This window comes from Cryobacterium sp. Y62, from assembly GCF_002929785.1.
Lineage (GTDB): Bacteria > Actinomycetota > Actinomycetes > Actinomycetales > Microbacteriaceae > Cryobacterium.
Genome location: NZ_PJJK01000106.1, coordinates 1 through 84,193 on the forward strand (window position 1 = coordinate 1; position 84,193 = coordinate 84,193).

An 84,193-nucleotide genomic window follows, 5' to 3' on the forward strand; every position below is an offset into this window, starting at 1 on the left:
CGCCACCCGAGAGGCGGGCTCCGGGATTGAACCGGCTGCTGCGGGCGGGGCGGTGAGGGTCATGGCGACGGCGCCTCCTTCACTCACAATTATACTGCGAATCGCCCTTAAACACGAGAAAATATCATTAATATGGTGAGCTGGTATAAGAATTACTTACACCCCCGTGCCCCACAAGGGCCCGGCACAAACCGCAGCCGGTGACGCCGCGACCAAACCTGCGTCCCCGAAGGTGGAAGTGCCCACGCCGTGGAACAACGGATAAGTTCGTCTGGTTGTCGCAACACTGCCAGAGGAGCTCCATGTTCGCAGAACCCCGCCTTCGCGGACCGAAATTCTCCACGCTCACCTGGACCGTGCTCGGCCTGTCACAGGTGCTGTTGCTCGTGGCCGCATCGACCGGCGGGTTTTCCGGCCTGTTCCTGATGATTGGCGCGATCGGCGCCTTTACCGCCATCTATGTGCTGGCCACCGGTCGGCGCTCGTGGGCCGTCATCCCCACACGCAAGATTGCGAGTGTCGTTCTGGCCGGGGCGCTCGTCGCGGTCTTCGTCGGGTCGTCGCTGGCGCCGGCATCCGTCGACGCGAACCTGGCCAGCACGAGTGCGCAACCGACCGCAACGGCCACCCCTTCTGCGACGCCAAGCCCGACGCCAAGCCCGACGCCGTTGGCGTTCACCGACGAAGCGCCAACCGATCCAGCCACAAGCACACCGGCACCGGAGGCCGCAAGCATCGTTCTGGCCGATACGTCAGGGACCGACACCACAGCGGTCGCGCTGCTGGCGACCCTGCCAATCAAGGGCCGCGCGCCCAAGACCGGCTACGACCGCAGCGGCGGCTTCGGCACGGCCTGGCTCGACGTTGACCAAAACGGATGCGACACCCGTAACGACATCCTGACCCGCGACCTGACCAACATCGCCAAGCAAGGCGACTGTCGGGTCGTGACCGGCACACTGACCGGCCCATACACGGGAAAAACGATCAACTTTGTGCGCGGAACGGCGACGTCGTCGCTCGTTCAAATCGACCACGTCGTGGCACTATCAAATGCGTGGCAGACCGGAGCTCAGCAACTCAGCCAAGCCCAACGGGTGTCGCTCGCGAACGATCCGCTCAATCTGCTAGCCGTGGACGGTCGCACGAACTCGAGCAAGGGTGACGGCGATACGGCCACCTGGTTGCCGCCGCTAAAACCATACCGATGCGCTTACGTGGCACGGCAGATTTCTGTGAAGGCGACCTACGGGCTATGGGTGACGCAGGCCGAGCACGACGCGATGACCCGTATTTTGACTGCTTGCCCCGACGAGCGGGCGACGGCATCCGTTTTCGCGCCGGCTCCCGCTCCCGTTGTCGTCGTCCCTATACCGGTTGCCGAGCCTGCGCCCGTGGTCGTGGTGCCCGTTCCGGTCGCCGTCGAGCCGGCGCCCGTGGCACCGGTTGCGCCGGCACCCGCCAGCGCCTATTACAAGAACTGTGACGCGGCGCGTGCTGCTGGAGCAGCTCCGGTACACACGGGCGACGCCGGGTATGGGCGTCACCTCGACCGGGACGGCGACGGCGTCGGCTGCGAAAGCTAGCTGACCAGGCTGGCCGAACCAGCCGTTATGGCGTGCGCACCCCCGACCATAGAGCGGATGCCGCCCCGCCGGTCTGCCAGGTAGCCTCCGCATCGACGGCTACCGCGACCGCCGACTTAGAATCCGCGACCGCCCGCTCAGAACCCTCGGCGCCCTGCAAACAGAGCGTGCAGCAGGGGGACGACCGACGCGACCATCAGAACGGTACCCAGCACCGTGTCATCCGCTCGCAGCAGGACGCCGGCGATGAGCAACGCAGCGAACAGCAGCGCCGATACCGCTTGCCGCATAGTGCGCTCGAGTCGGGCGACACGTTTCTCGAGACCCGGGCTGGCCACCGCCACAGAGCCGTCTTCGGCGCGGGTGATGAGCGCATCGAGGCGCTTTGGCAGACGAAAGGCGATGCCGGCGGTCTCCATCGCCTGCTTCGCGAGGTCCTGCACCAGATTTCCACTCTCGTCACGCAGCAGCTGTGCCGCGTAGGGCTCGACGGAGTCCCAGAGGTTGAAGGCCGGGTTGAGCGCGCTGGACACTCCGGAGGTGAGCGACATAGCCCGAATGATGAGCAGAAAGTTCTCGGGCAGCTGAAACGGCAGCGAGCGCACAACGTCGCCGAACTGCACCGCGAAGTCGCGAAACTCCCGCGGGTCCACCTCGCGCAGCTCAGCGAAACCCATACCGCCGAACCGGGCGAACAGAGTGGTCATGGCCCGTTCGAGCTCGGTCGTCTCGGCCGAGGGAAGGAGCACGCCGACGTCGTTCATCGCATTGACCAGGCCGCGCCCATCGCGCGAAGCGGCCGCGATGAGCATTTTGCGCAGGCCCGTGCGCGTGCTGGTGGGCACTTCGCCCATCATGCCGAAGTCGATGAACGTCAACTTCCACCCACGCTCACTGTCGGCGACCGGGGTGACGAAGATGTTTCCGGGGTGCGGATCGGCGTGAAAGAACCCCATGGTGAACATCTGGTCGAACATGACCTCAGCAAAAACAGGGGCCACATTAGTCGGGTCGATGCCCGCCTTGATCAGGGCTTCAACGTCGGTAATCTTGATCGCCGTGACGTCTTCGAGGGTGAGCACCTTTCGGGTGGTGCGCTCCCAGACGACACCGGGCACGCCTACTCGGTCGTCATCGGCAAAGGCCGCCGCGAAGCGTTCGGAGCTGCTCGCCTCGTGCAAGTAGTCGATCTCCTCGAGGCTCGTCTGAGCGAACTCTTCGACCAACGCCGGCATGTCGACCCGGTTGGAGACGAGTTTCACATGGCTGAGCCACCCGCCCACCTTGCGCAGCGCTGCAAGGTCGACGTCGATGATTTCGTCGATTCCCGGACGTTGAACCTTGATGATGACCCGGTCGAGCCCTGTGTCAGCAGCATCGAGTGAGATGAGCTGGGCCCGGTGCGCCTGCCCCAGGGATGCCGCCGCTACCGGCGACTCGTCGACCGACGTAAAGGCCCGTTCGAGCGGCATGCCCAGCTCCGCCTCGATAGCAGCGCGAATGGCCGCAAACGATACCGGAGCCACTTCATCCTGCAGCCCCTCGAGCTCTTTGGTGATCTCGGGCGGCAGCACGTCGAGGCGCGACGACATGAACTGCCCGACCTTGATCATGAGACCGCCAAGGTCGGCCGCGAGCACGTGAAAACCCTTTGCGAAGCGCTGCATCCGCTTAGAACGGGTGCGCTCTGCGACTTTCACCAGCCCGATGCGAGGCAGGAACAACTCGAACCACCACGTTATAGCGAGATACCAGCTGGCAAAACGCAGAATGCGGCGGTAGCGGGCGCGCATGTTGCCCGCGCCCGAATTTGAATCGTAGCTACCTCGACGAGCCAGTGGCACCCCGTCAGTCCTGGGCGAGGATCGAGTAGAGCTTGCGACGCGCGTCGTCGAGTACCGCGACGGCCTCTTTAACCTGCTCGGGCGAGCCGGTGCGGCCGACCTGCGCCGCCGCCTGGGCGAGCTCGAGGCCGGCCTTCGGTAGTGCCGCATGGCGGTGGCCAGACGTCGACGCGGTAGATTCCCACGGCGCACTCGTGTCGGCGTCCGCGACAGCTGCGCGACCCTCTTCGGTCAGCGAGTAGATCTTGCGCCCGTTGCTTTCCTCGGCGCTGATCAGGCCCTCATCGGCCAGCAGCTGCAGGGTCGGGTAGACCGAGCCGGCGCTGGGCTTCCAGCTGCCGCCACTGCGTTCCTCGATTTCGTGAATGATCTGGTAGCCGTGCATCGGCTGCTCGGCGAGTAGCGCCAGCACTGCCGTGCGCACCTCGCCGCGACCGGCGCGGGTGCCCGTGCCCGCTTGCTTCTCGAACCGCGAGCGGAACTGCTCCATCGCCTGCCAGATGCCGTCGATGTTGCCAGCGTTGAACCCGCCGGTTGGGAATGAATTGCCCATGATTGCCTCCTCAGTGTGACGTACGAACGATACTCAACGATACCCAGCGATGCATCCGAACGACACATATAAACGGATGCTCAGGGCTGGCTCCCAGACACAACAGTCGTGTCTAGCGTTGAACCATGGAAGATACAACGTCGCCCCTCACCCATATCGCCGACGTTCGAGCCGATGCCAGGGTCGAATTTGGCAGCCTCGGTCACAGCACGGTCCTAGCCTCCCCCGGCGTGCGTGTGATCGTGCTCACTTTCGAGGCCGGCTTTACCCTCAAGAAGCACTCTGCTCCCAAGATTCTGCTCATGCAAGCCCTCGACGGACTCCTGCGCGTCACCGCCGGTGGCCAGGTCACCGATCTCATACCCGGCGCCCTATTGAGGCTCGATGCCAACCTTGAGCATGAGGTCGAAGCGCTTGAGGAATCACGGCTGATGCTCACTCTGATCGGTTAGTCGCCACCATAAAAACCCTCCTCAACTTCATCTGGCGCGGTGGCAATCACCCGACTCGCACCTTCTGTCGCGCCCTACCGCAGCCGCCGCAACCGAATCGCACCCTTCGCCGCCGACGGATTGACCACGACCTCACCCTGTCTGATCGGCAGTTTACCGCGGGCNCATGACTTCACACCATCCCCCCGCCGCCGCCGCCCACACGAGGTGCACGTCTTATCCGTCTTGCCCGGTGCAAGGTCGGCATCGGCGGGTTTTCGCTGACGGTGCACCATACCTTCTATCTATTTTGCGTGATAGCGCGGCGCCCCGCGTGGCCTGCTTCTTGGCCGAGCGCCACTTTCGCCGGCCCAGTCACATTACCCAGTCGAACGCCTTCGCGGGTGAGCGGGCGCCCTGGGCGGCTTTCGAACGATTCGGCTCGTCGAGCTCTATCAGTAACGCTTCCGATACACGCACGAGTGACCCGAAAACGTCGGGGGTCAACCACTGCGGGCGTGTGGCAAAGAGGATATCCTCGCTCGCCGTGTTGCCGCTGGCTCCCGGCGCGAAAGGGCATCCGCCCAGACCACCGAGTGCTCCATCCACCATGGTGGCCCCGGCGGAAATAGCCGCGAGCGTGTTCGCCACACCCAGCCCCCACGTGTCGTGCCCGTGAAAAACGATCTCGCGGGCCGGCGTCTCGAGGCGCACACGCGTAATGAGCGATGACACCTGAGCCGGAACCGCCTGCCCGAGCGTGTCACAGATCACCACGTGCGAAGCCCCGACTGCGCGTTCGTCTTGCGCAATCTCCACTACCCGCGACGGGTCGACCTGGCCGTCGAACGGGCAGGTGAACGAGGTCGCGATGCACAGCTGGATCTGCCCATTTACATCCTGGCTGATTTCCACGGCCGCCGGCATGGCGGCGAGGCTCGCCTCTGTGGTGCGACCAATGTTGGCCTGGTTGTGGGCATCCGTTGCGGAGAAGCAGTACTGAAAGTTGCGGGCACCGGCGGCGGCGGCGCGCTCCACGTGCCGCGGCGTGGCGACCCACACCCAGCACCGCGCAAGCTCAGCGGGCGTGAGCTCCGCGAGTACCTCGAGAGTGTTCGCCATCGGCGGCACGAGGTCGGGCCGGGCCATCGACCCGATCTCCAGCGACTCCACCCCAAGCGCGAGCAATGACCGAATGGTCGAGAGTTTGCGTTCGGTAGAGAGCATGCCGCCGGTGAGTTGCAGGCCGTCGCGCAGGGTAACGTCGCGCAGCACCGCGGCGGGTTCGAGGGTGAACATCAGGCGGGCTGCAATTCGCTCAAAATGTGGTCTATCTCGGCAGAGGTCTTGCCCAAAACCCTAGACAGCACCTCTCGAGTGTGTTCCCCGAGGTCTGGCCCGAGGGTCTTTATATCGAGCGAGCGTTCGCCGATCACCGGCACAATGCCAGGGAAACCCACGCCAGGCAAAACCTGTGACCCGTCTGAGACATCGAAGCGCTGGATCATGTTGCGCGCCTCGTACTGCGAGTCCGCGCAGATGTCGGCCGCCGTATATATAGGACCAGACGGAACCCCCGCCTCTTCCAAGACGGCCAAAGCCGCGGCTGCCGAAAGCCCCAACGTCCACGCCCCGATGGCGGCGTCAAGCTCATCCCGCCGCAGCCACCGCGCCGCGTTGTTCTGCAACCCCGGGTCGCACCCGAGGTCGTCGCGGCCGATCACGTGCATGTAGCGCTGGTAGATTGCATCCGCGTTGCCGGCGATCACGATGCTGGCGCCGTCACTGCAGAGGTAGGCGTTGGTGGGGGCGATGCCGTCCATCCGCCCGCCGACACGTTCCCGCGTTACGCCATACGCCGAATAGTCGGGTATCAGCGATTCCATCATCGACAGCATCGATTCGTTGAGCGCCACGTCGATGACGCGTTCGTGCAACTCGATCGCAGCATCCGTTCGCCCCTGACGTACCTCGCGCTGAAACAGGGCCATTACCGAGCCGAAGGCCGCATAGAGCCCGGCGATCGAGTCGCCGATCGACACGCCGACCCGAACGGGAGGCCGGTCGGGGTCGCCCACGAGCTCTCGAAATCCGCCCATCGCCTCGGCGACCGCGGCGAATCCGGGGCGCTGCGAGAGCGGCCCGGTCTGCCCGAACGCCGACACCCGGGTGAGAATGAGGTTGGGATTCACCGCGTTCAACTCGGCAGGCCCAAGCCCCCACTTCTCCAACGTGCCCGGCCGAAAATTCTCGAGCACCACGTCGCAGTGCGCCACGAGTTCAAGCACAGTGTCGCGCCCCAGCGCGGTCTTGAGATCGAGCACGATCGACTTCTTGTTGCGGTTGATCGTACGAAACAGCATTGACGTGCTGCCGGCGTGCAGCCGCCAATTGCGCAACTCATCTCCGGTTCCGGGGCGCTCCACCTTGATCACCTCTGCGCCGAAATCGGCCAGCATGCGCCCGGCCGTGGGCGCGGCGATGAAGTTACCGAGTTCGAGTACACGCACTCCGGCGAGCGGGGCCACGTTGGTCATATCAAGTCCTTTCGAGCGGATGTCGTGCGCTTATTTGCCGCCAACGAACTCGTTCGTAAAGGTGGTCGCCAGGTCGATCTCGGCGTCTCCGACCTCAGGGTTCGCGATGCGCTGCGTGTCGAGCACGGCCTTGGCACCGGCTTCTGAGTTGCGTCCGTCTTCGGTGAGCTGCGGCTTGAGCTGCTCAATGAGCGCGGCGTAGCGTTCGAGGTCTCCGCCGCTGAAGGTCTCCGGCATCTCGGCCGCGATCTCGGTGCCGGTGTGTTCGGCAATGTAGGCGAGCGTCTTGGTGAGCACGTTCGCGAGCTTCTGCGCGGTTTCGGGGTTCTTCTTGAGCCAGTCGCTCTGCGCGTAGAACGACGACGACGGCCACATGTCGGTGTCGTAATGCTCCTCCACGCCGGCGGGCGAGCGCAGGTCGGCGAGGCTCACGGTTTCGGCGCCGGTGCGCTCCGCGAGCACCGACACGTCGGGCTCGAGCATCACGCCGGCCACAACTCCACCCGATTCCATGGCGGCCACAGCGGATGCCCCGGCGCCCATCGCGACGACACTGACGCCATCGGGATTCAACCCCGCCTCCTCGAGCAAAAAGCGAAGCATGGTGTGGGTGGAGGAGCCCGGCGCGGTGACGCCAACGCTCTTGCCGATGAGGTCGTCGAGGGACTTGATCTCGGAAGTTGATCCCGGAGCCACGACGAGGGCGATGGCCGGCGACTTACCCATCTGCACGAACGAGGTGATGCTCTGGTTCTTGGCCTGCATCTGAATGGTGTGCTCATAGTAGCCGCTCACCACGTTCACGCTGCCGCCGAGCAGCGCGGTGAGGGCCTTCGACCCGCCCTGCAGATCTTGCAGATCAACGTCGAGCCCCTCCTCCTCGTAGTAGCCGAGTTGCTCGGCGAGGGTAGTGGGCAGGTAGGTGAGCAGAGTCTGGCCGCCGATGCCGATGGTGACTTTGGGAATGGCTGCGGCATCCGCTCCCCCGTTTGTGGTGCTGCTACAGCCGGCGAACAGGGTGGCGGTGAGCAACGCTGCGGCGGCCATGGTGAACTTTTTGGGCAGGGACACGGTGTTCTCTTTCTCTAGGAAGATCAGTATTTACGCGCCGGGAACCGGGCGCCAGCGCAGCAGGTAGCGTTCGAGTCGGTTCACGCCGAGGTCGACGAAGAGCACCACGATCATGAGGATGAACATGCCCGCGAACACGCCTTCGGTGTCAAACACGCCCTGGGCCTGAGCGATGACGTAGCCGACGCCGGCGGCGGCGCCGAGGTATTCGCCCACGACCGCGCCCACGATGGCGAAGCCCACGCTGATATGCAGGCTGGAGAAGATCCAAGTGAGGGCGCTCGGCAGCACGACGTGCTGAATGAGGTGGCGTTCGGTGGCGCCGAGCATGCGGGCGTTGTCGAGCAAAACCTTGTCGACGCTTTTCACGCCCTGCAGCACGTTGAAGAACACAATAAAGAAAACCAGGGTGACGCCGAAGGCCACCTTCGATTCGATGCCGAGCCCGAACCACAAAAGGAAGATGGGGGCGAGTACCACCCGGGGCAGGGCGTTAAACATCTGTACGAATGGTTCGAACAGCCGCTCGAGAAAGCGCACTCGGGCAAGTAGAAACCCGAGCACCAGGCCGAGCCCGGTGCCGATAATGAAGGCGTACAGGGCTTCCTGAAGCGTGATCCACAAGTGCGGAAAGATGAAGCCGGTCACGATCCAGTCCCACACGGCCTCGCCAATGGCACTCGGCAAAGAGAAGAAGAACGTGTCAATTATTCCCGCGCGTCCGAGAATCTCCCAGGCGCCAAGCACCAACGCGGTCAGCAGCAGCTGGTACACGCGCATCAGGGTTGCGGGGGTTTCGCTGCGGGAGTGGGCCGAGCCGCTGCGGGGCGTGCGAGGAGCGGATGCGGCGGACGCGGCATGTGCTCGGGTGGTCGTCGTTGACATGTCAGGCCGCCTTCACCGCGTAGGTTTTGGCCACTTCGTCGCGCAGCCTGCCCCAGATCTCGCGGTGCAGCTCCACGAACCGCGGGTCGTCGCGAATTTCAAGCAGGTTGCGCGGCCGCGGCAGGGTGATGTCGTATCGGGCCACCACGTGGCTCGCGGGGCCGGCGCTGAGTAGCACGACCTCGTCGCTGAGGGCGATGGCTTCGTCGAGGTCATGGGTGATGAAAATCACGGCCTTGCCCGATTCCTGCCAGATATCAAGCAGCTCGTTCTCCATGATCTGCCGGGTCTGCACGTCGAGGGCGGAGAAGGGTTCGTCCATCAGCAGAATGTCGGGGTTCACGATCCAGGCCTGCGCGATAGACGTGCGCTTGCGCATGCCGCCGCTCAGCTGGTGCGGGTAGCGGTCTTCGAAGTTGGACAAGCCAACCTTGGCGAGCCAGCGGCGAGCCTCGGCGGCCGCTTCCTTCTTACCAACGCCACGCATGATGAGGCCGAGCGACACGTTGTCGAGCACGGTCTTCCACGGCAGCAGGGCGTCCTGCTGAAACATGTACGAGGCCCGGCGGTTGACGCCCACCACCGGGGCACCGAAGCTACGCGCCTCGCCCTCGCTCGGCGCCATCAGCCCAGCGGCCATGTTGAGCACCGTGGACTTGCCGCATCCTGTCGGGCCCACGATCGACACGAACTTGCCCGGCATCACCGTGAGGTCGATGCCCTTCACCGCGAAATACGAGCCGCCCTGGGGCGTCACGAACTCCTTGGTGCAGGCATCGAGTTGTACCGCCGGTACGTGCGCTGTTTCTGTTGACGTCATCGTCATGTATTCCTTACAGGCAGAGTGTGAGGTTTATCGCTCACATTGTGAGTGAGTCACTCACAATGTGGTTACATGAACCCTAGTGGCGTTATGTGCCCGACCGCAATGGATAATGGCGCTGTGACAAACGGATGCTTCGCTCGCCCCGCGCAGACAAGGACACCTCGTGACAGAAACAGCTGGTAATCGCATTCTGGTGCTGGGCAAAATTCGCCAGATCATGGATTGCTTCACCGTGGAGGAACCCACCCTGTCGCTCACCGCGATTCGCAAGCGCGCCGGACTACCCGAAAGCACCACGCAGCGTCTCGTGCAGAACCTGGTGTCGGAAGGATTTCTCGACCGTGACGGCAGCGGATACCGCATCGGACTGGCCGTGGCCCGCTGGGCCATCAATGCTACTCACGGCCTCGACGTGATTCAAGCCTCCCGCCCGGTTCTGCAAACCCTCCGCGAGCAGACGCAGGAGTCGTCGGTGCTCTACGTGCGATGGCGGCAGTACCGAACCGTGGTGGCCACGGCCCGCTCGCCGCGCGCCATCTCGCGCGTGCTCGAGGTGGGCACAGTCATGCCGCTGCACCTGGGCTCGGCCGGCAAGGTGTTTCTCGCTTTCGACGAGTTCGCTCGGCAGGAGCTGCTAACCGTTGCGCCGGAGGAGGCACTGCCCGCCCAGCTGCTGGATCAGATTCGCAACCAGGGCTGGGCGTCATCGTTTGAGGAGCGCGAGCCCGAAGTTGCCTCGGTGAGCTCCCCCGTATTCGACCACCATGGCAACGTGGTGGCTGTGGTGGGCATCGTGGCCCCGTTCTCTAGGCTCAACGAGGCGACCGCGATTCCAGGGTATACGGAGCCGGTCGTGGACGCCGCGGCGCTGATCTCGGAGGCGCTCGGGTTTGAGAGACTAGAACAATCATGAAAACCCTCCTCAACATCATCTGGCTCGTATTCTCGGGCTTCTGGCTGTTCCTCGGCTACATGTTCGCCGCGCTCATCATGTGCGTACTCATCGTCACGATCCCTTGGGGAATCGCAGCAGCACGCATCGGCGTCTACGCGCTCTGGCCGTTCGGCAAAACCGTGATTGAGACACCGAACGCCGGCATTGCGTCGTTGCTCGGCAACGTCGTCTGGGTCGTTCTGGCCGGCTGGTGGATCGCCCTCGAGCACCTGCTCTCGGGCATCGCGCTTTGCATCACCATCATCGGCATCCCCTTCGGAATCGCCAACTTCAAACTGATCCCGGTCGCGCTCATGCCGCTCGGCAAGCAGATCGTCGACACGCCCTAACGCTTGTAGGGGTCAGACAGCCGGCGCTGAAGCGCTGCGCGCGTGCGCGCGTTCCGCCATCCGCTTTGCGCGTGCACGTCGAAACAGAACGAGAAAGAGCGCGAGCGCCACGGCACCAACGCCGCTGGCGACCCACATGTACCAGGTCTGCCCGGCCATGGCGAAGAGCACTGCGCCAACCGTGACCACGAAAGCGAGAAAAGCTAGGGTGAGATAGCGGTCGTCGGCCCTCGCAAACGGATTCCGCACCTCAAGTGGCGGCTCAGTCACCGGCTCCCAGACCACGATGAAGAACGTGGCGACGGGCCCGAGAAACAGAGAAAGCACGAACCAGGTCCAGCGGGAACGGTTTTTCTGTTCGGCCAGGCCCGCATTGACGAGGGCCAGCACGAACCAGCCGCCGCCGTTGAGCCACCAGCTGTTCTGTTGGGGAGCCTGGTTGACTATCTCGCTCATGAAGTTGTGCATGCGTCATGCTCCCACGAATGGCGCGTGCAGGTACTCGTGAAGCAGCCGACCTGCGCTATCTCACCGTCCTGCGCACTGAACGCCTCGGCCAGCTCGTGGGCCATGTCAGCCGCAAGGAACTCGACGGCATCGATGATGCCCTACGTATCGCCCCGCAACTGGACTGATGACCCAGCCGCACACGACTCGTTCAGTGCGCAACCCGGTAAGTGACGTGCGTGACGCACTGCCGCTCGACCGAGCGGATGCTGCAAACCCTGATTCACGCCGGCCGCGTAGCCGTCTCCCGAGACCAGCGAGTCGCAGGTCACTGTCTGTCATGTCGATCTCCCCTGTCTCCGCCGCCATTGTGATTTGACACCCAGATCTGGCGCACGGCAAGTGGTGACCATTTACCGCGGTGTTCGCAACCGAATCGCACCCTTCGCAGTCGACGGATCGACCACGAATCCGCCCTGCGTGATCTGCAATTCGCCGCGGGCGACCATGCGGCGTGCGGCTCGGCGGGCCGGCTCCATCAGGTCGCGCCATTTTTCGCCGCCGATGGCTCGCGCCGCGTCAGAGGGGCAGATCGTGCAATCGTGCGCCCGCGACTGGAGCAGTGTCACGATGGTCGCTTCGAGTTGCAGGTCAACTGCGTTGACGCCGTGTGACCGGCACGCGGCCGAGCAGTACTTCACCGAATGCCAGTTCTTGGCCCACTTCGCGCGCCACTCGATGCGCCGCCCACATGAGGCGCACGTCTTCTCCGCCCGGGCAGCTGCGGGGTCATCATCGGAGGGCTTTGGCTGACGGTGCGCCATGCCTTCTATCTTGCCGCGAGACCGGAGATAGTTGACACAAATTTCCGCATAAATGCTTCTCTCCACTGCGCGCAACTATTTACCGGCAACCGGAGCAAGCGATCCCCGCATCGTGGTCTCGGTAAACGGACACGACGTCGTGGTCAATCTGAAGGCCGTCGCCTAATCCGCCAGAATTCCACGGCCAACAATGCTTTCCGCTCAGCGCGAGGGTGGCGCCTAACCTGCGAGCGGGAGAACCTCCGGCCGTGGCTTCTGCTTTTCGTTCCATAGGTCGTAAGCAGTCTGCATTCCCAACCAGAGTTCCGCGCTCGTCCCCAGAAGCAAACCCAGCCGCACTGCCATGTCCGCGGCCGGTGATTTCGGGCAGGAAAAAGCGGATGTCGACGGCGGCAATGTGGGCCACAATGACGCGGTCGTGGCCTCCCGAGCGAGACAGTGAAGCCGTTCAGTCAAGGCTCGCTCGGTGGGCCGCCGCATCGAACCCCGCGGTGCGCTGCCTGAGTTTGAGCGACTTTAGGGACGCTGCGAAGGCTCGTTCAAACGCGGCAGCGTCCTTCGAGCGGATACCGTAGAGCCGACTCACCCACTCACCCACCTCGATCCGGATATGACTCCAGAACAAGCCGCGGGTGACGACGACAGCCTCAACATCCGCAATCGCGGTCACGATAGCGACGCCACCCAGGGTGACCGTGACGGAGTCGCCGTGAAGTGCGAGTTTCCAGTCGCCTGCGCTGGTGAGGGCCTTGCCCCAGGCGGATGGCTGCCAAGTCGGCGGCATGCTGGTTGTCCTCTCGCTAGCTCGGCAAGTTCGATCCGGTTGCAGGACCCACGGCTGAATGGCCGTGTATTCCAACAATTGTCCTGAGTGCGCGAGGCGGGCTTTAGCCCGCACTCCGCACTCTAGTCAACACGTAGCCCGCCCACGGCCCTCAGACAGGGCTATTTTATGGAGGTTCTGGCAAATCAGAGCGCCATGGCCTTGATCGCCGCCGGCCGGCCCGCAGGCCGCTCATCGCGGAACGGCGCTGGCGCTCACGTGGCAGAGTGGACTACTTGGTCACCGCATTTTTCCGGGTGAAGCCGCTGGCGCGGCTCTGATTCCATTGTCGTTCCGCCCAGCCCTCCCCGAGATAGTCCTCAATGAACAGGCCTGGGCGAGGAGATACATTTCGATCATCTTCCAGGTTCTCTTTTGAATTCAATGAGTAGTATTCCGCTCATTATCCGTCTCAATGTGTAGAATACTGGTCATACAGAGGGTTGACTATCGTGGCTGAAAAACGAATGACACCGATTCCTGTTCGGCGAGCCATCCGCGAACTCGGAAACGACACTCAAACCTGGCGCAAGCTTTTGGGATTGACTATGGAGCAAGTCGCAGACCGCGCCGACATAAGCCGCAGTACCCTCGCAAAATTGGAGTCCGGTAACGGCGGCGTCAGCCTCGAGACCGCGCTGCGCGTCTTCCGAGCCCTCGGAATTATGGACACGGTCGTCAACAGTGCCGACCCGTACCGCAGCGATGTGGGCCGGCTCCGATCCGAAGAGATTCTGCCGCAGCGCGTGCGTCAGAGCACGCCGAAGCGCGTGTCGGATGCCTGACGCCGAAGTCTGGGTGCAGCTGGGCGGCATAGATGTGCGCGCCGGAACCGTCTACTCACACCGTTGGCGTGGCTCCGTGAGCGCTACGTTTACGTACGCGCCTGAGTATCTGGCGCGGCCAGCCTCCTACGCTCTCGACCCAGCCCTTCCACTGTCGTCTGGCGCGTTCAATACAGCAGATGGGCATCACCTGTTCGGCGCGTTCACCGACTGCGCCCCTGACCGGTGGGGGCGCAGACTCTCGAACGGTCTGAACGCCGTCGAGCTTCCCGAATTGGTGTTACCGAGCGCAGCTCTGGCGAACTTGACTTCACCCTCGGAGTCAGGGATGACCTACGCCAAGGAGCCATTCGGTTTCGCACGCCTGGCTCCGATGAATGGCAGGCCGAAGCGGCCGGAAGTGTGCCGCACCTCGTTGACCTGTCGCGGCTCCTTCGTGCCGTCGAATCGGTGGAGAGCGAAAACCCTGATGACGACGCCCTGCGCTTGCTGCTGGGAGCCGGAAGCTCGATCGGAGGTGCACGCCCGAAGGCGGCCGTGGTAAACGGCCAGGGCGATCTATTGATGGCAAAATTCCCGCGTGTGAGCAGTGACGAATGGGATGTCATGGCTTGGGAGCACCTATCCCTCACCCTCGCCTCCCGCGCCGGCATCAGCACTCCCCGCAACGAGTTGATGTCCGTGGCCGGTCGAAATGTCCTTCTCCTCAATCGGTTCGATCGGCAGGGCTCGCGCCGAATCGGGTACGCGAGTGCCATGACCATGCTCGAAGCGGTCGACGGTGAGCGGCGCAGCTATCTGGAAATCGCCGAGATCATCGAGCAGACATCGCCGTCGGCCACGAATGAGCTCAATGAGCTCTGGCGGCGAATTGCATTTTCCGTCCTTATTTCCAATACCGACGACCATCTCCGTAATCATGGTTTTCTGCGCTCAGACTCCGAAGGCAGTTGGAATCTGTCGCCAGTTTTTGACCTCAATCCCAATCCGGCACCGGGACCCAAACACTTGTCGACAGCCATCGACTTCGACACCTACGCCGCCAACACCGACACACTTCTTGAAGTGGCTCCCTATTTTCGTGTGCGCAGCCCCAAGACCGTGCTCGCAGAAATAGCCCATGCGGTCTCGGGATGGGTAGCCGAAGCACGCCGTCTGGGCATCACCGAGGGCGAGATTGACCTGATGTCCGGAGCTTTTGCACCGGGAAGCCGATAGGGCAGAGCGATTGCCCCAGCCGTCAGCAGATTCCCGTCGCCACCAAGCGGAGCGGCACCGATGGGCATCCTCACTCCGGAGAACAGAGCAGAGGAAACGCACCCGCCAGCCCGATGAGGGCCGCCTCCCCCACGATTGGAATGCCGTAGTCGCGGGCCTTGCGCGCCTTGCCCGAGAGGGAGTGCGGGTCGGCGGCCACGAGCAGTATGACCTTCTTGGTCACCGCACTCTTCGGGGCGAAGCCGCGGGCCAGCAGCTCCGATTCCCAGTCGCTGCGGGGTCGGTTCATCTCACCAGGCCGAGCTCCTCGGCCAGCTGTACAAGCGCCTGCGCTTCGTGCGCGGAGAGCTGCCGGTCGAGCAGGCAGCGGTCGAGCAGGCAGCGGTCGAGCAGGACCAGGTAGTTCTGGTGTTCGGCCGGCCCGGTGATTTCGGGCAGGCGAAGGCTGATACGTTCCAGAAAAGCGGATGCCCTCTGCTCGGTCGCGAAATCCGGCCGCGCGTACCACGGGCGCTCCAAAAACAAGATCGTGGTCCACACGCGACTCTGCCTACGCGACCCAACAATCCCGTTGATCGAGCCTGCCGAGATCTCGATACGCCCACGGGATTTTGTCTGCGGGCAATTCTTTGGCAGCGGCGTCAGCGGTTGCGGCGGTACGGGGTGAATGGTTTGCGGTACCCGCCGGCCGGCTTCACAACCGGCATCGACGGGCTGCCATCGAGGGCGAGCGTGGTCTTGCAGCGCGCGTAACGCCGACAGCCGAGAAAAGCTCCGCGTTTGCTGGTGCGCTCGACCATGAACCCGAGGCCGCAGCGCGGGCAGACGATCGAGTGCAGCACCTCGCCGATGGCGTTCGTGCGCAACATGGCCTGGTCGCGGATGAGTTCCATCACGAAGCGCGATTCGCGATTGTTGATGGTGACCAGAAGCACGCCGCGGCGAGCTCGGGTGAGCGCCACGTAGAACAGACGACGCTCTTCGGCTTTCGGAAATTTTTCGGCGGCCGGCATAGCGAGCCGCAATACCGGGTCGTTGGGAATGGTGCTCGGAAATCCCCATTTTCCCGACACCATGCCGGGTATCACGATGTAGTCGGCCTCTCCTCCTTTCGACGCGTGGATCGTCATGAACGAGATGTCGAGCAGGTCAGCGAGGGTCTTGCAGCCCTCCAAGTAACTGCTCTGGTAGCGATACCGGCCGAGTACGAGCACCGATAGCTTGCGCCCCTGGACGCTCGGGATCTCGCCACGCGGGTATGCAGAGTCGTCAATCGATGGCGTACGGCTGCTGCCACGGCATTGTCCGTGTCGACCGTCATGATCTCCATCGTTGGCGCATACTCGGCGGTCGACGAAACGACGCTCTTCGTGATCTGCCCAGGGTTCTGCATGACGAAGGCGCTCGAGACATCCGCTATTGATTGTGGAAAACGAAAGGTGCGCTCGAGACGCATGGTCTCACTCGAGCCGAACCGGTTCTCGAAACCGGTCATGACTGAGATATCAGCGCCGGCGAAGCGGTTGATACTCTGCCAGTCGTCGCCGACCGCGAACAGATGGCGTCCGGGTGCGTCAACGAGCGCACGAGCCAGGCGGGCACGGGCAAAGCTGGCGTCCTGAAATTCGTCGACCATTACGAGGTCATATGGGCTTTCCCAGTCACCATCTTCAAGGTGCTGCGCCGACAGCGTCAGCATGTCCTCGAAGTCGATGCAGTCGTCAGCCGCCAGCTGCTCATTCCATTCCCGACGGATGGCCGTGAACAGTCTCAGGAACGACGCGTCCCGGTAGCGCACGGGGCCGTGGGCGAGCGCTGCGAGGTTCTCGCTCAGCTGCTCTTCGGTGAGGCAGTTGCTTTTGGCGTGGATGAGGAAGGTGCGAAATGTGCCCAGCAGGAGTGCGTTCTCGATCGGCTTCTGGCCGACGGCGAGCCGATCGGCGTTGGGCTGCAGGGAGATGCCCCGTTCGGTGAGCTCGACGCCCAGGCGGGTAAGGTCTCGTCCACCCCACAGCTCAGACGTCGTGGTCTCGAGCAGAGTAGTGCCGTTTTTGTGGTGGATTTTGCGCTTCCATGCAACGCCCTCGAGATAGCCTTCGAAGGGCGACGAGCCATCCGCATCAATCGCCCAATGCTCGTGGTAAACGTTGATCGCCGGGTAGAAGAAATCAGGGTGGTATTGCCCGTGCGTGGGGTCAGCGGTCTCAACTTCATAGCGCTTCTCGTAAATGTAGTCGACGCCATTGAAGAACAGCCAGTCAGCGATCATCCGCTCGCCAGCGCTCTTGACGGTTTCGCCGCGCGACGTCTGAAACCCCTCGCTCGCGTCGGCCTTCTCCCCGTTATCGTCAGGGTAGTCACGGGCCAGCACCGCGCGAAAAAAGTCTCACTCCGAGCGGAACATGACATCAGTAGCCCGAAGTCGGTCAACGATCCGACCGAGTTGCTCGATGTCCTTGCCACCCTCAAGCCACGGCGCCAGCGACGGCTTCTTGCCGGTGGCCTGACCGATGATGTCGAGGCCGAAGGCGTGAAACGTGCGGGCAACGACCTTGTCTGCGTCAAGCCCCAGCGGGGTGAGGCGGTCGCGAGTGCGCTGCTGCAGCTGTTTGGCTGCAGCCGAGTTGAAGGCGAGCATGAGTATTTTGTCGGCCGGAATGAGCTTGCGATGCAACGCGTAGCCGGCTTTGGCGACCATCGTGGACGTCTTGCCGGAGCCTGCGGATGCGATGACGAGCATGCGGTTGTCGAAACAGATCACGGCGCGCGTCTGCTCTGGGGTCAGCGGCGCGGATTCCACATTGTCGAAGAATTCGCGGCACTCATCCGATTCTCGCTCGAGATGGTTTTGGTTTTCACGTGCAATTACAGCCTGCAGGTCTTTCGACCAGTGGGCAATCATATCGGCGATGTCAGCCGGCTGGGCACCAATATGAGTTTGCAAGGCTTCGTCGTCGAGGAGGTGACTGAAGCCCACGACGGCCTTACGAGCGGCCCAATCCGTGCCGAATTCGGTTGTGATCCAGCCTTTAACCTGTAGGTGTTCGGTGAGCGCGTCAGTAAAGCTATTCAACCAGAGCGTCGCCTGGCGGGCTGCCGCATCGAACTCCGCAGTGAGCTGCAGCAGCTGCAACGACTGACGCGACACGGTGAAAGCGTGTTTAAAGGCAGCAGCGTCTTTCGAGCGGATGCCGCGGAACCGGCTCGCCCGCGCTCCCACTTGCAGCTCGATCCGACTCCAGAACAGGCCGCGGGTGACGATCACCGTCGCGACATCCTCGACCGCGGTCTAGGCAGCAGTACCTTCTATGGTGACCGTGACGATGTCGTCGTGGAGGGCAAGTTGCCAATCGCCCGCGTTGGTGAGGGCCTTGCCCCACGCGGAGGGCCGCCACGTGGGGAGGACGTGTCTGGTCTTCAAGAAGTGCTTCTTGAACTCATGGTTGGCCCCCGGTTAGGTCGTCCCGTAAGAGCTGATGGACGAGTAGCTATGAAGTACGCCTCATCGGATCCGCATTCCCATGAAGCAAACCGCGCTCGCGAGAAACTAATATATATGTCGCAATGTAGCGATACGCCGGCTAAGCTCGCGGCCCTCGGACGGGGCGTTTTTGCGGACAAGTGACCGATAGTTCGATTGTAGAAGACGATACGGCAATAATTGAGACACGAGGACGCGAGTCTTTCTCGACCGCTCCCTCGAGACGCCGGCGGCGAGCTGTGATGCTCCGATGGCGCGCTAGGACTCTAAAGCGCGAGCCGCGAAGTACTCATAAAGACTCGACTCAATAGGAATCGCCAGCCCCAACGTCATTGACACCACATCGTGGCCACCGACGCCCGACATCTTTGTCTGACGGGCGTCCTGAGATGTCGCTTGTCCGAGATAGTAGAAATCGGTTCCTTCTGCGTCATCCTTCTTTGCGAAAACATGAAGGGGAAGACTGTTTTCAACAATCGCTTTCACCTCACCGCTTGCAAGGGTGCGCCTACTTCGGGTGAACCAGGTCAACGTCGAAGGGTTGAGAAACTCGTCTCCATAGTTGGTGCTTTCGGACACCTCAGACCCCTTGTGGTACGTGACAAATATTGGGCAGGTGTTTGAGACAAAATCGACCTTGTAGCCGTATATCGTGCTTTGTTCGTTGGACTTCCAATTCAGCAGACGGCAAGCGTCCTTGCGGGAATAGCGTTGGCCCACCTCCAGACGTCCGGTCCAATTGTGTCGATGGCGCGCGAGGTATAGCCCGGTCTCTACAACGTCGTTAACGTGCTCTTGGAACACCAGATCAGCGTTCCAAACCGCGGCGAACTTTTCGCTGAGGTCGTACACGCCATCACTTACAGTGATGACCGGTGCGGCGCCGTACTTTTCGGCTTCTGCCGCGGTAAAGAATTCCAAACTCAAGATGCCCAGTACGTAGGCAAGTGTTGCCGGATCGGTTGCCAGAGCACTTTTCTCAAGCAGTCGCGTGAAGGCTTGCACCTCTAGACCGTCCGCGCTGGACAAAAGCTCCTTGAGCAGCAGTAGCTCATGAGGCCGCTTACCATTCAGTAATTCGCCGGAAAGAAAGGTCAAAACTCCGTCTGCGTACTCTCCGACCGGAACGTTCATGGCACCGACCTTTTGGAGAAACCGCCAATAATTCTTTGCTTTTGTTGCAATGACGGTGGGATCCACTAAGTCGAAACGCGCAAAGTCGATTAGTAAAGGCACTCGGCCTAGGCGGTTCTGCACCTCGAGGAAGGACTTCTTAAGGTTCGACATGCTGTCGAGAGTCGTCGTTGCAAGGGATGCAAAAATTCGCTCTCTTGCAATAGCGTCAAAGTTGACGCTGGAAAGGCCGGCTATGGCACCGGCCTCTTGTGCGTCGATGATTTTCTTGCGGATCGAATCCTTGTTCAGGCTGCTGTCTCCGAAGAGTGCTATGGGAATCAGATAGTTATTTTCATAGTTGCCGAAGAAGTCGATAACTACTAGGTGATCTTTGCCCGCGGCCTTCCGAAGTCCCCGTCCGAGCTGCTGGGTAAACACGATACTTGATTGTGTCTGACGCAGCATAACGACCTGATTGACTGAGGGAATGTCGATCCCCTCATTGAAAATGTCGACAGTGGCTATGTAGTCAAGCTCGCCGCGCTCGAGCATCTGCACGACCGCCTCTCGTTCGTCCACCGAGTCGGACCCGCTCAGCGCGCGCGTTCGGAGATGCTTTCCATGAACCTCGCGCAAGTTGAGAAGTGCCGAAAGGGCCATCGCCTCATCGTTCCTGCTACAGAAGATTAGGCCGCGTACCGGTGCGCCCGCGTGTCCATACTTTTCGATCGAGGCCACGAGGTAGTCAACGCGTTCAGAGGCGACAAGGTGCTTGAGGTCCGAGAGCTTGTCTATTACCTCGCCGTCTTTGACGTAGTCGGTTACGCCGTAGTAGTGAAAGGGTGCCAGCATGTCTGCCTCTAGGGCCTTTTGCAATCGGATTTCGTATGGCACATTGAAATCGAACAGCTCAAAGACGTTGAAATCGTCGGTTCGCTCGGGCGTCGCTGTCATTCCGAGCAAAAATTCTGGCTGGAGGTGTTCGATCACACTCCGATAGCTCTCGGCGCCCGCCCGGTGGACCTCGTCGATCAGAACGTAGTCAAATGCATCGGGCTCAATCCCAGCGAGATTCGCCGGCCTCGATAGGGATTGAATCGTAGCGAACACATAACGACGATCGAGTTCCCTTTTCGTTCCCACAAATTTGCCAAAGTCGCTGTCCGGAGCTCCCAAGACGCGCTTGAATTCAAATATGGCACGGTCCAAGATCTGCTCACGATGCACCACGAACAACATCCGTTTCGGTGCGCATGCCCGCACGTCGAGCGCCGAGAGGATCGTCTTTCCAGTTCCCGTCGCAGAAATAACAACCGCGCGTTTCTCCCCATTATCACGCAGTGCTGCAATCTCAGCGAGTGCTTCGACTTGCATTTTGTTGGGCTGAATGACTCCGCTGACTGGCAGATCAGTCACCGGCTCAATCGGGCCGATTGCAGCTGACGATGCGCGTATGGGTGCGATCCACGTCAGCGCGTACGCGTCAATCCAGTCTTTGGTAAGGGGAATCGAGGCATCAATATGAACCTGCGCGGCGCGATTAAGCTGCTGGACGATGTCCCCGTTAGGCAGAGCCGAAAAGCGCAGATTCCACTCGTGGTTGTTCAGGAGTGCGCGATCCGTCAGGTTCGAGCTACCTACGATCGCCGTGGTACTCGCCTCCTGCTCAAAAATGTATCCCTTGGCATGAAAGCCGGCAGAGGAATCTGGGTGCACGAAAACGTTGATTCCATCGAGATTGACGAGTTCCCGAAAGGCTGCAGGCGAGTTGAATCCTAAGTACGTGGATGTAATGATCGTGCCCGAACCTCGAAAATCGATAATCGCCTGCTTGAGCAGGGCTATCGCGCTTGGTGTGACGAAAGCCACACTAAAGATAAAGCGACGCGAGCGCTTTAGCTCTTCACGAATCGCTCGAAGCATCGTGTTGCCGGCCGAATTTGAGACGAGCGTCGGGTTAAAGACTTGATCGGCCTTTACTTGCGAGTTAAGAAATCCAAAGTTGTTGTCGATGGTCAGTTGACGGCTAGTCGCGCTCACTCGCGAAAATCTTTCATTACCTGCACGACTGCCGGAATGTCAGCAGGTGCCCAATCAAGCTGGTCCAGATCGGCAGCCTGAACCCACCGAATTTCTGAGTGCTCGGTAAGTCGAGGCTCTTCGCCGGTTAGGGAGCAGTAGTAAGTCGTCAAGATAACGATCCCGAAGTCGTACTCGTGCTCGGTGGTTTCGATGCGCGCTCCGATCTCTGCTGCACAGAGCAACTCTTCTTCGAGTTCGCAGAGCAAAGCCTGCTCGGGTGATTTGTTCGCCTCTATCTTGCCCCCGGGAAACTCCCACATATCGGGTAGGGACATTGTCGAACTACGACGTGCTGCGAGAATTGTCTGGCCTCGAGTGAGGACGGCGCCGACGACATTGATTCTCTTCTTCACAGGTGAACTCCGATGCCTAGCCGTCAATCCGTAACGCCAGCTTAGCCAGCGCGGTCCGCTGGTGATCAAAGCAGCCGCAGGAGCTTCAAAGACCGCCGATGACTCCGAGGACCAACTTGTTGTAAAGAGGCAAGCCCACGAACACCCCGAGTGTCGCAGCTAACGCGAAACTGAGCAGGGTCCATGAGACTCGCCGCACGCGCGCTGTCTTTACATGGCTGTCGATTACAGCGAATTTCGCCATCAGACTCGGAGTCGGTAGCGATGTGAGTGCAGTCCAAGTCGCTGACGCGTCAACTATCGCTGCAAGCTCAACCAGATCGCCTTCGACGAGAGAAACGGGTTGTTTTAGAAGCCAACGGCGCAAACCGACCGCATCCATCACAGTGACGATGGCGGGCCTCTTCTTGATCGTGATCGGCCCGGGGCTGACCAGCGCGATCACGGCCTGCGCTGCCGGGAGCTGAGGCATCCGCTCTCGCAGCATTTTGGTGACGCGGGTGGCTTCAAATATGGAGTTGCGAAGGTAGGGCTGTTTCTGTCCATTGACCATAATCGTCCGCTCGGCGACCCAGATCTTTTTGCCGCGGTGATGTTTGGTGTTGATGGTGCAAATTCCGCCGGGGCCCACTACGAGGTGGTCGATGGCGGCGCCGGCTTTGCCGATCGGGAGGGCGTGGAAGACTCGCCACTCGGGCGGGAGCCGGCGGAGAATCCTGCCAACCTTGATCTCGCCCTGGGCACCGCGGTACCAGGCGAGGCTGTCGGCGGCCAGCGGGGAGATTCCCCAGAACCGGGCGAAACGTGTGCGCGCTGGCACCGACAGGTGATGACCACGCCGTCATGGGTCGCCTCGACGCTGTCGACAAGAGTGGAGAGTTTGTCCTTCGCTTCACTCACTGCCATGGTTTGCAGGGGACGATTCTAGCCTGACCGCGAATGTAGCCGGGTGAGCATCGTCTATCGAAGCAGCTTCTCGCGATCCGTTTCGCCGCGGTCGAAGATACTGCTGTCGCGATCGAGCACTGCCGAAAGGGCCGCCAGGCTGGCTCCGGCGTTACTCCGCTCGAATTTATCGTCCCGTTCCAAGGAAGGGCCAACGCCCGCGCCGGGATTTCGCTGCTGGAGCTGCGCAGGTGCAGTGCCGCCAGCAGGTGTGGGCCGTCCAGGTGGGAGAGCGTATAGACTTCTGCGGTCCCAAACGAGCCTCCGTCGACGCGTAGTCTGACTTTATACACGGCCGTGGTCACAGGGGGAAGTAATGCCATCACTCGTTGCATGGCTCGATGCATCGAGCGAAGACCAGCGTCGCATGCGGGAAATCGTCAACCTCTTCAGCGAGCGCGATAGCCGCGACGAGCTCGGGTTCGGTCAGGTTCGAGACGCACTAAGCGATTCCCTCTTTCCTGGCACGTCGACGCTGCTCACCCGTGCCCGCTACATGCTCCTCATACCCTGGTGCTTCACTGCGGCACAGTCGACCGGTCGGTCCGCGGATGACATCAGCGTTGCCGTCACCGCCAACGAGCGCGACTTGATCTTGGCGCTCAGGACGGGCGGCGACGAGCAGGGGCTGCTCGGAAGGGTGGCTGGCGCGAATCTCAAGACTCTGCCGTCTAGCGTGTACTGGGCGGCGCTTCGCAAGTACGGCATTCTCAGCTCGCCGTCGATGGACCGCCAAGACGCGATCGCCTTTGATTCGGCGAGCTCGGTGAGCGACGGGGAGATCGACAACGACCGGATCGGCGCCTGGTCTCCGACCCTTCCCGTAGCGCCGAAGGGATTCCCGTCTGAATCAGCGGGCAATTTCGATCTGTCGCCGTCAGAGGCGAACTGGCTGCGCGACCGCATGGCCGAAGGCAGCGAAGGAACGCTTCTTGGCCATCTGGTGGAATATCGACCCGAGGCTGCGAGCATCACCCCCTGGGACGATCCAACTTCACGTGAAGTGACCGGTGCCCCGCAACAGGTCTTGCAACACGCCAAGCTGTTTTCGTTCGCAGCGCACGGCGCGGCCCTGCTCTACAACCTGATGCTGGCCGAACAGTACGAATGCGCCGGGTACAACCAGATCGTTGCGCCGGTGGACCGATACAGCGACAAGCTCAGGGAGTGGCAGCAGGAACGTGATCTCCTTGCCGATGAACTGAGCTCGTGGGACCGAACCGACTTCTGGACCAACATCGACGCGGGAAGCGGCTCGGTGGCGCCGCGATCACGAATGTTCGTCAATGACTGGTTGGATGCGTCGCTCGTCCTGGACACTCACGACCTCTCCGGTGGTCGAGACATGATTCGGTCCCGCGAGCGCCAGCACAAAGGCGCCCAGTCACGGCTCACCAATCACAAGCTTCTGCAGTCCTGGCAAGGGGCATCCGGAGCGGGCCGATTAGCGTTTCGCTGGCCCCAGGTAAATCGGATTCTCACCGACCTGCACGACGGATTGGAACGAACGGATGCTTGAACCCGACGCGCGCGCCGCCCTCACTGAGCAGCTCCGCCCACCCGCCGGGTATGAGCTGCTCCACGCTGTCGGTACCACGTTCACGCTCGACCTCACCAGTGCTCTGGCCATCCCCCTGTCGTTTGCGGCGCACCGTGTGCGCGAGAGCGACGATCCCATTGCAATTCTCGACGCGGTGCGGCGAGCCGCCGATCGGGTAGATATCTTTGCCCAGGCCGGCCAGATCGTCGCCCCCCGACAGGCCTCTGATCTAGTCGCCTTCCTCGAGCCGATGCTGCATCCGGTCACCGCACGGCGCCCCGGTGGGCTCTTCCACCCGAAAGTGTGGATTCTTGAGTATGGCCGCGGCAGCGACCGCGCGTACCGGCTGCTGTGCTCGAGTAGAAACCTCACCGCTGACCGCAGCTGGGACATGGTCGTGCGCCTCGACGGTACCCCCACCAACGTAGATCAGCCGGCGAGTGCCCCGGCACGCGACTTCCTTACCGCGCTCCCCCGGCTTGCTGTCACTCCCTTGACTGAAAACCGAACGCTCCACATAGCGGACTTAGCGCACCGCGTCAGCCGCGTGCGCTGGGAGGCCCCTGGCGACGTGCGCGAGGTCGTGCTGCATGCCCTGGGCATCGGGCGCCCGACGACGACAGACTTCGACGGTAAGCGCCACCTGATTATTTCGCCGTTCCTGTCCGATGACGGCATCGCCCGGCTCGCCCCCGCCAGATCGACCAAGGTGCACGTCGTCTCCCGAGCAGAAAGCCTGGACCGACTCCGGCCGGAGACGCTGAAGCGGATCGTCCCCTATGTGCTCGACGACGCGGCCCGCGACACGGCAGAGGTCGACGGTGACCCACTCGAAGGCCTGCACGCCAAGACGTTCGTTCTCGACAGACGCGACGGGTCTCACGTCTTTATCGGGTCCGCGAATGCGACCAACGCTGCTTTCACGCAGAACGTCGAGTTCATGATCGAGTTGATCGGCCCCCTGCCCCGCATCGGCGTCGAGGCCGTCTTCGGCGAGAAATCGGCTCTGTTCCAACTGGTCGTGCCGTATCCGGCCACCGGCGGCGTAGAGCACAGCGACGACGACAAGGCTGATCATGCGTTGGAGTCGGCGATCCGGTCTCTCGCCACCTCGCGCCTGCGCAATACTGTGGTCGCATGCGACGAGTCGAACTTCGACATCCTCGTCGAGTCCCTCGATTCGACGCACCCACCGGCCGATCTCCAAATTTACGTACGTTTGCTGACGAGGCCGGGGAATTCGCATCCACTCCCGGTGGTCACTGGCGAGAGCGTACGGTTCGAGGCCATGCCGCTTACCGACGTGACCCCGTTTCTTGTGATTCGAGTCGTCGACACCCGCGGCGAAGAGCGCAGCACCGTCGTGCGGGTCGAGCTCGTCGGCGATCTCCCTGGGCGGCGGGACGCCGTGCTCGCGCGGCAGATCGACACTCCGGAGAAGTTCCTTCGCTTCTTGATGCTGCTGCTCGCCCAGGACAGCGATGATGGGGCGCTTTTCACTGCGGGTGGCGGGGGTAGTTTCGGTGACTGGGGCGCCGACGGTGTCGGTCTCTTCGAGGCACTGGTGCGCTCGGTGGGCGCTCGCAACTCCGGACTTGACGACCTCGGTCATCTGATCGAGCGCCTCCAAGCGGATGCCGCGGCGACCGTTCTTCCCGCGGGTTTCGACGAACTCTGGGCTTCTGTCTGGTTGGCACACCTCACTTTGCAGGGCGCCCGGCTGTGACTGTGTTCAATGCTGAGGCTGTGCTCAGCGAGCTCAAAGGATTTCAGCGCGACGCCGTCGACCACGTCATTCATCGGTTCTATGGTTCTGCCGATGCGAGCCGCCGATTTCTCGTCGCCGACGAGACGGGGCTTGGTAAGAGCGTGGTGGCTCGCGGTGTGATTGCGCGAACCATCGAACAGCTACAACACGATGACACCGTCGACCGGATTGACGTGGTCTATATCTGTTCGAATACTGACCTGGCACAGCAGAATCTTCAGCGGCTCAACGTGACCGGCAACCCGCATCTCGCGTTCACCAGTCGGCTGACGCTGCTGGCTTTGGAGTCCCGACGTCTCGACGGTACCGCGATCGACGGCAAGGTTGTGAATCTGGTGTCGTTCACTCCGGGAACGTCCTTCAACAACTCAAGTTGGCGCACCGGGTCGAAGGAAGAGCGTGCCCTGCTGCACGTGATTCTGAACGATGAGCTGCAGCACAATCTCGCTCAGAGTCACGCCTCACGGCTCTTCTTTCAAGGCACGGTGCGCACGGAGAAATCGTTCTCATACTGCGTGGAGTGGATCCGACGAGTGCTCGACGGCCCGGCTCACGAGCCGATCCTCACTGCGTTTCGCAGTAACGCGTCCAGCCTCGGCTTGCTAGCTCGGTACCAGCGCATCGTCGACGACATCGTGCAGAACGGGCTGCCGACGGAGATGAACGTCATCAAGGAAATCACCGCTGAGCTACGGGGGGCTCTTGCGCGTGCCAGTGTTGAGACACTGGAGCCCGACCTCGTCATTCTTGATGAGTTTCAGCGCTTCAGCCACTTGCTCGATCCGGAGACGGGAGGCGACGCCGCCGAGCTTGCGCATCACCTTTTTGACTGCGGCCAAGCCAAGGTCCTGTTGTTGTCGGCGACGCCGTATAAGGCGTACACAGCCCCAACAGATGACTCCGACGACGATCACTACACCGATTTCATTGCCGTCCTGAGCTTTCTCGCGGGAGGAGCGACGGCGGATCTGTCCGAGGTGAAACGGCTCTTCGAAGAATATCGTGCCGGCATTGCGGCAGGCGCGTTGGTGGCGGACATCGCGGCATCCCTGCGCATTCGCCTACTGCGCTGGATGAGTCGTACCGAACGTCCGCAGCTCGGCGCTGACGGAATGCTGCGGGAGCGCCACATTACCTCGGCGTTGCCGTCGCCGGCGAACCTCATCGGCTTCGCCGGGCTGCAGCGTCTGGCCCAGGAGCTCGACGCGCCGATCTCCGTTGAGTATTGGAAGTCGATCCCCTATTTCGGCAACTTCATGGAGAACTACCAGGTCTCCAGGGCGCTCGACAAACGACTCGAGGACGCGGAATCTGCACAAGCGATCGAGCCCTATTTGGCGGGTTTGGATACGCTCGATGCCGAGGCATTGTGCTCTTACGAGCCCGTCCGGATTGGGTACGGACACATAGGTAGCCTCGCTGAGGACATGCTCGAGTCCGGGCTGTGGAAGCTGCTGTGGCTGCCTCCGTCGATGCCGTACTTTGAGCCGGGCGGGCCCTTCGCAGAGCGTGGTGTCGTGTCGGCCACAAAACGGCTCGTGTTCTCGACGTGGACTGCGACACCTACAGCGATTGCGAGTTTGCTCAGCTACGAAGCGGAACGACTGACAGCGTTCGGTTCGACCCGCCTGACCCGAAACACGGCCGAGGCACGCAAGAATCTGGCGTCCCGTCTCAACTGGGCGACCGTGGATGGGAGGGCCAACGCCATGTCGACGCTGGCACTTTTTTGGCCCCACCCCGCGCTCGCACTGCAGGCCGACCCGCTGGATGTCGCTCGTCGCCATGCCGGGATGCCGGTGCGAGTGCCAGCGCTTGCTGCGGAAGCTGATGTGCAGGCCTCCTTTGACGGCGAGGCGGTCGCTGGTCAGGCTTGGCAGGCGTATTTCAGCACGCCTGGCATGGTGCCGACCGGCCTGACTGCTGCTCGCGTGACGTCCGCCATGGAGAGTCGCGGAGCTGAGCTGCCTGACGATGAATCACAAACGAGCGCAGGCCTACGCATCCACGTCGATGCAGCGTTCGATGCCGGTCAGGCCGGAGATGACGTGTCGCACGAGCATTTGGCGCGACTCGCGCTTCATTCCCCGGGCAACATCGCCTATCGGGCGCTGTCCAGGCTCCGGACCATAGCGGATGCCACCACCGACGCAGGATTGTGGAGTGCTGCAGCGCTGCTGTCGAACGGACTCCGAAGTCTGTTCAACCGACTGGAGACCACGCTGCTGCTCGATCAGCTCTACTCGACCGGGGAGGCCTACTGGCTCGTCGTGCTCCGGTATTGCGCGGACGGCAACCTGCAGGCATCCATGGATGAGTACCTATTCCAGCTGCGCAGCGAAACCGGGGGCACTGCCCTCACCGACGAAGTACTCCTCCAGCTCGCCGGGCGCGCTTACGACGCAGTTACATTGCGGCCGTCTACCTACCGCGCTCGAGATCTCGCGGACCCCACCACCAGTATCCCCTTCACAGCCCGATTTGCCCTGCGGTACGGAGGCAAGCAACAGGAGACCGAAAGTGCTCGCCAGCCGGAGATTCGAAACGCCTTCAACAGCCCATTCTGGCCGTTCGTGTTGGCGTCCACCAGCGTCGGCCAAGAGGGCATCGACTTTCACTGGTGGAGCCATGAAGTGCTGCACTGGAACCTGCCGTCGAACCCGGTGGACTTCGAACAACGCGAAGGCCGCGTCAACCGCTTCGCCGGCCACGCAGTGCGCAAGAACATTGCAGCCGAGCACTGGCGGGATGTTGTTGCGTCAAGCGAGTCCAACCCCTGGAAGGTTGCATTTGACGCCGCCCAGACGGCTCACCCCGAACTCGGGGAGTTCGCCCCGTACTGGCTCTACCCCGGTGCGTCCAAGGTGGAGCGGCAGATCATCACCTATCCCCTCAGCCGCGATATCGAGAAGGTCGAGCGCCTCAAGGACGCACTAACTCTGTACCGGCTCACTCTCGGACAGCCCCGCCAGCAGGACATGCTCGAGATGATGCAGCGGCGTGGGGTCAACCCGTCGCAGGTCGCGAAACTGGACTTGAGCCCTCCAGTGCGGGATCGCTGACCTGAAGGCGCGGCGTCGGTTCGGTCAGGCCTCGAGAGGTTTTTCGACACTTTGGTTCTGCCAGCTGCCATAGCTGACGTCGGCCTGCTTCTTAATCGTTGTCGATGCGGGGCTGACCACGACGATCACAGTCTGCGCGGGCGGGACCCGCGGCATCCGATGACGCCTAGCGGCGAATGCCGTGCCGCTCGGCGCCGGAGTGTTTGTCGCCAGAAAGCGGGACGGCTGGGAGGCTTTGCTCAGGTGCGGCTGGACACAATAGAAACCCCAGCCAAACCGAAGGGCCCCCAATGAGCAATTTCCAGCGCATTCTGAGCATGGCAGCAAAAGCCCTTGAACAGAAAGGGCAGCCGTCGTCGGGCGGGTCAGGCAAGACGGATTGGCGCGAGATGGTGCGCACCGCAGCCGACAAGGTCACCGGAGACAGCAAGCCCCCGGCGAATAACGTGCAGCGCAGCGCCGCTCCCATCTCTGGTTCGAACGTGAGCGCCCAAGACCGCGCGGCCATCGCCCGCTACGACTATCTGTTGCAGACCGCACAGCCGCAGCAGCTCGAGCAAGTTCACCGCGACGCGTTCGCGCGGCTCACGCCGGCGCAACGCGACGAGGTCAACGCCCAGCTGCGCGCAGAGCTGCCTTCCAACGAATATCCGGCATCGACCAGCCCGGACGACCTGGCCCGATCGGCCACCCGCGGCGAAGCCCAGAATCCCGGCTTTCTGAAGAAACTGTTCGCCAAACCGTCCGGCCGAGGAGCCGCCAGCGCACTTGCCGGAGCGGGTGTCGCCGCTGCCGGGATCGGTGCTGTCGGGATCGGTGCCGGCGGACTACTTGCCGCCGTCGCCGGTGGCGCGGTGCTCAGCACTGTGGCCGGGCCCCTCCTGGAACAGGCTGCGGGACTGGGCGTCGATTTTGAGAGCCTCGCCGGCGGTCTCGAAGGAATCACCCAGGGCGTCGATGTCGAAAACCTCGCCGGCGGTCTCGAGGGAGTCACCCAGGGCTTCACCGACGGCGCGGGCGAGTACGCGGCCGGACTGGGCGAGCAGGTGTCTGATTTGGGATCGAACTTTGAGATCCCCGGCCTCTCGGCACTCGGCAACTTGTTTGGCCGCGACTAGACAATACCGACGAAGGCGGCTTCGCTATCAGCCGGCCGGGACTCGGCCGGGGTCTGTGTCGCCATCGGCACGATGGCACTCGCGCTACGCTAACGTGTGCAACTTTCCCTCTGGCTGGCCCTCGTGGGCGCCGGCGTGCTAATCAGCTTCACCCCCGGCGCCGGTGCAATCAACACCATGAACAACTCGCTCACCAGCGGATTTCGCCGTTCGATCTGGGGAATTTTCGGGCAGCAGGCTGCACTAATCGTGCACATCATCGTGGTGGCACTCGGCGTCGGGGTACTCGTCTCCGGCTCACCCATACTCTTCAACGTCATCCGCTACGCCGGAGCCGCCTACCTGGTGTTTCTGGGCATCCGCTTAATTCTGCAAAAACCCGACCCGTCTCGCGATACAACCGTGACGTTGACCCGGGAGCCAGCCTGGTCAATGTTTCGCCGCGGCCTATGGGTCAACCTGCTCAACCCCAAGGCTCTCGTCTTCTTTCTCGCGTTCATGCCGCAGTTCATCCAGCCGGAACAGCCGCTGCTCCCCCAATATCTCGTACTGACCGTCACCGTAGTACTGATCGACATCGTCGTGATGTGGCTGTTCTTCGCGATCGCGGCCAAATCGTTTCAGCGCTTCACGAACACCACTCGCGGCCAGCTCATTCTCAACCGCACCTTCGGCCTGCTGTTCATAGCCGTCGCGCTGCTGCTGGCGCTGGTGCACTGAGCGGGTAAACCCAGGCGCGCCTGACCATCAGCGCTCTCGGAATGAGCCAGCCGGTCGTCGTCGGGTCCCCGCGCGGATCGCGGAGCAAACCTCCGCCCGACCGGTTCCCTACAACGCGAGCGCCGGCTCCCCCAGCGCCCGCATGACCGAGTACAGGTCGGCTTTTCCCTCGAAGCCGATCCCGGGCAGGTTCGGCATCGTGATGAAGCCGTTCACCACCTCTGATCCATCGGGAAAACCTCCGAAGGGCTGGAACAGGTCGGGATAGCTCTCGTTACCACCGAGGCCGAGGCCGGCCGCGATGTTGAGGGACATCTGGTGGCCGCCGTGCGGGATACAGCGCGAGCGGGACCATCCGTTCTGCTCGAGCATATTGAGGGTGCGCAGGTATTCCACGAGCCCGTAACTGAGCGCGCAGTCGAACTGCAGCCAGTCTTTCTCGGGTCGCAGGCCTCCGTAGCGAATGAGGTTGCGGGCGTCCTGCATGGAGAACAGGTTCTCGCCGGTAGCGATGGGCTTGTCGTAGGCGGCGGCAACCGCCGCCTGCGCTTCGAAGTCCAGGGGATCGACGGGCTCTTCATACCAGAACAGGTCGTACTGCGAGAGCGCCCGAGCGTATTCCACGGCGGTCGCCTGGTCGAAACGACCGTTGGCGTCTACGGCCAGTCGCTGATGCGGTTCAAGCATGCCCAGCACGGCTTCGATGCGCTGCAGGTCGTCGGCAAGCGGCGCTCCGCCGATCTTGGCCTTCACCACGGTGTAGCCGCGGTCGAAATAGCTCTGCATCTCATCGGTCAGGCCGGTGAGGCCGCGCTCGGGCTGGTAGTAGCCGCCGGCGGCGTAGACGAAGACCTCACGGTTAGGCGTTCCCGTACCGAAACGCTCGGCCAGCAGCTGAAACAGCGGCTTTTCCTCGATCTTGGCCAAGGCATCCCAGACAGCCATGTCAACCGCGCCCACCGCGACGGATCGCTCACCATGCCCGCCGGGCTTTTCGTTGGTCATCATGGTGTTCCAGATGCGTTCCGGGTCGAAGTTGTCGCGCACCGGGTCGAGCAGGTCGACCGGGTCGGCTTCGAGCAGGCGCGGCAACAGACGCTCGCGAATGATGGCACCCTGGCCGTAACGCCCGTTGGAGTTGAAGCCATAGCCCACGACCGGGCGGCCATCGCGCACGACGTCAGTGACAACGGCGACCACGCTCAGGGTCATCTTGCTGAAATCGATAAAGGCGTTGCGAATCGGCGAGCTGATCGGCATGGTCTGCTCGCGCACATCAACGATTCTCATCGCAGAACAGCCTCGGCCGTCACTGTCGCGAAGGCGGCGGCGAGGGCATCGGAGACCTCTTCGGTGGTGGCGCGTCCGCCGAGATCGGGGGTGCGCACATCCGTTTCGAGCAGCACGTGGCCCATGGTGTCGACGAGCGCGGCGCCCGCTTCGGGGTGGCCGAGGTGGTCGAGCATCATCGACGCCGCCCAGACTTGACCAAGCGGGTTGGCCTTTCCTTGACCGGATATGTCGGGTGCCGAGCCGTGCACCGGCTCGAACATCGAGGGGAACTCGCCCTCGGGGTTGAGGTTGGCCGAGGGCGCGATGCCGATGCTGCCGATGATGGCCGCGCCGAGGTCCGTGAGAATGTCGCCGAACAGGTTGGAGGCCACAATTACGTCGAAGCGGCCCGGGTCCAGTACGAACAAGGCTGCGAGGGCGTCAATGTGATATTCCGAGATCTCCAGAAGCGGATGCTCCTGCCCCAGTTCGCGCAGAATCTCGTCCCAGAACGGCATGGTGTGAATGATGCCGTTGGACTTGGTGGCGCTGGCCAGGCGGCCCTCGCGCTGTTCGGCGAGGTTGATGGCATAGTTCATGGCCCTGGTAACGCCAAAGCGGGTGAAAATCGATTCTTGGATGGCGACTTCCTGCGGTAACCCGCGATAGAGACGTCCGCCGCTCTCGGAGTATTCGCCCTCGTTGTTTTCGCGCACGACCTGAAAGTCGATGCCGCCAGCCGGCACCTTGCGCAGCGGGCTTTCGATTCCGGGGAGGAGCTTGATCGGTCGCAGGTTGATGTATTGCTGGAACGCGCGCCGGATGGGAATCAGCAGGCCCCACAGCGATACGTGGTCAGGAACGCCGGGAAACCCGACCGCGCCGAGCAAAATCTGGTCACACTCGGCGAGCTGTTCGATGCCGTCGGCGGGCATCATGGCCCCGGTGCGAGCGTAGTACTCGCAGCTCCAGTCAAAATTTTGCCATTCAAAAGCGAACCCGAAACGGTGGCCGGCCAGCTCGAGCAGGCGCTGTGCCGGGGGCATCACTTCGGTGCCGATTCCGTCGCCGGGAATGACGGCAATGCGGTGGGTGGGAATGGTCAGGTGGGTGGGAATGGTCATGGGGTTACCTCCAAGTTTGGATAGTTCGTTTGGGAAGGGTGAAGATCTGAATGCGCCACATTTCCTACGCGCCGGTGCCCGAACCACCCTCGTGCACGCTCACGGTCGGCTCGATGCCATCGGCACCGACAACCTCTCGCCAAGCCTCGAACCCACCCTGGAACGCTACGATGCCAGCCTCGGGCAGCGAGATCTCGATCGCTTCCAGAATCTCGGTCGCCGACACCCCAAGGTCCAGAGCCACCCGGATATGGCTTTGGATGTGCCCCTTCGACGCGCGCATCACCGTGAGGCTCACGATGAAGATGAGCTCCTTGGTACGCCGGTCCAGGGTGCGCTGGTCGAGGTACGCGGCCGACACCAGGTGATTCGCGGCCTGCAGCACCGGAAAATCCTGTTTCGCCATCACCTTGTGGTAATCGAGCACATAACCACGCTTGCGGGCCATCTCGTCGATGTAGTCCTGCGGGTTCTCAGACATGAACTGCTCCTTCTGATTCGGATCGAATTGCTAGGGATCGAAGCTCGAACTGGTTGACGACTTCGACATAGCGCACGACCTCGGTATGGTCTAACAGCACGGTGTTCCCGAGCACCCGACGGGCCTCGGCGAGCACCCCCACGGTCGTGTCCGTGATCGGCGTGCTCATTCCGGCACCGAGCGCCTGAGCGATCGCCACGTCCTTGAGCATGAGGTCGAGCGAGAAACCGGAATCGAACGTGCCGTTCAGCACGTGTTTGGCGTACTTCACCTCGGTGGCCTGGCTGCGCCCGGTCGACGAATTCACTACGTCCAGCATTACCGCAGCGTCGATGCCAAAGCTGCGCGCCACCGTGAAGATCTCGGCCGCAGCCGCGAGATTGGTGGCCGACAACAAATTATTGAGCGCCTTCGCGGCGTGCCCGGACCCGCTCGGCCCCACCACGGTGATGCGGGTGCCGAGCGGAGCCAGGTGTTCCATCGCCCGCTCCCGATCAGCCGCGAGCCCGCCCACCATGATCGACAGCTCCCCGATGCTGGCCTTTGCCACCCCGCCGGACACCGGGGCATCCACGAACGCGATCCCGGCGGAAGCGGCCTGGGCGGCTAGCCGCTGCGTGCTCGCCGGCTCCGACGAGCCCATATCGATCACGAGGCCACCGGGCTCGAGCTGGGCGAGCAGCGCTACCACGACGGATTCGACGATACGGCTGTTGGGGAGCATCAGGATCACCGTGCGGATGCCTGCCGGAAGCTCCTCGAGCCCGGCCAGTGTCCGACCGCCCACCGCGGCGGCGAGCGTGGCGCTCGCCGCCGCATCCACGTCGTAGAGCAGCACGTCACGACCGGGCGCATAGCGGCGAACCATCGGGTCGCCCATTTTGCCGAGGCCGATGAACAGTGTGGTCATAATGTCTCCTTTGACAGTGTGGAAAAGTACAGTGCTCAGGCCACGGGCACCGGGGGCGGAGTAGTTCGAGCCAGCACCACGGCGATGTATCCGGCCACGATCTGCACCGCACCCACAATGATCCACAGCGCTACCTCGGGCACCGCCGCATAGAGCAAGCCGAATGCGAGCGGGCCGGCACCGCTGCCGATGTAGGTACCGATCTGCATGATGCCCGTCGCGCTTGGCGTAGCCGGACCGGCCACGCGGGACACCACAAAGTGGGTGAGTCCGGGCCAGCCCCAGCCAATGCCGAGAGCCAGCAGCATGCCCACCACGAAGGTCCACTGGGTGTCGACGGCCATGAGCAGCACCCCAACGCCGCCGACGCACATCATGGTGGCCACGGTCGCGAGGGCGAATTTGCTGTTTGCCCGATCGGCGATCCGTCCCACGATGACGCGCACGGTGACGCTGAGCAAACCGCCTACGCTCAAGAGGGTGCCCGCCCACGCTAGCGGCAGGCCGCGCTCGATGCCGGTGATCACCGCATACGCGGTGACGGCACCGGTGGCCGCGGCCGAGAGCGTGGTGACGCTCGTCATCAGCAGCAGGTACTTCATCAGCGCCGGTGTCAGCGGCACGTGTGAGCCGCCCTGCCGATGGCGCGAGAGTTCCCCGCGCGGTACCGACCACCAGAACAGCACGCCCACCGCGAGCGCGAACAAGCTCGCCAGACCGAAACCCCAATGCCACCCCAGGGTGAGCGCGAGCGCGGGCACGGCCAGCCCGGCCAGGAACGCGGAGAACGGGATCGCCGATTGCTTAATACCGAACGCGGTCGCGAGCATACCGCGCCGCACCCGCAGGTTGATCAGCTGATTCGCCGCCGGGTGACTGATGCCATTGGACACCCCACCCACTCCAGCCCACACCAGCAGCCAAGCCCACGACGGCACCAAGAATGCGGCGCCCGCGAGGCTCAGCGCGCCGACGACCACCCCGAGGAGGGTTGCCGAGCGAATGCCCGACCACGACACGAGCCGGCCGGCCAGCAGGGACATCACCGCGGCCGAACCCCAGTAGCTGGCCACCGCCGCGCCGAGCACCCACTGTGGCGCCGGCACATCGCGCTGGATCTGCACGAACAGGGCGCCAAGCAAGAATACCGGCAGCCCGCCAGTGATGGTGGCGCCCACCGCGAGCACCACCGCACGGGAGCCCGACTCGCGCCGGCGCATCACTTACGCACGAGAGGCAGTGACAGTATCTCTGGGCACTGCTACGCCTCCGCCGAGCACTGTGGAGTCGTCGAGCTCGGACACGCTTGCGGCCAGTGCCTTCGCCGCGGGCGCCCCGATCAGCCCTTCCGCCTTCTGCACGATGTCGGCCCAGGTTGCCCGGTCGCCCGGCGCCCCACGGAAGGAATTTTCGCTCTTCTCGATCACGGTTCCGTTTCGGAGCACAACCTGCACTTCGGCCTGCCACCGAGCCGGGAATGCGGCCTCGAGCGAGTCGCTGCGATAGCACTCGACTTTTTCCATCCACTCCATTAACTCCGCGGCCACGGCAGGTGCGTCGTCGAACTGGTCGACAGTGGCGCGCCCGGTTGCGAGCGCGACCGCCGCGCCGAACGGCATATTGAACTGGGCGTCCACCGGCGTGTTGACCACGAGTTTGCGTGCCGCGGGCTCAGACACGAGCGAGGCACCGGCCCGGATCACGCCGACCCGGATGCGTGCGACATCGTCGATGCCGAGCTTGGGGTTCTGCTCGCGAATGTCGCGCAGCAGGTCAATGTTGCCGTGCATATAGCGGCAGCAGGGGTAGAACTTGATCGAGGTATCGAGCGCGCTGCGGCCGAATTCGAGCGCCAACTGTCGGCCCTCGACCACGCCCGCGCCGTACTGCACGAGAAAGCCGTCTCGGCCCTCGATGGCCGTGGCCGGTGCGGTGAATCCGGCGGCGGCGAGCTTCGCGGCGCGAATACCCGTGGCCGCGGCATGCCCGGCGTTGAGCCGTTTGGTCCAGGAGCCGTCGGCCAGAAATTCGAGCGAACCAGACGCCATGTTCGCCGCCAGTCCGAGGGCATGCGCCGTCTGCTCCACCGTGAGACCGAGCAGCCGGGCCGCCGCCGCCGCGGCACCGAGGCAGCCGGCCACCCCCGTGGGGTGAAAGCCGCGCCCGTAGCTCTCGCGGGCACCGAGCAGCACGCCCACCGTACACATCACGTCGTAGCCCACGATGGCGGCTTGCAGTACCTCACCGGTGAGCGACTGCCGCGTGCTGGCGAGAGCGAGCACTGCCGGGAAGATGACGACGCCGGGGTGCAGCGAGGACTCCTCGAAGGTGTCATCGAGTTCGAGGCCGTGTGCGGTGATGCCGTTCACCAGGGCGGCGCTTTCCACCGTGGCAAAGCCGCTCGTACCAGCTCCATCCACTCCGTGCAGGGCGGCCGGAAAGAAGGCCGTCGGCTGCTGCGATATTTCGACGGCGGCACGGGCAGCCACCGCCGAGTCGCGGTGAAACCCGCCGCCGGTGATGGCGTGGTAGTCGAGCAGTAGCAGCCGCATCCACTCTGCAAGCTCGGGCGACACTGTGTGGTCGGCCACGGCGTGGGCGGCGAGACGGTGTGAGACGGTACTCATGTCGGTGCCTTTCATAGCAATCACGGCAGCAGGCGCGTGGGGCTGAGTCCCACGAAGGTGCGGTCGTCTTTCTGGAAGAAGTCGTTTCCTTTGTCGTCGACCACCAGGAAGGCGGGAAAGTTCTCGACCTCCACGCGGAAGACGGCTTCCATGCCGAGCTCGGCGTAGTCGATGACCTCGACCGAGCGGATGCAGTCCTGCGCCAGCCGCGCGGCCGGGCCGCCAACTGAGCCGAGGTAGAACCCGCCGTTGGCCTGGCAGGAGGCGGTGACTGCGGCGGAGCGGTTACCCTTGGCGAGCATCACCAGCGAGGCCCCGAGCGCCTGAAATTCGGCCACGTAGCCGTCCATGCGGCCGGCCGTCGTTGGCCCAAACGACCCCGACGGCATTCCCTCCGGCGTCTTGGCTGGGCCGGCGTAATAGATGGGGTGTTTGAGTAGATAGTCGGGCACGCCCTCGCCGCGCGCAATCCGCTCGCGAATCTTCGCGTGCACGATGTCGCGACCCACGATGAGTGTGCCCGTAAGTGAGAGCCGCATGCTCACCGTGCAGGCACTGAGCTGGGCGCGAATCTCCGCCATGGGCACAGTGAGGTCGATGGCAACGGATGCCGACGCATCCGTTATTTCTGCCAGCCCGGTACTCGGGATGAACCGGGCCGGGTCGCGTTCGAGTTCTTCGAGGAACACCCCCTCCGGGGTGATACGGCCGAGCACCTGACGGTCGGCCGAGCATGACACCGCGATCGCAATGGGCAGCGAGCCGCCGTGGCGAGGCAGACGCACCACCCGCACGTCGTGGCAGAAGTACTTTCCGCCGAACTGGGCGCCGAAACCGAGCTGGGTCGTGAGCTCGAACACCTTCTGCTCGAAGTCTTGGTCGCGATAGCCGTGTCCAGCGTCGCTGCCCTGCTCGGGCAGGGTGTCGAGGTAGTGGGCCGAGGCGAGCTTGGCGGTTTTCAGGGCGAATTCTGCGCTGGTTCCGCCGATCACGATGGCGAGATGGTAGGGCGGGCAGGCTGCGGTTCCGATGCTTTCGATCTTCGCCTTCAGGAACTCGAGCATTCTCTTTTCGTCGAGGATCGACTTGGTCTCCTGATACAGGAAGGACTTGTTGGCGCTGCCGCCACCCTTCGCCATGAAGAGAAACTCGTACTCCAGCCCCTGCCCGAGGCCGATCTCGATCTGCGCGGGCAGGTTGTTCTGCGTATTCGCCTCGGTCCACATATCGACCGGGGACATCTGGGAGTAGCGCAGGTTGAGGTCCTGGTACGCCTGATAGACGCCGTGGCTGAGGCTGCGAGCATCCGTTCCGTCGGTCTGGATGCGGTGGCCCCGCTTGGCGGAGATGATGGCCGTTCCGGTGTCCTGGCACATGGGCAGCACTCCGCCGGAGGCGACGTTGGCGTTCTGCAGCAGGTCGAGTGCCACATATCGGTCGTTCGCCGAGGACTCTGGGTCGTCGATAATACGGCGCAGCTGGGCCAGGTGGGTGGGACGCAGAAAGTGGGCCAGGTCGCGAAAGGCCGCATCGGCGAGGGCCTCGATCGCGGACTGGTCTACCTCGAGCACGGCCTCCTCTCCACTGCCGCGCACCCTGTAGCCGGCCACGTCGAGGCGGCGCATCGGGGTGTCGGTGGGGCCGAGCGGCAACTGGTCGACATAGCTGAACTCAGCCATCACAGCACGCCCGCGCCGGTGAGCTCGTCGATGGCTGCGGCGCTGTAGCCGAGGGCCCCAAGGATAGACCGGGTGTCGGCACCCACGTCGGGCACCCGGTCCATACGCACGGCCTGCCCCACCACGGTCACGGCCGGGAGCAAAGCCCGCACCGGTCCAGCCGAAGTCTCGACGGTGCGCCAGCGGTTTCGCGCGCTGAGCTGCGGGTGGGTGAGGACGTCTTTCACCTCGCGCTGACGTGCAAACGCCACCGTTGACTCGGCGAGGCGGCGTTCCATCTCCGGACCATCGTAGACGGCAAAGACCGCATCGACCACGGCATGCAGCTCGGTGCGGTGCGTCAAGCGCACACTGCTGGTGGCGAAGCGCTCGTCGTTAATCAGATCCGGTCGTTCCAGTACACCGGTGCAGAACGACGCCCACTCGCGGTCGTTCTGCACCGAGAGCACGACGTCCACGCCGTCTCCGGCCCGGAACGTGCCGTAGGGGGCGATCGAGGCATGGCTGGTGCCGGCACGGGCCGGAGCGGTTCCGCCGTATTCGGTGTAGTAGAGGGGAAAGCCCATCCACTCGACCACGGAATCGAAGAGGCTCACCTCGACCTCTGACCCTTCACCGGTGCGCTCGCGGTGAAACAGGGCGGTGAGAATTCCGGAGAGGGCGTACATGCCAGCGCCAATATCCGCCGTAGGAATACCAGTCTTGGCGGGAGCCTCCGCGGTGCCCGTGATCGCCACGAGTCCGGCCTCGCTTTGAATCAGCAGGTCATAGGCCTTGGCGTCTCGGTACGGGCCACTACTGCCATATCCGCTGATGGAACAGGTGATCAGGGTCGGGTAGCGCTCGCGCAATTCGGCGGCGCCGAGACCGAGGCGAGCCGCCGCATCCGGTGCCAGATTCTGCACGAAGACGTCGGCGGTGGCAAGCAGCTCGTGCATAATCGCCAGGGCCTCTGGCCGTTTCAGGTCGAGGGCGAGACTCTCCTTGTTGCGGTTGAGCCAGACGAAGTGGCTGGAGAGCCCGTTCACCGTCTCGTCGTAGCCGCGGGCGAAATCGCCTGTGCCTGGACGTTCGATCTTGATCACTCTGGCGCCCTGGTCGGCGAGGTGTCGGGTGGCCAGGGGTGCAGCTACGGCGTGTTCGCAGGAGATCACCGTGATGCCCTCGAGGGGCAGAGTCTGGGACATATTCAACCTTCAACACTGACGATAAAATGCATGATTCTCTAAACAATGTATCATTTTGAAACGGAGGCATCTACCCCTCGTCCAGTGGATGCGGTTCGGATAGAGTGAGGCCTTTGACCGCCACCCCGCGAAAAATGCAAGGAAATCCGATGGGAATGACCGAGGCGCCCCCCACAAAGCGGGATCAGATCGTCGACGAACTGCGACGCCTGATTCTCAGCGGCAATCTGCCCCGCGGCGCGAAGCTGCCCCAAGATGAACTAGCCCGCCAGTTCAGCAGCAGCATCACTCCGGTGCGCGAGGCCCTGCGCGCCCTCGAAGCCGAGAACCTCGTGGTGAGCGAACCTCGGCGCGGAGTTCGGGTAGCCGGTATCAATTTCGAGCGGGCCAAAGCGACTTATATTATTCGCCGGCTCACCGAGAGCTACGCTATGCGGCGTGCGGCTATCCGACTCTCCCCGCTCGAACTGCGCCAGGCCGAAGTGCTGCTCGACGAGCTGAACGCGGCCACCGCCCGCCACGATTCGGATGCCGTCCGCCAATTGAATAAGCGCTTCCACTTCTTCTTCTACGAGCGCTGCGGCATTCCCAGCCTGGTCGAAGAGATCGATGCTCTCTGGAGAGTATTCCCGTGGGACTTGCTGCTCGACTCCCCCGAACCGGCCGAAGACTCCGAGGCCGAGCACCGAGCGATGCTCGAAGCCGTGCGCGCCGGAGACGCCGAAGCGGCGGGGCTGGCCCTCGAGCATCACGTGTCGCGCAGCTTCATTGCGCTGAACGCGCGCTACACCGGCAAGCCGCCCGCCGACCCTTTCGACATCGCCAACGACTGACGCGCGGTTCGTTGGCCAGGGCGACGGATGCCGTACGTTGTGCTGGGCGCACCGCCCGGACACGTTCACGCTTGCGCGGCCTCTGCCCCACGGCGGGCGAGGATGCGCTCGGCCCGTACGGTGACCGGGCGGTCGATCATCTGTCCGTTCACCTGAGCTGCACCCCCGGTGGCGCCGATCACGCTGCGTGCCCAGTCGATCTCGGCCGGCGTGGGGCGGAACGCGGCCGCCACCGGTTCTAGCTGGGCGGGGTGAATGCAGAGCTTGCCGCCGAAGCCGAACTGCCGGGCGAGGGCAGCCGAATCGGTCACTGCCCCGGTGTCACTAATTTGCACGCTCGGCGAGTCAAGCGGCGCTTCGAGGCCGGCCGCGCGCGAGGCGACGACGATAGCCGACCGGGCGTAGTCGAGCACGCGGTCGCCAGCACCGGCGTTGATATCGAGGGCGTAGTCGATGGCGCCGAAGGCCAACCGAGTCACGCCCGGCACCCGGGCCAACTCGGGCGCGTTCTGCACGCCGGCGGCGGACTCAATCAGCGCCACGAGCGCGAGCGGCGGTCCGGCAACCCCGGCAAACGCGGCCGCGACCTCGCGGAGCAGTTCGGGGTTTTCGGCCTTGGGCACGACGAGACCGAGCAACCCGTGGCCGGGCCGCGCGGCGAGGTCACGGAGAGCTGCGAGCTCCGCGGGCAAGCTCACAGCCCCCGCGGCGTTGACGCGCACGAGGGCGCGAACCGGGTCGGGGCCGGCGGCAAGGTGCTCGAGGATGGCAACCAGGGCATCCGCTTTAAACTCGGACGCGACGGCGTCTTCAAGGTCGATAATCACGACGTCGGCCGCTGAACCGGTGGCCTTGCGAAAGCGCTCTGGCCGGTCGCCGGGCACGAACAGGGCGGTCACGACGCTGGCCGTGGTGGTACGGGACATGGTGTCTCCTGGCTTGATCGGCACGAGATCGGTGACGCTCAGTATGAGCGGGGCAGGCCGAGCACCTTGGTGGCCACGAAACTCTTGATGAGGTTATTGCTCACCGGAGCGGTCTGGAACATGCGTGTCTCGCGAAACTTGCGCTCCACGTCGTACTCGTCCACGAAGCCGTAGCCGCCGTGGGTGTCGAGGCACGCATTGGCAGCGGCCCAGCTGGCCTCCGAGGAGAGGTGCTTGGCCATGTTGGCCTCGGCGCCACACGGCGCGCCAGCGTCGAAGAGGCGGGCTGCTTCGTAACGCATCAGGTCGGCCGCACGTACCTTCATGTAGGCGTCGGCAATGGGAAACTGCACGCCCTGGTTGCTGCCGATCGGGCGGCCGAAGACCTCGCGGCTGTTCGCATAAGCGCTGGCTCGGGCACTGAACCAGTAGCCGTCGCCGATGGCCTCGGCCGACAGCAGAATGCGCTCGGCGTTCCAGCCGTCCAGTACGTAGCGGAAACCGCGGTCGACTTCGCCGATCACCGCGCTTTTGGGCACCCGCATGCCGCGGTAGTGCACCTGGTTGGTGGCGTAGTTGAACATTGTGCGCACTGGGATGGTTTCAAGGGTGTGCGGCTGCTCGGCACGAACCTTGCGCAGGTCGACGAGGAACAGGGTGAGGCCCACGGTCTTGTCGGCGCCCCGGTCGCTCGTGCGGGCCAGCACCATGGCCAGGTCGGAGTCGTTGATGCGGCTGGTCCAGTTCTTGTGGCCGGTGATCACGAAATCATCGCCATCGGCCTCGGCGCGGGTGCGGATGCTCGTGGTGTCCAGGCCAGCGACATCCTCGGTGACCGAGAACGCCTGCAGGCGCAGCCGGCCGGCCGCGATTTCCGGCAGATATATGGCCTTCTGGGCTGCTGTGCCGTGGCGTAGTAGCGCGCCCATGATGTACATCTGGGCGTGACAGGCGGCGGAATGACCGCCGGAGCGGTTGATCTCCTCCATGATCACGCTGGCCTGGGTGAGGGAGTAGCCGAGGCCGCCGTACTCGGTGGGGATGAGGGCGCTGAGCAGGCGGGCTCGGGTGAGGGTCTCCACGAATTCCTGCGGGTAGCTGCGGTCGCGGTCGCTCTGGCGCCAATATTCATCAGGGAAGCCGGCGCAGAGGTCCCTGGTGAACTGTCGGATCTCCTGCACCGAGAGCGTGGCCGAAGCCTGCGGAGTGGCCGGTGCAATGTCGAGCAGGTTTGGCATGAGAGCTCCTTAACGAGTGCTGGACGAACGGATCGATACGAGACTACATAATATATTATCGACACACTAGGCCCGTTTATGTCCGCGGGTTCCACTTGACTTTGCCTTATTCTTCGCGGAAACTGGCCACCGACAGACAATATATTCTGCGCACGAGGAGACCCACTCATGACCGAGCACACCCTGTCCCGCGATTCCACCGACCGCGTCGTCGCGGGATGGACCGGACGCCTCTGGGAAGACTTCGCCGTCGGCGATATCTACTACCACCCGCTGGGCAAGACCGTCACCGAGGGTGACAATCAAATGTTCACGTTGATGACGCAAAACGTGGCCAAGACGCACATCGACAGCAACTTCGCGCTGCGCACGGAGTACAAGCTACCGCTCGTGAACTCCACCTTCATCCTCGCGCTCGTTACCGGGCAGTCCACCATCGACCTGTCGATGAACGTCTTCGCCAACCTCGGCTGGGACAAGGTACGCATGCCCAGCCCGGTCTTCGAGGGCGACACCATCTACTCGCGCTCCAAGGTGCTGGCCACCCGGGCCTCGAAGTCGCGTCCCACCCTGGGCCTCGTGACCGTGGCGACCGAGGGGTACAACCAGAACAGTGTCATCGTGATGAGCTACCAGCGCACGTTCATGGTCTACCGCGAGGGGCACCTGCCCGACTTGGAGGACACCCGCCCGAACGAGGCGAGCCTGCCTGCGACGTTCGAAAAGAGCTAGAGGATGGGCGCATTGCCGTTGGCCGGGCTCACGGTCGTCTCCCTTGAGCAAGCCGTCGCCGCGCCGTTCGCTACCCGGCAGCTCGCCGACCTCGGCGCGCGGGTGATCAAGGTGGAGCGGGACACCGGCGATTTCGCCCGAGGTTACGACGAGACCGTGCACGGCATGTCGAGCTACTTCGTGTGGCTCAACCGCAGTAAGGAAAGCATCGTGCTCGACCTGAAGAGCGACTCGGGCCTGGCCGTGCTGCGAGAAATGGTCAGCCGCGCCGACGTGCTGGTGCAAAATCTCGCACCGGGGGCTGTGGAACGGCTCGGTCTCGGACCCGACGAGGCCCTCGCCTTCAACCCGCGGCTCATCCACGCCTCTATCTCGGGCTACGGCCGCGGCGGCAGCTATGAGCAGAAGAAAGCCTACGACCTGCTCGTGCAGTGCGAAGCCGGCTTGCTGAGCGTCACTGGCACACCCGAGGACCCTGCTAAGGTCGGCGTCTCCATCGCGGATATCTGCGCCGGCATGTACACCTTCTCGGGAATCCTCACCTCGCTGCTGCAGCGCGCCACGACCGGGCGCGGCGACGTGCTCGAGGTATCGATGCTCGAGGCGCTCGGCGAGTGGATGCACCAGCCTTACTTCTTCGCCGAGTACGGCGGTACTCCCCCGCAGCGCAACGGCGCACAGCACGCGTCGATCGCGCCCTACGGCCCGTTCGATACCGCGGACGGCACGGTCTTCTTCGGTATCCAGAACGAGCGAGAATGGGCGGCATTCTGCACGGATGTGCTGGGCCGCCCCCTTCTCGGGATGCAGCCGGATTTTCGGGGCAACGCCCTGCGGGTGCAAAACCGGCCAGCGCTGCACGCGGTGATCCTCGATGTGCTCAGCGCCCTCACCTCCGTGGAGGTGCTCGCTCGACTGGACCGCGCGAACATCGCCAACGCGCAACTGCGCAGCATGCACGATTTTTCGGCGCACCCGCAGCTGGCCGAACGCGGGCGATGGCAGAATGTCGACTCACCGGTGGGGCCGGTGCGCAGCCTGATTCCGCCGGTGACGAGCCGTGAGACCGGGTTTCGCATGGACCCGGTGCCGGCGATCGGGCAGCACACCGAGCAGATCCTGGCTGAGCTCGGGCTCACGCTGTAGCTGCGCTGCCGTAAATTAGGAGTTATCCTGCCCGAGAAAGGACCCGCGATGGCCTCCCGCCGCCCTTCGACGCGCGCCCGCCCCCAGCTGAGCGATGAGGCCTCGGGCTACGTGCGCGGCATGATCATGTCCGGTGAGCTGCCGCCCGGCATGGCCGTGCGCGCCGAGACCATCGGCGCGGCACTGGGCATCTCCACCACACCGGCGCGCGAGGCGCTGCAGGCGTTGCGGGTAGAGGGATTTCTGGAGCTGGTGCCGCGGCGCGGATTCCAGGTGGCTGTGCTTACCGGGCAAGACGTGCGAGACCTCTTCACCGTGCAAGCGTTGATCGCCGGCGAACTCGCCGCCCGGGCCGCCGTGGCAGCCACTCCCGAGGATCTCTCCGAGCTCGAAGCGCTGCATCACGAACTGATCGCAGCCTCCGCGCGCGGCAACCTTGAGCTGCTCGAGGAGAAAAATCACGCTTTCCACCGGGAGATCAACCTGATCGCCGGTGCGCCCAAGATCATCTGGGCGCTCGGCTTGATGACGCGGTATGTGCCCCGGAAGTTCTATTCCAGCATTGCGGGCTGGCCCGAGGCCACTGCGAACGATCACGCCCAGCTGCTGGCGGACATCCGTTCCCATGACGCACAGGCCTCACGTGTGGACATGCAGGCGCACGTCGAGCACGCCGGCGAGCTGCTCGCCGTACACTTCGACGAGCGAACAAGCGCGGCGGCAGTTGACGTGACAGCTGGGCCGCCCGACTGAGTCGGGTGGCCCAGACGTCAACTTAGAGCGCGAAGGTCGAGAGCTGCGGTACAAAGGTCACGATGACCAGGGCGATCAACAACACGCCGACGCTCGGCAGAGCCGCCTTCGCAACTCGGAGGATGTTCATTCCCGTGAGCCCACTCGCGACAAACAGGTTGAGTCCGAGCGGTGGAGTCATCATGCCGATCTCCAGGTTGAGTACCATGATGATGCCGAAGTGGATCGGGTCGACGCCGAGTTCCATCGCCACCGGCAGCAGCACCGGGGCGAGGATGAGGATGGCGCTCGAGGTCTCCATGAACATGCCCACTACGATGAGCAGCAGGTTCACGATGAGCAGGAACATCACGGGGGTGAGATTTGATCCCAGCAGCGCCTCGCTCACCTGACCTGGGATGCGCTCGGCCGTGAGCACGAAGGAGAACAGGATTCCGGAGGCCACAATGAACATGATCATCGACGAGGTACGCGCGGAGCCCATGAGAATCGAGACCAGGTCCTTCACCTTAATCTCCCGGTAAACGAAGATCGACACCACGAGGGCGTAGAAGACGGCCATGGCCGCCGCCTCGGTCGGGGTGAAGAAGCCCGCGTAGATGCCGCCAAGCACGAAAACCGGCAGGAACAGGCTCAGCGCAGCGTCGCGCAGAGCACGGAACCGCTCCCCGTTAGTCATGCGGATCGCGTTCTCGCCCATGCCGTACTTGCGGCGGCGCGAGATGACCACGGCCAGGATCAGCAGCCCGATGCCGGCCATGATGCCCGGTCCGATGCCTGCCACGAACAGGTCGCCGATGGACTGCTCAGTCGAGATGCCGTAGACGATCAGCGGGATCGACGGCGGGATCAGGATACCTAGCGAGCCCGAGGTGGTGACCAGGCCTGTGGAGAAGTCTTTGCCGTACCCGTTCTTGATCATCGCCGGGATGATCAGCGTTCCGACAGCGACCACGGTGGCCGGGCTGGATCCGCTGATCGCGGCGAAAAACATGCAGGCCAGCACGGCGGTCATGGCGAGTCCGCCACGGAAATGGCCGACCAGCGCGTTGGACGCGTTAATGAGCCGCTTACTGATGCCGCCCCTGCTCATTAGGTTGGCCGCCAACACGAAGAACGGTATGGCCATCAACGGGAAGGTATTGAGCGAGTTGAACAGCCGCTCCGGCACCTGGGTAAGCGGGATGCTGGTGAAGAAATAAAAGTAGAGGAACGACGTTAGCCCCATGGCCACAGCGATGGGCGTCGAGGTGAGCAGCAGGCCGAAGAGCAGAATGAGCAAGACGAGCAGGCCTTCGATCACAGTGTTCCCTCATCCTTCGTCATACCGGCCTCTTCTTCGGCGCGCTGGAATTCACTCTTGTCGCCGTCGACGGATGCTGACAGGCCGCGAATGAGACGTACCAGGATTTCCACGGCACGCAGCAGCATAAGCGTGAAGCCCAGTGGCACCGCTAACTCGACCACCCAGAGCGGAAGTTTAAGCGTGGGTGTCACGGTCGCCACTGAGAACGGCTCGAACAGCAGCAACCAGGCGAAATAGCCCACGATGGCGAGGTAGACGATGGTGACCAGGATGCCGAGAATGTCCATGCGGCGTCGGCCGATCTTGCCGAGGAACGGTTCGAAGACCTTGACGGCGATGTGCTCGTTGTAGCGCAGTGTCACGACGGCGCCGAGGAAGGTGGAGTAGATGATGAGATAAATGACCGTCTCCTCACTCCACCAGAGATGGATGTTAAAGATCGACCTGAGTAGCACCTGGGCGATGGCGACGAGCGCCGCGACAGCGAGGCAGGTGCAGACCAGGAAGTTCTCCACCCGAGTCAGGACGGAACTGAATCGAAGAATGGGGAGTCCTTACGTTGGAAGGGCAGCACGACGAAACCCGTGCCGACGGGGAAAACGAGGGCGGTGGCTAGTCGCGGTTGGCGAGGAGTTCTGCGATGATCTCTGGGCCCAGCACTTCGGAGTACTCTTCCCAGACGCTTGGGATTACCGTTGCCATCAGGGCATCGCGCTCCGCGTCGGTCAGCTGAATGATCTCGGTGGATCCTTCGGCGATGATCGCCTGCTTGGCCTCTTCGTTCACCTCGGCCGCGATCTCCCGGTTGTAGACACTGGATTCGTCGACGGCGTCGAGAACGAGCTGCTGCAGGTCATCGGGCAGCGACTCGAAGAAGTCATTGTTGATAGCCGGAATGTAGCCGATGTAGCCGTGGTTGGACTCGGTGATGAAGTCCTGAACCGTGTGCATGCTCTGCGTTTCCATGTTCGACCAGGTGTTCTCCTGACCGTTAATGACGCCCTGTTCAAGCGCGCTGTAGACTTCGGCGAAGGCGAGGATCGAGGGGATGGCGTTCCAGGTTTCGAACTGACTCACCAGCACATCGGCCGGCTGGATGCGAAAGCTCAGCCCGGCCATGTCCGCTGCGGCTCGGATCGGAACGTTGGCCCCCATCTGTTTGAAGCCGTTGTCCCAGAGGCCGAGCGGCTTAATTTTCGCCGCGCGCAGGTCCTCGTTATCGAAGATCGCCTTGCCCACTACGGAGTCACGAGAGGCGATCTCTGCGATGTCCTCGCTGCTCTCAAACAGGAATGGCAGGTCGAGCAGCTGCAGCTGCGGGGCGAGAGTGGTGAACTTGGCACTCGCCGGGGCGATCATCTGGATGCTGTTGGACTGCAATGCCTGAAGCTCGTCCTTGTCGCCGTACAACGAAGAGTTGGGGTACAGCTCGACCTCGATGCGGCCATCCGAGGATGCTTCGAGGATCTCCTTGAATTTCTCGGCGGCGGCGCCCTTGGGCGTGTTCGTCGTCGTCACATGGGAGAAGCCGATCGTGTAGACCTTGTCCGCGTCTCCGCCTGATGCGCCAGACCCGCGGGCTGATGAACACGATCCGAGAACGAGGACGGCTCCGAGGGCGATGGCCGTGGCCCCGATCAGGCGGGATTTACGGGTATGTTGTTGCATTGTTTCTTCCTTATCGTCATTGATTAGGCGGTACGTGACGAGCGTTGCGTCAGGTTCATCCAGAACGACGCTACCAAAAAAAATATGCTCTGAACCAAAATAATGCATTATTTTTATAACGAATGCATTGCTGTGGCTATCGAGTGGTGTGCGCCTGTCAGGCGTTCCCTGCTGTTTTGACAGCATCAGGTGAGGTTCCGCCCGTACCGACCTGGGCCAGAATCTTCGCTGGTGACGCAAGCGGAGGCATCCGCCGTGCCCGCGCTACGCTAACGTGTGCAACTTTCCCTCTGGCTGGCCCTAGTAGGCGCCGGCGTGCTAATCAGCTTCACCCCCGGCGCCGGCGCGATCAACACCATGAACAACTCGCTCACCAGCGGATTTCGCCACTCGATCTGGGGAATTTTCGAGCAGCAGGCTGCACTAATCGTGCACATCATCGTGGTGGCACTCGGCGTCGGAGTACTCGTGGCCGGCACACCCATACTCTTTAACGTCATCCGCTACGCCGGAGCCGCCTACCTGGTATTTCTGGGCATCCGCTTAATTCTGCAAAAACCCGACCCGTCTCTGGATACGACCGCGACGCTGACCCGGGAGCCAGCTCATTCTCAACCGCACCTTCGGCCTGCTATTCATATCCGTCGCCCTGCTGCTGGCGCTCGTGCACTGAGGCGGCTCAGGGCACCACGAGCGGGCGGCTTGCCCAGCCTGGGCGAGGCAGAATAGACAGATGAGCGACCCTGGCGATTTCGTGGATCGCACGCTGCAGTACGAGGCCACCTGGGAACGCGCAGCCGAGTCGCGGGCTCGGTTCGGGACCAAGCTTGAGTTCTACGGCGCCTCGGTCGGCGCCGTGCGCGGCACCATTCGTGATCTGGCCCGCCGGTGCAAGAACATGACGCACAATGAGGTAACGGCGCTGAGCTCTGAATTGTGGAAGGTTCCGGTCTTCGAGCGCCGCCTCGCCGCGATCGTGCTGCTGCAATCCAACGTGATCCGACTCGACAACACCGATCTCACCGCATTGAGGGGTTTCTACGTGACGCGGTGCTGCCGGAACTGGTCGATCCGCTCACCCTCGACGTAGTGCTCCCCCTGGTGCGAGCGCTCAACGGGCCGAGTCGTTTGAGAGCGGATGCCACCCTCGAGCGTTGGACCCGCGACGGCGACCCCTGGCTGCGCCACGCCGCCAGCGGTGTTGCCGCGAGAATCACGCCATAGGTCCAGCCGAGTGCACGGATTCCCCAGACGTCGAAGACGATGGCGCAGCCGCCGCACCGCGGCGCACTTCGGCATCCACTGGCCTCGGTTTTATGATTGAGGCCGAAAGTCATCATCTGCCTCTGACATTTTATGATTCCCCGAAGTCTTCTCGTGAAGTGCTGCACGCGCACAACGGATGCCGCCACCTACTGACGGCATCCGCTCAATTACTGCAGTTAGCGCGCGGAATAGCCGCCGTCGACCAGGTGATAGCTGCCGGTAATGAACGATGCGGCGTCGCTCAGCAAAAACAAGACGAGCGCGGCAACCTCGGCGCTCGTGCCGAGGCGGCCCGTCGCGTGCTGGGCTTCGAGGGCAGAAATCGCCTCGGCGTTGAGCGAGGAACGCACTAGCGGAGTGTCGATGAAGCCAGGGCCGACGGCGTTGGTGCGCACGTTTCGGGCCGAGTATTCGAGCGCGGCGACCTTGGTCAGGCCGACGAGCGCGTGTTTGCTGGCCACGTACGCCGCGTTCTGGGCAATGCCGACGGACCCGAGCACGCTGCTCATGTTGACCACGGCACCGCCGCCGGCGGCGACCATCGCGGGCAGCTGATAGCGCATGCCGTAGAACACGCCGCTGAGGTCCACGCCGATGACGCGGTCCCAGGCATCGATCTCGTAGTCGCCGATGTCGGCGGGGGCAGCGCCGATGCCCGCGTTATTCACGGCCAGGTGCAGGGCACCGTAGGTTGCCACGGCGAAGTCCACCGCGGCTTCTGACTCGGCGGCGATCGATGTGTTCTGCTGAAAGGCGGAGGCAGTTCCCTCGGCAGCGATGATCTCATCGGCGACGCGACGCGCTGCCTCGAGATTAATATCGGTGATCACAACGGATGCGCCCTCGCTCGCGAGTGCCTTGGCGATGGCCTCGCCAATGCCGCTTCCGCCGCCGGTGACGATAGCGACCTTGTCAGTGAATGTACTCATGCCGTGCCTCCTTATTTCACGCCGAAGCGCCTGCGACCGCGCAAACCACGCGGCGGTCAAAACTATCCCCTATCAAGAGAGTCCACGAGGGGCGCATGAGTTTGTAAACATCTGAGGGCAGGCGACCGGGGGCTAGGCTGCAACGTGTGAAATCTGCAGCGCTGTCCCCCGCCACGAAACGGCTGCCGGAACGTGCGGCCGTGATTGACCTCGACGCAATCAGGTACAACGTTCGCCACCTCGTTCAGCTTGTCGCCCCGGCCGGACTGATGGCGGTCGTTAAAGCGGATGCCTACGGCCACGGGATCCTCCCTGTCGCCCGCGCTGCGCTCGAGGCTGGAGCGCACTGGCTCGGCGTCGCGCACATTTCGGAGGCACTCCCGCTTCGAGCTGCGGCCATCCAGGTGCCGGTGCTGGCCTGGCTACACACCACGGACAGCGACTTTCACGCCGCAATCGCCGCGGACATTGATCTCGGATGCTCGGGCTGGGAGTTGCCGCTCATCGTCGCGGCCGCGCAGCAGCTGCGAAAGACCGCACGCATCCACTTGAAAATCGACACCGGTCTGGGCCGCAACGGCAGCACTCCCGAGGACTGGGCCAACCTCGTGCATCTCGCCCGTCGCGCTGAAATTACCGGCGACGTGACGGTCGTGGGAATCTTCTCGCACCTCGCGGTGGCCGACGAGCCTTGGCGCGTGGAGACCGACGAACAGATTGCGGCCTTCACGACGGCCGTGGCACAGGCGCAGGCAGCGGGGCTCCGACCGCTGGTACGACACCTCGCCAACAGTGCCGGCGTGCTGTCTCGCCCCGACACACACTTCGATCTGGTGCGCGCGGGACTGGCCATCTACGGCTTGTCGCCGTTTGCCGATCAGACCCCGACCGAACTCGGATTACGGCCGGCAATGACCCTGCGCACGCTGGTCTCAGTGTGCAAAGAAGTGCCCGCCGAGCAGGGCGTGTCTTATGGTCTCAACTACCGCACGGCCGCCCCGACCACGCTCGCTCTGATCCCGCTGGGCTACGCCGACGGCATTCCGCGCATCGCGACCGGAGGTCCGGTTCGAATCGACGGCGTGACCTATCCCGTGGTCGGGCGCATCGCCATGGACCAGATGGTCATCGACCTCGGCCAGGCCGGGCTCGTGGCCGCGGGCAGGTCGGTTATCGGAGCCGAAGCGGTGTTGTTCGGGCCGGGAGACGACGGCGAGGCATCCGTTGACGAATGGGCGGCGGCGGCTGGCACCATCAATTACGAGGTGGTCACCCGCATCAGCCCGCGCGTTCCCCGCGTCTACCGCAACGCCTGAGACCGCGCCAGGCCGCTACAGGCGGGGTCGGCCGGCCCAGCGGTCCGCTTTGAGGGCCAGGTGCAGTTCGAGACGAGTGCGCCCACCAAGTGGGTCAACACCCAGCAGAGAACGGATACGCCCCAGTCGGTTGTAAACGCTGGTTCGATGCAGGTGCAGGTGCTCGGCGACCTCGGCCACGGACCCGTCCTTGTCGTAGAGCAGCTCGAGCACGGGCAGCAGTTCCCCGTTACGATCGAGGTCCCGCAGCTCCGAGAACAGCGATGATTCGAACGCCGACACGTCTCGACCCTCGACGGCTAGAAATTGATAGACCCCCAGAGCACGAAACGAGACGAGCCTGCCCAGTTGGGTATCTACCCTGGCTGCCTGCACGGCGCTCCGCGCCTCGGTATAGGCGCTGGGCAACCCGCGCAGGTCGGTGAAGGGTTCGCTCAGCCCAAGCAGAGCGGGCGCCGCCAATTGGCCACCACGACGCGCAACTTCGAGCTCGAAACGTCGCAGGACCTCGGACTGGTCGAAGCCGTCGATCTCGTCGTGCAGCAGCAGAACGGCATGCGTTTCGGTGCCGGCCGAGAACAGCACGGTATCGATGCCGAGCGTGGCATGAAGTGCGGAGAGCCGGTGCAGCAGGCTACTCTCGGCGGGGTCGCGCTGGGCGGTGTCACCGTGCCCAAGCAGTGTGGCGAGCCGCCAGTGTCCGCGCCCGTACACGCACGGCCAACCACCCACCGCCACGACGGCATCGCGGTCGCCCAAACAGGCGGCGAGAAATTGCGCTTCACTGGCGATACGCCCGTCAGGATCCGCGTTCGAGCGGTTGAGAAGCATCTCCGCGAGGGCGTCCAGCTCCGAACGGATGATGCGCAACTCACGCAGAATCGACTCCGGCGTCTGCTCGTCGTCGAGCTGGAGGATCCACAGATAGCCCACCCGGAATCCACGCGCCAGCAGCGGCACGCACACGCGGCCTAGCATTCCAAGATCGGCATTGGCCGGAACGGGAACCGGTTTTACCGCTGTGGCGATACCATGGCTCAGCTGCCAAGCGCTGACGTCGGGCGGAACGAGCTTGCTCAGCAGAAAATTCGTGCGCACACGGTCAGCCGTAGGTCGATGCGCGCTATACGCCAGCAGCCCGCCGTCGAGGTCTTCCAGCGAGAGAGCACGGCCCAGATGCGCGGCGATAATGACTACCGCCTGGTCGATATCGGCCGCTTCCATAGCTTCAATTCTACGGAGCCGTGTGGACGTCTGGCGACAATCAACGAGCCGTGACGCTACAAATGTCGAGTCGGCCACGGGATGGCTGCCGGGTGGGACACACCGGGCTCCGACGTTGGCAGCGAAGAATCCCTGAAAAAGCGGCAAATTCGGGGTGGTGAGGCGTGCTGCGGCGCAGCCCGCGGCATCCGCTGCCCGTCTGTCGAGCGGGAGAGCCGCGAAAACCCGGGTTTATCGTTTTCACGCCGACCAAAGTCGATCGGCATGCGCCTACCAGGAACAGGAGTTCCCCATGATCATTGGTGTTCCCACCGAAGTTAAAAACAACGAATTCCGAGTGGCTATCACCGCCGCCGGAGTACACGAAGCCAAGCTGCACGGCCACACCGTGCTGGTGCAGGCCGGCGCCGGTATCGCCTCCGGCTTCGCCGACGCCGACTACGAGGCTGCCGGTGCCGTGATCGTCGAGACCGCCTTCGAGGTGTGGGCAAGCGCCGACATGATCCTCAAGGTGAAAGAGCCGATCACCGCCGAGTACGCATATTTTCGTGAGGGTCTGATCCTCTTCACCTACCTGCACCTCGCCGCAGAGCCCGCCCTCGCCGACGCGCTGCTCGAAGCGGGCGTCACCGCCATCGCCTACGAGACCGTGCAGAAGGCCGACCGTTCGCTACCTCTGCTCGCACCGATGAGCGAGGTCGCCGGACGCCTGGCCGTTCAGGTCGGCGCCGCATCGATGACCCGTCCCGGCGGCGGCCCCGGCATTCTGATGGGCGGCGTACCCGGAGTGCGCGCCGCCAAGGTGACCGTCATCGGCGCCGGCGTCGCAGGCTCCAACGCCGCCGCCATGGCGCTCGGCATGGGCGCGGACGTCACCATCCTGGACATCAACATTGACCGCCTACGCGAGCTCGACGCCCTGTACGCCGGACGTCTCAAGACCATCGCATCGAACGCCTACGAGATCGACCACTCCGTGACCGAGGCCGACCTCGTGATCGGCTCCGTGCTGATCCCCGGAGCCAAAGCCCCCAAGCTCGTCACCAACGAACTCGTGTCGCGCATGAAGCCGGGCTCCGTGCTAGTCGACATCGCCGTGGACCAGGGGGGTTGCTTTGAAGACACCCACGCCACCACCCACGAGGACCCCACCTTCCCCGTGCACGGCTCGATCTTCTACTGCGTCGCCAACATGCCCGGCGCCGTTCCGCAGACCTCGACCCTCGCGCTGACGAACGTCACCCTGCCCTACGCCCTGTCAATCGCCGACCGGGGCGTGCGCACCGCGTTCGAGCGTGACGCCGCCCTCGCCGGCGGTCTGAACATCGCCGCCGGAAAGATCGCGAACCGCTCGGTGAGCGTCGCCCTCAACCTGCCGCTCGCGGACTGGACCAACCTGGTCAGTCAGATTGAACCCGCGCTGGTCTGATAGCACTGTTTTCGAAGCGCTCTAGCAGCGCTGTTCTAAAGTGCTGCTCTAGCAGCGCTACGTAGCGGATGCCGGTCGCAGGCTTATCGGCCGGCCCCGGCATCTGCTGCCCACCTTTTCTCAGAGCTCGAAAGACCCGACGCCCTGTCAATCGCCTGGACTACAAGGAAGTAACTCCGATGTCGCAATTGAAAACCAACACTCGACCCGCCCCGAACGCGCAACCACACCTGGCCCGATCACTGTCGAACCGTCATATCCAGCTGATCGCCATCGGGGGCGCGATCGGAACGGGCCTGTTCATGGGGTCAGGGAAGACTATCTCCCTCGCCGGGCCGTCCGTGATCTTCGTCTATATGATCATCGGCTTCATGCTGTTCTTCGTCATGCGGGCCATGGGCGAGTTGTTGCTCTCCAACCTCGACTACAAGTCATTCAGCGACTTCGCCGGTGATTTGCTCGGGCCGTGGGCCGGCTTCTTCACGAGCTGGACGTACTGGCTCTGCTGGATCGTGACCGCCATCGCTGAGCTGATCGCCATTGCGCTATATACGAGATTCTGGTGGCCAGATCTACCACTCTGGATACCGGCCCTCGGTGCCGTGTTGATTCTGCTTGGCTTCAACCTCACGAGCGTCAAGGCGTTCGGCGAGACCGAGTTCTGGTTCGCGCTGATCAAGATCGTCGCGATCGTCACGCTCATCATCGTGGGGCTCGTGATGGTGTTCACGAAGTTTCAGTCCCCCGGCGGCGCTGCGGCGAGTCTCAGCAACCTATGGAACGACGGTGGGATGTTTCCGACCGGTCCGATGGGGTTCATCGCCGGCTTCCAGCTCTCCGTGTTCGCGTTCCTCGGGGTCGAGCTCGTGGGCACGACGGCCGCCGAAGCGCAGCACCCGGAGAAGAACCTTCCCAAGGCCATCAACTCGATTCCCATTCGCATCATGCTGTTCTACGTTCTGGCCCTGATCGTGATCATGGCGGTCACTCCGTGGCGTGAGGTCACCGCCGATGTGAGCCCGTTCGTGGCGATGTTCGCCCTCGCGGGGCTCGGCGCAGCCGCGGCCGTGATCAACTTCGTCGTGCTCACAAGCGCGACATCCTCGGCGAATTCCGGGCTGTATTCCACATCGAGAATGCTCTTCGGCCTGTCGGTCGAGGGTACGGCACCGGGGCGTTTTCAACGCCTGAGCCGCCACCGGGTACCGGCCAACGCGCTGTTGTTCTCGTGCATGTTTCTGCTCGTATCCGCTGTTCTGCTGTATGCGAGCTCGTCGATCATCGCCGTGTTCACCGTGGTGACGACCATGGCGTCGGTACTGTTCATCTTCGTGTGGACCATCATCGTGGTGAGCTATATCGTGTACCGCAGGCGCCGCCCGGCAATGCACGCGGCCTCCAAGTTCAAAATGCCCGGCGGCGTATACATGTGTTACCTGCTGCTCGCGTTCTTCGTCTTCCTGATCTGGGCACTCACCCAGAAGGCCGACACCCTGCAGGCGCTGCTCGTGACGCCGGTGTGGTTTATCGGGCTTAGCGTCGTATGGCTGATCATTCGCCGTCGCCCCGAACTGGCTACCCATCAGGAACTTCACCGGGCCAGCGTGCAGGCCGATCGGTCCGCGGCACTCGCCTTCCGGAGCTGATACCGCCGGAGCGGGGTCGTCTTCCGTCAACGAAATCGCAGGGTCGGGCCACGCTCGAATGATCGGTACGCTGGCGGCATGGAGAACACCGAGAAACCGCAACCGCGCCGCGCCGTCGTGGCTGCTGCCGTGGGCTTCGCGGCCGTGGCCGCCTACGCGATTGTGGGGGCCCTGCAGATTCTGGTATGGAATCCGCTGGCGGCGGTTCCGGGGGTCACGCTCGGGAAGATCCGCGCTGAGATGGCGCGCGCGGATGAGTCACTCACTGCGAACTGGGTGCTCGCCTGGGGCGCGATCGGGATTGTACTCGCCACCGTCGTTCTGCTGGTTGCGATCGTGCGGATGAACAGTCGGGTCGGCCCGGTGGTCGCGGCCTACCTGGTGCTGTTGGTCTTTGCAGCTCCCGGACACTTCTTTGTGGGCTTCAGGCCCGGCATGTCGCTCGCTGACACCTTTCTGATTTCGGGCGAGGACCATGCCCCGTGGGGCATGGCGCTCTACGTCGTCAGCGCCGCCAGCCTGCTCGCTTTGATCGTGCTGATTATTCGGGCCGGGCGCTCCGCCACCGCTCGCGCCGTGAGGCACGGGTAGTCCGCATCTTTCGCTTGCCGCCTTCCGCCGTACCAAATTAGCCGGAGTTTCGCACTGTCGAAAGCTGTTGGAGCCGCCACAATCTGCTCGCGCAGCCAGCAAGCCACACACGCGAGCAGACTTCGGTCGCGCGGGAGCGCTGAACGTGCTCGTGCTCGTGCTCGTGCCAAAGCCGTATTGCGGCAGGATCAACGGATGAGCAATGCTGGCACCGTTGTGAATCGAACGGTGCACGTGCGAGGCGGTACCGTACCGGGCATCCGACGGGTAGTCCCACCTGAGGATTGAGCTCGACCTCTGTGGCACGGCTGCGGGGAACCGCCCGCGATGCTGCTCGGAAATCGTCCGTGCACAGCGTACTTGCACCCGAGACGAGACGCGATACCGCCTAAGTCACACCGAGGGTGCGGCGCCCAAAGGCGTCTAAAACTTTGGGGTGTTGTCGTAGTTCACTAACACGTCATCGAACTCGCTTACGATAGCAACCGCTTATTCACTTGGCCTCACTAACTTCATCCTTGAGACCCACCCATTGACGTCCGACGTGAGGCAACCAGACCAGTGCACGAGATGAGAATCTGTTGAATTCCGCCACGGCCGTGCTGGAACAGCCTCCTGCGGAAGCCGCGACGACGCGCACGGAGACTGTTCCGCCACCTCGCCGGCCACAACGTCGTCGCAATCGCAGACATAACTTTACTGGGTACGCCTTCGTCCTCCCCGCCCTGGCAATTCTGGTCGCCTTTTCGGTCTTTCCTATTCTTTATAGCTTCGTTCTGAGCGTCTTTTCGTGGGATATGCTCACCAGCGGTCCGCGGTTCGTGGGCCTGGACAATTATTCCGACTTGCTGACGAGCGGCGAGCTATATCGCAGCCTCAGCCTCACGGCGGTCTACACCATCATCACTGTTGGACCCTCGATGGCGCTCGGATTAATTTTTGCCGTTCTGCTCGACCAGAACATTAACGCGATCAGCGTTTACCGATCATTCTTTTTCGCTCCGTTAATGACATCGACCGTCGCCATATCTGTCGTCTGGCTGTGGATTTACCATCCGGACTACGGTCTGATGAATGAGGCGCTGGGATTCCTCGGTGCCAGTCCGGTGAAATGGCTGAATGATCCGAACACAGCTCTGCTGGCACTAGCGATCATGTCGGTCTGGAAGAACATCGGGTTCTGCGTCGTGCTGTATCTTGCAGGACTTCAAAGCATCGCCCCGAACGTCGTTGAGGCTGCCACTATGGACGGTGCTGGATTCTGGCGCGTGGTTCGGAGTATCAAGGTGCCATTACTCGGCCCGACGAGCTTTCTGCTGATTATTCTTCTGACGATCGATCAATTCCAGACCTTTGCGCAGGTCGACGTAATGACCCAGGGTGGGCCAGCGGGAGCGACAACCCTAATCGTTCCACTGCTCTGGGAGCACGCCTTCGAGCTTTTCCAGATGGGGTACGCGTCAGCTATTGCCGTAGTGCTCTTTGTTATCGTCATGCTGCTCACACTCGTGCAGATGTTCATCGTCGGACGCCGGGTGAATTACCAATGAGCGTCGTGTCGCAACTACTGCGCAGCGAACGGATGCTCCGCACGGCTCCAATCCAGATCCGCGGGCGACGCGCCCTCCACAGCCGAGCAACCCGTCTGACACGGCACGTGGTACTCATCGCGCTGTCGCTCGTGATGGCCTTCCCCTTTCTCTGGATGATCCTCACATCTCTGAAAGGCGCAGAGGAGGTCTTCGCTCAGCCGCTGTCATTTCTGCCAAGAACGCTCGAATGGGGCAATTATCTTGAGGCGTGGAACGCGGCGCCGTTCGGCACATTCTTCTTGAACAGCCTTATCATGTCCCTTGGCATCGTGCTCGCTCAGCTGATTACATGTTCACTCGCCGCATACGCTTTTGCGTTGATCGATTTTCGCGGGAGCCGGCTGTTGTTTCTCGTCGTGCTGGCCACCATGATGGTGCCCTTTGAGGCCACCATGATCCCGTCATATCTGGTGATCAATGGGCTCGGACTCCTGAATTCGTTCCTCGGACTAATTCTTCCGAGCGCTACCAGCGTCTTCGGAATCTTTCTGCTTCGTCAGTTCTTTCTGACTATTCCAAAAGACATCCTCGAGGCTGCGGCAATCGATGGATGTTCGCACTTTGGTACTTTTATGCGCATCGTCTTGCCGCTGTCGAAGCCAGTGCTCGCGACCTTGGCGCTCTTCTCCTTTCTCGGGGCGTGGAACAACTACCTCTGGCCGCTGCTGATCACGACCGAGACGTCGATGCGCACCGTACAGGTGGGACTCAAGTATCTGGTCGATGAGGAGATCGGCACTCAATGGCCGCAACTGATGGCTGCTTCGACTTTCGTGATCGTACCCGTGCTCGTACTCTTCCTCGTTCTGCAGCGGTTTTTCATCAAGGGTGTGATGCACACCGGAGATCGCTGATGCCCTGCGCCCCGTCTACCAACTGCCTCACAACCCAGCACCAATCGATTGGCAAATAATGATTCGATCCCACCGCAAGTTCCGCCTGATCCGTTCTCTCGGAGTGATGGCCGTCGCAGCCCTGACCCTGACCTCGTGCGCAGCAACACCTACTGGCGAGGAATCCAAGACAGTTTCGATCGACTTTTGGACAACACAACAGGGCGAGTACAAAGACGAGCTCGCGGCATTCACTGCGCTCCATTCCGATATCACGGTCAACCCCTCATTTATGGGCGATTATGACGAGATGCAGCAGAAAGTGCTAGCCGGCATCGTCGGTGGAACCGTACCGCAGGTCGTTCAGTTGGGCCAGCGTTATGGCATCCCCCAGGTAGCTGACTCCGGCATGCTTCTCCCGATTGGGGACATCCTCGCTTCTGAAACGGTCGAGGATATCTTTCCGGCCTTCTTGGAACGCTTCACTTACAAAGAGAAGCTGTGGACCGTGCCATTCCAGAGCAGCACACCAGTTTTGTACTACAACAAGACGCTGTTTGACTCGAAGGGATTTGTGCCGCCGGAGACCTGGGACGAACTGGTCGCAACCGCGACGAACCTCACTACGCCGGATGTGTGGGGCTTCAATACAGCAGCCGACATTCCCTGGTACTTTCAGCCGATGACTTGGAACCGGGGCGGGGAACTTCTCGATAACGACGGTGAGGTCAACCTCGACTCAGCTGAAGCGATCGAAACCCTGACATCATTCCAAGACCTCGTCTACAACAGTAAAGCCATGCCACAAAACCAGCACGCAACAGCCAAGGAAGACTTCATCGGCGGACGGCTGGCGATGTTGTTCGCTTCGGGATCAGGACTAGCAGGTACTCAGGAGCAGGTCGGCGACGCATTTGAGGTCGGAGTTGCCTACATCCCCGGAATCGTCGACGGTCAGGCGCGGTCGGTTCCGATTGGCGGAAACAGTCTCGGCATTTTCGCCTCAAGTCCCGCGCAGGAAGAGGCGTCGGCGGAGTTGGTTGAGTTTTTGACGAATACCGAGAACTCTGCAGCGGGGAGTATCGCCTCCGGGTACATCGCCATCCGATCGTCGTCATTGGAACTTCCAAAATTTCAGAAGCACCTCGTGGAAAATCCAGAGTTCAAGGTGACCATCGACCAGTTGGAGTACCTGCGCGGACAGGGGATCAGCCCTGCTGATTCCCTCATCTGGAAGGGCATCATCGACGCGTTCGAGTCGATCGAGACGGATCCTGAGGCGGATGCCGCGGAGCTCCTGGGCGCGCTTCAAGTCGAAGTCTCCGACTACCTGGCAGACTATCGAAAATGATCATTTTAGCGCACCGCGGGGCATCCGGGCACGCCCCGGAGAATACGCTTTCTGCCTTCTATCGAGGCCTGGACCTCGGGGCTCACGGTGTTGAATTTGACCTTCGTCGTTCGAGTGACGGGGAGATCGTGGTGTTCCACGATCTCACAGTTGACCGCACTACTGACGGTCACGGTCCCCTAGCCGAGTACACCTGGCCCGAACTACGCCACCTTGACGCAGGAAGCTGGTTTTCGCCGCGATTCGCTGGGGAACGCATCGTACGATTTGTCGACCTTCTCTACGCGTTCGGCGGGCGTCAGATCCATCTGGCTGTTGAGCTGAAAGCGAACCACATTGAGGAGGATGTCTGGGCCATGATCACGGAGACCAGCCGACATGCGACCATTACCGTCACCTCCTTCGACTTGACAAATCTGAAGAGAATGCGTGAGGTATCTTCCGAGGTACGTCTCGGATATCTGACCAAGACGGTCGATGAGCGCACCGTGGCCCAGGCTAGATCGGTGAGTGCTGAGCAAATATGCCCCGATGCATCCGCTCTGAGTGTTGAGCAAATGCAAATGGCCCGCCACGCGGCTCTTGAAGTGCGCTGCTGGAACTCGCGGCCGGTGGGAGCGATGCAGAATGCAGCCGCTCTTGGGGCAGATGGGATGACTGTTGATTTTCCCGACAGACTGGTCGACTATCTGGCGACCCACGGTGGATCGGGAGAATGGCCCGGCCACGAGGCCGCGCTAACAGTACAAACCCGAGGGTAGCTGCTCGCTGCTGCAGGTAGGTCAGGGGGCAAAAGGACGGCCCGAAGGACCTTGCGGAGCGCATAGCGACCGCTGCCCTCTTCCGTCATCTCGCGCAGCGCGAGCGTCAGTCGACGACTTCGATTTGAGTGCGGATGTATTCCTTCTCACGATCGGAGAGTGTCGCCGGGCCTGGCTCGATAATCGAGTCACACAAGCGGGCGACTTCGGCCAGCGCCTTGGGACTCAAGGGGGCGTCCAAGTTCGCGAGGATCTCGTGCTTGAAGTCGATGTCAAGGTACGGCCACCAGCGATCGATTGGTGGCAGAACGATCTCACTCATGAGAATCTCCTGTTCAGCGGCCAGAGTCGAGAGCCACATCTCAATGATGCGCCGAGTTCGGCAGTGCCGATAGGGGCGACGCGTCGTTGAAACGAATGCCCGCCGGCTGACACCTCGACGCTGTTGGTCGTGTCGTACCCCGCGCGTAGGCTGCGGACATGCGCGCAATTATCGTGAACTCTCCTGGTGGTCCTGAATCCCTCACCCTGACGACGGTGCCCGATCTCGTTGTCGGGGCCCACGACATCCGTTTGGAGGTCGCAGCGGCGGGCGTGAACCGAGCGGATATCCTGCAACGGCAGGGCAATTATCCCTCACCGGCCGACGCGCCACAGTGGCCGGGGCTGGAGGTGTCTGGCGTGGTCATCGAGGTAGGCGACGACGTGACCCGGTTCGGCATCGGCGATCGGGTGTGTGCGCTGCTCGCCGGCGGCGGCTACGCCACTGAAGCCGTGGTGCACGAAGACCTGGCGTTACTGGTGCCACTGTCAATGGACCTCATCGACGCCGCAGCCCTGCCGGAAGCCCTGGCCACCGTGTGGTCGAACGTGTTCATGGACGCTGCGCTCCAGCCCGGAGAAACACTGCTCGTGCACGGCGGCGGGAGCGGAATCGGCACGACCGCCATCCAGCTCGGCCGCCTCATGGATGCCCATGTGGCCGTGACGGCCGGATCCGCCGAGAAACTCGCCGTGTGCGAAAGCCTGGGGGCGCAGATTCTGGTCAACTACCGGGAACAGGATTTCGTCGCCGAGATCAACACCGCCACCGACGGTCACGGTGCCGACGTGATCCTGGACATCATGGGTGGCGGCTATGCAGCCCGCAATATTGAGGCGGTCGCGGTGAACGGGCGCATCATGGTGCTCGCCAACCAGAGCGGCGAACCGGCCCGGTTCGACCCATTTCGCCTCATGCAGAAGCGCGCCCGCTATTGGGGCACCACCCTGCGGTCGCGGCCGCTGGCCGAAAAGGTCGCCATTCTGCGTTCCCTGGAATCGGCGGTCTGGCCGTGGATCGCGTCGGGTGAGTTTCGACCGGTGATCGACGGCCGGTTCTCGTTTGCGAGTGCAGCGGATGCGCATCGGCGGCTGGAATCATCGACTCACGTCGGCAAGATCGTGCTGGTGCCCTGAACCGACCGTGAAGTCAGCGCGAGCAGCCTTCGCGCGCCGATATAAAAAAGGGGCCGCACCGACCGGTGCGACCCCCTCACTTCTCTGTCGAGCGGCTACGTCTGTTCGGCTGCAGCGGCGCGAGCCAGCTCGGTCCACGGCTGGGCGAAGGCGGGCGTGACCCCGTGATCACGCCGAGCAGGACACCGCCGATAATTACGACGATCCAGCTGAGCTCCGAGCCGAAACCGACCGACAGCACGACGGCCAGCATCATGGCCATGGAGACCACGTGGTGACCGAGGCGACGACCACTCCGGCGCCAGCGCCGAAAATAGGAAAGCCGAGGGCCACTTTTTGTCGACACCACCTCGTGAGCTATCGCTGTGGCCTGTCTTGAGTGCTCGAGTCGGGTTCTCCCGTCGTGAGGCACGGACTGTGCACGATGAAGTGCAGTGGCAGCACCTCACCGGGCCAGCAAACCGGGCGCGAGCAGTCGAGCGAGCGAACGAGCGACTCAGCGGGTGTAGTGGGACTCCTGCACCTCGTACACCGGGGTGTCAAGCCCCTCCATGCGTGCCTTGATCTGCAGCGCGAGGTAGTTCGAGTAGTGCCGGCTCTGGTGTAGGTTGCCGCCGTGAATCCAGAGTTGCGGCACGTTCGTGGGCTTCCACATGTTGCGCAGCTCCCCCTCCCACGGCCCCGGGTCCTTCGGGGTGTCGGAGCCGTAGCCCCAGCAACGGCCGACCTGGTCGGCGACCTCCGGTGAAACCAGGTCGGCCAGCCATTCGTTCATGGAGCCGTACCCTGTGGCGTACACGATCAGGTCCGCGTCCAGCTCGGTGCCGTCGGCGAGAACCACGGAGGTGGGCGTGATGTGATCGAGCTGGCCCGATTTCACGGCGACCCGGCCGTCGATCAGCAACTGCGAGGCGCCCACGTCGATGTAATAGCCCGACCCGCGGCGCAGGTATTTCAGGAACAGGCCCGAGCCATCCGTTCCAAAATCCAAATCGAAACCAACATCGCTCAGCTTTGAGTAGAAGTCGGCGTCACGCTTTGCCATCTGCTCGAAGACCGGAATCTGCGCGGACGGCAGAATGCGGTACGGCAGCGAAGCAAAGAGCAGGTCGGCCTTCTCGGTGGTCACTCCGTTGTCCAGCGCCTGCTCAGAGTAGAGTCCGCCGAGCGCGAGGTCCATGAGTGAGTCGCTGCGGGAGATGTGTGTCGACGAGCGCTGCACCATGGTGACGTCGGCGCCGTGCTCCCACAGGTCGGCGCAGATATCGTGGGCCGAGTTGTTCGACCCGATCACGACGGCCTTTTTGCCGGTGTAGTCGCCCCCACCGGGATGCTGCGAGGAATGGTGTTGTTCACCTTTGAAAGACCGGGCACCCGCAAAGACCGGCGTGTTGGGGTAGCCAGAGACGCCGAGCGCGAAGACCAGCTGCTTGGGGCGTAGGGTGACCGGCGTGCCGTCGCGCATGACCTCGACCACCCACTCCTGGGCATCCTCGTCGAAGGTCGCCTTCGTGCATTCGGTGCTCGACCAGTAGTTGAGTTCCATGATGCTCGTGTAGTGCTCGAGCCAGTCGCCGATCTTGTCTTTCGATGCGAAGACCGGCCAGTCCTCGGGAAACTTCAGGTAGGGCAGGTGGTCGTACCACACCGGGTCGTGCAGGTGCAGCGACTTGTACCGGTTACGCCACGAATCCCCAGCTCTGGCGTTCTTCTCAATCACGATCGTGGGAACGCCGAGCCGGCGCATGCGGGCAGCCAGGCCGATGCCGCCCTGCCCGCCGCCCACGATCACGCAGTACGGCTGTTCCTCGTAGCCGAGCCGCGCCTCCTGGGCGGTTTTCTCCTCGAGCCACGAGGTGCGGCCCTTCGCAATTTCGTGGGAGACGCCCTGTTCGCGGTTACGGCCTTTCTTTTCTTCGAAACCCTTGAGTTCCTGCATTGTGGTGAGCAGGGTGTAGCACCGGCCAGCGTGCAGGCGCAGGTGTGCGTACCCGCGGGCCTGGCCGGTTTCGAAGGTCACCCACGCCTCGGCAGCACCGGCGTCCCCGGTCGCGGGTTCGGCGAGCGCCCAGTTGTGCGGGCGCACTTCGTCGAGGGTGGCGGTGAGCATCCGTTTGATGTCGGCTTTACCTTCGAGGGTCTTCAAATTCCAGGTGAAGGACACGAAATCGCGCCAGTAGCAATCGTCGGCAAACAGCGCCGCGGCGCCGTCGATATCTCGGTTCTGCAGGGCCGTGTCGAACCGGGCGAGCCAGTTGTCGACGACGGTGCTCGGTGAATCGGGCATGTCACTCCTTTGTGATCCAGCGGAAGGTCAGCCCTGTGTCGGACGCGACCTGTATGTTCAAGTACAGGGCCGCAGGGGTTACATCGGCGTTACACCCGGTGCTTCTGATCGGCGTCATCGTCGGATCCAATGGAGGAGACAGCGCATGTCCTACGGGCCGAGCACCCCGGTTCTCACAGCTGGCCAGCGATTCTCCTGCCCCAAAGAATATGAACGGATACTCCGCGCGGCCCACGAACGCGCCCAGGCCGATGCGCCACCGCCGGCGATCACCGCCGCGGTGTGGGAATCCTGGCAACGTTCCCTGGCCGCGGGCATCGACCCCGACCGGCACCTGCCTCGGCATCTGCACGAGGTGGCCGACGTCGTGGCGCTGCGCCGTGGGCATCCGCTAGAGACCGTGATGCCGGCACTCAGCGAACTTCTGGCCGATGAGAGCGCGGATGGGCAGCACCTGCTCGTGCTCGCCGACGCTCGCGGCGAGGTACTGTGGCGGGTCGGCAGTCGCTCGGCCATGCGGCAGGCCGACGGGCTTGAGTTCGTGGAGGGCGCTGACTGGTCCGAGGCCGGCGTGGGCACCAACGCCATCAGCGAAGTGGTGCTGAGTGGGCGCGCCGCGCAGTTATTTTCGGCCGAACATCTCGTGCGCACGCACCACGAGTGGGCGTGTACGGCCTCACCCATTCGAGACCCGGATAGTGGCGTGGTGATCGGGGTTTTAAACGTGTCCGGGCCACTCAACACGGTCACGGCCGACAGCATGCGGATGGTCAAGTGCGGGGTTCGGGTGGCCGAGGAGTTGTTGCGGGCGGCGCGACGAGAACCGGCGCGTCGGTCCGGGTCGGTGGCTGCCGGGCGCTCATTGATGGTTTCATCTGTACTCTCGCTCGAGCTGCTCGGTGAGAGCCCGTCGGTACTCGGCGCCGACAGCAGTCGGATGCCGTTGTCGCTGCGCCGCGCGGAGATTCTGGCCCTGCTTGAGTCACGGGAGCGCGGCTGGAGCGCCGACGAACTCGCCTATGCCGTTCATGGGGAGACCGGTTCCGCCTCGGCTATCCGCATTGAGATGCACCGTATTCGCCGGGTGCTCGGCGACGCGCTGGAATCCACGCCGTATCGCCTCGCACCCAGCCTGCGCGGCTCGTCTGACTCGGCGCGCGTGTTACGACTGGTGCGCGGCGGGCAGGTGGCTGCTGCCCTCGCGGCGTACACCGCCCCGTTACTGGTCCGGTCGACCGCCCGGGCTATCGAACCGCTGCGCGCCGAGCTCACGAACGCGGTGGGGGCATCCATTCGCGCCAGTGGAAACGCCGAGCTGCTGCGCCTCTGGTGCGCAACCGAGATGGGCAGCGATGACCGCGCCGCCGTGCCGATCCTCGGCCGGGTGGTCGGTTTCGAAGATGCCGCCTATCTAGCGTCGCTCGCCCGCCTCAGCCGCATCGACCTCGAGCTCGGCGGCTAGAACCATGGGGAGGGCTGCGTACGAGAGGGACTGAGGCGCAGCACCGCATCCGAAGCCACCTAGGCTGCCGGATTCAGGTCCAGAGAAATGGAGTCCGCAGCGGCGCGCAGCGCGGGAATGGCACGCTGCGCAAACGCATCGTCGACCCGCGACACCGGCCCGGACACACTGATGGCGGTGGGCGTCGGCGCATTCGGAACCCCCATCGCAAAGCAGCGCACACCGAGTTCCTGCTCGCCGTCGTCAATGGAGTAGCCGCGTTCCCGGATCCGAGCCAGATCGGCCAGCAGATCATCCACCGTTCCGATGCTCATGGTCGTGGGCCTTGGCATGCCAGTCCTGGCCATTATGACGCGCACGGTGTCATCGCCCAGCTGCGCCAGAATGGCCTTGCCGACCCCGGTAGCGTGAGCATGCGCGCGTCGGCCGACCTCCGTGAACATGCGCATGGAGTGTTTGGACGGAGCCTGGGCGATGTACAACGCCATGTCGGCATCGAGAACGGCCATGTTCGCCGTCTCCCCGAGTTGATCGACCAGCGACCGAAGTTGCAGGCCAGCGTGGGCGCCCAGCTGCTTGCTGGCTGCCGTTCCGAGGCGAATGAGTCCGGGGCCCAGAGCGTACCGCCGGTTGGCGAGCTGGCGAATGTACCCCTTGGTCATCAGCGTGCGCAGCAGTCGATGGATAGTGGGCAGTGGCAGGTCGGTAGAGGCCGCGAGCTCACTCAGCATCACCTCTCCACCGGCAGCCGTGATCAGCTCCAAGAGTTCAAAAGCCCGTTCCACGGACTGCACCCCGCTACCAGCTGCGCGTTCTGCCATCTCCAGGCCTCCAGACCGTGTGTAACAACAGATATCCGCATTGCGGAAATCGTCGCCCGGTTCCCCAGAGTACACAGCAGTTGACGCGGGGCCGCACTAACCATAGTCTTTTCGTATAACAGAAACTAACTTCCACGATGCGAAATATATGTGGATCAAAGTCGCTCATTTGTCGACTCGAGCAAGGATGCCCATGCTGTACACCGTAAACTGCTCCATCCTCCTGACCGAGCTGCCGTTGCTCCAGCGCCCGGCCGCGGCGAAGGCCGCCGGCTTCAACGCGGTCGAGTTCTGGTGGCCCTTTGCCGCCGCAGTTCCCACCGAAACGGAGATTGCCGACTTTGAGAACGCGATCACGGACGCCGATGTTCGACTAACCGGTTTGAACTTCGCGGCCGGGGACATGCCGGCCGGGGACCGGGGTCTGGTCTCCTGGCCCGCCCGTTCCAACGAGTTCCGAGACAACCTGGCGGTCGCGGCCGGCATCGGCGAGCGCCTCGGCTGCACGTCCTTCAATGCCCTCTACGGAAACCGTATCGACGGCGTCACCGCCGAGGAACAAGACGAGCTCGCTATCGAAAACCTCTCCCTCGCCGCGCGATCCGTCGCCCTGATCGGTGGCACCGTGCTGCTTGAGCCAGTGAGCGGGGCGCCGAAGTATCCCCTGCGAACGGCGACCGACGTGTTGTCCGTTATCGACCGGGTGCGCGCCGAGACCGGCGACACGAACATCAAATTGCTCGCCGACTTCTACCACCTCGCCGTCAACGGTGACGACGTCGAAGCCGTGATCGCCGAACACGCACACGAATTCGGCCACATCCAGATTGCCGACGCACCCGGTCGCGGCGAACCAGGAACGGGCACCCTACCGATTCACGAGTGGCTCGCGCGCAGTCAGGAGCTCGGCTACCAGGGCGCCATCGGGCTTGAGTACAAGACGACCACGGCTTATCCGTTTGCCTGGCTCGAAGCTGTCTAACCGACCACGCGCATCCGCCACCATTTAGAAAAGGACAACGAAAATGATCAATGTTGCCGTCATCGGCCTGGGGATCATGGGCCTTCCCATGGCGATCAATCTCGTCAAAGCCGGCCACAACGTCATCGGTTTCAACCGCAGCCCGGCACGAATCGATCAATTGATTGCCGCGGGCGGCCGCGGCGCGGCCAACATCGCCGAAGCCGTGCGGGATGCCCATGTCGTGTTCACGATGCTGCCCGACTCGCCCGATGTCGAAAACGTCGTCGGCGGCCCGGACGGCGTCTTCGCCAACACCCCGGCCGATGCTACGTGGATTGACACCAGCACAATCCGTCCCGATGTTACCGTTCGCCTCGCCAACGCTGCACGGGAGGCCGGGCTCAAGGCCGTCGACGCCCCCGTCTCCGGCGGCGAGGCCGGCGCGATCGAGGGCACCCTGTCGATCATGGTCGGCGGGGACGCCGCCGACGTCGAGGCCGTTCGCAGCCTACTCGACGCGATGGGAAGCACCGTCGTGCACGTCGGTCCGGCCGGGTCCGGCCAGACGGTCAAGGCCGCTAACCAGCTCATCGTTGCCGGTACCATCCAGCTCGTCGCCGAGGCGCTCGTATTTCTGGAGGCACACTCGGTCGACACCGAGGCCGCCGTCAAGGTTCTGGCCGGCGGACTGGCCGGCAATCGAATCCTGGACCGCAAGGCGGCCTCAATGGTGGCGCGCCGCTTCGAACCGGGTTTCCGGGTCGACCTGCACCACAAGGACCTGGGCATCGTCACCGCCGCTGCCCGCGCCGCCGGCGTCGCCATTCCGCTGGGTGCGATGGTGGCCCAGCTGATGGGCGCCCTGCGTGCCGAAGGCCACGGTTCGCTCGATCACTCGGCTCTGCTGTTGCTGGTCGAGCAGATGTCCGGCCGCTCGCACACCGAAACACCGACGATTCAGCTCCAGGGAGAACCACATGTCTAAAATGCGTGCAGTCGACGTCGCCGTCGCCATCCTCGAGAAAGAGGGAGCCACCCAGACCTTCGGCGTTCCGGGCGCCGCCATCAACCCGTTCTACTCGGCCATGCGCGCTCACGGCGGCATCGACCACATCCTGGCCCGCCACGTAGAGGGTGCGTCGCACATGGCCGAAGGATTCACCCGCACCAAAGCCGGCAACATCGGCGTGTGCATCGGCACCTCCGGGCCGGCCGGCACCGACATGATGACCGGGCTCTACTCTGCATGGGCCGACTCGACGGCCATCCTCTGCATCACCGGCCAGGCTCCGGTGAGCAAGCTGCACAAGGAAGACTTCCAGGGCGTCGACATCGCTTCTATTGCGGCTCCCGTCACCAAGATGGCCGTCACCGTGCTCGAGGCCGGGCAGGTTCCCGGCGTCTTCCAGAAGGCGTTCTATCTGATGCGCTCCGGCCGTCCGGGCCCGGTCTTGATCGACCTGCCGATCGATGTGCAGCTCACCGAAATCGAGTTCGACATCGACACCTATGAGCCACTGGCGGTAGCCCGGCCCGCAGCATCGGTTGCCCAGCTGAAGAAGGCACTCGCCATGCTGCTGCTGGCCAAGCGCCCGGTGATCATCGCCGGCGGCGGCGTGATCAACGCGGATGCCTCGGAGCAGCTAGTGCAGCTCGCCGAGGTGTTAAATGTTCCGGTTATTCCCACGCTGATGGGCTGGGGCAGCATCCCCGACGACCACCGGCTCGCGGCTGGCATGGTGGGACTGATGACCTCGCACCGCTACGGCAATGCGACCATGCTCGAATCGGATTTCGTTCTCGGCATCGGTAACCGCTGGGCCAACCGGCACACTGGCGGCCTCGACACGTACACGAAAGGCCGTACGTTCATTCATATTGACATCGAGCCCACCCAGATAGGGCGGATCTTCTCACCAGACTTCGGCATCGTCTCCGATGCCGCAGCTGCGCTTCGCGGTCTGGTTGAACTGGCACGGGAATGCAAGGCCCAAGGCGGACTGCCCGATTGGGAGAGCTGGGTTGAGAGCTGCGTACACCGCAAGAACACGATGCAGCGCAAGACGCACTTCGACAATGTGCCGATGAAACCGCAACGCGTGTATGAGGAGATGAATCGGGCATTCGGCACCGAGACCCGATATGTGACCACGATCGGGCTCTCTCAGATTGCCGGGGCACAGTTTCTCAATGTGTTCCACCCGCGGCACTGGATCAATTGCGGCCAGGCCGGTCCCCTCGGCTGGACGCTGCCTGCTGCCCTGGGGGTAGCCGTGGCCGATCCGACGAAAACGGTCGTCGGGCTCAGCGGCGACTACGACTTTCAGTTCATGATCGAAGAACTGGCGGTGGGCGCTCAATTCCACATCCCGTACATCCATGTCGTCGTGAACAACTCCTATCTCGGCCTGATCCGGCAGGCGCAGCGCCGGTTCGACATGGATTATCAGGTGTCGCTCGCGTTTGAGAACATCAACTCGCCCGAGCTTGAGGGCTACGGCGTCGACCACGTCAAGGTGGCCGAGGGCCTCGGCTGTAAAGCCATCCGGGTGCGCGAAGCCGACGATCTGCAGGCAGCGTTCGCGCAGGCACGGGATTGGATGGCCGAGTTCCGGGTTCCCGTGGTCGTCGAGGTCATCCTCGAGCGGGTCACGAATATCTCGATGGCCGCCGCCGAGATCGATGCCGTGACCGAGTTTGAAGCCCTGGCCGAGACAGCAACCGATGTGCCCACCGCGCTCTCCTTCGCGGTCTGACTCGCCTTTTTGACCTAGTGCACGTGCAATTCACGAACAAAGGAGTTCTTGTGAGTACAACAACCGTTAACGCCCCGAGCGCCAGCATCATGTTCGGTGCGCTCCGCGCGGCCGTGACCGACCCAGCCCGGGTGAAGACCCGGGCCCTCGACCGGTACGCCAACGCCCACGATGCCTCACATTTCCTGCTGATCCCGCAGGCGGTCGTGGTGGCCACGGACGCTGCCGAGGTCGGCGCGCTCCTGTGCGCCGCTGCGGCGCAGGGCGCACACCTCACGTTCCGGTCGGGAGGCACTAGCCTGAGCGGGCAGGCCATCACCGACGGGGTGCTGGTCGATGTGCGTCGCAACTTCAAGAACATCGAGGTACTCGACGACGGCCTCCGGGTGCGGGTGCAGCCGGGCGCCACTGTGCGCGCCGTGAATATCCGGCTGGCCAAGTATGGCCGCAAGTTCGGGCCCGACCCGGCCAGCGAGTCCGCGGCAACCATTGGCGGCGTCGTGGCAAACAATTCCTCTGGAATGGCGTGCGGCACCGTCGATAACACCTACCAGACCCTCGAATCGGTCGTTGTGGTGCTGCCCAGCGGCACCGTCGTTGACACCGGGGCAGCGGATGCCGACGACCAGCTCCTGAAGCGGGAGCCGGTCTTATACAACGGCCTGCTCGAACTCGCACGGCGCACCCGGAGTAATCCGGCATCCGTCGCCACCATTCGACAGCAGTTCTCGATGAAAAACACCATGGGGTACGGCGTGAATTCCCTTCTGGACTTCGACCGGCCGGTAGACGTGCTCGCGCACCTGATTGTGGGCAGCGAGGGCACACTGGGCTTCGTGGCCGAGACGGTATTTCGTACCGTGCCCAAACTGCCGCATGTGACGACGGCGCTGCTCGTATTTCCCGGGCTCGAAGCCGCCACAGCCGCGCTGCCCGCCCTCGTGGCGACCGGCGCGGCCACCCTGGAACTCATGGACGCGTTATCGCTGACCGTGGGGCAGCAAATGCCCGGTGCCCCGGCCATCGTGCTCGACCTCGTTGTTCAGGAGCACGCCGCCCTTCTCGTGGAATACCACGCCGAGTCGTCCGAGAAACTAGCGCAGCTGCTTGAGACCGGCATGCAGACCGTCAACACGCTGAATCTCACCCTGCCGGCCGATTTCACAACCGATGCGGGCATCCGCGGCCAGCTGTGGTATCTGCGTAAGGGGATCATCCCAGCCGTGGGTGGCACCCGGCCGCAGGGCACGAACGCCCTGCTCGAAGACATCGTGGTTCCCGTGCCGGCGCTCGCCCGCACCTGCATGGAACTCATTCGGCTGTTCGCCAAGTACGCGTACGAGAACTCCATGATTTTTGGTCATGCCAAAGACGGCAACGTGCACTTCATGCTCACCGACGATTTCAGCAGCCCGACCGGGCTGGAACGGTTCAGCCGGTTCACCGAAGACCTCGTCGACCTCGTGCTCGGCGAGGGTGGTTCGCTCAAGGCCGAGCACGGTACCGGGCGCGTAATGGCACCCTACGTGCAACGCCAATACGGCGACGAGCTCTATGACGTCATGCGGCGCATCAAGGTATTGTTCGACCCGGCCGGCCTGCTCAACCCGGGTGTGCTCATCAATGATGATCCGAACGCGCACCTCAAAGATCTCAAAGCCATCCCAGCCGTGGCAAGCGAAGTAGACCGCTGCACCGAGTGTGGCTGGTGCGAACCGGTGTGCCCGAGCCGTAACGTGACGCTCACACCCCGGCAGCGCATCGTATCGCTGCGTGCCATCGAGCAGGCCCGGCTCGATGGCAATCTCGCCCTGGTGGCCGAGCTGGAAAAAGATTACGAGTACGACGCCGTGCAGACCTGCGCCGCCGACGGCATGTGCCAGACAGCCTGCCCGGTCACGATCAACACCGGCGACCTCATGAAACGCCTGCGCCGGGACGACGCCAACCCGGTCGAGAAAGCAATCTGGAATGTTGCCGCGAAGAACTGGGGCGCCGTGTCTCAGGGTGCTGGCGTGGCCCTGAATGTGGTTCGCACGGTACCCGTCGGCGTCATCCTCGCGCCCAACAAGCTGGCCCGCGCCGTGCTCGGCACAGACGCCGTGCCCCTCTACTCCCCTGAATTGCCCGCTGGCGGCGCCAGCCGTAAACGTCGGGCGGTGACGTCTGCGCCCAAGGCGCACCCATCCATCAAAGTTGAAGAAAGCGAAACCAGCCATGCGTAATCCACCGTCGGAAATCACCCGGCAGCGTGCCTTGCCAGCGGATGCGCCGCAGGCCGTCTATTTTCCCGCTTGCGTGCAAACAATGTTCGGTCCGGCCACTACCGGAACTTGCGGCGTACAGGTCAGCTTCGAGCAGTTGTGCGAACGCGCCGGCATCACCCTCCTCGTTCCGGCCGGAATCGATGCCCTGTGCTGCGGCACACCATGGTCGTCCAAGGGCATGGCCGACGGGCTCGCCACCATGAGCCAAAAAACCCTTGCCGTCCTGCGCGCCGCCACCGGCGAGGGCGAACTGCCTGTCGTCTGTGATGCTTCTTCCTGCACCGAGGGCCTGCGCCACATCATCGAGGGCGACACCAGCGCGCGGCCCTTGACCGTCATTGACGCGGTCGAGTTCGCAGCCATCCACATCCTGCCGGGCTTGCCGGGGTATAAAAAAATCGAGTCTCTCGCGCTGCACCCCACCTGTTCCTCGACCCGGATGGGCATCAACCCGGCCCTCGATACCGTCGCCGATGCCATCGCCAAACACGTCGAGATCCCCGAGAACTGGGGTTGCTGCGCGTTCGCCGGCGACCGAGGAATGCTCCACCCAGAACTCACCGCATCCGCCACGCGCGCCCAAGCCGCGGACGTCGTCGCCATGGACGCCACCGCCCACGCCTCCTGCAACCGCACCTGCGAGCTCGGAATGACGCGTGCCACCGGCAAGCCGTATCGCCACGTACTCGAGTTGCTCGAAGAAGTCACCCGGCCGTAGGCCCACCTCTCTCAAACCGGGGTTTCTGAGACATGCTGTGGTGAATCACCAACCCGCGTCGAGTGTCTCACATTCTCCGGTTTTTTGTGCGCGCCCGGAACAACACAGCGGGCGACAACGGATGCCTCCGCTGCCGCCCGCTGCCGGGTGACGGTACTAAACGCGCGTCGGTTCGGGGGCCAGCACGGCCGCCTTCTGGCGCAACATCCAGCGCACGATCAGCCCGAGCGTCGTCATGAGCAGCACGAGCATGATCGAGCCGAGGTTGAAGCCGAGGCCGTAAATGAAAATGAACGAAATCGAGCCGGCTGCGATGCAGTAGTACAGCGTGACCAGGATCGTCTTGCGCAGCAGGTCTCCCTCCCGGCCGAGCAGTCCCACCGTCGCCGAGGCTGCAACGATGTTGTGGATGGCGATCGGATTTCCGCCGGCGCCTCCTACAGCCTGTGCGACCACCACCTGCTCCGGGTTGACCCCGATGGCGTTACCGGTGGAGAACTGGAACTGGGAGAATGTGAGATTCGACACGGTATTGGAACCGGCGACGAACGCTCCGAGCGCTCCGATGAACGGGGCGATGAACGGCCAGGAACTACCCGAGACGGCCGCGGCGCCCTCGGCAAGGGTCACCGGCATGCTCGAGAGATCGGACATGTTGAGGTCCGGCCCGGACTGGATCAGCACGCGCACGAGCGGCACGGCGAACAGCAGGGCCACGGCGGTTCCGGCGAGTTGCTTGCCGGAGACCACCCAGGTCTCGCGAATCTGCCTGCCGTTCATGCGGTGAAGTGCATAGGCGAACAGCGACGCCAGAATGAGCAGGAAGGCCGGCGAGTAGAAGGGCTGCACGGCAGCAGAGATATCGGTGCCCAGAATGTTGTTGAACGGAATGGCGATGCCGGTGAGGAATCCCGTAACCGGCGTAATCACCCGGCTGCCGACCAGTAACACGGCCATCAGCACGTAGGGTGCCCAAGCACTCACGATACTTATGCCACGAGCGGATGCGACGGGTGCCGCCGCCGGTTCTATTGTTCCCATCCAGCGCGGGCTCCACGTGGCGCGCGGGCCGAAGTCGAAGGTCTTCTTCGGCATCAGGAAGCCCTTACTTGAGGTGAACATCACCAGGATGAGTCCGAAGAGGCCGCCGAACAGTGAGGGGAATTCCGGGCCGAGGAAGCGGGCCACGAGAACCGAGGGGATGGTCATGGCAACCGAGGCGTAGAGCGCGAACGGCCAGATCGCGAGCCCGTCACGAAAACGGCGCTCGGGGCCGAAGAAGCCCGTGAGCATGCACACGAGAATCAGCGGAATGAGCAGTCCCACGATCGCGTGCATCGACGCCACCTGGAATCCAATCGAGGCCACGAACTCAGGCATCGTGACGCCGAGCACGGAGAGGCGTTCGGCCACTGCCGGATCACCGCCGAGTCCGCCGCCGACGCCCACGATGATGGGGGTGCCGACCGCGCCGAAGCTCACCGGCGTGCTCTGGATGATGAGGCCCACCATAACGGCAGCCATCGCCGGGAAGCCCATCGCCAGCAGCAGCGGCGCGACGACCGCGGCGGGAGTACCAAAGCCTGAAGCGCCCTCGATGAAGCTTCCGAACAACCACCCAATGATGATCGCCTGGATGCGCCGGTCGGGCGAGATGTTGTTGAACCCGGCGCGGATCCTGGACATCGCTCCTCCGACCGTCAGCGTTGACAGCAGCAGGAGAGCACCGAACACGATGTACAGCAGGGTTGCCGCGATGATCACTCCCTCGAGGGAAGCGGCGATGACTCCGAGAAAGTCCATCTTCCACACCACGAGGGCCACGATCACGGTCGCGATGTAGCCCACTGGCATGGCGTACTTGGCGGGCCATCGAAATCCGGCGAGCAAAATGCCCACCAGCAGAATTGGTGCCAGCGCTAGAAGGCTCAGCACAGCAAGATTGTCCACGATTAGGTCCTCTCTGACCAATTTTCGTATGGTGAAATTTTAATATTGCTTTGTGGATGTCATTCTAGGGCGTCGCTCCATTCAGGGTCAACGGATGTGCCGCCTTTAGACGCAGGCAATGACTGACAAGGCCGCACCCACGGTCCAGAGCCAGCGCATCACGATGTTCGGTGCGCCATTAGTGATGACATGCGGATTCTGTCGATCCTGATCGCCTTCTGCTTCGGCGCCCTGCTCGAGGCACTGGCCGGTTTCGGGGCACCGGTGGCCATCACCGCGGCCATGCTACTGGCCGCCGGCATGAAACCACTCAAATCGGCGATGGTGGCGCTACTCGCCAACACTGCCCCGGTGGCTTTCGGATCGGTGGCGGCGCCGATCATCGCACTCAGCGGCGTCACTGGGCTCCCCATTCATGACCTCGCGTCGATGATCGGTCGACAGACCCCGTTCATGGCCCTACTGGTGCCGCTCGTGTTGGTCTTCATCGTTGACGGCAAGCGCGGCGTGAAACAGACCTGGCCGGTGGCAGTAGTCGCCGGCGTTGTCTTCGCGGTGGCACAGTTTCTCGCTTCCAACTTTCTCGCCGTCGAACTCGTGGACGTGATTGCCGCCCTCGCGACCATTGCCGCCGTACTGGTCATGTTGAGGTTCTGGCAGCCGCGCGAAACCATCGGATTCTCAGCGGCAGCAACGAATGCACCCGCGGATGACCTGCAGGTGCTGACCGGCGCCGCCGACAACGGCGGTGCGCTGGCAGTTCGGGCCGGAACGTCGACTGCCGCCTCCTCCTTCGCTGTGGCAGCGTCATCGATCGATGCCGCGCCGGTGAAAACGACGCGGCCCGGCGCGCGCCAGGTATGGACGGCCGTCGCCCCCTACCTGATCATTATCGTGATCTTCTCGATTGCCCAAGTGCCGATAGTCAGGGCCTGGCTGACCGCTTTCGGCAGCGTGACGTTCCGGTGGCCGGGACTTAATGTGATCGACCCGGCCGGCAATCCGGTTGTAGCTCAGCTCTTCAAACTGGACCATCTCAAGGCAGCGGGCACATCCGTGCTGATCTCCGGTGCGGTCCTGATGGCCTTATACAAGATCACGCCGCGCCAGGAACTGCGGATCTACCGGGAAACCCTGCTGCAACTGCGCTGGACCATCGTCACCGTCACCGCCGTGCTCGCCCTGTCGTTCGTCATGAATTTGTCCGGACAAGCCAGCACACTGGGCGTCGCACTGGCCTCTACCGGCGGTTTTTTCGCCCTGCTCTCCCCGCTGCCGGGGTGGATCGGTGTGGCCTTGACCGGCTCCGATACCTCGTCGAACTCCCTGTTCGGGCAGCTGCAGGTCTCCGCCGCCAACTCGGCTGGCCTCTCGCCGGTCTTGATGGCTGCGGCGAATTCCTCAGCCGGGGTGCTGGGCAAGATGCTCTCGGTGCAGAATCTTGCCGTAGCCGCAGCCGCAGCCGCCGTCGGACTCGCCGGCGCAGAGAGCACGCTCCTACGCAAGCTCATCGGCTGGAGCCTGGGCCTGCTCGTGCTGCTCACCCTCTTGATCTAGCTCCAATCCACCCCCGTACTCAACTGGATGGTGCCCCCAGCTCCAGATCGACCAGCTGACGCAGCCATTCAGCGACCCGCGCGACTGGCTTGCCCCAGGCCCCTTCGGAAATTGCCTCATCCCAGAATTTCAGGTGGTGAAGCCCGGGCGGCAGCAGAAACGGCAGCGCGGTGCCGATCAGCGGGTGGCGAAAGCCGCCACGCATCCGCTCATTCAGCCAGCCGATCTCGTCGTCTTCTAAAAGTGCCCGCCGAGCCGGGTCGACTTCGCGGGCGGCTTCGTGATATCACGCCGCGCCGTGATGAACTTTTGCATCACCTCGGCGGTCAGGTCGGCTTAGACCTGATCGCCCAGAAAGAGGATCAGATTTGGGCGTGGCACGTCGCTGTCAGGCGAGGCCGGGCGCAGAGCGTAGGCACGCAGTTCGTCAACATGCACGAGCGCATCATCGGGCTCAGAATCAGAGGTGAACTCGTCATGATTGCGTTGTACCGCTCCAAGATCAGGTCGGCTACGCCCTGCGGTGATTGGGGCATGGCGATCGTCGCCCGCAAACTACACCCCTTCGTCTACTCTGCCGGCCGACCAGGCACTTCGCCGTCATTTTCGATCGGAAAAGTGAGATTTGCTAGTTTGACGTTCAGCCAGTGGCGAACGTACGCTGGGAGTGAGGCTCTTGCCCACGTCGCTTTGCGCGCCGACGTCTGTCGGCTGCCTTTGGCAAATGCGCGGTATCTCAGGCACCCCCGACCACAGCAGATCGGGGGCAGGTTGTCCAACGGAGGAAAATCACATGCGCAAAAGAAGACTATCTATTATCGCGGGTGCGGCTCTGGCCGGCCTCGCCCTGGCTGGCTGTTCCCCGGCCGCTGAGAGCGCCGACGACGGCAACGCCAATCAGGTTGAAGTTTTCACTTGGTGGGCCTCCGGATCAGAAAAAGTAGGACTGGACGCCCTCGTCTCCGTCTTCGACGAACAGTACCCCGACGTGGACTTCAACAACGCCGCCGTCGCCGGCGGTGCAGGCTCGAACGCCAAGGCCGCCCTCGCGTCTCGGCTTGAGGCGAGCAACCCGCCCGACACCTTCCAGGCCCACGCCGGTGCCGAGCTCACCGACTACATTGCCGCCGGCCAGCTGCAGGATCTGAGCAGCTTCTACGAAGAGAACGGTCTCAACGAGGCCTTCCCAGCCACGCTGATCGACCAGCTCACCTCCGATGGCAAGATCTACTCGGTGCCGAGCAACATCCACCGCGCCAACGTCACTTGGGTGAACATCGACGTGCTTGAGAGCGCGGGCATCGACCCGGCTGTTGCGCCCGCCGACATGGACGCCTGGATTGCGGATCTCACCACGCTTAAGGACTCCGGCGTCGAAACTCCCCTCTCCTTGGGCACCGAGTGGACTCAGATGCAGCTGCTCGAGAATGTGCTCATTGCCGATCTCGGCGCGGAGGGCTACACCGGCCTGTGGGACGGTACCACCCCGTGGGATGGTCCCGGCGTTGCGACGGCCGTTGACCACTACAGCCAGCTGCTCGATTTCGTCAACAGCGACTATGTCGGACTGGACTGGGATGCCGCCACGCAGCTCGTGCTAGACGGCAACGCTGGCTACAACGTCATGGGCGACTGGGCCGAGGCTGCATTCGTGCAGGCTGGCCAGACCTACGGCACCGAGTACACCACCTGGGCCACCCCGGGTACCGAGGGCATCTTCGACTTCCTCGCTGACTCCTTCACCCTGCCCGAGGGTGCCCCGCACGAGGCGGCAGCCATCGATTGGCTGACCACGATCAGCTCAGCCGAGGGCCAGAAGGCGTTCAACATCGCCAAGGGTTCCATTCCGGCAAGAACGGATGCTGTCGCATCCGACTACCCGGCCTACCAGCAGACCGCGCTGAAGTCGTTCAGCGAAGACACCGTCGTCAGCTCCCTGGCGCACGGTGCTGCAGCGGCGGCCTCCTGGTCGGCTGACCTTTCCTCGGCCATTGGCAAGTTCGGTTCCGACCGTGACAGCGACGCTTTGATCGCTGTAATGGTCTCGGCTGCCTCGAGCGCACTGGGCTAATCTGCTTCATCCGCACCCTGCTGGCGAGGCCTCTGCCTCGCCAGCAGGGTGCTCTAACGCTGCAACGATTCAACGCACGGAAAGGCGCATTGTGCGCAAGGGAGTACGCAACTGGGGACCCCCGCTTCTGCTGGTGTCCCCCACCATCCTCATCCTGGGAATCTTCGTGTACGGCCTCATCGCCGCCAACATTCAGGTTTCCACGACCAACCGGCACAGTCTCGCGCCCGAGTCCGAGTTCGTGGGTCTCGAAAACTACCTGGCCCTCCTCGGTGAGGATCGTTTTCTGCACTCGCTGTTCAACCTCGTCATGTTCACGGTTGTCTTCATCGCTGGCACGATGCTGTTCGGCTTCATCTGGGCGTGGATGCTCGACAAGGGCGTAAGCGCCGAAGGCGTCTTCCGTTCCGTCTTCCTGTTTCCGATGGCGATCTCGTTCGTTGCCTCCGGTGTGGTGTGGCGCTGGCTACTCAACAGCGCAGAGGGTGATCGGGCATCCGGTCTCAACCGCATTTTTGAAAGCCTCGGGCTCGGCTTTCTGCAAAACGCTTGGTGGAATGAGCCCATCTGGGGCATGGCTGCCATCGCCATGCCCGCCATCTGGCAGCTTTCCGGCTACGTCATGGCCCTGTTCCTGGCCGGCTTCCGCGGCGTTCCGCAGGAGTTGCGCGAGGCTGCTCGCATGGACGGCGCCTCCGAGTGGAAGCTCTACCGTTTCGTGGTCTTCCCGCAGCTGAGCCCGATCGCGTTGTCGGCATTGATTATTGTGAGCCACATGTCGCTCAAGGTCTTCGACCTGATCATGTCGGTGACCGGTTCGATTTACCAGACCGAGGTACCCGCCACCTACATGTGGGTCACTCTCACCTCGAATGACTATGCCAAGTCCGCCACGATCGCCACGATCTTGCTGCTACTGGCGTCGCTCTTCATCATCCCTTACCTCATTCAAACGTGGCGTTCAGAGAAGGCGAACCGATGACCGTCACCGAAGAAGCACCCCCGGTCTCACGACCTCGGGCTGATCCGGCCCCGCGCACGCCCAAGCCGGCGCGCCGCTTCACCATCGGGCGCACGCTTAAATACGTGCTCCTGATTGTCTTCGTCTTCGTGGTACTCATTCCCGTTTACGTGCTCATCGTGACCAGCTTCAAACCACCGGCTGACGTCACAGCGTCAACGTCGTGGGGGCTCCCGGTGCGGTGGCCCTGGGAGAGCGTAGCCCCGGGCGGACCCACCGGCTTCGATAACTGGACCGGAGCCTGGGCTGCCCTCGCCCCGTCGATCGGCCGCACGTTCCTCTTGGCCATTCCGGCAGCGCTGATTTCCTCGTTCGTCGGTGCCATGAACGGCTTCGTGCTCTCGCGCTGGCGGTTTCCGCACGCCGACATCGTCTTCACGTTCATCCTGTTCGGAATGTTCATTCCGTACCAGGCCATCATGACGCCGCTGGTGCAGATGAAGACATCCCTCGGGCTGCCGAGCGATATCTCGACGCTGCTCATGGTGCACGTGATCTACGGGCTGCCGATTTGCACGTTGATTTTTCGCAACTACTACGTGAGCATTCCGATGGAACTCATGGAAGCCTCGCGCATGGACGGCGCCGGTATGCTGCGCACCTTCGCCTCGATCGTGCTGCCCCTGTCGCTGCCGGGTTTCGTGGTCACGATCATCTGGCAGTTCACCAACGCCTGGAACGACTTTCTGTTCGCCATGTTTCTCTCAGACACCAGCGGTGGCCCGGTCTCTCTCGCGTTGAACAACCTCGCGCAGGGTGCGCAACTGGCCAATTACGGTACGGCCATGGCCGGGGCGCTCATTGCATCGCTGCCAACCCTGCTCGTGTACATCATCCTCGGCAAGTACTTCATCGGCGGGCTCATGAGCGGATCGGTCAAGTAACTTCTCGCGCGGTCAGTCTCGGTCTCGGTCTCGGTCGGCTGTGGCTGCATCCACTTCGGCCGGCCGCGCGGGCACAACGTTGAGGAGGTGTGCAGAACTGCGGAGTTATCCCGCTGATCACTCCGGGCGATTGCGGCCCTTTACGGCGATAATCTCCGCGGTTATACACGCCCGGTCCAGCAGCTCGCCGCGGCTTCGAATCGGCGCATGCCCCATCTCGTTGTCGTTCTGCCGCTCAGGCCACTTCAAACCGGCGAGAGCTTCACCGTCGAGGACCGGCCGCTGCACATTACCGTGCTCGCCCCCTTCAAAACGGATGCTGCGCCGTCTGAAATTGCGCAGGTCATAGCCGCGACGATGGCAGGGCAGGATGCCCTGACGGTAACCATCGGGCAGAACGAGCTGTTCGGCCGCCGACACAATATTCCGATGACAGTTATCGACGACAGGCTACGTCGCACGATAGTTCCGAGTCGCTGTGCTGTTCAGAAACGCTGTGCTGTTCAGAAATACTGTGCTGTTCAGAAATACTGTGCTGTTCAGAAATACTGTGCTGTTCAGAAATACTGAGCGGGACGCCGCCATCGGCGACTTCGGGCAGATGTCTTCGCCAAGTCAATAATCCACTGTTTTGTGGGAATGCCGCGCAGTTTGTCGGCCGCTACCTGGGCCTGCACAGCGGCAATGCGCTCCTGATTCGAGACTGGGTCACGCTCGACGCGGACTGAGCGTCGCAGCGCATTCACTGGCCGGGCCATGGGTTCACTCATCAGCGGCGTTTCTGATTCGTGCGCCTTGTTGATTGTTGTGCACTTCGGAAATTCTCGCCAGCCAAGCGTGATGCAGCGGCCAGGGTGCGGTCTGTCACCGCGGCCACGACGTCACCCTCGTGCTCAGCCGCCCCACCAAAGCCGGGCGTCTGCACCTAGTTGATGAGCCAGTCACCCTGAAGCGAACTGTAAAGATGGGCCTCATCGAAGAGGAGCACGATCGATGCTGTAACCGCAAGACAGCACCGACCACCGACACGGCTTCGATGTTCGTGGGGTGTAGCGCGGTACGGACCGAGGCGGCTCGGGCGGCGAGTACGCTCGAAATGTGCTGTCTCGCGATCTAATCCGTCTATACCCCGAGCTCTACCACGTGGCCGCCGATGGCAGCTGGCCAGCCATCGAGCGCCACGGGCTGCTCAGTCCGGCCGCGCTCGTGACCCGCTGGGGCGTCAAACAGGGCGCGCCGCAGGCCGCTATTCTCGGCAGGCGACGCGGTGAGTCACGCGTGCTCGAGCATGGGGAATTCGGGACCGCGGTCATCCGTCATCAAAAGGCGATTCACGAGCCGTCGTTGGAGGATACCCTCGACGATATGACGCTTGCCGAGTGGTACGCCGCAGTGAACGACCGGGTGTTTTTTCACCTGCAGGCGCGCTTTCTGCAGGAACTTCTGCGGGCCCGGTCGTATCGGGACGACGCCCACACAGTGATCACCCTGAACACGAAGAGTCTGGTCGCCGCGCACGAAGACGAGATCGAGTTGAGCGCGATCAACTCCGGTTTCGCTCAGCGGCACAGCAAGGAGCCACGCGGGCGCGACACCTTTCTGTCGATCGCGGACTATCAGCATCCGACCCGGTCGCACGCCGCGACCAAAGGGCAGGACGTCGCCGAACTCGCGATCCCGCGCGGCGTGCGCGACCTGCGTGATCACGTCGTGCGTGTCGAACGGATGCGCGAGGGCACCGTTCTCGAGCGTCTCGCCTGACCTGGGCGCCGCCACGCCCCGTTACCTTGTTTGTAACCTCGGATGGTGTGAGTATCTGAGGGAGTTGGCCTGTCGGGTCCGGCATGATTGTTGCCCC

General features: G+C 63.0%; 77 protein-coding genes and 2 pseudogenes. 39 read left to right on the forward strand and 40 right to left on the reverse strand.

All coding sequences use genetic code 11. The annotated features are described in order from the left end of the window. Window positions 1-302: 302 nt before the first annotated feature. Entirely contained in the window at window positions 303-1,586 is a 1,284-nt protein-coding gene (locus CXY71_RS09775; protein WP_104135451.1) for a DUF1524 domain-containing protein, read from the forward strand. Window positions 1,587-1,723: 137 nt separating this feature from the next. Here CXY71_RS09775 and CXY71_RS09780 read toward each other — a convergent pair whose 3' ends face one another. Further along, window positions 1,724-3,379 (reverse strand): AarF/ABC1/UbiB kinase family protein, encoded by a 1,656-nt coding sequence (locus CXY71_RS09780; RefSeq protein WP_104135452.1) that lies wholly within the window; start codon window positions 3,377-3,379, stop codon window positions 1,724-1,726. A gap of 55 nt (window positions 3,380-3,434) precedes the next feature. Continuing rightward, window positions 3,435-3,983, reverse strand: a complete 549-nt coding sequence (locus CXY71_RS09785) for a PadR family transcriptional regulator (RefSeq protein ID WP_104135453.1) — start codon at window positions 3,981-3,983, stop codon at window positions 3,435-3,437. Window positions 3,984-4,108: 125 nt separating this feature from the next. Here CXY71_RS09785 and CXY71_RS09790 point away from each other — a divergent pair, with 125 nt between their 5' ends. Then, on the forward strand, window positions 4,109-4,435 hold the full coding sequence (locus tag CXY71_RS09790; RefSeq protein WP_104135454.1) for a hypothetical protein: 327 nt from the start codon (window positions 4,109-4,111) through the stop codon (window positions 4,433-4,435). 354 nt (window positions 4,436-4,789) lie between these two features. Here CXY71_RS09790 and CXY71_RS09795 read toward each other — a convergent pair whose 3' ends face one another. From CXY71_RS09795 to CXY71_RS09815, 5 genes are read right to left on the reverse strand one after another with little or no spacing between them, the layout of a single operon-like run. Next, window positions 4,790-5,713, reverse strand: coding sequence for a hydroxymethylglutaryl-CoA lyase (locus CXY71_RS09795; RefSeq protein ID WP_104135455.1), 924 nt, complete (start codon window positions 5,711-5,713; stop codon window positions 4,790-4,792). Further along, the gene (locus CXY71_RS09800; RefSeq protein ID WP_104135456.1) at window positions 5,713-6,951 is read right to left on the reverse strand and encodes a CaiB/BaiF CoA-transferase family protein; all 1,239 of its coding nucleotides are present in this window, start codon (window positions 6,949-6,951) and stop codon (window positions 5,713-5,715) included. Before CXY71_RS09800 ends, CXY71_RS09795 begins: the two co-directional genes overlap by 1 nt. A gap of 30 nt (window positions 6,952-6,981) precedes the next feature. Further along, window positions 6,982-8,022, reverse strand: coding sequence for an ABC transporter substrate-binding protein (locus CXY71_RS09805; protein WP_104135457.1), 1,041 nt, complete (start codon window positions 8,020-8,022; stop codon window positions 6,982-6,984). A 30-nt stretch (window positions 8,023-8,052) separates the two neighbouring features. After that, entirely contained in the window at window positions 8,053-8,907 is an 855-nt protein-coding gene (locus CXY71_RS09810; protein WP_199184269.1) for an ABC transporter permease, read from the reverse strand. A 1-nt stretch (window position 8,908) separates the two neighbouring features. Continuing rightward, window positions 8,909-9,727, reverse strand: coding sequence for an ABC transporter ATP-binding protein (locus CXY71_RS09815; protein ID WP_104135519.1), 819 nt, complete (start codon window positions 9,725-9,727; stop codon window positions 8,909-8,911). A 169-nt stretch (window positions 9,728-9,896) separates the two neighbouring features. Between CXY71_RS09815 and CXY71_RS09820 the strand changes: the two genes are divergently transcribed. Beyond that, window positions 9,897-10,646: an IclR family transcriptional regulator gene (locus tag CXY71_RS09820; protein WP_199184270.1), complete on the forward strand. Its 750-nt coding sequence runs from the start codon at window positions 9,897-9,899 to the stop codon at window positions 10,644-10,646. Beyond that, window positions 10,643-11,017, forward strand: coding sequence for a YccF domain-containing protein (locus CXY71_RS09825; RefSeq protein ID WP_104135458.1), 375 nt, complete (start codon window positions 10,643-10,645; stop codon window positions 11,015-11,017). The genes CXY71_RS09820 and CXY71_RS09825 overlap by 4 nt, the downstream gene beginning before the upstream one ends. A 12-nt stretch (window positions 11,018-11,029) precedes the next feature. Here CXY71_RS09825 and CXY71_RS22010 read toward each other — a convergent pair whose 3' ends face one another. Next, entirely contained in the window at window positions 11,030-11,485 is a 456-nt protein-coding gene (locus CXY71_RS22010; RefSeq protein ID WP_233204581.1) for a hypothetical protein, read from the reverse strand. 17 nt (window positions 11,486-11,502) lie between these two features. On the opposite strand from CXY71_RS22010, the gene CXY71_RS21090 reads away from it, so the two are divergent. After that, on the forward strand, window positions 11,503-11,652 hold the full coding sequence (locus CXY71_RS21090; protein WP_158253045.1) for a hypothetical protein: 150 nt from the start codon (window positions 11,503-11,505) through the stop codon (window positions 11,650-11,652). 225 nt (window positions 11,653-11,877) lie between these two features. Here CXY71_RS21090 and CXY71_RS09835 read toward each other — a convergent pair whose 3' ends face one another. Together CXY71_RS09835 and CXY71_RS09845 are read right to left on the reverse strand one after the other, a co-directional pair. Next, window positions 11,878-12,288 carry a DUF2256 and DUF3253 domain-containing protein gene (locus CXY71_RS09835; RefSeq protein WP_104135459.1) on the reverse strand — a complete coding sequence of 137 codons (411 nt, stop codon included), beginning with the start codon at window positions 12,286-12,288 and terminating at the stop codon, window positions 11,878-11,880. A 448-nt stretch (window positions 12,289-12,736) separates the two neighbouring features. Then, the gene (locus CXY71_RS09845) at window positions 12,737-13,072 is read right to left on the reverse strand and encodes a hypothetical protein (RefSeq protein WP_104135460.1); all 336 of its coding nucleotides are present in this window, start codon (window positions 13,070-13,072) and stop codon (window positions 12,737-12,739) included. 506 nt (window positions 13,073-13,578) lie between these two features. On the opposite strand from CXY71_RS09845, the gene CXY71_RS09850 reads away from it, so the two are divergent. Further along, window positions 13,579-13,896, forward strand: coding sequence for a helix-turn-helix transcriptional regulator (locus CXY71_RS09850; RefSeq protein WP_104135461.1), 318 nt, complete (start codon window positions 13,579-13,581; stop codon window positions 13,894-13,896). A gap of 450 nt (window positions 13,897-14,346) precedes the next feature. Further along, a complete protein-coding gene (locus CXY71_RS21465) occupies window positions 14,347-15,114 on the forward strand; it encodes a type II toxin-antitoxin system HipA family toxin (protein ID WP_233204582.1) in 768 nt (255 codons plus the stop codon). A 70-nt stretch (window positions 15,115-15,184) separates the two neighbouring features. Here CXY71_RS21465 and CXY71_RS09860 read toward each other — a convergent pair whose 3' ends face one another. From CXY71_RS09860 to CXY71_RS09895, 9 genes are all read right to left on the reverse strand, one after another. Further along, entirely contained in the window at window positions 15,185-15,403 is a 219-nt protein-coding gene (locus tag CXY71_RS09860; RefSeq protein WP_104135462.1) for a hypothetical protein, read from the reverse strand. Next, window positions 15,400-15,654 carry a hypothetical protein gene (locus CXY71_RS09865; RefSeq protein ID WP_104135463.1) on the reverse strand — a complete coding sequence of 85 codons (255 nt, stop codon included), beginning with the start codon at window positions 15,652-15,654 and terminating at the stop codon, window positions 15,400-15,402. The genes CXY71_RS09860 and CXY71_RS09865 overlap by 4 nt, the downstream gene beginning before the upstream one ends. A 101-nt stretch (window positions 15,655-15,755) precedes the next feature. Next, window positions 15,756-16,244, reverse strand: a complete 489-nt coding sequence (locus tag CXY71_RS09870; RefSeq protein WP_233204583.1) for a 3'-5' exonuclease — start codon at window positions 16,242-16,244, stop codon at window positions 15,756-15,758. Further along, window positions 16,241-17,485 carry a UvrD-helicase domain-containing protein gene (locus tag CXY71_RS09875; protein ID WP_104135465.1) on the reverse strand — a complete coding sequence of 415 codons (1,245 nt, stop codon included), beginning with the start codon at window positions 17,483-17,485 and terminating at the stop codon, window positions 16,241-16,243. The genes CXY71_RS09870 and CXY71_RS09875 overlap by 4 nt, the downstream gene beginning before the upstream one ends. Window positions 17,486-17,500: 15 nt before the next feature. Next, window positions 17,501-18,379, reverse strand: a complete 879-nt coding sequence (locus tag CXY71_RS09880; RefSeq protein WP_104135466.1) for a UvrD-helicase domain-containing protein — start codon at window positions 18,377-18,379, stop codon at window positions 17,501-17,503. A 24-nt stretch (window positions 18,380-18,403) separates the two neighbouring features. After that, a complete protein-coding gene (locus tag CXY71_RS22360) occupies window positions 18,404-18,535 on the reverse strand; it encodes a hypothetical protein (protein ID WP_255412631.1) in 132 nt (43 codons plus the stop codon). A gap of 318 nt (window positions 18,536-18,853) precedes the next feature. Beyond that, window positions 18,854-21,751 carry a DUF3427 domain-containing protein gene (locus CXY71_RS09885; RefSeq protein WP_104135467.1) on the reverse strand — a complete coding sequence of 966 codons (2,898 nt, stop codon included), beginning with the start codon at window positions 21,749-21,751 and terminating at the stop codon, window positions 18,854-18,856. After that, window positions 21,748-22,146 (reverse strand): (deoxy)nucleoside triphosphate pyrophosphohydrolase, encoded by a 399-nt coding sequence (locus CXY71_RS09890; protein WP_104135468.1) that lies wholly within the window; start codon window positions 22,144-22,146, stop codon window positions 21,748-21,750. The genes CXY71_RS09885 and CXY71_RS09890 overlap by 4 nt, the downstream gene beginning before the upstream one ends. An 85-nt stretch (window positions 22,147-22,231) precedes the next feature. Next, on the reverse strand, window positions 22,232-22,966 hold the full coding sequence (locus CXY71_RS09895) for a nuclease-related domain-containing protein (RefSeq protein ID WP_158253046.1): 735 nt from the start codon (window positions 22,964-22,966) through the stop codon (window positions 22,232-22,234). Between the two features lie 441 nt (window positions 22,967-23,407). On the opposite strand from CXY71_RS09895, the gene CXY71_RS09900 reads away from it, so the two are divergent. The 5 genes from CXY71_RS09900 (at window position 23,408) to CXY71_RS09920 (ending at window position 31,299) form a co-directional block, all read left to right on the forward strand. Then, complete coding sequence (locus tag CXY71_RS09900) at window positions 23,408-24,610, forward strand: DUF6361 family protein (protein ID WP_104135470.1); 1,203 nt, start codon at window positions 23,408-23,410, stop codon at window positions 24,608-24,610. After that, window positions 24,603-26,357 carry a phospholipase D family protein gene (locus tag CXY71_RS09905; RefSeq protein WP_104135471.1) on the forward strand — a complete coding sequence of 585 codons (1,755 nt, stop codon included), beginning with the start codon at window positions 24,603-24,605 and terminating at the stop codon, window positions 26,355-26,357. The genes CXY71_RS09900 and CXY71_RS09905 overlap by 8 nt, the downstream gene beginning before the upstream one ends. Next, complete coding sequence (locus CXY71_RS09910) at window positions 26,354-29,461, forward strand: helicase-related protein (RefSeq protein WP_104135472.1); 3,108 nt, start codon at window positions 26,354-26,356, stop codon at window positions 29,459-29,461. The genes CXY71_RS09905 and CXY71_RS09910 overlap by 4 nt, the downstream gene beginning before the upstream one ends. A 290-nt stretch (window positions 29,462-29,751) precedes the next feature. Continuing rightward, entirely contained in the window at window positions 29,752-30,579 is an 828-nt protein-coding gene (locus CXY71_RS09915; RefSeq protein ID WP_104135473.1) for a hypothetical protein, read from the forward strand. 96 nt (window positions 30,580-30,675) lie between these two features. After that, complete coding sequence (locus CXY71_RS09920) at window positions 30,676-31,299, forward strand: LysE family transporter (protein WP_104135474.1); 624 nt, start codon at window positions 30,676-30,678, stop codon at window positions 31,297-31,299. Window positions 31,300-31,407: 108 nt separating this feature from the next. Here CXY71_RS09920 and CXY71_RS09925 read toward each other — a convergent pair whose 3' ends face one another. From CXY71_RS09925 to CXY71_RS09960, 8 genes are all read right to left on the reverse strand, one after another. Then, window positions 31,408-32,589: a mandelate racemase/muconate lactonizing enzyme family protein gene (locus CXY71_RS09925; RefSeq protein ID WP_104135475.1), complete on the reverse strand. Its 1,182-nt coding sequence runs from the start codon at window positions 32,587-32,589 to the stop codon at window positions 31,408-31,410. Next, window positions 32,586-33,695, reverse strand: coding sequence for a tartrate dehydrogenase (locus CXY71_RS09930; protein WP_199184273.1), 1,110 nt, complete (start codon window positions 33,693-33,695; stop codon window positions 32,586-32,588). The genes CXY71_RS09925 and CXY71_RS09930 overlap by 4 nt, the downstream gene beginning before the upstream one ends. A 64-nt stretch (window positions 33,696-33,759) precedes the next feature. Next, the gene (locus CXY71_RS09935) at window positions 33,760-34,176 is read right to left on the reverse strand and encodes a carboxymuconolactone decarboxylase family protein (protein ID WP_104135476.1); all 417 of its coding nucleotides are present in this window, start codon (window positions 34,174-34,176) and stop codon (window positions 33,760-33,762) included. After that, window positions 34,169-35,086, reverse strand: a complete 918-nt coding sequence (locus tag CXY71_RS09940; protein ID WP_104135477.1) for an NAD(P)-dependent oxidoreductase — start codon at window positions 35,084-35,086, stop codon at window positions 34,169-34,171. The genes CXY71_RS09935 and CXY71_RS09940 overlap by 8 nt, the downstream gene beginning before the upstream one ends. 35 nt (window positions 35,087-35,121) lie before the next feature. Beyond that, window positions 35,122-36,306 carry a CynX/NimT family MFS transporter gene (locus CXY71_RS09945; RefSeq protein WP_146071712.1) on the reverse strand — a complete coding sequence of 395 codons (1,185 nt, stop codon included), beginning with the start codon at window positions 36,304-36,306 and terminating at the stop codon, window positions 35,122-35,124. 3 nt (window positions 36,307-36,309) lie between these two features. After that, window positions 36,310-37,713: an MmgE/PrpD family protein gene (locus tag CXY71_RS09950; protein ID WP_158253047.1), complete on the reverse strand. Its 1,404-nt coding sequence runs from the start codon at window positions 37,711-37,713 to the stop codon at window positions 36,310-36,312. Between the two features lie 20 nt (window positions 37,714-37,733). Further along, window positions 37,734-39,392 (reverse strand): FumA C-terminus/TtdB family hydratase beta subunit, encoded by a 1,659-nt coding sequence (locus CXY71_RS09955; RefSeq protein WP_104135480.1) that lies wholly within the window; start codon window positions 39,390-39,392, stop codon window positions 37,734-37,736. Next, window positions 39,392-40,579, reverse strand: coding sequence for a CaiB/BaiF CoA-transferase family protein (locus tag CXY71_RS09960; protein WP_104135481.1), 1,188 nt, complete (start codon window positions 40,577-40,579; stop codon window positions 39,392-39,394). The genes CXY71_RS09955 and CXY71_RS09960 overlap by 1 nt, the downstream gene beginning before the upstream one ends. Before the next feature lie 155 nt (window positions 40,580-40,734). On the opposite strand from CXY71_RS09960, the gene CXY71_RS09965 reads away from it, so the two are divergent. After that, window positions 40,735-41,412: a GntR family transcriptional regulator gene (locus CXY71_RS09965; protein WP_158253048.1), complete on the forward strand. Its 678-nt coding sequence runs from the start codon at window positions 40,735-40,737 to the stop codon at window positions 41,410-41,412. A gap of 65 nt (window positions 41,413-41,477) precedes the next feature. Here the strand turns inward: CXY71_RS09965 and CXY71_RS09970 are convergent, their stop codons facing one another. Together CXY71_RS09970 and CXY71_RS09975 are read right to left on the reverse strand one after the other, a co-directional pair. Then, window positions 41,478-42,338 (reverse strand): CoA ester lyase, encoded by an 861-nt coding sequence (locus CXY71_RS09970; RefSeq protein ID WP_104135483.1) that lies wholly within the window; start codon window positions 42,336-42,338, stop codon window positions 41,478-41,480. 38 nt (window positions 42,339-42,376) lie between these two features. Continuing rightward, complete coding sequence (locus CXY71_RS09975; protein WP_104135484.1) at window positions 42,377-43,576, reverse strand: acyl-CoA dehydrogenase family protein; 1,200 nt, start codon at window positions 43,574-43,576, stop codon at window positions 42,377-42,379. A gap of 168 nt (window positions 43,577-43,744) precedes the next feature. On the opposite strand from CXY71_RS09975, the gene CXY71_RS09980 reads away from it, so the two are divergent. The 3 genes from CXY71_RS09980 to CXY71_RS09990 are packed head-to-tail and all read left to right on the forward strand — an operon-like array spanning window position 43,745 to window position 46,207. Then, window positions 43,745-44,308 carry a MaoC family dehydratase gene (locus CXY71_RS09980; RefSeq protein WP_104135485.1) on the forward strand — a complete coding sequence of 188 codons (564 nt, stop codon included), beginning with the start codon at window positions 43,745-43,747 and terminating at the stop codon, window positions 44,306-44,308. Window positions 44,309-44,311: 3 nt separating this feature from the next. Continuing rightward, window positions 44,312-45,454 (forward strand): CaiB/BaiF CoA-transferase family protein, encoded by a 1,143-nt coding sequence (locus CXY71_RS09985; protein WP_104135486.1) that lies wholly within the window; start codon window positions 44,312-44,314, stop codon window positions 45,452-45,454. A 48-nt stretch (window positions 45,455-45,502) separates the two neighbouring features. Then, window positions 45,503-46,207, forward strand: a complete 705-nt coding sequence (locus CXY71_RS09990; protein WP_104135487.1) for a GntR family transcriptional regulator — start codon at window positions 45,503-45,505, stop codon at window positions 46,205-46,207. 22 nt (window positions 46,208-46,229) lie between these two features. On the opposite strand, the gene CXY71_RS09995 is transcribed toward CXY71_RS09990, so the two are convergent. The 3 genes from CXY71_RS09995 to CXY71_RS10005 form a co-directional block, all read right to left on the reverse strand. Further along, window positions 46,230-47,510 (reverse strand): TRAP transporter large permease, encoded by a 1,281-nt coding sequence (locus tag CXY71_RS09995; RefSeq protein WP_104135488.1) that lies wholly within the window; start codon window positions 47,508-47,510, stop codon window positions 46,230-46,232. Beyond that, window positions 47,507-48,028, reverse strand: coding sequence for a TRAP transporter small permease (locus CXY71_RS10000; RefSeq protein ID WP_158253049.1), 522 nt, complete (start codon window positions 48,026-48,028; stop codon window positions 47,507-47,509). Before CXY71_RS10000 ends, CXY71_RS09995 begins: the two co-directional genes overlap by 4 nt. Window positions 48,029-48,125: 97 nt before the next feature. Next, the gene (locus CXY71_RS10005) at window positions 48,126-49,181 is read right to left on the reverse strand and encodes a DctP family TRAP transporter solute-binding subunit (protein WP_104177585.1); all 1,056 of its coding nucleotides are present in this window, start codon (window positions 49,179-49,181) and stop codon (window positions 48,126-48,128) included. Window positions 49,182-49,457: 276 nt separating this feature from the next. Between CXY71_RS10005 and CXY71_RS22015 the strand changes: the two are divergent. From CXY71_RS22015 to CXY71_RS22365, 3 genes and pseudogenes are all read left to right on the forward strand, one after another. Then, window positions 49,458-49,745: pseudogene (locus CXY71_RS22015) on the forward strand (LysE family transporter); the annotation flags it as partial. Between the two features lie 169 nt (window positions 49,746-49,914). Next, window positions 49,915-50,271, forward strand: coding sequence for a DNA alkylation repair protein (locus tag CXY71_RS10015; RefSeq protein ID WP_233204584.1), 357 nt, complete (start codon window positions 49,915-49,917; stop codon window positions 50,269-50,271). Further along, a complete protein-coding gene (locus CXY71_RS22365; RefSeq protein WP_255412632.1) occupies window positions 50,271-50,405 on the forward strand; it encodes a hypothetical protein in 135 nt (44 codons plus the stop codon). Before CXY71_RS10015 ends, CXY71_RS22365 begins: the two co-directional genes overlap by 1 nt. 218 nt (window positions 50,406-50,623) lie before the next feature. Here CXY71_RS22365 and CXY71_RS10020 read toward each other — a convergent pair whose 3' ends face one another. Continuing rightward, entirely contained in the window at window positions 50,624-51,376 is a 753-nt protein-coding gene (locus tag CXY71_RS10020) for an SDR family NAD(P)-dependent oxidoreductase (RefSeq protein ID WP_104135492.1), read from the reverse strand. 146 nt (window positions 51,377-51,522) lie between these two features. Between CXY71_RS10020 and alr the strand changes: the two genes are divergently transcribed. Further along, on the forward strand, window positions 51,523-52,692 hold the full coding sequence (gene alr, locus CXY71_RS10025) for an alanine racemase (RefSeq protein ID WP_233204585.1): 1,170 nt from the start codon (window positions 51,523-51,525) through the stop codon (window positions 52,690-52,692). Window positions 52,693-52,707: 15 nt separating this feature from the next. Here the strand turns inward: alr and CXY71_RS10030 are convergent, their stop codons facing one another. Next, window positions 52,708-53,916 (reverse strand): CdaR family transcriptional regulator, encoded by a 1,209-nt coding sequence (locus CXY71_RS10030; RefSeq protein WP_104135494.1) that lies wholly within the window; start codon window positions 53,914-53,916, stop codon window positions 52,708-52,710. A 292-nt stretch (window positions 53,917-54,208) separates the two neighbouring features. On the opposite strand from CXY71_RS10030, the gene ald reads away from it, so the two are divergent. The 7 genes from ald (at window position 54,209) to CXY71_RS10065 (ending at window position 62,119) form a co-directional block, all read left to right on the forward strand. Beyond that, entirely contained in the window at window positions 54,209-55,345 is a 1,137-nt protein-coding gene (gene ald / locus CXY71_RS10035) for an alanine dehydrogenase (protein WP_104135495.1), read from the forward strand. A gap of 179 nt (window positions 55,346-55,524) precedes the next feature. Continuing rightward, on the forward strand, window positions 55,525-56,991 hold the full coding sequence (gene cycA, locus CXY71_RS10040; protein ID WP_104135496.1) for a D-serine/D-alanine/glycine transporter: 1,467 nt from the start codon (window positions 55,525-55,527) through the stop codon (window positions 56,989-56,991). 78 nt (window positions 56,992-57,069) lie between these two features. Then, entirely contained in the window at window positions 57,070-57,582 is a 513-nt protein-coding gene (locus CXY71_RS10045) for a hypothetical protein (protein WP_104135497.1), read from the forward strand. A 581-nt stretch (window positions 57,583-58,163) separates the two neighbouring features. Continuing rightward, window positions 58,164-59,132: a carbohydrate ABC transporter permease gene (locus CXY71_RS10050; RefSeq protein WP_158253050.1), complete on the forward strand. Its 969-nt coding sequence runs from the start codon at window positions 58,164-58,166 to the stop codon at window positions 59,130-59,132. A 5-nt stretch (window positions 59,133-59,137) separates the two neighbouring features. Further along, window positions 59,138-60,028 carry a carbohydrate ABC transporter permease gene (locus CXY71_RS10055; protein WP_233204586.1) on the forward strand — a complete coding sequence of 297 codons (891 nt, stop codon included), beginning with the start codon at window positions 59,138-59,140 and terminating at the stop codon, window positions 60,026-60,028. Between the two features lie 106 nt (window positions 60,029-60,134). After that, window positions 60,135-61,358, forward strand: coding sequence for an ABC transporter substrate-binding protein (locus CXY71_RS10060; RefSeq protein ID WP_233204587.1), 1,224 nt, complete (start codon window positions 60,135-60,137; stop codon window positions 61,356-61,358). Continuing rightward, window positions 61,355-62,119 carry a glycerophosphodiester phosphodiesterase family protein gene (locus CXY71_RS10065; RefSeq protein ID WP_104135500.1) on the forward strand — a complete coding sequence of 255 codons (765 nt, stop codon included), beginning with the start codon at window positions 61,355-61,357 and terminating at the stop codon, window positions 62,117-62,119. The genes CXY71_RS10060 and CXY71_RS10065 overlap by 4 nt, the downstream gene beginning before the upstream one ends. Before the next feature lie 106 nt (window positions 62,120-62,225). Here CXY71_RS10065 and CXY71_RS10070 read toward each other — a convergent pair whose 3' ends face one another. Then, a complete protein-coding gene (locus CXY71_RS10070; protein ID WP_146071715.1) occupies window positions 62,226-62,441 on the reverse strand; it encodes a hypothetical protein in 216 nt (71 codons plus the stop codon). 158 nt (window positions 62,442-62,599) lie between these two features. On the opposite strand from CXY71_RS10070, the gene CXY71_RS10075 reads away from it, so the two are divergent. Continuing rightward, window positions 62,600-63,577: an NAD(P)H-quinone oxidoreductase gene (locus CXY71_RS10075; RefSeq protein WP_104135502.1), complete on the forward strand. Its 978-nt coding sequence runs from the start codon at window positions 62,600-62,602 to the stop codon at window positions 63,575-63,577. 76 nt (window positions 63,578-63,653) lie between these two features. Here the strand turns inward: CXY71_RS10075 and CXY71_RS10080 are convergent, their stop codons facing one another. Continuing rightward, a complete protein-coding gene (locus CXY71_RS10080) occupies window positions 63,654-63,848 on the reverse strand; it encodes a hypothetical protein (protein ID WP_146072794.1) in 195 nt (64 codons plus the stop codon). Window positions 63,849-64,073: 225 nt separating this feature from the next. Next, window positions 64,074-65,864 carry an NAD(P)/FAD-dependent oxidoreductase gene (locus tag CXY71_RS10085; RefSeq protein ID WP_104135504.1) on the reverse strand — a complete coding sequence of 597 codons (1,791 nt, stop codon included), beginning with the start codon at window positions 65,862-65,864 and terminating at the stop codon, window positions 64,074-64,076. A 145-nt stretch (window positions 65,865-66,009) separates the two neighbouring features. On the opposite strand from CXY71_RS10085, the gene CXY71_RS10090 reads away from it, so the two are divergent. Next, on the forward strand, window positions 66,010-67,326 hold the full coding sequence (locus CXY71_RS10090; protein WP_104135505.1) for a helix-turn-helix domain-containing protein: 1,317 nt from the start codon (window positions 66,010-66,012) through the stop codon (window positions 67,324-67,326). Window positions 67,327-67,385: 59 nt separating this feature from the next. On the opposite strand, the gene CXY71_RS10095 is transcribed toward CXY71_RS10090, so the two are convergent. After that, the gene (locus tag CXY71_RS10095) at window positions 67,386-68,147 is read right to left on the reverse strand and encodes an IclR family transcriptional regulator (RefSeq protein ID WP_104135506.1); all 762 of its coding nucleotides are present in this window, start codon (window positions 68,145-68,147) and stop codon (window positions 67,386-67,388) included. 193 nt (window positions 68,148-68,340) lie between these two features. On the opposite strand from CXY71_RS10095, the gene CXY71_RS10100 reads away from it, so the two are divergent. The 4 genes and pseudogenes from CXY71_RS10100 to CXY71_RS10115 all read left to right on the forward strand — a co-directional run. Next, window positions 68,341-69,129, forward strand: coding sequence for a hydroxypyruvate isomerase family protein (locus CXY71_RS10100; RefSeq protein WP_104135507.1), 789 nt, complete (start codon window positions 68,341-68,343; stop codon window positions 69,127-69,129). A gap of 43 nt (window positions 69,130-69,172) precedes the next feature. Beyond that, window positions 69,173-70,096, forward strand: coding sequence for a 2-hydroxy-3-oxopropionate reductase (locus tag CXY71_RS10105; protein WP_104135508.1), 924 nt, complete (start codon window positions 69,173-69,175; stop codon window positions 70,094-70,096). Next, window positions 70,089-71,867: a glyoxylate carboligase gene (gcl, locus tag CXY71_RS10110; protein ID WP_104135509.1), complete on the forward strand. Its 1,779-nt coding sequence runs from the start codon at window positions 70,089-70,091 to the stop codon at window positions 71,865-71,867. The genes CXY71_RS10105 and gcl overlap by 8 nt, the downstream gene beginning before the upstream one ends. Before the next feature lie 104 nt (window positions 71,868-71,971). Continuing rightward, a pseudogene (locus CXY71_RS10115) lies at window positions 71,972-74,852 on the forward strand (FAD-binding and (Fe-S)-binding domain-containing protein); the annotation flags it as partial. A 156-nt stretch (window positions 74,853-75,008) separates the two neighbouring features. On the opposite strand, the gene CXY71_RS10120 reads toward CXY71_RS10115, so the two are convergent. After that, entirely contained in the window at window positions 75,009-76,802 is a 1,794-nt protein-coding gene (locus CXY71_RS10120) for an L-lactate permease (RefSeq protein WP_104135510.1), read from the reverse strand. Window positions 76,803-76,979: 177 nt separating this feature from the next. On the opposite strand from CXY71_RS10120, the gene CXY71_RS10125 reads away from it, so the two are divergent. Continuing rightward, a complete protein-coding gene (locus CXY71_RS10125) occupies window positions 76,980-78,359 on the forward strand; it encodes an L-lactate permease (RefSeq protein ID WP_255412633.1) in 1,380 nt (459 codons plus the stop codon). A gap of 19 nt (window positions 78,360-78,378) precedes the next feature. On the opposite strand, the gene CXY71_RS10130 is transcribed toward CXY71_RS10125, so the two are convergent. Further along, window positions 78,379-78,564 (reverse strand): hypothetical protein, encoded by a 186-nt coding sequence (locus CXY71_RS10130; RefSeq protein WP_104135512.1) that lies wholly within the window; start codon window positions 78,562-78,564, stop codon window positions 78,379-78,381. A 588-nt stretch (window positions 78,565-79,152) separates the two neighbouring features. On the opposite strand from CXY71_RS10130, the gene CXY71_RS10135 reads away from it, so the two are divergent. The 5 genes from CXY71_RS10135 (at window position 79,153) to CXY71_RS10155 (ending at window position 84,096) form a co-directional block, all read left to right on the forward strand. Beyond that, window positions 79,153-80,430, forward strand: a complete 1,278-nt coding sequence (locus CXY71_RS10135; protein WP_104135513.1) for an ABC transporter substrate-binding protein — start codon at window positions 79,153-79,155, stop codon at window positions 80,428-80,430. Window positions 80,431-80,521: 91 nt separating this feature from the next. Then, on the forward strand, window positions 80,522-81,412 hold the full coding sequence (locus tag CXY71_RS10140) for a carbohydrate ABC transporter permease (protein ID WP_104135514.1): 891 nt from the start codon (window positions 80,522-80,524) through the stop codon (window positions 81,410-81,412). Then, window positions 81,409-82,335 carry a carbohydrate ABC transporter permease gene (locus CXY71_RS10145; RefSeq protein ID WP_104135515.1) on the forward strand — a complete coding sequence of 309 codons (927 nt, stop codon included), beginning with the start codon at window positions 81,409-81,411 and terminating at the stop codon, window positions 82,333-82,335. Before CXY71_RS10140 ends, CXY71_RS10145 begins: the two co-directional genes overlap by 4 nt. Window positions 82,336-82,542: 207 nt before the next feature. Next, window positions 82,543-82,905, forward strand: a complete 363-nt coding sequence (locus CXY71_RS20700; RefSeq protein ID WP_146072795.1) for a 2'-5' RNA ligase family protein — start codon at window positions 82,543-82,545, stop codon at window positions 82,903-82,905. 528 nt (window positions 82,906-83,433) lie between these two features. Continuing rightward, window positions 83,434-84,096: a hypothetical protein gene (locus tag CXY71_RS10155; RefSeq protein ID WP_104135517.1), complete on the forward strand. Its 663-nt coding sequence runs from the start codon at window positions 83,434-83,436 to the stop codon at window positions 84,094-84,096. Window positions 84,097-84,193: the final 97 nt, after the last annotated feature.

Coding starts and splice junctions, on each gene's coding strand:
- CXY71_RS09980 (WP_104135485.1), top strand. CDS start 43,745: ATGACCGAGCACACCCTGTCCCGCGATTCCACCGACCGCGTCGTCGCG.
- CXY71_RS09795 (WP_104135455.1), bottom strand. CDS start 5,713: ATGTTCACCCTCGAACCCGCCGCGGTGCTGCGCGACGTTACCCTGCGC.
- CXY71_RS10105 (WP_104135508.1), top strand. CDS start 69,173: ATGATCAATGTTGCCGTCATCGGCCTGGGGATCATGGGCCTTCCCATG.
- CXY71_RS09985 (WP_104135486.1), top strand. CDS start 44,312: ATGGGCGCATTGCCGTTGGCCGGGCTCACGGTCGTCTCCCTTGAGCAA.
- CXY71_RS09790 (WP_104135454.1), top strand. CDS start 4,109: ATGGAAGATACAACGTCGCCCCTCACCCATATCGCCGACGTTCGAGCC.
- CXY71_RS09945 (WP_146071712.1), bottom strand. CDS start 36,306: ATGCGCCGGCGCGAGTCGGGCTCCCGTGCGGTGGTGCTCGCGGTGGGC.
- CXY71_RS09965 (WP_158253048.1), top strand. CDS start 40,735: ATGACCGAGGCGCCCCCCACAAAGCGGGATCAGATCGTCGACGAACTG.
- CXY71_RS10090 (WP_104135505.1), top strand. CDS start 66,010: ATGTCCTACGGGCCGAGCACCCCGGTTCTCACAGCTGGCCAGCGATTC.
- CXY71_RS20700 (WP_146072795.1), top strand. CDS start 82,543: ATGCCCCATCTCGTTGTCGTTCTGCCGCTCAGGCCACTTCAAACCGGC.
- CXY71_RS09990 (WP_104135487.1), top strand. CDS start 45,503: ATGGCCTCCCGCCGCCCTTCGACGCGCGCCCGCCCCCAGCTGAGCGAT.
- CXY71_RS09955 (WP_104135480.1), bottom strand. CDS start 39,392: ATGGCTGAGTTCAGCTATGTCGACCAGTTGCCGCTCGGCCCCACCGAC.
- CXY71_RS10130 (WP_104135512.1), bottom strand. CDS start 78,564: ATGCGTGGCGGCTTTCGCCACCCGCTGATCGGCACCGCGCTGCCGTTT.
- CXY71_RS10100 (WP_104135507.1), top strand. CDS start 68,341: ATGCTGTACACCGTAAACTGCTCCATCCTCCTGACCGAGCTGCCGTTG.
- CXY71_RS22010 (WP_233204581.1), bottom strand. CDS start 11,485: ATGCACAACTTCATGAGCGAGATAGTCAACCAGGCTCCCCAACAGAAC.
- CXY71_RS09915 (WP_104135473.1), top strand. CDS start 29,752: ATGAGCAATTTCCAGCGCATTCTGAGCATGGCAGCAAAAGCCCTTGAA.
- CXY71_RS10060 (WP_233204587.1), top strand. CDS start 60,135: ATGGCCGTCGCAGCCCTGACCCTGACCTCGTGCGCAGCAACACCTACT.
- CXY71_RS09960 (WP_104135481.1), bottom strand. CDS start 40,579: ATGTCCCAGACTCTGCCCCTCGAGGGCATCACGGTGATCTCCTGCGAA.
- CXY71_RS09850 (WP_104135461.1), top strand. CDS start 13,579: ATGACACCGATTCCTGTTCGGCGAGCCATCCGCGAACTCGGAAACGAC.
- CXY71_RS09970 (WP_104135483.1), bottom strand. CDS start 42,338: ATGTCCCGTACCACCACGGCCAGCGTCGTGACCGCCCTGTTCGTGCCC.
- CXY71_RS10030 (WP_104135494.1), bottom strand. CDS start 53,916: ATGGAAGCGGCCGATATCGACCAGGCGGTAGTCATTATCGCCGCGCAT.
- CXY71_RS10015 (WP_233204584.1), top strand. CDS start 49,915: ATGAGCGACCCTGGCGATTTCGTGGATCGCACGCTGCAGTACGAGGCC.
- CXY71_RS10065 (WP_104135500.1), top strand. CDS start 61,355: ATGATCATTTTAGCGCACCGCGGGGCATCCGGGCACGCCCCGGAGAAT.
- ald (WP_104135495.1), top strand. CDS start 54,209: ATGATCATTGGTGTTCCCACCGAAGTTAAAAACAACGAATTCCGAGTG.
- CXY71_RS09975 (WP_104135484.1), bottom strand. CDS start 43,576: ATGCCAAACCTGCTCGACATTGCACCGGCCACTCCGCAGGCTTCGGCC.
- CXY71_RS09800 (WP_104135456.1), bottom strand. CDS start 6,951: ATGACCAACGTGGCCCCGCTCGCCGGAGTGCGTGTACTCGAACTCGGT.
- CXY71_RS09825 (WP_104135458.1), top strand. CDS start 10,643: ATGAAAACCCTCCTCAACATCATCTGGCTCGTATTCTCGGGCTTCTGG.
- CXY71_RS09775 (WP_104135451.1), top strand. CDS start 303: ATGTTCGCAGAACCCCGCCTTCGCGGACCGAAATTCTCCACGCTCACC.
- gcl (WP_104135509.1), top strand. CDS start 70,089: ATGTCTAAAATGCGTGCAGTCGACGTCGCCGTCGCCATCCTCGAGAAA.
- CXY71_RS09785 (WP_104135453.1), bottom strand. CDS start 3,983: ATGGGCAATTCATTCCCAACCGGCGGGTTCAACGCTGGCAACATCGAC.
- CXY71_RS21090 (WP_158253045.1), top strand. CDS start 11,503: ATGGCGCGTGCAGGTACTCGTGAAGCAGCCGACCTGCGCTATCTCACC.
- CXY71_RS09935 (WP_104135476.1), bottom strand. CDS start 34,176: ATGTCTGAGAACCCGCAGGACTACATCGACGAGATGGCCCGCAAGCGT.
- CXY71_RS09950 (WP_158253047.1), bottom strand. CDS start 37,713: ATGAGTACCGTCTCACACCGTCTCGCCGCCCACGCCGTGGCCGACCAC.
- CXY71_RS09780 (WP_104135452.1), bottom strand. CDS start 3,379: ATGCGCGCCCGCTACCGCCGCATTCTGCGTTTTGCCAGCTGGTATCTC.
- CXY71_RS09870 (WP_233204583.1), bottom strand. CDS start 16,244: ATGACGATCCACGCGTCGAAAGGAGGAGAGGCCGACTACATCGTGATA.
- CXY71_RS09925 (WP_104135475.1), bottom strand. CDS start 32,589: ATGAGAATCGTTGATGTGCGCGAGCAGACCATGCCGATCAGCTCGCCG.
- CXY71_RS10135 (WP_104135513.1), top strand. CDS start 79,153: ATGCGCAAAAGAAGACTATCTATTATCGCGGGTGCGGCTCTGGCCGGC.
- CXY71_RS10075 (WP_104135502.1), top strand. CDS start 62,600: ATGCGCGCAATTATCGTGAACTCTCCTGGTGGTCCTGAATCCCTCACC.
- CXY71_RS10070 (WP_146071715.1), bottom strand. CDS start 62,441: ATGAGTGAGATCGTTCTGCCACCAATCGATCGCTGGTGGCCGTACCTT.
- CXY71_RS09860 (WP_104135462.1), bottom strand. CDS start 15,403: ATGAACCGACCCCGCAGCGACTGGGAATCGGAGCTGCTGGCCCGCGGC.
- CXY71_RS10085 (WP_104135504.1), bottom strand. CDS start 65,864: ATGCCCGATTCACCGAGCACCGTCGTCGACAACTGGCTCGCCCGGTTC.
- CXY71_RS09815 (WP_104135519.1), bottom strand. CDS start 9,727: ATGACGTCAACAGAAACAGCGCACGTACCGGCGGTACAACTCGATGCC.
- CXY71_RS10045 (WP_104135497.1), top strand. CDS start 57,070: ATGGAGAACACCGAGAAACCGCAACCGCGCCGCGCCGTCGTGGCTGCT.
- CXY71_RS10145 (WP_104135515.1), top strand. CDS start 81,409: ATGACCGTCACCGAAGAAGCACCCCCGGTCTCACGACCTCGGGCTGAT.
- CXY71_RS09940 (WP_104135477.1), bottom strand. CDS start 35,086: ATGACCACACTGTTCATCGGCCTCGGCAAAATGGGCGACCCGATGGTT.
- CXY71_RS09905 (WP_104135471.1), top strand. CDS start 24,603: ATGCTTGAACCCGACGCGCGCGCCGCCCTCACTGAGCAGCTCCGCCCA.
- CXY71_RS09810 (WP_199184269.1), bottom strand. CDS start 8,907: ATGTCAACGACGACCACCCGAGCACATGCCGCGTCCGCCGCATCCGCT.
- CXY71_RS10005 (WP_104177585.1), bottom strand. CDS start 49,181: ATGCAACAACATACCCGTAAATCCCGCCTGATCGGGGCCACGGCCATC.
- CXY71_RS09900 (WP_104135470.1), top strand. CDS start 23,408: ATGCCATCACTCGTTGCATGGCTCGATGCATCGAGCGAAGACCAGCGT.
- CXY71_RS09845 (WP_104135460.1), bottom strand. CDS start 13,072: ATGCCGCCGACTTGGCAGCCATCCGCCTGGGGCAAGGCCCTCACCAGC.
- CXY71_RS10020 (WP_104135492.1), bottom strand. CDS start 51,376: ATGAGTACATTCACTGACAAGGTCGCTATCGTCACCGGCGGCGGAAGC.
- CXY71_RS10095 (WP_104135506.1), bottom strand. CDS start 68,147: ATGGCAGAACGCGCAGCTGGTAGCGGGGTGCAGTCCGTGGAACGGGCT.
- cycA (WP_104135496.1), top strand. CDS start 55,525: ATGTCGCAATTGAAAACCAACACTCGACCCGCCCCGAACGCGCAACCA.
- CXY71_RS09930 (WP_199184273.1), bottom strand. CDS start 33,695: ATGACCATTCCCACCCACCTGACCATTCCCACCCACCGCATTGCCGTC.
- CXY71_RS09835 (WP_104135459.1), bottom strand. CDS start 12,288: ATGGCGCACCGTCAGCCAAAGCCCTCCGATGATGACCCCGCAGCTGCC.